This is a genomic window from Dyadobacter sp. 3J3, assembly GCF_009801115.1.
Lineage (GTDB): Bacteria > Bacteroidota > Bacteroidia > Cytophagales > Spirosomataceae > Dyadobacter.
This window is the reverse complement of record NZ_VTOL01000003.1, coordinates 461372-576714: the sequence shown is the minus strand read 5'-3', so window position 1 is coordinate 576714 and position 115343 is coordinate 461372. Positions and strand designations below refer to the sequence as shown.

Below are 115343 nucleotides of genomic sequence, written 5' to 3'. Positions count from 1 at the left end.
ATTCAGCAGGCGATTCCGAATTTAAAGATTTTGCTCGCTACCTATTTCGGTGCTCTAGATGCAAATCTTTCGTTAACCACAAGTCTTCCGGTTGCGGCTTTGCATATTGATGTTACCCGTGGCGCTGCGAGTTTTCCTGAAATTCTGGAAAATCATGAATTTCTTAATTCTGAAAAACTACTTTCGATAGGAGTTGTTGACGGAAGGAATATTTGGAAAAACGATTATCAGAAATCACTTGATTTTATTCAGCAAGCCATTACTGTTATAGGAATTGACCGCGTTTTAGTTGCACCGTCTTCTTCCTTATTGCATAGTCCGCATGATCTGGATCTTGAAAATAACACAGCTGTTTTAACTCCTGAAATAAAAAACTGCATGGCTTTTGCAAAACAGAAATTGCATGAAGTTTCAACATTGGCAAAACTTGCAGGAACGGATTATCAGGGAAGCGAAGCGTTTGAAATAAATCAAAAAGTAATTGAAAGTCGCCGTACTTCAACTTTGATTCATAAAAATAAAGTCAAAGAAAGAGTCGCAGCCATTCAGGGGACTGATTTCGAACGTGTAAGTCCGTTCCCTTTACGTCAGGCTGAACAATTGGAAAAACTAAAACTCCCGCTTTTTCCATCGACAACCATCGGTTCTTTTCCGCAGACGGATGATGTTCGTCAATTACGTGCACGTTTGAAAAAAGGAAGTTTGTCATTTGAAGAATACGAAAGCAGAATCGAAGAAGAGGTGATCAGTTCAATCCGCTGGCAGGAAGCATTGGGAATTGATGTACTTGTGCACGGAGAATTCGAGCGTAACGATATGGTGGAATATTTCGGAGAAAGACTTTCCGGATTTGTTTTCACAGAAAATGGCTGGGTGCAAAGTTATGGCAGTCGCTGCGTGAAGCCGCCGATTATTTTTGGTGATGTGGAACGCCCGGCACCGATGACGATCCGCTGGTCTGCTTTTGCACAAGCAAATTCAAAAAAACTGGTAAAAGGTATGCTGACTGGTCCGGTAACAATTTTGCAGTGGTCATTCGTACGTGACGATCAGCCAAGAAAAGATACCACTTTCCAGATTGGCCTTGCGATCCGGGATGAAGTAATTGATCTTGAAAAAGCAGGAATTAAAGTAATCCAGATAGATGAACCTGCAATCCGCGAAGGTTTGCCATTACGGAAATCCGATTGGAAAGCATATCTGAAATGGGCTGTGGACGCATTTCGTTTGAGTGCGGCCGGCGTAGCAGATCAAACGCAGATCCACACGCATATGTGTTATTCAGAATTTAACGATATCATCGATTCGATTGCGGCGATGGATGCCGATGTGATCACAATTGAGACCTCACGTTCTCAGATGGAATTGCTGGATGCTTTTGCTAATTTTAATTATCCAAACGAAATCGGGCCGGGAGTTTATGATATCCACTCGCCGCGTGTACCGACTGTTGAGGAGATTACGGTGTTGCTGGAAAAGGCTTTGGAGGTAATTCCGGCACGGAATCTTTGGGTAAATCCGGACTGTGGTTTGAAGACCAGAAAGTGGCCGGAAACAGAATCAGCCTTGCGAAATATGATTACTGCGGCTAACTTGCTGCGCGAATCGGTTACAATTACCCAGTAATAAAACTATATCAATATTATATAGAATCTCCCGGTTATCATGGATGCCGGGAGATTTGTTTTTTCTAAGATTATGAATTTAGAAGAGAGAATTAAACTATCGGAAACAAGAGTTTTTAAAACTGTTTTCCCAAATAATACAAACCATTACGACACGCTTTTCGGTGGAACTGCCTTGTCAATGATGGATGAAGTTGCATTTATTGCAGCAACGCGTTTCACACGCCTGCGTTGTGTGACTGTTTCATCGGACAGAATCGATTTTACACACCCGATTGCAGCTGGAACCATTATAGAATTAGTAGGAACCGTTGTGGAAATTGGAAATACCAGTATGAAGGTACGTGTTGATATTTTTGTTGAACAAATGTATGAGCAAAAACGTGAGAAGGCGGTGTCTGGAATGTTTACGTTTGTTGCTTTGGATGAGCAGAATAAACCTGTAAAAGTGCTAAGCAAAGAAATGGAATAAATTCTATAAAAATAAAATAAATAGTAATCTGAAATATAAGATTAGACGTATATATCGTTTTGGCATAGAATTTGTATTATTACAGGATTGATGTTCTTCCTAATTTTATTATTAAATTAATTATTGGACTATAATGCATTATTAAAGCGACCGTTTAATAGAAATAAACATAGGTCAAAAGATTTTATATTGAGCACTTAATTATTTATTGCTCAATTTTTTGCTATTTTGAACACTACTACGATCACACAGAATTGGTTAACTAATTGAGTTTAAATGAAAATTTTAGGAATATCGGCCTTTTACCACGATTCGGCCGCGGCACTTATTGAAAATGGGGAAATTATCTCAGCGGCACAGGAAGAAAGATTTACACGTAAAAAACATGACCCAGCTTTCCCTTCTAATGCAGTAAGTTTTTGTCTTGAGTATGGAGGAATAAGTTTGAATGAACTGGATGCGATCGTTTTTTACGATAAGCCTCTCTTGAAGTTCGAAAGATTACTTGAAACTTACTACGCGTTTGCTCCTAAAGGTATAAGATCCTTTCTTACCGCTATGCCGGTTTGGATCAAAGAAAAAATGTTTTTAAAGCGTCTTATCAATGAAGAGCTTGTAAAACTTGGTTATGATAAGAAAAAGCCGGTTAAAATTCTATTCCCGGAACACCATCTGTCACACGCGGCAAGTGCGTATTATCCATCACCATTTGAAAAATCAGCAATCCTAACTATTGATGGTGTAGGAGAATGGGCTACGGCTTCTATTTGTTTGGGAGAAGGAAAAGATATTACCAATTTAAAAGAACTTAGATTCCCGCATTCCCTGGGCTTGCTTTATTCAGCATTTACATATTTTCTTGGTTTTCGTGTTAATTCGGGAGAGTATAAGTTGATGGGACTTGCACCTTATGGGAATCCATCATCGCCGGATATCGCTCGTTATGAAGAAATTATCCTTAAAGATCTGATTGAATTAAAGGAAGATGGGTCGGTTTGGTTAAATCAGGAATATTTTGATTATGCTACCGGACTGAAAATGGTAAATGAAGATAAATGGGAAGCACTTTTTGGTTTCAAAACGAGAAAACCGGAAGATGCTCTCGAGTCGGTGCATTGTAATTTAGGACTTGCTATTCAAAATATTACAGAAGAATCGGTAATACGGATGGCGAAGGAAGCAAAACGTCTTACCGGAGCGGATTATCTTTGCTTGGCAGGAGGAGTTGCATTGAACTGTGTATCAAACGGTAAATTACAAAAGGCTAATATTTTCAAGGACATATTTATCCAGCCAGCGGCAGGTGATGCTGGTGGAGCACTGGGTGCAGCGCAGGCAGCTTATCATATTTATTTTGGCCAGGAACGTAAAGTGACCTGGAAAGCAGATGCGATGAGAGGTTCTTACCTGGGTCCGACTTTCTCTGATCTTGAAGTGGAGTTGACGGGTAAGAAATACAAAGCGGTTTCTACGCATTACGAAAATTTCAAGGAACTTGCTGATGTTTCCGCTAAATTATTATCCGAAGGAAATGTAGTAGGATGGGTGCAGGGACGCATGGAATTTGGACCCCGTGCGCTCGGCGGCAGAAGTATTCTGGGAGATCCTAGAAATGCAGAAATGCAGAAAAAACTGAACCTGAAAATTAAATACCGCGAATCGTTCCGGCCATTTGCTCCGTCTGTGCTTGCGGAAGACTGTGCGGAATATTTCGATTATGACGGTACATCACCTTATATGCTTTTGGTACATCCGGTAGCGGAAGGCCGCAGGAAACCGGTTCCAGCGAATTATGATTCCATGGATTTGCGTGAAAAACTTTATTTTGAACGTTCAGATCTTCCTTCGATTACTCACATTGATTATTCAGCCAGGATTCAGACGGTACACAAGGAAACCAATCCACGTTATTATGAGCTGATTGATTCCTTCAAAGCACTGACAGGTTACGCAGTAGTAGTAAATACCAGTTTTAATGTTCGTGGAGAACCGATCGTTTGTACTCCAAATGATGCGTATCGCTGTTTTATGCGTACAGAGATGGATTATTTAGTTGTCGGAAACCATATTTTTGATAAGAAGTTGCAGCCTGAGTGGATGGAAAAAGATAACTGGCAAGAAGAATTTGTTCTTGATTAAAATAGAAACAGCTATTTGTACATTCCATTATCTGTAAAAATATATGATGTCAAAACTTGTTACCAGTCTGATCAGGATAGGTTTTTTAGGCGTATTATTCGTTTTCTTATTCTACCCTGAGCATTTTAATATAAAATTTGATTACCCGGGTGCGCCGCAAAGCGACAACTGGTATATCCGCATCACGAAAACATTTTTCTGGCTTTTACTGATCATTGAGATCCTGCGTATATTTTATTACGGAGTTGTTAAAAGTAAATCAAAAAGCATAGTGGCCAATGTTGTTACACTGGTTGTACCGCTTTTTGTTACACTGATATTTCTGGAAATCATTTTCATGTTTGTTCCTCAAAGTCACGAGGGAGTGCTTTCCAAAGCTTCCCAGATTTGGTGGGAAAAATACTGGAATCCTGTCAATACACTGGGATATCATGATAAAGAAGTAACAAAATCATCGGGTAAGAAGCAAGTGCTGGTTATTGGAGATTCCTTTGCCGCCGGACATGGTCTGGAAAATGTTTCAGAACGGTTTTCTGATCAGTTGGAAGAGAAACTTGGAAAGGCTCAATACACAGTTTATAACCTTGGCGTTTCCGGTGCGGACACGCGCGACGAGTACAAACGGCTAAAAGAATTTCCTGTAAAACCGGATGTAATTATCCTCCAGTATTTTCCGAATGACATTGAAAAAGTAGGTAGAGAAAAAGGATTGTCGCTTTCAGGAACGGCTCCTTATGCGGATTTGAAAGGCCCTATGGCAAGTTTGATAAAACGTTTTTATCTACCCAATTTTATTTACTGGCAACTGCCTCACGCTTCTTTCAGCACATTTGAGAAATTTGTCCAGACCGCTTATTCTGACACCACAATCCTGAATTCACATTTGCAGGATTTGTCTAATATGATTGCTTACAGAGATAGTACCGGAGCGAAAATGTATGCTGTTTTTATTCCTTTTTTGTTCCAGTTGGATAAAAGCGCAGCATATACAAAACCTGTTGAAGATTACCTTCGTGCAAAAGGAGTTACCGTAGTTCCTATCAATGACGGAATTGCTAAAATTCCTGAAAAAGAACGTGTTGTTGGGAAAAATGATGGTCACGGAAGCAAAACCTTAAATGCACTTATTGCTGACAGGCTTTTTGACGTTATGAAGAAACCTTAATATCAAATGAGATAATTTTTATCGAAATTTGTAAAAAGAATAATTGAAATCTTGAAAATTAAAACTTTAATTAAATAAGAAATGGATTTTTTAACTGACTTATTCGCATTCATGAAGGAGCGCAAGAAATGGTGGCTTGCTCCTGTTATCATTGTGTTGTTACTCATTGGTGTATTAATTGTTATTGGCGGTGGTTCAGCAGTTGCACCTTTCATTTATACCTTATTCTAGCTTGAAATAAATCCATCAGTATCTTATGCTGATGGATTTAATAATTTTAAAGGCTTCTTATCTGATAAGAAGCAAGATTTTTATATCCCTTTATTTAAAACAAATGAGTGAATCAGAAAAAGCCAAAGCGCAGCTGGTAATCGTTACCGGGCTTGTCGTTCTATATTTTATTTTTAAATCCCGGTATCCTTATTTATTAATAGCTGCGGCAGCCATCGGTGTAATCTGCATAGCAATTCCTGTTGCAGGAGATTTAATCGTAAAAGGCTGGTACAAATTTGCAGAAGTGCTTGGGGCAATCAACGGGAAGATTTTACTGTCAATCGTATTTTTTGTTGTGCTCGTACCGGTAGCAATTTTGTCAAAAATGGGTAAGAAAAATCCATTGGCGCTGAAACGTGAAAGCAAAAAAAGTGTATTTATTGACCGAAATCATAAATACACTTCAAAAGATCTTGAACAGGTCTGGTAATAAAATATCGGTTTAAGCTATTCCAAAAGGGTCTTTTCAGACCCTTTTTTTTCTGCATGCCCTGTCGTAAAGTAATTGTAACATTCCATCTTTCAGACCCACATCCGGCACATGAATTACCGTAGCGCCGGCCCATTTCATAGCAGAAGTATAGATGTCGCCGGCCGGGACAATTACATCTGCACGGTCAGGATTTAGCTGAAGTTTATTGATACGTTCTGCCAGTGTAAACTGCGCTATATAATCCCGCATACGCAGGATTTCATCCAGACTTGTTGAGCTTTCGGTTAACTTGGATGACAAATCAAACAATTTATTGATGTTTCCACCCGTTCCTACGGCTTCAATAGGTTTGGTATGATCCACATATTTCAAAATCCATTCCTGCATTTTTTGAAATGCTGTTTTAGATTCCTTTCCTTCCAGCAAACGCACAGATCCAAGTTTAAACGACTTGGCAATTATTTTCTGACGGTCCTGATAAAGGTTAAGTTCAGTACTTCCACCACCCACGTCAATGTGTAAATATTGTCCGTTGTCAAGCGATTTTACAACGACGTTATTAACGAGTTCGGCTTCACGCTGTCCGTCAATAATTTGTATATGAATTCCTGTTCTTTGCTCAATGTTTGCACGCACTTCGTAGCCGTTTTCAGCTTCCCGCATCGCAGAAGTTGCGCAGGCCATATAATCTTCTACTTCGTGAAGTTCCATCAAAAGCTGATACGAAAGCATCAGTTTGATCATACGATCCTCACTTAAAGGCGATATTCTTCCTTCTGTAAACACGTCATGTCCAAGGCGCAGCGGAAAACGTACGTACTCTACTTTCTTCAAACGAGTGATTCCTTCGTCATGCAAAACCGAGGAGATTTGCATACGGGCACCATTGGATCCAATATCTATTGCAGCGAATTTCAAAAGTAAACTGTAATAAAGGTGTAATAAAAACCAAAAATAGGGCTTTTCACGATCATCTTTTAATAAAAATGTCCGGAACCGTCCTGACAAAGGTATTTACATTTTTTTGCCTATCTGGTATAACAGCTTAATTTTGAAGCCAGGTCCGGTTTTGGTGGCTTGCGGAGAAACCGGATTAAAATAACTGTAAAGATATCCTTCGGCCTGAACCACAATAGGATGGAAACTTTTTTCTATCCCCGCAGAGAGGTTTACTGAATTGATCAGTTTAAGATTTATTTTCTCGGAAGTTTTTTCGCCCTGGCGGAAATAAAGATCAGAACCTGGGCGTGGGCTGGAATTAAAGAAACAGTCATACGTGATGTTTCTTTTTGACTTAACAGTAATATTGGTTCCAGCTCCTGCAAAAAATGCGAGTCCTTCTCCTATATTTTGTCTGAAAGCTATGTTCAATGGAATTTGCATCAAAGACGACTGTACATTCAGGTTGGTAACTTTAAAAGCCATAGGAAGGGAATGATCTTTTTTGAAATTTGAATGATTCTTTTCATTATAACTTTTTTCATAAAAGAATTGTTCTGGCTTGATTTTTACCCAGCTAAACCCGGTTGAAATAGAAATGTTTTTCGAAATCAGCACTTCTCCAAGAACCGTTTTTACCTGGTTTTTCCCTTCCCATTGCTGAGCAATTCCAAAACGATACGGAACTTTCAAGTTGAGTTTTGGTATAGCAGTTTCTGCTTTTTTGGTTGACTCTATTTTTTTGGTCGATTCAACACTTTTTATCTCTTCCTGAGTTTTAGAAGAATTCGCTGCCAGTAATACATTTCTTACTTGTTTTGGAGAGATACGATGTGCCAGGCCATAATTCATTTTTCGGGAAAGTGCTGTGTAATTAGTTTGGCCAACAGGAGATTGTACTTCCAGTTGATCAAATTTTTCATCAAGCGTTTTTACAGAACTTACATTACTATTCGCCTGACCGCCGGAAATGTTACCAGCCACAGAATTTCCATTCCCAAAATTACCGCCAGTATTTGAACCAGAACTTCTACCAGTATTTCCTGCTACCGGATTGTTTAGTCCTTTGGTGATGGAATAATTATTGCCGTTTGTAGTTCCTGCATTGTTATTAACAGCAAGGGCAGAATTTGATTTTTTTGGTACGAAATTTTTCCCCGGTGTGTCATCAGATGATTTTTCAGAAGAATTAATCTCTGACTTGCCGGAAGTTTTACCAGTCTCAGGTTGAGTATTACCTGCCAAAACATCATTTTTATTTTTTAGAGAATGATTTACATTCTCTTCATTAACACTTTTTATGTCAGGTTTTAAAGCTGGATTAGTATTATTTTCTTCCTGAATTTTTTGATTGTCTTCCGTACCAGCAAGCGATTCCTGATTTTCGTTTTGAGGAATAAATCTTTGCTCGTCCTGATTTGAAGTCTGAGTATCGTAGGAAGGCTTTTCAATTATTTGTTGTTGAACAACATAAACCGTATCTGTTTTCTGGATAACAGTTGGTGTGCTTTTTATTGTTTCAATCTGGTTTCGCAAAGTTTTTACATCACTTAGCAAAGTATTATTCTGCGAAAGTTGGTTCACATACAAAAAGAACATGACCGAAGACACTGCCGCCGCCGCTGCATAACCAAACCACGAACTGTATTGCTGCCAAAACGTTGGAGGCGTATTAGTTTGCATAAAGTTCTGCATTTTCGTCCAGTCATTTTCATGAAATTCGGGCGTAATGCTCTCTAGTTTCCGGCGTATAGTTTTTTCAAATTTATCAGTTTTCATTGCTTTTAAAAGACTTTATGCCCCAATCACTGGGAAAGAGATGAGGATAATATTGTTTGATCAAGTGTTGTAACCGTGCTCTTGCCCTTACGTAGTGCGAGCGTACCGTAGCCTCATTAATTTGCAGTAAATCAGCTATTTCGCGATGGTTATATCCTTCCACCACATAAAGTAGAAAGACGTTTTTATATATTGGCTTTATTTCGTGTATCAGTTTTAAAATTTCATCTGCTGTTATTTGCCCAACAATGTCGTCATCAAACCGGGGATAGGGAGCATCTTCAAGAGAAACCATATCTTCATGATGCTTTTTATGCTTTCGGTAATAACTGATTGCCGTATTCACCATAATCGTACGAAGCCAGGCCTTGAAAGGATGCACAGAATCATACTTATCCATATTATTGAAAACTTTGAGGAAGCCTTCGTTGAGTACTTCCTCTGCCTCTTCGGGCGTTGATGTATAGCGGAGGCAGATACTTTTTGAATAGCTAAAAAAGTGCTTGTACAAATACCTCTGCGCCTGGTTATTTCCAGCTACACATGCAGAAACGACCGTTCCGAAGTCGTTTTCATCGAAAGAAGATTTTTTACCAAATAGCAAAGTTAGGGTGTCAAATTTGTCAGGATATGAATTTGTATTATCAGATACGCCTAAGAGAGCCAGTCTGTTGCAAAAGTTTATATTTTAAAAATATCTTTGGCTAAGTTAATCTTTTTACTGCAAAAGCTAATCCGGACTCACTGCATTTTATCGGAGTTATGCTTTTGAGTGTCAGATGATAATAAATCTCATCTATAAATTTTTGTGACTCATTTGTAATTTTCTAAAATTTAAGGTTAAAAATTTCCATTCTGTTGATAATGTGATCGTGAAAAATTTCAAAATAAAAACTTCCATTTTGCAACAACGCGCTTTGACGCGGCGTAATAATCCTTAAACCAGAATGTGTTTAATTATTGTCGCACTATTTAATAAATTGATTTATGAGAAATGTAATTGTATTGCTTGTCGCGTCATTAGGTATGTTTATCGCTTCCTGTAGCAAGGATAATTCGGGTATGAGTCCAACGACTGATACTAGCAATGATATTAGTCTGGAAACTGTGTCTACAACGGCTGCACGTTTTTCATTAGAGTCTGATTCTGTAACGACGCATGTCTGTAAAGGCAAATTGACCGAGGTCGCAGTAGCGGATCTTGCCTCTGCCATTACAACGTATATTTCAACAACATACCCATCTTCGACAATAAAATTTGCAGCGACCGATCAAAGTGGCAGGATTGTTGTAACAATTTTACTTGCAGACGGAACAACACCAAAAGGGTTGATATTCAACGCAGATGGTACTTTTAAAGTAGAATTAAAACATTTTGAACATAAAGCAAAATTGACAGAAGTAGCGGTTGCAAATCTTCCGGCAGCGATTACTTCTTACATTACGACAACATACGCAGGTGCGGTAATCAAGAAAGCAGGTACCAATGCAGACGGAGAATATTTTGTGGGGATAGTCCTTGACAACAAAGTTAAAGTACTATTATTCAACGCAGACGGCACATTCAGCAAAGAGCTGGAGAGACCAACCAAAGGAGGCCCGAAAAAACATTAAAGAATTTTGTTAGGGGTGAGTTGGAATACGGGACCGGATCTTCTGGTTCCGTATTTATTTTTTCCAATCAATGCTTAAATGCAATTGGCTGACAATGTTATTTCGTTTTGGAGTCGAGCATTTCAATTTCAGAGGTATTTTTTATTTCGCCCATCACAAACAAACTGTGTGAACTTCCTATATTTTCCAGCGATCCTAATTTTTGCATCAAAAAATGCTGGTACTGCGACATATCGTTGACCACTATTTTTAGCAAAAAATCATAATCTCCTGAAATATTAAAACATTCCATCACTTCCGGCATTGCCAAAACGGCTTTGACAAATTTTTCGCCCATTGTAAGTGAATGTTCCTTTAAGGCAATATTACAAAATACCATCAGCTTTTTGCCCACTTTCTCACGGTCAACCAGCGCAACATATTTTTTAATGATACCTTCTTTTTCCAATCTCCGTATACGCTCATAGACAGGTGTATACGAAAGATTTAATTTTTCTGACAATTCACGTGTTTTCAACGTAGCATCCTGTTGCAGATAATGGAGTATTTTGCAATCCGTATCGTCCAGATTATACATAGATAGATTATCTTTACTATTCCTTTTTTTACTGCAAATGTAGATAAATAATTTACCTGATGGTTAAAAGGCAGACGAAGCGTCTATTTTTTTTCATTTTTTTGAATAAAACATCTATCGGCGTAAATTTGTATTGTGGATTTCCTGTGACCAGCGTCCCTTGGAGTTTGCAGAATAAAAAAATGGCGGAATTATTTTTTCGGACTACGATAAAGATATAATGATAACAACACAGAAGTTTGACATTCGTGAAATATTGAAAGAACGTATTCTTGTGCTTGACGGTGCAATGGGTACGATGATTCAGCGCTATAAATTAGAGGATTACGATTACAGCGGAGAAAGGTTCAAGGATTGGGCACATGATGTGAAAGGTAATAATGATTTGCTTTCACTGACGCGTCCCGATGTGATCAAGGAAATTCACGCTGCTTATTTTGAAGCAGGAGCGGATATCGCTGAAACAAATACATTTTCAGGGACGACCATTGCCATGGCAGATTATGGCATGGAAGAACTGGTTTACGAATTAAATTTTGAATCGGCCAGGATTGCGCGTGAAGTTGCAGATGATTTCACAGAACGCGAACCCGATAAGCCACGTTTTGTTGCGGGTTCAATGGGCCCTACAAACCGGACTGCATCTTTATCTCCCGATGTAAATAATCCGGGATACCGCGCGATCACTTTTGACCAGCTGGTAACGGCTTACTACGAACAAATAAAAGGTTTAACGGACGGAGGTTGTGATCTTCTTTTGGTTGAAACCGTTTTTGATACATTGAATGCAAAAGCGGCGCTTTTTGCGATTGATAAATTCTTTACCGATGCAAAAAACGGATTGGTAGAAGTTTTGCCAAGCTGGAAAACCGGTGCTGACGGATTTTTACCTATCATGGTTTCCGGAACAATTACAGATGCATCGGGCCGTACACTTTCGGGACAAACTACGGAGGCATTTCTGACATCCATATCACATTTGCCGCTGTTATCGGTTGGTTTGAATTGTGCATTGGGTGCTGATTTAATGCGTCCTTATGTACAAATTCTGGCAAATAATTCTCCATTTTATACCTCAGCTCATCCGAATGCCGGTTTGCCGAATGAAATGGGTGAATATGACGAATCGCCTGAACAAATGGGTGAGGTTATTGACGGGTTTTTGAGGGATAACCTGATCAATATTATCGGAGGATGCTGCGGAACTACGCCGGGACATATTCGCGTAATTGCGGATCTGGCCGGAAAATATAAACCACGGGAAATTCCGAATTCTGAAAAGATTTTGAAGCTTTCTGGTCTGGAACCGATGGATATTACGAAGCTTACCAATTTTGTCAATATTGGTGAACGTTGTAATGTGTCGGGTTCTAAAATGTTTGCAAGACTTATCCGTACCGGAAAGTTTGATGAGGCATTGGCTATCGCCCGTGATCAGGTTGAAAACGGTGCGCAGGTGATTGACATCAACATGGATGAGGGGATGATCGACGGTGCGGAAGCCATGAAAACTTTCGTGAACCTGATCGCCGCTGAACCGGATATTTCTCGCGTACCGCTGATGATCGACTCCTCGAAATGGGAAGTAATTGAGGCTGGTTTGAAATGTACGCAGGGAAAAGCAATCGTTAACTCTATATCTTTAAAAGAAGGAGAAGAGAAATTTAAAGAATCAGCACGCGCTGTTTTACGTTACGGAGCTGCTGCGGTAGTAATGGCTTTTGACGAAACCGGACAGGCTGATAACCTGGAAAGAAGAAAAGAAATTTGTGGTAGAGCATACCGAATTCTTGTAGATGAAGTCGGTTTCCCACCACAGGATATCATTTTTGACCCAAATATCCTGACCGTTGCAACGGGGATGGAAGAACATAATAATTATGCCGTTGATTTTATTGAATCCGTAAAATGGATAAAAGCGAATCTTCCTTATGCAAAAGTGTCGGGTGGAGTTTCCAACGTATCATTCAGTTTCCGCGGAAACGAACTGGTTCGTGAAGCGATTCATACAGCATTTTTGTACCATGCCATCAGAGCAGGCATGGACATGGGAATTGTAAATGCCGGACAGCTTGGTATTTATGACGAAATTCCAAAAGATATTCTGGAACTGGTTGAAGATGTACTTTTAAACCGTAACGACGAAGCAACAGAAAAACTTGTAAGTTTCGCTGAAACGGTAAAAGATAAAGGAAAAGTTGCGACGGGACCGGATCTTAGCTGGAGAGAATTGCCGGTAAGAGAGCGGATCAGTCATGCTTTGGTAAAAGGAAATGCAGATTATATTGAACTGGACGTTGAGGAATGTCTGCCAATGTTTACGCGTCCTTTGGAAATCATCGAAGGTCCGCTGATGGACGGGATGAGTATTGTTGGTGATTTGTTTGGAGAAGGAAAAATGTTTCTTCCCCAGGTTGTAAAATCTGCCCGTGTAATGAAAAAAGCGGTGGCGTTTTTACAACCTTATATAGAAGCAGAAAAACAGGAAGGATCATCTTTCGCAGGAAAGATTTTACTTGCTACCGTGAAAGGTGATGTGCATGATATTGGTAAAAATATCGTGGGTGTAGTACTGGGTTGTAACAATTATGAAATTATAGATCTTGGCGTAATGGTGCCGACGGACAAAATCCTTGCCGCTGCTATTGAGCATAATGTGGATATTATCGGTCTTTCAGGATTGATCACGCCTTCGCTTGACGAAATGGTGGGTGTTGCCAAAGAAATGGAGCGGCGTCATTTTACGATGCCGCTTTTGATCGGTGGAGCTACTACATCAAGGATTCATACGGCTGTGAAGATTGATCCAAATTATTCCGGAGCCGTGATTCACGTTCTGGATGCTTCAAGATCTGTTCCAGTTGCTGGAAAATTAATTCAAAGTGATGTAAGCCAGGCGCAGGTTTTAAGTGATATTAAGGTAGAATATGCCAAACTTCGTGATGATCATGCGAAAAGAAGCGGTGAAAAAGCGCATCATTCTATTCAGAAATCACGTGAAAATAAAGCGAAAATTGACTGGACAAATTTCAAGGCAATAAAACCTCAGTTTTTAGGAACCCGTGTTTATGACGATTATGACCTTGCGGAAATAGCAAAATATATTGACTGGACGCCGTTCTTCCAGACCTGGCAGCTGCATGGAAAATATCCGAAAATATTTGAAGATAAGGTAGTTGGCGAAGAGGCGACACGATTATTTGAAGATGCTGCCGTACTTCTGGGACAAATCATTCTTGATAAAAGTTTGAAGGCTCGTGCTGTAATTGGTTTCTGGCCAGCGAATTCGATTGGTGATGATATCGTTCTGCATCATTTTGAAGAAGAATTGAAGCAAACTTCTTGTGAACGTCATGGTTCGCATGAGCATATTGAATATAAAATCAGCCGGCATACAGTTGAGCAGGTGAACGGCGGCGAACTGGTAAATGATACCATGAACGTGTTGCATCATCTGCGCCAGCAAACCGAAAAAGCAAAAGGCTTGGCAAATTATTGCTTGTCTGATTTTGTAGCACCCCTTGAAAGTGGCCATCTGGATTACATGGGAGGTTTCACCGTTACAGCGGGTATCGGAATTGAAGCTTTGATCGAAAAGTTTGAGGCAGATCATGACGATTACAATAGTATCATGGTAAAAGCTTTGGCCGATCGTTTGGTGGAAGCTTTGACAGAGTTGATGCATGAACGCGTACGTAAAGAAATCTGGGGACATTCTCCGGAAGAAAATTTTACCAACGAGGAGCTGATCAAGGAAGCGTATACCGGTATTCGTCCGGCGCCAGGATATCCGGCTAGTCCTGACCATACTGAAAAACGGATGTTATTTGATTTGCTTGAAGCTGAAAAACTTGGGATAACGTTAACTGAAAGTTATGCCATGTATCCGGCAAGCAGCGTGAGCGGATGGTATTTCTCACATCCTGAAAGTCGTTATTTTCCTGTTGGGAAAATCTTTAAGGATCAGGTTGAAGATTATGCAAGAAGAAAAAATATGCCGCTGGAAGAAATTGAAAAATGGCTTGCACCGGTTTTAGGATATTAATAGTAGTAAGGTTCAATTTGCAAAAGAGAGTCGGGAAACCGGCTCTCTTTTTGTTTTAATCCGTTCTGTGACTTTTCACGTATATATACGTACAGAAATGGAGTATTAATACGCTATTTTTTATAGAAAATATTGAAAACCTTTGTAACGTACTGATACTGTTTAGGATGTATCAAACGTTTGTATTTATAGCCAGGAAAAATTTAAGAAACAACAACATACACATTCGTCATGAAAAGGAATATATTCATTTTTATTTTTCTGATTTTAGCCGCCACTTCTTTTAAGTACAGGTCTAAAACACAGGCAGGGATTTTGAACCCGGATTCCAGGGTATTTATTGAGCAGGCCGCAGATTCGTCGAATGATCCGGGTATTGTCTTAAAAACGGAAAAAGATGAAATAAGAAGTCTGGAAGGTCTGGAGAGAGAAGCATTTATTAAGAAAGATACAACAAAACTTTTCGGATTATGGTCGTCTGCTATTGTTGTAACCAATCCTGATAACAGCCTGGAAACTCTTTCAGACATTAAAATGGATTTTTCAAGAAACCCAAAATCCATTGTTCCCTTTGACCGTATTATCGAAAAAATCACTATTAATGAAAATGTTGCCGTCGTGATGGGTTATGAAACCACGACTGCTCAAATGACTTCTGATAATCATCAAAAAAGTCTTACAAGAAGATTTACAAACATCTGGATGAAAACCGGTGGTGGCTGGAAGCTAACTGCGCGCCAGGCAACTAACATTTCAGACAAACAATAAAATCTCCTTATCTGCTTATTTGCTGATATCTTATTTTCAGTTAATGTCTTGTAGAAAACTATTAGACATTAACTGAAAAATTTATTGTTTATCCGGGATCAAGAAATCATCAATATCTTATTTTGCATAACCTGTAACTTACATAAGAATTGTTTGTTATTTTGCATCTTGGTTTTGTGGGTAACAAATAATTTTCATGGAAAGATTTACTGGTCTGTTTGGTATTGCATTGATTTTAGGTATTGCTTTTGCAATGTCAAACAATCGTAAGGCAATTAATTATCGTACTGTTGGCGTTGGTCTGGCGATTCAGTTTGGGCTAGCAGTATTTATTCTTCGCACAGATACAGGGCAGGCTGTTTTTCAATGGTTAGGAGCAAAAGTTCAGAAATTACTTTCATTTTCAGATAAAGGTGCAGATTTCGTATTTGGTACGCTGGTTCGTCCTGATCTTATGCAAAAGGCATTTGGCCCGGGAAATGATTTTGTATTCTTTTTCAAAGTAATACCAACCATTATTTTCGTTGCGGTTCTGGTAAACATGCTTTATCATTTAGGAATAATGCAGCGTGTAGTTTCCATCATGGCGCGTGGCGTATATTGGTTAATGGGTGTAAGTGGAGCGGAAGCGGTATCTAACGTGGCTAGTACCTTTGTTGGCCAGGTTGAGGCTCAGATTATGATTAAGCCATATTTAAAAAATATGACTAATTCAGAACTTATGTCTTCTATGACAGGTAGCTTTGCATGTATTGCCGGAGGTGTAATGGCAGTTTATATTTCTCTTGGTGTACCGGCACCATATCTGATTGCAGCCAGTCTGATGGCTGCTCCTGGTGCCCTGGTAATATCAAAAATAGTATTCCCGGAAACAGAACAATCAACAACAAAAGGTGCTGTAAAACTTGAAATAAAAAAAACACATGCGAATTTACTGGATGCCATTGCAGCAGGAGCTGGCGAAGGGTTGAAAGTTGGATTTAATGTGATTGCGATGTTAATCGGTTTTATAGCGTTGGTTGCATTGCTTGATTATTTGCTTGGATTGATCGGAGGAATTTTTTCTTTCCCTCAATTAAGTTTCAATTTCGTTTTAGGGAAATTGTTTTCTGTTTTTGCCTGGGCCATGGGCGTTCCTTCGAAAGATATCGAAGCGGCCGGTTCTTTGATGGGTACAAAAATGGTTATCAATGAATTCGTCGCTTATCTGGATATGGTAAAAATGAAAGATACATTAGATCATAAAACGATTGTAATCACCAGTTTTGCATTGTGCGGATTTGCCAATTTTAGCTCAATTGCTATTCAGGTAGGTGGAATTGGAGAATTGGCTCCATCCCGCCGGGCGGATTTGGCGCGTCTTGGTTTTAAGGCGCTGATCTGTGGGACGCTTGCATCTTATATGTCAGCGACTTTGGCGGGATTGCTTTTGTAATATTTTAAACCTCGCACGATTTCATAGCTTTTGAAACAGCATCTTACATGTTTTAGTTTTTGTATATCAATTATTAAAACGCTTTTGTCTACCGTATTTTTTCGGTAGACAAAAGCGTTTTTTTTCTTTAAGCGGTATTGACCTTCGTTGCAATGTTGTGCATAATTTGCATTATATCATAGATTTTCTACTTAAATTCCGAATTGTAATACGAATTTTTTTCCGGTTAATAATATGATATACAATTTGTTAGGTTATTTAGATCGATCCGATATTTTTTATTTACTTGCCAGAGATATCAGTCTGATCAGATTATTAAATCAAGTTTAAGTTGACTTTTTAAGACAGACACAAAATTTATTGCTAATTATTTGTGTGATTTCTTAGTACCGGACTCCTGTAAAATTCCTGGAAACAGCAGGATACATTTTTACGCATCATTCAACGTGCTTTCTTCTCGTTAAAATCGGCCATTTCTTTCTCAGAATTGGCTATGTACTTCTATGCAATATTTTTTGACGTAAGTGTTTCTCGACTCAGAGCGTATTTCGACAAACACATAGGATTGATTAAAACTGGATTGGTTTTCAATTTAAAATCTTTGTTTTTTTTACTAACCGGCATGCCGAAAACGGGATACAAGAGTAGGCAACAAATCTACATACCATGATTGATTTATTGAACCAAACAAACGTTTCTGCGGATGATGAAATGTTTACTGACTTGTTATCCGATTTGCAGGGGAATATCTTAAAGTTTCACGGAAGAACGCATGCGTATCATTTATTTGTCCGATTTATCCCGGAAAGGATAGTTGATGTAAAGTCATGGCTCTCCGGTTTTTATGTGACTTCTTCTTCTAAACAATTGCAGGATGCTAAGATCAGAGAAACGGATCCAATGCATGATGGAGGCACTTTTTTGAATATTTCATTGTCTGCATCCGGATATGAAGCTTTGGGTATTCCCTTGAATGAAACCCCTGATGACCCGGCATTTCGGGCAGGAATCAAATCAAGAACGGGTATAACCGGCGATGATCTTTTTACCTGGGAAAATGATTTTAACAATCATATTGACGCGCTGATTATAGTGGCTGATAGCAATATATCAACAGTCACACGCGAAAGGGACAATATCCTTTTTTCAACACAAGAATTTTTGGAGATTGTAAAGATTCAAAAAGGGAAAATTCTACGCATTCAACATGCGATCGGAATTGAACATTTTGGCTATGCAGATGGCGTAAGTCAACCGAACTTTCTTGCCAATTCCGATTCTCCTGCAACGCAATGGGAAGATAATGGTGCCCTTTTAAGTACGCTTATTGTACCTGAGCCAACAGGTGGCCCCGAGACTTTTGGCAGTTATTTTGTTTTTAGAAAACTGGATCAGAATGTGAAAAAGTTTAAAGCCGCGGAAGAAGAATTGAGCAAAAGTATCAATTTCGTATCCAATCAGGTGCATGGCGTTTTCAATAAACATGGGGTTCAAAATAGCGAGTTGGCTGGTGCCATGATTGTAGGCAGGTTTGAAGATGGAACAATTGTGACATCGCATAGTGACGAGATGGGAGTTGTTTCGGAGGGACAGCTCGAAAATGATTTTGATTATCGTGACGATACATCCGGAATGAAATGTCCTTTTCATGCGCATATAAGAATCACGAATCCCCGCCAGGATGTTACAGCTGATTTTGCAAAAAGTGTCAGATTAACCCGTCGCGGTATTCCCTACAATGATATTGGACGTGATGAATTTAATCTCGATGGTGATCAGCCGGATGGCGGTGTAGGTTTGCTGTTCATGTGTTACCAAAGCAGCATTGAAAGGCAATTTGAATTTATTCAGCAAGCTTGGGTCAATAATGGGGAAATCGGTCCAGGAAATTTTGTTGGCCAGGACGCTTTGATTGGGCAGGGGCCAAATACAACTGCGAAGTTCCTGTCAAGTCAATGGAATACCGCCAATGATATGAAGCCGGTCCCAACGGATTTTAAAGATTTCGTGACAATGAAAGGCGGCGAATATTTTTTTACACCAAGTATCAGTTTCTTGCGATCTCTTGAAACTATGGAATGAGTGTAAAATACTTTGTCGACGCTTTAAAGTAATGAAAGCCATAATCTAAAAACTATCCTTGTTTTGATTGTGGCTTTTTTGCTGTTCCTAGTTCCATTTCATTCAGGAACAAATCAAATCTAAATGCATTTTGCTTTGGCATGATTATATTCGCATCCAAACCACACGCGAATTTTAATCAAACCAGAAGCCTCCTATGAAACAAATCAAATTTTCCTTCACACTATTATCCGAAACTTTTAATGAATTTATGAATGATAATGGGCTCAAACTGAGTGCAGCGTTATCTTACTATACTATTTTTTCATTAGCACCAATGCTTTTGGTGATCATTTCAGTGCTCAGTATATTTTTTGGCAGAGATGCGATCCAGGGAGAATTATTTGACCAGATTCGCGGATTGGTAGGGGATAATGCCGCCGCTCAATTACAGGAGATCCTGAAAAATGCCCAGGTTTCAAACAAATCAGGCGTAGCAGCCGCGATTGGGGTCGGGACTTTATTAATCGGTGCCACCGGGGTTTTTGCTGAAATTCAGGATTCTATTAATTACATCTGGTCTATTAAATCAAAACCTAAAAAAGGTTGGCTGCAATATTTGAAAAATAGGTTACTTTCATTTTCTATCATACTTACCCTGGGATTTTTGCTGTTGGTTTCGCTTGGCGTCAATGCGGTGGTGGATTTGCTGAGTACAAGGTTACAGCAATACTTTTCGGAAGCATCGGTTGTCCTGTTTTATATTGTAAATCAGGTTGTTGTGCTGGCTATTATCACTTCTCTTTTTACGGTTATTTTTAAAGTACTTCCGGATGGCTTTTTACGTTGGAAGGAATGCCTTGTCGGAGCTGTTTTTACAGCGGTTCTTTTTCTGGTTGGTAAATTTGTTATTACATTTTATATTGGGAAAGCGGATTTGGGAGCGACTTATGGTACTTCGGCTTCTATTGTAATCTTGCTTACCTGGGTTTATTATTCTTCGATCATCCTTTATTTTGGAGCTGAATTTACCAAGGTTTATGCCAAGCTAGATGGAATCGGGATTGCGCCAAACCAGCACGCGGTTTTAATTGTGAGGAAGGAAATTGATGAGGAAACGGGGAAGGTTGTTTAATTTTTTTCTGCCACGAATACACGAATTTTTCACGAATGGTTATTAGATATTTTAAACTAAAAATCCCTGATCGAAATTTCGATCAGGGATTTTTTATATCTTTTCAATAATCGAAAACTTATCTGATTATCAATTCATAAGGCAATCTGGTTTGCATTCCGCCCATGTTCATCAGTTTTTTGTACATCTTCACATAGGTTGACAATTCACCCAGATTTCTGTCTAGGACTTTATCTTCCGAGTTGCCCATCATTTTTCCAAGCAATTCTTCAATTGGCTTTTTCTTTTCAGGGAAATAACGAACGCGGTAGTCGCCTTCTTTCAATTTTGCTGCTTTTACTGCAATGACGATTGCGTCGTCAATGCCACCCAAAACATCCACCAAGCCATTTGCTTTTGCTTCTGTTCCGGACCAGACACGTCCCTGTGCCAGGCTTCTCAATTTTTCAACTGGCATTTTTCTGCCAGCCGCTGCTTTTGAAGTGAAATTGGCATAACCTTCGTTGACACTTTTCTGTATCATAGACTTTTCAAATTCAGTCATGTCACGGGTTGCGGTTGGCCAGTCTGCATGTTCGCTTGTTTTAACAGCGTCGAAAGTCACACCCAATTTGTTGTTCATGAAATCTTTTACATTGAATATCAATCCAAAAATCCCGATTGAACCTGTAATCGTGTTTGGCTGCGCAACAATTTTATCACAACCCATCGCCATATAATATCCGCCAGAAGCAGCAACATCCGACATGGAAGCAATGATTGGTTTCTTTTTAGAGGTTATCTGAATTTCTCTCCACATCACATCCGACGCAAGCGCACTTCCACCCGGCGAATTGATACGAAGCACAATCGCTTTGATTTTGTCGTTATCACGTGCTTTTTTCAATTCTTTAATAAAATCATCAGATCCGATTGACTCGTCACTTCCTTCACCGGAATTAATTTCACCTTCCGCAATCAGAACGGCAACGCGGTTATTATAGTCACCATCTTCTGGCGTAACGTCCGATTTTACATATTTTTCAACACCTATATAAGAAATATTTTTCTTGTCTTCGATGCTCAATTCCTTCTTGATACTGTTTTCGAATTCATCCCAATATCCTAAATGCGTTACCAGTTTGTTTGCCAATGCCGCTTTTGGATTATCAATTGTAAGAGAATCCGCAAAACCTTTCAATACTGGAACTGCAATACCACGTGAATTGGAAATATTCGTCAGGAAATTTCCATAAATCGCACCGATCAATTCTGCCGATTGTTTCTTGCTCGAATCACTCATATTCTCACGAATAAAAGGCTCTATCGCACTTTTAAATGAACCAACACGGAAAATTTCCGGCTTGATATTCAGTTTATCAAATGTTCCTTTGTAAAAACTATATTCGGCAGACATCCCGTTCCACTCCATGCCGCCGGCCGGATTCAAATATATTTTGTCTGACAATGAAGCCAGGTAATATCCTTTTTCAGAGAAAGATTCGCCGTAGGCAACAACGAATTTTTTAGATTTTTTGAATTCCAGAAGCTGGTTTCTGATTTCTTCCAAAGTAGCCCAACCCGCTTGTGGATTTTCCGCTTTCAGATAAATTCCTTTGATCTTGTCATCTTTCTGAGCGCTTTTTAAAGCATCTTTAATATCCTTTAAACCAGTAACATTTTCGTTTCCTGAAAAAGGCCCGCCAAGTTCCGACAATGGATTTTCTACACCCACTTCTGCGATGGGCTTATTGAGGTCGAGTTTTAAAACCGATTTATCTTCAACGACAACTTTCTCATCCGACGAAAGCGCGGAGCCTATGCCAACAAGAATAAAAAACGACAGTATAAAGAAGACCAGAATACCGACCAGGGTTGCAAAAACGTATTTAAAGAATTGTAACATAATGGATATATAGCAAAGATTTTGAGTTTTTCGATTATTGGTTTAACAAAATTAACTATTAATTGTGCCAGGTAGGTTAACAAATAATGTCCGAAGGCAATTTTAGTGAAATGAATGGTTATATTTTCATTTCGATAATTCTTTCTTTTTTATTTCCTTGCAAATCCTCGGATTGGCTCGATCAGATTCCTTATTTTTGTACAAATTATAGCAATGAAAAGAACACTCATACTTGTGCGCCACGCCGCTGCCGAAGATCAGAAACTGATGGTTCGGGATTTTGAACGCGAACTGATTGGAAAAGGCAAAACTGATTCTTCTGCCATGGGTAGATGGCTTGCGTCAAAAAATATATTTCCCGACCGTTTTATTTCGAGCCGGGCCGCCCGTGCCTCTCAAACAGCGGTGATTATGGGTGATCAGCTGCATTTTCAGGCCTCAGATATTATTCTGGAAGATATTTTGTATGATGGCGGCGCACGTGGTTATCTGGCTGTGGTGAATGCAATTCCTGCTGAAAGTGAAGTGGTTGCGTTGTTTGGTCATAATCCGGATATCACCTATTTTGCCGAGTATTTGTCAGGTGCAGATCTGGATTCTATGTCGAAATGCAGTCTCGTGATCATTGAATTTGACAATCTGGAATGGGCGGAAGTTTCGGCCAAAACCGGGACCTTTATTTTATACCAATCTCCTAAACAACTGCGGGACTCAAATTAGTAATGGAAACTCCAAATCGTAACAGACGGATATTTATCACCGTATTTATACTTTTCGTGGCACTTTTTATCTACATTTCTTACGATATGTCTAGCCGTACAACGGCTCCATGGAACAAACCAAAGCAATTGCAACGTGCTTTGCCTGGGGAACTTCCGGAAAAGGATACGCTTGGGATTGACTCGTTATTAAAAGAGGTCAAGTAAAAAAAGTCATTTTTGGTCAGGGGTTGTCAGGAAATCGTCAGGTTTTGTTCTGGCAATCAGGAACGTGGGTGGAATTCGGTGATGATTTGTCTTAGATAATCTCTGTCCAGGTGGGTGTAGATTTCTGTTGTTGTGATGGATTCGTGCCCAAGCATTTCCTGGACGGCCCTTAAACTGGCTCCGCCTTCGATCAGATGTGTGGCAAAGGAATGGCGGAAAGTATGTGGACTTACGTTTTTTGCAATTCCTGCTTTTTCTGCGACATCTTTTATGATCAGAAAAACCATCACACGGGAAAGTTGTCCGCCGCGACGGTTCAGGAAAACGATATCTTCACTGTCTTTTTTAACTTCAATTTCTTTTCTGACATGTTCAAGATAGAGTTCAACATACTTTATTGCTTCTTTTCCAATCGGTACTAGTCTTACTTTGTCTCCTTTTCCTAAAATCCGGATGAAGCCGATATCAAAATAACAGAACGTTAACTGCAATCCGATGAGCTCGGAAACGCGTAGACCTGAACTGTACAAAACTTCAATAATTGCGCGATTTCTGGTTCCTTCCGGCGTTGAATGATCAATCGCGTTGAGCATTTGTTCAATTTCATCATAGGACAAAACATCCGGAAGTTTTCTTGGCAAACGCGGTGCTTCTATTAACTCAGTCGGATCTTCTGTGATTTCATTTTCCAGTAAAAGATACTTATAAAACGCCTTGATCCCGGAAAGTATCCGGGCCTGTGAATGCGCCGTCAATCCTAATTCTGACAAATATTTTAGAAATGCTAAAAGATGTTCTTCTTTTGTCTCCGCCGGAGAGACGTTTATTGCCGCGAGTTCGATATATTCAGCAAGTTTTTCAACATCACGAACATAGGCCTGAACCGAATTGTCGGAAAACGACCTTTCCAGGCGCAGGTAGTTTTTAAAATGTTTGATGTAGCTTTGCCACATAATTTCACCGGTTGTTTAATCTTATAAATGTAAGGCCCGAATCTTTTTTTATGAAAAAAATCTTAATTCTCAACGGTCCGAATCTTAATCTTTTAGGAACCCGTGAGCCTACGGTATATGGAAACCAGTCGTTCGAAGATTATTTTAAAGGTTTAAAAAACGAGTTTCCCAAAATCCAGCTTCATTATTATCAGTCCAATCATGAAGGCGATTTAATTGATAAAATCCATGAAGTAGGATTTACTTTTGATGGAATTATTGTGAATGCCGGTGGTTATTCCCATACTTCAATAGCGTTGGCCGACGCACTTTCTGCTGTTATTACGCCGGCCGTTGAAGTTCATATTTCCAATATTTATACCCGTGAACCGTATCGTCACCACAGCTATCTTACCGATCGCTGCAAAGGAATGATAAGTGGTTTAGGTTTAAAGGGTTATGAGCTTGCACTAAGATATTTTTTGTAACATCTGATTATCTGAAAACTGCATTGCTAAAAAGTATTTTGCCATTATAAAGCATTCCGCGAAACAGAGGATCATCCATCAAATACGTGATTTTTCCCTGTCCCATTTCCTGAACGCCCATGAGCAAAGTATTTTTTAGCTTTTCAGTCGCCTTGTTTCCAACGAAACCAGCTTTGTAAGCCGTGTCCGTCAGGTAACCAACATTCCAGCCCTCTGTCAGGTAATCCATATTGTAAGCATTGCGCACAATGGTGAAATAATCCTTGCTGCAACCAAACGAAAGCGGATGTGTAGCGTCAAGCGTTACCTGAAACATACTTCCCGGCGAGGTCGTGCTGGCTTCCTCTCTTTCCTGCTCGCCAAACTTTTTGAACGTGTCCTGATCTTTTTTATGGGTCGTTACTTTTTTGGTAAGATCAAATCCGGGTTTGTTCAAAAACGCATCATTTGCATTTTCCATGACAATAAGTCTTCCGCCTTTTTTGACCCAGTCCTGCAAAGTTGCCAGTAGTTTTTCATTTAAGATATTGGAATAATTTCCACTTGGTAAAATCAAAACATCAACCTGATCAAAAGGAAGTTGTGCAAGTTTGTCCTGAGAAATTAGCGTCAGCGGATATTTTATTTGCTGTTCAAAATAATGCCAGACGGCACCAACAGCCGTAGGAGAAATCCCGTCACCAACAAGGGTTACAATCTTTGGTGGCCTGATCGTTACAACTTCATCTGAGCCAAAATTTGCTCCGGCTGTTACGCCGCCGGAAGTTACCGGAACAAGTTTTACAAAATGTTTTGTGGCAAGCGAGGTAACCAGACTATCAAAATTACTTACATAATTTCCCTTTTTGGTAATAATCAAAGTCCCGGCTTCGAAGGTCATTTTATTCGTTTCAAAAGGAATATTGGAACTCCGGACCAGGATTTTTCTTTTCAATAATTCAGAAAGAAAAACAGCATCATTTACACTGTTCCATTTTGCTATATATGCATAAGGTGTCGCGGCTGGTATTTTGTTTTCAATTTTTTCAGGCTGATAGGCGGCCGGTACATATTTTTCCTTCAAACCGAAAGTTTTAATTCCATACAAATAGGAAATTCCCCAGCTGGTGATATCATACGTGATGGAATCTTCCAAAACCGGTTTTGTTTCAAAAAGGATTTTAAGAAGATTGGATTTCGGCTGGTATGCGGTTATCAAAAGATCGTTGCTTTCCATTTTAACATTCTGGTCCGTCAGCGTTGTCAGTTCGGTTCCTTTTACGGCCAGATTTTTACCGGCAATCCCGTATTCAAAACCTTGTTTGGAAAGCCATTCTGTAAAAGATCTGACGCGCTCCTCATTTCCCTGAGCTTTGATCAGATACGTTTTAAATGTGCCAATCGGCTTTTGAACGGCGTTTCCATAAAAGCTGTTAAATTCGGAAACCATTTTGTCCTTATTGGTAGAAACGGTTTCAAGCGTAGCAACGCTCGTTACATAATGATGTTCGATCCGGCTTTTTAAAGTAAGCGTATCATTTTCATCCGGGCGCTCAATAGCCAAACCAGCACGACCGCCGCCGCCTTGCTCATAAGTCATTCCAATAGCTCCGTTGTAGGTTGGCCATGTATCACCATAACTTGGATAGAACAAATCATATTCTTTTTTAGAAAAATAAGTCCAGTTATTCTGATCGAAATATTTCCGGCAGTTAGCTCCCAGAATCTCGTTGAACTCGCGCTGCCATTTCGTGATATCCTGGTGAAAAGGTTTTGCGGCAGGGGGGAAGTAATAACTTCGGTTTGGACCCATTTCATGGAAATCGGCGTGCAAATGCGGCATCCACTGGTTATAAAAAACGATACGTTCCTGTGTTTCTTTTTGTGTTTGCCATGCCCAGTCACGGTTCAGGTCAAAAAGATAATGATTAAATCGTCCGCCCGGCCATGGTTCGTTGTGTTCCAAAGCAAAAGGCGTCACGTCCGAAACCTCATTTTGAATACGGTTATACCATTGTACGTACCGGTCGCGGCCATCGGGATTGATGCATGGATCAATAATGATAATCGTATTTTTCAAAACTTCCTGCATCGAACGGTTGTTCTTGTTCAGTAATTCGTAAATCACCTTCATGGAAGTTTCGGAAGATACCGCTTCGTTTCCGTGCACATTATAACTTAGCCAGGCAATCGCTGGCGTTTTGTCGTCTGTTTTTACAGATTGATTTTTTGTGCTTTTGATATGATCCAGACGAATTTCTTCCAGTCGCGCAAAGTTTTCAGGCGAGGCGACGATGAATACCATCAGCGGCCTGCCTTCATTGGTGCTGCCATATTGTACGGCCTTAACCTGATTAGGATTTTGCGCGGCAATGATCTTGAAATAATCGACAACCTGGTAATGAAATGAGAATTTACTGCCCAAAGGGTGTCCCAGAAATTGTTCCGGCGTTTTGTTTTGGGCACTTGCATTTAGTAATACAAAAGATAATATAAGACCGTAGATGTATCTTATCATGATGGAGTGAAGATTTTTAAAGTAAGCCTTCCCAAATTTAACAAGTAATGGGAATTTACTGCTACGGTGAAATGATTAAAAAAAATTTTTCATTTTAAGTATCTGTAAATCAAATCGGTAAAAAATATCTTTCATTTATTTTTCTAAACGGTTTGGATATTAAAAATCAACCGTGCATATTTGCACCACGATAACGGAAACGGAGTTGTAAAACGAAAGAAAAGTGCGATTCGCATACGAAGTAGGAGACCAGTCGGCCCATTCGTCTAGCGGTTAGGACACGACCCTTTCACGGTTGAAACAGGGGTTCGATTCCCCTATGGGTCACAAAACCGTGTGAGAGTAATAGTTTTCAATCACAATACAAACGAGTCAAGTTATTTGAGAAGCCCACTGAAAAGTGGGCTTCTTTTTTTGTGGTTAATAGTTTATTTTTTGTGGGGGACTTTGAAATGTTGATATATGTTTTATTGATTTATATTAGTACTGATGCGTTAAGTTTTGCTAATTAAATAAGTCCCATTGTTCATTGACATTTTGATTGATTTGACATTCAGTAAGGAGCTCTTTTAAAGGAGTTTTGTCGAAAGCAGATATGCTTAGAATTTGCATGATCTCATATATGGAGAGATTGCTTTTTAAAGTGTGTTTGAGATAGGCTACTATTAAATAAGTGCTTATGGCAACCCATACATGAATATTGACTGCATTTTCCGAATGCCCCCAAAGCGTTTTGATGGTCAGGTTCTGCCGCGTCGGCGGTCCGATTTACCCATTTGAAAAAAATCTCTATTTGCCACCTTTTTTGGTACAGTTTTGCTATTTCAAGCGCAGAAAGCATATCATTGTTTGACAAGAAAGAAAGAAGAATATCTTTTTCTTCATCATAGTATTCCACAAGCCTTAACGGTTCGGGATAAAGCTTGCTAGACTTATATCCGTTGAGTATGATGATTTTGTCACTTCTGAGCCCTGATGCGGGATCAATGTTAAAATTGCTTTCGATGACTTTATAATTCATTGTGGTTTTTGCTCTTGAGATAAAAAAGGCTCCAGACTCATTCATGTTGTATAATGCGGCGAAATCGATGTATGCTTTATCCATGATATAGATCGCTCCTGGTGATACTAACAGCTCGTCAAGTATATTGCTATCATGGTATTTGCCATCGGTAACATGGATAAAGGATGGGATATTCCCTCTCAGATCCAAAAGGGTATGTATTTTTATTGCTCCACGTGAATACTTTCCTGGCGCCCAGCTGAATAGCTTCAGGCTTAGGGAAATAGTTGTTGAATCCAGTGCAAACACCTCATTGCGAACATTGACATTAGGAACTGGATTTGTTGCATACAAGGGTCTGACCAAGTCTATAAGGTACTGTCCAAAGTCGGCATAAATTTTCCAGTCTCTGCTCTCATTCGCACGTGAAAGCGTGGACTGGTTAACATGTCCTCTGATTCCAAGGTGATAAAGTTTGTTTTTATGCGCTTTCAGGCACACGCAAATATCACGCAAGGAATTACGAGAGATTAGTTGACCGAAGAGTAGTTGAATAAACTGGTTCCAACAATTGAATTCTCGTGTCCGAAAATCGCCATTGTATTTTACTACGCATTTTTGAAACTCATAACGGTCAATAAAATGCAAAAGCTGAGAAAAAACATACTTCCCTGAATTCATAGCCTCGTGTAAAGCCACAAAGCTACAGGTCAAATCAAATCAAAAAATCAAAAAACGTTCTTAATTAATTTATTTACAACGTGTTATAAGTGTTTTTAAAAAGTTAACGCATCACTAGTAGATTTATATAATTAATTATATGCCATATGTAACTGTTTTATCTTCGAATTTTATCTAAGCGAGATCTGCTTCTCAGTGGGTTTTTTAATAAGGCTTAATAGACTTATATTTCTTGACGAAATCTCTTCAATTCTAGACATAAAACTAGATTATTCTAGTCAAAATTTTTGGTAGAAGTAAATAAGTAAAGTATTTTACATTCAACACATATTTAAAATTACTAATACGCAATGAAGTCCGAAGAAGATCTGATAATTGAATTTGGTGAATTAGAGAGTGAAAACAAGTTTAAGGAAAGTTTAGAATTACTTCCCGATGAATTGTTAATGCAACTCGATAGTGCGGTATTATGGAATTGTAAAGGGCGAGCCTTTTATGAACTAAATTTACTCGAAAAGGCTATTCAATGTGGTGAAAATGGATTAAGAATAGACAATAATTTAGCAGCACTTCATGAAGGTCTAGGCGACGCCTACAAACGCTTAGATGATTTTATAAATGCTGAAAAATGTTATCATACGGCATTAAGTCTTAATAATTTTTCATTTATTACATTTGCACATTTGGGAGATTTATACTACGAACAAGATCGATTTATGCAGGCGTTAGAATTCTATTTTAAATATTTAGAAGATTATCCACCAAGCATTTACATTCACACAAGTATTGGAGAAGCCTATTTTGAACTCGGAGAATATTCAAAAGCAAGAGATTATTTTGCAGAATATCTAAGTCGTAATCAAGATGATGAGCAAAATTACCTTACCATTCGCACCAAAGCAAGACTTGAAGAAGCGATTAAACGCTTAAAAGATAATGGTTACAATGAAGTTAGTAACTTGCTAACGGATATAAGGCATATATTATTGTTCGAGGATGAATGTCTTACTCATTACACAAGTCTTGAAGTTACCCAAAAACTAATTTTAGAAGCTAATAATCCAATTCGATTATCCGAAGGTGCTTTTTTAAACGATCCTTCAGAAGGAACAGAACTGTTTAAACTTTTTCCTTCTTTTTTATATGCAAATCATGAGTTGACTGCTGTTGAACGTTCAGAGATGGATACAATATCAAAACCATTTGTTCAAAAACCGTTCATAGGAAGTTACGTTGCAAAGATTAAAGAAAATGATCTTACACTTTGGCGTATGTATGGAAAAGACAACAAGGAAGAAGCAAGAGGTTGTGCCATAACTATGAATCGAAAAGAAATGCTATTAGCTATAACTGAAAATTTATTAAGGCCCAAAGCTTCGACCATACACACAGAAAACAATTTACCGAAAAACTCTAAATCTGAAATATCCATGGTTTCAGAAAATTTAAGTGAGGATTTTAATTTTTATAGAGTTGCATATAAAATTCATAATAAAGTTGAATTTTTGGTTCCTGGCTTAGATTTGGAACGTGTTAGAAATTTGAATAGTCTTATTGGTATGTTAGTAGAAGTTGTGAAAGGATTTTTAGAGAGAGATGGGAATAGTGAGAAGGATGTTTTGGAAATGAAGGAGTTATTAAACGATGTCGCTTATCTTTTCAAAACTGAGGAATATATTTTTGAAAATGAAGTGAGACTTGTTGTTAAAGGTATTGGTTTTGAAAAAAAAGTTGACTTGAAATTCACACCACCTCGGGTTTATGTTGAGCTTGCACCAATCAATCCACTTATAACGCAACTTACTTTAGGCCCGAAAGTAGAAAGAGTTGAGGAATGGTCAGCAGCTTTTCACTATCATTTGGAAAATGAAGGTTACAACCCCAATATCCACATTTCGCGTCTACCATTTAAGTAGCTTGAATAATTTTAAAATGGTTTTATCACGGGTTTTTTAAAAAAAACTAATTTGAAAGGTTGCAATAATTCAAATTATCTAAAAACCGTAAACGCCCCCGTCACCCCAACACAAGCAAACCCCGGCAGCCTCTCAATCCCAAACAATGCTCTCGTATGCTTCCCTTTATCACCCAAAACTTCCAGAAATAGATCCGAAGCGCCATCTGCTATGGTAGGAGAATCATTCCATTCGCCATCGGCGGCGTAATAAATATCCAGATGGTTTAATCCTTCAATTTTTTCAAAACCCAGGTGTTTTTCGATTTGTCCCAGAATATTCATTGCTGCGATTCTTGCTGCCTGGTAACCTTCAATTGTCGTAACTTCTTTTCCCAGTTTCCCGGCGTAATGTAATATTCCTTGATCGATCGGAAATTGAATGGCTACATAGGCAATATTCCCTCTCACATTCACCGCGATGTAGGACCCGCCCGGATTTGGAACACTGCGGTCCGTAATTCCTTTTAAAAGCAGATTGTTTTTAATTTCTTCTAAATTCATTTTTTCAGTTGTTGCAGACCTATTCATTTATCAAAATGATGCCACAACATTAGTGTCTGTCATTACAATAGTATGGTGGATTGAAAAAATGAAAAATTGTCAAAAATAAATTAATGAGTTTGTGTCCCCCAAATAGTAGATGACACAAACTCATTATCAACAATTTGTGATTGAATTATTTCACAACAGTAGCCTCCAACTCAACTTTTAATGTTTCAAAAAGGCTGGTTACTTCCAATAAAGTAGTCGCCTGCTGGATATCATGCTTCGCGATCCAATCCTGAAAAACTGAAAAGTGAGGCCAGAGTTCTGCGGTTGACGTAGTGTAGATATTAAGCCGGACGATGCCTTTGCATTCAAATCCGGCTTCACTGATAACTTTTTCAAGATTTTGCAGAGCCAGAATTAGTTGAGATTTCATATCTTCATTACTGGATATTCCATCCGCATTGATGGCGGTCTGTCCGGAAACATAGAGCGTACTTTCGACATTTTTCACTTCTACGGCCTGCACATAACTGCGTGCATCCTGCCACTTCCAGGGATTTGTGATTCTTTTTTCCATGTTATTGAGGTTTTGCCAATGCTGGCAGCGTTTTAAAATTTGCACTGCAAAGGTCTCAATAAGGCTTGGGGTCAGGCGTTGACAAATCTCACAAGTATGAAGTGAGGTATGTCACATTATGAAGATAACCGGCTTAATGTTTCTCGCGAAACACCCAGATAGGCAGCCAGGAGGCTTTTGGGGACGCGCTGAATAAGTGCAGGATATTGTTTAAGAAGCTGTTCATAACGCTCCTTTGAATTCGAAGTCAGCGAAGATATGATTCGTTTCTGTGCTGCCAGAAAGCCAAAATTTGCTTTTTGGAGGAAAAAACGCTCCATTTTTTGGACGCTGTTACATAAATTTTGATAATCGTCGAGCGAGAGGCATAGTACTTCTGTGTCTTCAATACATTCCAAAGACATCGTTGCTTTGGTCTGTGTGTAATAAGCATAAAAATCACTTTCCCACCAGTCTTCCATAGCAAAAGAAACAATGTGCTGCTTTCCGGTGTCATCAGTATATACAAGCTTTAATAGTCCGGAAACTATGAAGTAATGATACTTTACCGCATCACCCTCCTGAATAAGGAATTGGTGTTTCTTGAATTTTTTGGTTGTAAAATGGCTAAACACAAATACAAACTCATCTTCGGTGAGGGGTACTACCTTTTCGATATGTTGTCTGAGTTTTTCTTGCATGGGTATTGGTATGGACACGCCGATAAATGGGTTACTATTCCAAAAACAACTTGCTCACTTTCGCGGAATTTTGGCCAGGTGCTTCCCTGACTTTTAACATCTGTGAAGGTACTGCAAAGTGATAGTACTGAAAGGTTAATGCCTTATAATTTATTTTCCGAAAAGTTTTCAATGAACGAAATCCTAACAATTACATTACTCTATCTGATTATTAAGAACCATTCATTTGTTGACGGGGATAAGCGAATAGCTGTGGCGTGTTTCCTAATATTCTTAGAAAATAACGATCTTATAAAATCGGGCGGCGTGGTATCACTTATGAGTAATGAAGCACTTGCAAGTTTAACGCTTTTCGCTGCTGCCAGTAAACCGGAAGAGATGGGTACGGTTAAGTAGTTGATTATTAGTTTACTTAATAGGAATCAGTGAAGTTTTAGTTTATTTAAAAGATCCAGGCTAACAGATCTCTAAATCCTCTGAACTTTTTAGGCAAGATACATATAGATACGATCCGTTTTCTAAATTATTTTGTTACAATGGGCACATAAATACAGGATTAAAACATAATACCTGAGATTATCCAAAATGTGCCTTTCTGTGAGCACAATACATGATACAGTACAATAAATCTGGGAATAATCAGGTTTAAATGTAATTTGAAACATCCGGGATCTGATTTTACTAACTCATTTGAGACAGGAATGGGATGGTCAAAAAGTGAAATCTTTTTTTAATTGCAAGGAGTGTTTTGATCAGTCGTCATTTTTTCTTTTCGTTTAACAAATTCGCCAGTTTCTCTTTGGTTTCCGGAATTTCTTTCAGCGTTAGAGCTTTTTTGAAGCTCGCTATCGCTTTGATTTTATCGCCGGTTTTAAGGTACAAATCTCCAAGTGAATCATAACAATTACCGCTGCCAGGATTGTTGACAATATTGAGTTTGAACATATTTTCAGCCTTTTTAAATTGACTGTTACCCATCATCTGGTATCCAAGATTATTTACCAGGCTTTCATCAGGCATATTAACATACCCCATCTTTTCAGAAACATTCTTGTAATGTGTGACCAATAATGAATCTAGCTTAAAATCAGGGTTTTGTAATTCGCTATCATAAATTTTAAGCTTGTAGAAATCAAAAATAAACCGAAGCGCATCGTATTCTCCTGCCAATCTTACGGAAGGATGATTGTCATTTTCATAAAATTTGGATTTGAAATGTATCTGGCTCTTTTTATTTTTAGAAAGTTCTGAAATGAACGCTAAATTACTGCGAATCAGTTCAGTAGATCCAGTGGTGTCTTTTAGGACACTCGATGTATCAACCCCTCTTTCCAACCGATTGGCCATGGCCATAAATAATGCTTTTCCTTTATAATTTTGAGTGGGTAAAATAGCCTTTGCCTCTTTTACAATTTTTTGATTATCCCACCATAGTGACCCGTCAAGCGAAACATAAGAATTGAATAACTTCGGATTATGCAGAAAAGTATTCATAACCGTCAGGCCTCCGATGGAATGACCGATGAATGTCTTATAAGTCGTTGTAGGATAAGTCTTATCGATATAGGGAATAAGTTCTTTCTCAACAAAGGACATGAATTTCTCACCATTGCCAACTACGCCGGGCAATTCTTTATCCGTACCAATGGTTAATTCACTCAGTCTGTTGGCGTGCAGAATTCCAACTACAATCATTGGGGGACAAAGACTTGATTCACTCATGTGCTCTGTAATACTTACAACGGTGTTGAAATTACTATTCCCATCCAGCACATAAATCACGGGATAATGTCCCCGGTCTTTAATTTTATTTCCTCCATTGCTGTTAGGAATATGTATCCAGATTTTACGGTTTTGCCCTAGGATCCCCGAAGAAATAGTCTCCTCGAATCCAGTGGTAAAAGGGCTGTTTTCCTGCGCATGAACACAAAAAGAAATGAAGAAGAAGGCAGTCAAAAAGAAAAAATATTTCACAGAATTGTTTTGATAAATAAAGAAGTTATAAACTTATTGGTTGTACATAAATATTCCTAGATAAATATCGAATCACGCACTGAAAATTTCCTCGGAACCTTGATTGAAATTACAATAGAGTTATGATATTGGTTCTTTGCAATTTGGAAGTAGATTTCATATATACAATTTTTCTGCCAGCTGTTGTCTAAAATGGTAAAGCGTGTATTGACTTCATTGCCAATAAGTTAACTATTGTTATGTGATAATGATTAACTTATTTATTTGATAGAAAAGTATCTAATAAGGCCTAATTACCTGCCCTGTGTTGGCACCAAATATGCTTTTTCGAAAAGCATATTCCAGCTGTTTCATAGTTACAGGGACTTCTCCAGGGAAATACGGAAAATATTGTGGAGAATCTTCTATAACACTAGGACTGACTGCATTTATGCGGATCCCATTTTCCAGCTCAATAGCTGCAGCCCTTACAAATGCTTCAATTGCACCGTTGGCAGCAGAGGCATTTGCGAAATTTAATTGCGGATCATTTGTTAGCGCTCCGGCAATTAGGGTAAATGAGCCTTTTGGTTTAATATAGTGCTGTCCAACAAGTACCAGGTTGACCTGACCCATCAGTTTTCCTTCAATACCTTTTCTAAATTCCCTATCCGCCATTTTTTTCCACGGACCAACGTATGACGGTCCTGCGGTCGATATAAGCGCATCAAAAAATCCAGTTTGTTCAAACAGGTTTTCAATTGATTCTAACGAGGTGATGTCGGTCCGGATATCTCCTCCGCTTGCTGCAACTCTGACTATTTCGTGTTCTTTTTCAAATGCGGTTACTAAGTGCCTTCCCATAGTACCTGTGGCACCAACGATAATAATTTTCATAAATTTGATTTGATAAGTTTAACTTTTATTGCTTTCGTAGTCCAGCGTTTATGTCTTCTGTTTTGAGCATTTACATTACCTTGATTGACAATCAGTCGATATTCAAACATTAGTTTGTTCACAGTCTGCAATAGACGCCGAATCAAGGATACGGTTATTCCAATGATTTCGATGGTCATTGCAGTGATAGAGTTTATCGGGTGTGATGTTAAAGATTGAATTCGTCCAGGATCATTTTCTTACTAACTATAATGCCGGTTGCTGTTCCCATTGCCACTGCGTTTGAGACGGTCCGGGTACGCATTGAATTATCGCCGCAAGCAAAGACTCCTTCAATTGTTGTATGCTGAAAAGAATCGATCTCGAGGTATCCTTCGTCAGTTAATTTACATCCCAAAGATTCAGGAATCTGGCAATGTTGTGTAAAGGGGGCCGGCGAGTAAATGGCTTTTAAGGAATACTTTGTGCCGTCTTTGAAAATGATATGTTGAAGATTCCCATCTATATGAACCAAATTTTGAATCTGCTTTTCGACTATATTTATTTGCCTTTTGTCAAGCTGCTGAAGCTGTCCGACGGTTAACATCGCAGGCCCGTTTGTAAACAAAGTCAAATTATTAGTCCAATTTGATATGAGTCCTGATAAATCAAAAGCCGCTTGTCCGTTACTTAGAATTCCAGTCTTTTCGTTTCTCACCTCGTATCCATGACAATAAGGACAATGAAGGACAGATATTCCCCAACAGGCAGAAAATCCGTCTATATCAGCCATCGTATCTTTAATACCCGTGGCAAAAATTAACTTCTTAGCATTAAAGGTTTCGCCCGATTCCAGGCAGATTTCAAAACCATATTCAGTTTTTATTCCTTTGGTAGCCAGTCCGTTCAGAAGTGTTACGGTATTATACATTTGTAATTCCCGTTTTCCAATAATTATAATTTCTGTTGGCTTCTTCCCATCGTTTGTAAGAAAGTTATGCGAATAGGGTGTTTGTTTATTACAGGGATCTCCGCTGTCAATAATTAAAACATGTTTAAGTGCTCTACCCAATGCTAAGCCCGCTGCAAGCCCTGAGTAACTTCCGCCAATAATTATTACATCAAAACTTTTGATTTTCATATTCTAGAAGGTTATACTTTTTTGTTTTCATCTCTATACGTAGTCAAATCGACTAGACGATTCACCAAAGGCAATCCAACAAATGTGATCCAGGGTACCAATGAAATCGTTAATATTAAGGTTCTTTGATATAGTGGCAAAACGGATAGCGGCTCACCCAGAAAATAGAGAAAAAGGGTGATTGATGGATAGATCACCACCCAGATTTTTAACGACGCGATTAGTTTTATTTTCGTTGTCATGCTTTACTTTGTGATTGATTTGTATGTTACAAAAGTAGTTTCTGAAAGAGATTGAAGGATAGGACAAAAATTGAGTTGTGTAGGATTATCTTAAAATATATTTGAAACACATGTTGCTGTAATTTTCTTAGCTTTAATCCTAAATTGCAAGCTTTGTAGGGATAGAAAGGAGTAGCTATGTCAAAGAAAACAATGAAGGTCATTCCGATCAGGCATATTACCGGCACCCACGGACAGGAAAGCAATGCAGGTTTGTTTAGCATCAGAAAAATAAGTGAAGTCCTAATGGGAAATGATTTGGTGCACGATCTTCACAAACATAACTTTTACTTTATTCTGGCAATTGAAAAGGGTCAGGGTGTTCATGAAATTGATTTTGTGCATTACGAAATTCACGATAATGCAATGTTTATTCTTCGACCCGGTCAAGTTCATCAACTCAAATTGACAGCAGATTCTACGGGTTATCTTATTGAATTTGATATTTCCTTTTACCAGCCAAAAAACACAATAGGAGAACAGCGGTGGAAGAAAGCAATCGCCAATAACTATTGCGAAGTGGAAGAAAACCGTTTTAAAAAACTGCTTATTTATATTTCAAACAGTTTCACCGAATACAATTTAATGCAGGAAGGGTATTCCCAGGCGATAAAAGCAAATATGGATCTTTTCTTTATTGAGTTTGTAAGGCAGAGCCAAAACGCCTTGCAAGTCTCATCGGTGGTATCGACGTACACACAGGAATGTTATGAGGAACTACTGGTTTTATTGGAAGCAAATATTACTGAGACCAAAAAAGTTTCGCAATATGCTAAATTGTTAAACCTGTCCATCTATCAACTGAATGCAATCACCAAGGCGTCGGTTGGCAAGACGACAGGGGATTTAATTAATGAGCAAATTATTTTAGAAGCGAAAAGATATTTGCTGGCCACACCCAACCAAATCAAGGATATTGCCTGGCATTTAGGTTACGATGATATTTCCTATTTCATCCGGTTCTTTAAAAAGCATACAGGGCATTCTCCTGATTTGTTTAGAAAAAATTTCAAATAAATCCTATTGAGCCATTTTTTTGATTGTGGTGAAATATTTGCTTTTGGGTCTGGTCTTGTTTTCCCGCAGGCAACTATTTTTTCCTGTAAGGCATGATTAACTTATCATGCTTAAAGCGAGTAATTTTCCAGCGGTTTCCTGTCCGATTATAACGCCCCCCCCAAGCATTCAGTAACCCCTAAAATTATTTTTGCAAATGAGTTGCTGAATAGTTTCAGTTATATATTTTTCTTTTCCATTTTACTTTTAAAATCTGTTTGTATGGTTATAATAATTGGCCTCACCAAAATTAACCTTGCTTACTAAACGGATTTTTTTTCCATGGTTTGGAGACAAGAACACTGATATTCAAAACCCGGTTATAGCGTTCAATGCCGCGTGATATATTGGTTAGTCCATGACCATACCGTACATCCAGAACGATACTCGCTTTTTTGAAAGGGAAAATATAGCCTGCTCCCGCCTGCACACCGAAGTCCCAACGCCTAAACCCATCAGGAGTGTTTTGGAATGAAATTGACTTTGCCTTTTCCGATGAGTTTGGGGAGCCATCGATTTTTAAACGACCGGATAAATTGTATGCAACATAAGGTCCGGAATTGATGTATATCCTTCCGAAATGAACTCGGGCAAGTGTTGGCAATTCCAGCGTGTTCAATCGAAGTTTGGTTTTATCGAAGGTGACCGGATTGTTTTCTTTTAGCGAGCCGCCTTTTGTTACAAAATAAAGCTCTGTTAAAACGGAGAAATGTGGTGTGATGCCCGCCTGAAAGGACGCTCCTAGCTGCAATCCTTTAAAATTCTTTTTGTACGGGTGCAGCGTACTGTTTGACTTTCCATAATTAAAATTTGCATTTACATTGTTTATCAACAGGGTAAAACGTGTGGTTTGTGAAAAGGTTCTGCCAGATATAGACAACGAGATCAATGTGCTTAAAATCAGATTTTTGACTGTATTTGTTAGAGGTTTCATAAGTTTTGTGTTTTAGATATGGGTGAGATTAGAAGTATAAACGGTACATCAGATTGGGTACCAGGCCTCGTTGTGTTGTATGACCAATCGACCCCGGCTTGCTAGGATCATAGTATTCAGTAATTTTTCCCTGGGCGTTCGAGACATTGTCAAGGTTCAGGAATAGCTCGTGCGTAGCCCTGGCCTTGTCCCATTTGTAATTGACCGAAAGGACCAGTTTGGAGAGCGCCCCCAGAGAGGTTTCGTATGCCTTTGAAGTATCCCAGAATTGATTTCTGGCCGGGTCAACTGCCAGCTTTCCATTTTCATCTCGTAAAAGTGGAATGATGTTTTTGGCACCGCTCAGGAATAATTTTGAATTCAATCCCAGCGTTTGATTTTTGTTCCGGCCCAGTTTTACAAATTCTTTTCCGAATAATATATTCACCAAATAATGCCCATTGTACGGCGTATTACGTTGTTTTCCTTCCAATGTCTTGAAGGTGGAACTATATAGCGACGTATTTATCAGATAATAAAAGTTGTTCTTGGAAAACCTTTCCAAAGTCAGCTCCACCCCGAAGTTCTTGCCGGTCCCTTTGTTTACCAATGCGACATAGTTGAAATCCGGACCTTCATTGATCGTGGCAAAAGTGCTGTTCAATTTGTTCTCGACAGGCAAATTGTAGAGGTTCTGATAGTAGGTTTCCACCCTGGCAGTCAGATTTTGCGAAAACCGCTTTTGATAACCGAGCACAAAATGATGGGCTTTCAGCAATCCCAGATTATGATTTGGCTCGCTTACCGTTCCGTCTGCGGCTGTCACTTTTGCAAAATAATTGTGGGCGCTTTCCATCGTGCTGTGTTTGCCATATCCAGCCTGAAATGAATTGGTGGCGTTGACCTGCCAGTTCAGAGAAATCCTAGGTTCAATGGTACTCTTCTTATTATACAGCACGTTCATGTTTTGCAATCCGGTCACGAGCGTAATCGCTTCATTGAAGCGGTGTTTCCAGCTGACATAATTCCGGATGGTACCCATCATTTTCCGAAAATCCAGTAAGTCTACCCGGCTGGTAAAATCTGCATTTAACTGACTTTGACGATAATTATAATCGACCAGGGCGTATTGGGTGCCAATCTGGATTTTGTTTCGGGCGTCCAGTTTATGGTGGTAAGTGAAAGCACCGCGGTAGGTGGATTTAAACAAATGGCTTTTGTAATTGACCGCCGTACTTAGCACAGAATCTTGGTGAATTTCCCCTGTAGCATCATATTGTTTCAGTATATTGGACTCGAAAACCTGATCTTTTATGCCTTCCCGGGAATGAGAAATAGAGGTATGCAGATAGTTATTTGGGCCAAGCGGAAGCGTATGGTTCATGCCCAGGTTCAAGAGGAACGATCCTTTTTCAAGATCTTCCCGGATTCCTGGTAGCATTGAGCGGTCGCCGGGCGTTTCCGCAACTTCGGGTTTTACCTCTTTTAAAAATGCGTTGCTGGCTCCTCCCAATCCAAAAAGAGAAAAAGAGCCCGCTTTTTTAGTTGGCAGCACAATCTTAAAAGCTGCATCTTGAAAATTGGGGTTGCCTTTTACTTTCGTTAAACCCAGGTCAGTTAATAAGGAAATTGTAGAATACCTATAATTGACCAGGAAAGAGCCTCCATAGCCTTTTTTGAATGGTCCTTCAACAGTAGCTTCGGTACCCAGGATACCTACACCCACAACAGATTCAAGCTTTTCGTTATTTCCGGCCCTCAGTTTAACATCGTAAACACCCGACAAAACATCCCCGTATTCAGCTGAAAATGCACCGGTGTAAAAGTCGGAGGTAGCCAGAATATTGTTATTCAATGTGCTTAACCCTCCGCCGATCGCTCCCTGATCTGCAAAATGGTTTGGATTAGTGATCTGCGTACCTTCCAACCGCCACTGGACATATTTTGGAGAGTTGCCCCTGACGATAATATCATTGTTACCATTTGGATTATTGGCAACACCTGCGAAATTTGATACAATTGCGGATGGATCGTTGAATCCTCCGGCATAGCGGCTGGTTTCTTCCGGTGAAATGGAGCGGGCACTTACCAGCGCCATATCATTTTGCACCTGGCCCTTCACCTGGTTGGCTGTTACCAATACTTCCGTCAGCTTTATTGCCGATTCCTGCAAACTCAGAGTCAAAACGGCTTCCTTGCCCGAATTTACGACCACATCAGGAATGGCTTTCCGTTCGTAACCCAGATAAGACAATTGCAGCGTAATGCGCCCGATTGGAATGTTGCTCAGTCTGAATTTACCATCCACATCGGTAAAAGTAGCAATCGCAGGATTGGACCCCAATACAAATACCGTTGCGCCGATAAGCGGCATCTGGCTGTCTGCGTCGGTTAAAGTTCCTCTTACCGTTTGGGACAGCTGTTGCCCAAAAACCGGGCTGAGATAATAGGAAAGTAGGAATAGTGTTAAGAAAAAGTATTTCATGATTTTGAGGATTTGAATTGAAGAAATTTACCAGTTAAAATGGCCAAGGAATCGCTAGCCAGGTTCCCGAAGATTGACCGAAATGAGTTTAAGATTTAAGTCCCGGATGACGTTGAGAATGCCGTGCAAATGTGCCTGGTCTTTGAGCGTTCCCTGTAAAATGGTGTGATTATCCCGGTAACAGATGGTCATACCCTCAAAGCGGTCTTCCCATTGAAGATCAAGCTGTTGTTGTATTATTATTTCAGCAAAGCCTTTCATATTTGTTCCTTTTTGACAGGATCAAAATTAGGAGAGCCCCAAAACAAAAAAACCACCCGGGCGGGTGGTTTTTAGGGTGAATTTCGGCGGGATTTGTGACTGGTTTTGCTCAGATCAGTCGCATTTCCTTAGCTTTATCGACTGCTTTGTTGCGGCTGTCGACCTCCAATTTTACGTACAGATTTTTCAACCGGGTCTTCACTGTGTTCAAAGAAATGAACAGCTTGTCGGCGATTTCCTGGTTCGAAAGATTCACCGCCATCAACTGGAGTGCTTCCAGGTCACGTGTGGTAAGGTTGAAATGATTGGAAGGAGCCGTTTTCCTTTTTTCAATTGCAGTTTTAAGTTTATTGATAAATGCGTTGGAGATCTTTGTTTCTCCTCGTGCCTGATTTTTGAATACTTCCTGCAATAAGGGATTAATGTGGTCAAGGAAATTCAAATGAGACATTAATATGTCGGCCGGGGCAGCAAAATTTAAAGATTCGGTCAGGCTCGAAATTGCTTTTTCTTTTTCGCCAGTGGCTTGAAAAATCACAGCGAGTAGAATTTTGATTTCAATCATGCGCTCGATCCGGTTTTGCGCAATAGCCATTTCATACAATTGCGTAACCAGCAGAAATGCTTCATCTATTTTCTTTTCCGCGATAAGCAGGATTGCAAACGCAAAATAACGGTACTCTTCGACGTAGGAAACCACTTTGTCAGGCTCTATTCCGTGCGCCTCTAAAAAAGCACGCGCTTTGTCAAGCTCGTTTCGAAAAATCAGGAAAATAGCTTTCCAGCCTATATACATCGATTCCTGAAATGGGTTAACCTTATTTTTTTGCATAATTGCTTCCAATTCCTTCACCTTGATTTCTGCACCAATAATATCTCCCTGCCCATGCAATACTACCGAGGAAACCACCAGAGCTAATACTTTGGAAGTGATATCCGCTTCTTTAATGCACAGATTATAAGCGGTTTTGATGTTTTCAGAAGCCCCTTCCAGATCGGCCCAAAAGTATTGGATAGCGGCCATGTTCGCATATAGAACGGCAAAAGTCCAGTCTGTCTTGACCAGATTACCGTAGCCGCTATCTTTCAAAAACTGCAAAAGATCGGCGCTCCTTTGGTATGAAATTTTATAATGGCCCAACCGGCCTTCATTGAAACCGAGGTTGATCGCAATGCTGGTCATGAGATAAATGTTACCAGACTTTTTTCCAAATACCAATGCCTTCTTAAAAGCTTCCGTGCTTTCAAATAGTTGTGAGTTAGCTAGTTCCGCCTTACCCACCACATACCAGCCCCAGCTAAACCATAGAGGATCGTTCTCGGATAGGCTTTCCATTGCAATCCTGCAATATTCCAAAATGATCTCTGGGTTGCCCAAAAACGATTGCTGGTAGGCAATGGCAACAGCTATTTTGCCTAATAATTTCTTATGGTAATGCAGTATCTCAGGATTTGTTTTATTTTCTTCAATGCGTAGTCTGGTCAGTTTTTCGGCACAGGCCAAAATAGGACCAGCTTTTTGAATTTGACCCGCCGTTACCAGTACCCACGCGTAGAATAAGGAAAATTCAGGATATAGTTTTACAATATCTTCAGGCAAAAGATCCCCATATTTTATGATTGAAGAGTGCTGACCATTCTCCCACATCTGCTCCGTTATTTCTGTCAACAACTGAATAGCTTTGTCAAAATTCTGCGTCTTAAGCACATGTTCAATGGCCAGCGGGAGCATTTTATTCTGCTCAAACCATTCGCCTGCTTTATTATGAATCGATTGAATAAGAGGCTTCCCCTGCAAAAACAAGCGTTGTTTGAGCAGGTCTGAAAAAAGGTGATGGTATCTGTACCATTTTCTGTCCGAATCCAGGGAAACAATAAACATGTTGTTATTTTCAAGCATTTCCAGCACCGATTGACTGTCCGAGCGGTCCAGAATGGCGTTGCAAAGCGGACCCGACAGTTGCTCCAGCAGAGATGTTTGTATTAAAAATTCCCTGATTTCAGGCGTTTGTATTTTCAGAACTTCCTCAATCAGGTAATCCATGATATACCGGTTATCACCTTTGAATTCCTGAATAAATGTAGCCGCATCTTCCCGGTCGCGAAGGGAAATGGCAATGAGTTGCAAACCGGCAATCCAGCCTTCGGTTTTAAAAACAAGTGATTCAACATCCGAAGGACTCAGATTTAATTTAAGTTTTTTGTTGAACAGAAATTGTATTTCGTTACCGGAAAAACTCAGATCGGCCGACCTTAATTCCACCAGCTGGTGCCTGCTCCTCAATTTCGCAAGAGGTAAAATCGGATCAGCACGGGTGAGGATGGCGACGTGAATGTTAATAGGTATATGTTCAATGAAATAGGCAAACAAGTCTAATACTTCGCGGTTATTTATAAGGTGGAAATCATCCAAAGCCAATAAAAAATGCCTGGGAAGCGAAATTATTTCATTGATGATAAGCCGAACAATAGATTCGTGATTCCCCGGCTTCGAAGAATGGAGCAGTTTCATCGTATTTTCACCAAATTCAGGATAAATTCCCTGAATGGCGGTGATGATATAGCCCCAAAATTTAGAAACATCATTGTCGCTGCTATCAATGGAATACCATACCGAGGGGATTTTTTGCTGGATAATCCAATCACTTACCAGCGTTGTTTTACCAAAGCCCGCCGGGGCCGAAATGAGCATTAGTTTAACCTGGAGGCCTTTTGTCAGTTTTTCAAAAAGTTCTGAACGATGAACGGTTTGGGGACCTGGCTGTGAAATATGGAGTTTTGTTAAAAGTATGTTGCTACTTGTTTTCTGTTTCCCCTCCAGCTGCGCTGGATCAGGCACCACAATTCCGGCATTTGTAATCGCAAATACTTCAACGGGAAGGGTTATGTTTTTAAGTTCGAAGTGGCCAAGAGAAGTGGTGGAAATCGATTTGTGATTTTTGAGCTCATCGTTCAAGGGCTTAGATAGAAGAATGGCTCCTGCCACCGACAAGCTTTCGATCCGGGACGCATAATTGACACCGTCGCCATACACCTCTGTTTTATCGAAAACGATGTCACCTATATGTAAACCAATTCTTAAAGGAACGGGATCTTTATCCTGTAAAGCTAACTGAATTTCGATGGCGCATTTGGCTGCGAGAATTGCACTTTTAAAGACACTAAGTGTGCCATCGCCATAGTACTGTAAAATCTTGCCTTGATGCAGTTCGTGTTGTTTCTGAAAAATCTGCCGGTGACGGCTTCTGACATTTACTGCCATTTCTTCGTCTCCTTGCATCAGAGCAGTATACCCGACAATGTCTGTAAACATTATGGCTGACAGTTGCCTTATTTTTTCATCTTTCATTCTATGAATCTTTGTTAAATGTATGCATTTAACCATTCTTAAATACTTAATTATGTGATAATTGTCTGATTTTCAAACATTCGAATCTTCATTTGAAAGTATCGACACTAAGTATTCTGAAACCAGTATCTCTTCGGGTTAATTTTGAAAGCCTAATCACGATCGGAATAATTTATGATGGCCAAAGCAATAGGGAGATAGTGATAGGTGAGTCATCAAATCTTTGTGAAATGGTAGAAGTGGGAATCATTTAAATTAGTGAGACAACCAGACAACCAGACAACCCTAAGGAAAAACATTGTTCGTATTTATAGATTTTCCCAATATCGGGATAACTCAAATAAATACGATTCTTAAACTGTACTGTCTATACTCCAAATTTTTCTTTTTCTTGGTTCAGGTAATGCGTGATTTTACCACTTTGAAATTACGATATTTCAGCACGATAAATTTCTACAACTTTTCTCTTAAAAAGTACAGATCTTATACTTTTTTATTTCTTTTTAAGCTATTAACATTCATGACGTTACAATTTAAATGTACAATTAAATTAGAAGCATATGTGTTGTTGTATAACCTAGATTATTTTATGAGAATAAAGTCAGAAATAGGTGTAAATCTGTTTTTTGACTCACTTTCAAAATTTACAATTATACAAGTTCAATATCCATTCTTCGGAGCAAATTGTCTTGTAGAGTGTAAATATGCTTTACTGTTCCATCGAACATCAGTTTACCTTGCAAATCCTTTACTATTTGGTGAACGGTCACTTCTAATTTTCCGTCCTGTCTTTCTTTAAATCCGGTTGGATCAACGGTGGGATTTATCTCCGTCCATTGTCTTGTCCAATACTTTCGTATTTCATCGTGGCCACTTACGTAACCACCCTCAAAGGCTTTTGGCCATTGCACATTGGTATGCATGTGGGCTAAGACGGCATCAACATGCCGAGCGTTAAAATCTTGGTAAAGCTGAAAAAGAATTGGTTGGTAGTCCATAGTTTAACAAACAGTTTTGATCCATTAGTGGATGAGTCAAAGTTATGCCAGATCTGATGAGGTTGAGCGTCGGCAGCGATTGAGATTTTATCAGATTTACTTGAGAATGCCACAGTCATGCTGTTGTACAACTGCATGTTATGATCAATAGCTACAAATAAGTAACCCTGCCGCACGTTGCCAGTCAGTGCAAACAAAGTTACGAAGTTGAAAATAACGGCTTCAAGCCTTCACTTCGTAAGCCGGCTATTTACCGCGGCAACTGGCCGCTCCTTAAACCGCCGTCTGGGCTTTGAACCCTGGGGGGATAAACCCCCGTCATTTTTCATTCGAGTGGGACATGCGATTGCCCTTTGGCACAAAGCCGGGCTTAGCTACTTCAAATGTCTTTCACTGATGAAGAATTCAAAAAACACTCCAAAGATTTACGTAGGCACTTATCGGATGTACAATTCCGGGTCGCTTTTTGGGAAATGGTTTGATCTTTCAGACTATTCAGATGCACAGGAATTTTACAAAGACTGCTATGAGTACCACCGGAATGAATCTGATCCAGAGTTAATGTTCCAGGACTGGGAGTATATCCCATCTTTTCTGATCTCGGAAAGCACTTTACATCAGGACACATTCAAATACTTTGAAGCAGTTTCTGAAATGGATGATGACAGAGCGGAAGCATTTGAGATTTACTGCTCAGATATTGTATCCTGGCCAGCGAGCGGAAATGATCTGGAAGAGACGCTGGAAGGTTTTGAAGAGGCCTATCAGGGATATTATGGAGGAGCTTTCAAAGATCCGAAAACAGAGTTTACCTACCAGTATGTCGAGGATACCGGAATGCTTTCGGGAGCACCTGAAATTCTGGAAAGATATTTTGACTACGAAGCCTTTGGAAGGGATTTATTTCTTGAAACTTATACTGAAATCAATGGATTTATCTTTCTTGATTGATAAACATTCAAAACTTTGAGGGCACTTGCAATAAATGTGAGTGCTCTTAAAGTGACAGACTCAGCCCATTGCAAGCAATTTCGCACTTAAAAAACTATTGCAACTAAATAAAAAAGGACTTAGTTTTTGAAGCTAAGTCCTTGATTTTCAAGTGGGCCCACCTGGAATCGAACCAGGCACCTACTGATTATGAGTCCTACACTAAACCACTTTTTTACACCTATTTTAGTCTGATTATTAAGTACTTATGTGCTTTTAGTTTTTTTGTGTCATACCTGTTTGCGCGTTCAAATTTCACACTTGTGTATCAAATTGTGTATCAAATTTTAGAGCAAAAATGGGAATTTTAAAACCAACATTTTCAGTAGTTCTTGATGACCGAAGAATAAAAACAGACGGGTCGTATCCTTTAAAGCTACGAGTGACATTCGACCGTAAGCGCAAATATTACAATACGGGATTAACTTTAACACAAGAGGAATTTTCCAAACTTCCAACTTCCAAATTGGAGCACCTCAAAGACATCCGTGGACAAGTAAAAGTTTTGGAGTCGAAAGCAGAGAAAATATATCGTGACATGCACGAATTCACATTTTCTGCTTTTGAGAAATTATTACTTGCCAAACCAGAGGATATAAAACCTACTGATGTATACTCGGTGCTAAAGGGATACATCGCCAAGTTGAACGAAGAAGACAGGGTGTCTACCGCGCAGTCTTATACTTGCGCCTTGAAATCATTAAGTAAGTTCAAGCCACGTCTGGTGTTTGAGGAAATTACTCCCGATTTTTTAAGGAAGTATGAAAGGTTTATGGAAAGTAATAAGAAATCGAGTACTACCGTTGGAATTTACCTCAGGTCATTGAGAACAATCTTTAATCAGGGTATAGAAGCGGGTTTGGTGAAGAAGGAACTTTATCCTTTTAAAAAGTCCAAATTTCAAATTCCTGCTGGTCGAAATATTAAGAAAGCTCTTACCATTGCTGAGATTGAGAAGATATTTAATTATCCAACTGTACCATTAACAAGTGCAGATAAAGCAAAAGACTTCTGGATTTTTTCTTATTTATGTAATGGACTTAATGTAAAGGATATATGCAGATTGCGCTACAAAGATCTGGAAGGAGACAATCTTACAGTTATCAGAGCAAAAACCAAATTGTCCACCAAGTCAAGACAAAAAGCAATAAGAATTTATCTCACGGATCATGCAAAACTTATAATAAAAAAATGGGGACAACCGCAACTTAGCTCTTCAACGTATATTTTTCCTATTTTAGGAGAAAATATCAGTGCATTACGTGAAAGAGAACTTATTCAGTATTTCAATATGCTTATCAATCGACATATGAAAAAGGTTGGTAAAGATTTAGAGTTCCTCAAACCTCTCACGTCCTACACAGCAAGACATTCATTTTCAACAGTCCTGAAGCGTAGTGGCGCTCCCATGGAGTATATCTCTGAAAGTTTGGGACACAGTAGTTTTCAGACAACAGAGAATTACCTTGACAGTTTTGAAAACGAATCCCGGAAGCAATATTCTAATCTTTTAACAAAATTTGATACCGATGACCGTAAATGAATATCGCGATGAACAAGTGGATAACTTAAAAAGGCTTTGGTTAATTGAGCAATACTATATTATTGAAGGAGATATTAGCCCACTAAAAATTATAGAAATTGAAAAGGAGAGATTGAATTCGGGTGATATTATTATAAAAAGTATTGATGCATCTACCGCTGAAAACTTACGTCGGTTTAATATTTATGATGTTAAGAAATACGTTACTAAGAAGGAATTGTATGAGAAACACTTGAAAACAATTGGTGACTGTAATCTCATGTCTCACGACCTACTATTACTTGTGTTACTTAATAAAGCACAGTGGACTCCCGAAGCAGCCACAAGATTCAATAAAGAGAAACATACTTTACCTATAAACGTTTCTTCCCAGTATTTAGAAATCCAACAGCTACAGGAGCTTCTCAATATAATTAGCTTAGAAGATGGTGTCCGGGGCGGGGATGATATATTCGCGAGAACCATTTCGGACATAATTACCCTTGAAAAAGTTACATTCAAATTCAGAAGTCCAGATTCAAAGAAGTCTATGACATTTAGCTCGAGCATTAATAACAGTAACTTGATAGGTAGGTTAATATTTTCATATGTATCCAAAATACGCGCCACTGATGAGTTTAACGAAATGGGTTTTGATTCTTTTGTAAATGACTTACAACTAAGTAGGTCAATTCTTGATTCTGAAATACCAAATGAGAAACTTCATTACAGATTTTTCCACAATTTCATATTATTTTTGAAGGAAATTTCTGTAGATGGAAAGCCTATATCTGAAAATAAGCTTTTCAGAATTTACTTTTCGCTACTTAAAGAGGCTGGATATAAAATTAATTGTGCAGAAACCGATGTTGGTCAAGTTGAAGCATTTTTTAAAAGTTGGTTCAACCAAAGCAAAAAACTATTCCAATAAAAAAACCGGAACATTTGTTTGTATTTTCTGCTAAGCTACTGTTCCGGTTTTTTCCTTTCTATTTGTTCTGAATCGCGTGACATTTGTAAATCACAAATGAAAACGACATGATATGGATTCGAAAATATTAGAAATAGCCCAAACCGCACAAGCAACCAATACTCCAAACGAACAAATAAGATTTCCTTGGAAAATTGCAAATGTTGCTGCGATGCTGTCCCAGACAAAAGTGAATGGAAGAAACAAATTATTTACATTTTTAAGAGCCGAAGGTGTAATACAAGGTGATCTGCCGTTACAAGAATACATCGACTTGGGTTATTTTAAAGTGGATTATGACTTTGAAATACTATATAAAATATGGTCTCCTCCACGAATAAGAGTTTCTGCTCTAGGCGTTGCATTCATTAAAAAATTGGTGTTTCAGAAGCTTGGTGAAGATGCCAATCATAAAAAATGCATAAATAGAAAACCTGGAAAACTTACAAATTTAAATACCCTGTTAAAATGAAAACTACATGCTTTCCATTTTCCATTGAAGACGTTGCCAAAAGTATTGACATCCCCTTCTTAAATACTCGCCCAAAGATGTTCACATTTCTACGGAAATATGGCATTATACAAGACAAGTTGCCCTTGGCTGAACTGGTCTGCAAAGGTCTGTTCACCGTAGAGTTCAGAAGTATTAACCGTGGTCCTTTTAACAAGACAGTATCAGTTATAAGGGTATCAAAAAAGGGAGTGACCTTTATTCAAAAACTTGCAAAGCTAATATATGAATAGAAAAGCATAAGCATTATACACCACATGAAGGCGCGTATTGCGTTACAGAACATTGAACACCAATGAATGTCCTACTGTAAAAATAAAAGATGGGTTGTCTTAGACTGCCCAGAAGTCTGCAAAATCCAGATACACACACTGTGAGCAGACCGATGACAATTTTGACCAATAACCACCAGGAATCAATTGATCCATTAGCATATCTTTTAGCTCAGTTGATTCTTATTATATATCATTTCTGTAATGGAAGTAAATAAAAATTTAAGTACAATATCCCAATCCTCACAGTTAGCATTACGTCTTGTAAAACTGAAAGAAATCGAACAACGTGTAGCAAATATTGCTGCTGGTTCCATTATTTTCTCTCCGGCACTCATAACAAAAGATGGAGTACCAATTATAAGACGTGGAACTATTAATATAATTCAAGGTCGCCAGGGGTCACACAAAAGTAGACTTGCAGAATTATTATGTAGCGTTCTTCTTTGTCCAGAGGGAAAGACCATTGAATCTCTGGGATTTGAAAAAGTTGAAAATCAAAAAGTAACGGTAGCCTATGTTGATACGGAAAGGAATCAGGCAGAAGAGTTTCCTTCTGCTATCCAATCAGTCATTAGTAAGGTCGGTTTTTCTGATCCAAAGCAAATACCCGATTTCAGATTTACTTCTCTAAAAAATAGTGAGCGGGTTAATAGACTGGATGATTTGAAGGTTTTTATTAACGATATAAGAGGAGAGTCCTCGTATCCGCTTTTTGTATTGCTTGATGTTGTGACAGATTGCATGTTAAACTTCAACGACCTGACAGAAACAATGAAATTGCTTGATTACATTGGTAAATTGTGTGAGACATTTGACGCTACCTTTCTTTTAGTGATCCATGAAAATCCCGGATCAGATAAGGCACGGGGTCACCTGGGGTCAGAGTCCGTGAATAAATCAGCTACTGTTATGCATATCGGTTTTGAGAAAGGTTCAAATGGAGAATATACAGAACTTCTCCAATTAAAATTCATAAAGCAACGACATGCAAAACGATTTGCGCCAATACCTCTCATTTTCTCTCAGGATACAATGTCTTTGGAAATTGCTGATCCAGCACTTGTAAAATCAATTGCAGACCAACGACGAAGTAAAGCAAGTGTTAACGATATTGCAGCTACGCTTGGAAAGTATTTGAAACCAAAATTGGAACAGAAGGAATTACTCGCTGTTTTAAACAGTGATTTCAACTGCTCTGCTAATACGATGAAGACACGTTTGGAGGAGGTAGAGAGGAATTTCATGCAAATTAACAATGAACATGGTGTAGCCTGTAATTTGAAGATTATTTCTACTAATGGAAAAACGACTGTTTATGAACTCTCAGAAATAGGGATGGTAGATTTGTTGCAATAAAAATAGACCCAACCAGAATAATTACACATATGCATTTATTGTTCTGGTTGGGCTTATTATAACGTTGATCCTCTTTTTGGATCAATGTATAATCGCACTGATTGCATTTCAGAATTGTCTTCGGTAGAATAGCAATAACACTCTGATAATCCTGTTACCCGACCTTCTTCAGCATGAATATTCAATTCCAGGTAGTTGCCAGTAAAATTACCTGTAAACGTATAACTATTTACGTTAAATGTAGGGAACATACATCTTCCATCAGAAACATATAATTTTGTATCTCCTTTTTTCTGTAAATTAATGAAACATTGTGTTAAAAGAACCATAAATACACTCTTCTGGCGATTCAGGTAGTACTCGTTGTTATTTAAGATTTTTTTTGTAGATCCAAGATCAATATTTATAAAAGACTGAATTAAGTCATATTCTTCATTCTTCTTCATAGTTTGTATAAAGTTGGTATCGATTAGATGGACGTACAAAACAACCTGTTGCTTTGAATATTTCTTAAATTAATCCATTTCATATGGTGATAAATCGTCTCTAAGGTCACTAAATCCATTTTGTATTTCGTAACCCGACAAATATAAATAATGATCGTGCTCAAAATTATCCGAGTCCTGTGCAAGCCACATTTTAAGTGATTTTTCGGATTGACGTAAGAATAGTAAACTTGTATCAAAATCATCTTCAAGAAATTGAAGTCTGGCCATTAAATATTGAAGTTCAAACTCATCATGAAAAAGAGTTTCATCGTCACTTCTATGAGCGAGAGCTTGTTGACCTTGACTTGCACAAAGTAAACCTTTGGAGATCTGATTTGTCCTGTATAGTAATTTCGTAAAACTTATTGTCGTTTTAGTGTAAAATCGAAAATCCTTAACAGCTTTCGAAGAAATCATTGATTCCAGGAAATCATTTTCGGCATTTTTATTATTTAATATGGACAAATTACACTGAGCTCTCTGATAGTACAATTTACCATTAACGGATGCCGTATTAATTTCAAGACCTTTATTAACTTCTTTGATAGCACCCTCGTAATCTTCTTTAAATATTAAATTTGATGCGCTATCAGCATAAAATTCTGCTGAACGCTTTATCGTGTCATTTTGTGTAAGAACCTTTTTAAGAGCAGACGCTTTCAGTTCATTCCATGATTGTCCTGTCTCAAACTTACTTTGCGCGGTGCTATTTCCAAGCATTTCATCTTTAACTGCTAAGAAGAATTTTTCAATTTCCTGATACATTTGTTGTTGAGTTTTCTGATTTGGAAAATGCCAGCTGCGCTCATAAATTCCCTGTAAACCATAGTAAGCTTTGCAATCCACTTTAAGACCATCTTGGTTTTCTTTAAGGTTAAATGTAACCCATGTAGTAGGTCCACTACTTTCAATTACTAATTCATGTGAGCTTTTAGTTTTAATTATTGGATTACGAAGCACTGTTAACTTTTCTATTAGGAAGGAGTATTTAGTTATCATTCTGTTATCACTTCCACCAAGGGCCTTTTTCAAAAAATCGAACATGATATATAATTTGGGAGGTTATAGGATATGATATTTGTCGTATCCTGTATGATTTATAAAGAAAGGGAGCAATATACAAGTCTTAAATAATTTACCCAATATATTGGGTGGTATATTCTTAGAAATGGGTTCAGTTTTGACCCGTGACTAAAATTCGTAATCGTAAATATCTACAAGCGTTTGGAGCGCATATTCGCAGACTCAGGGAAGCTAAAAATCTGAGTCAGGAAGAACTTTATGATCTTGCAGGTATCTCAAAGAACCAAATTGGAAATATAGAGCGTGGCGAAGTAAACACCACTATCAGCAGCGTTTATGCAATTTCGAAAGCATTAGATATTCCTGCTCCTAACCTGTTTATGTTTGAGTTCACAGCTGAAGATTAGGTTCTATCAACATTGATCCCCCCGTCCCTTTTATAGGTATAAGCACCCCCCCAATTCTTGCTGATACGAAATTATGTGTATATGTGGATGTAACAATCTTGTCGGTCTTCCTAGCCCCGCATCATTCTGTGTTTACCCTATCCCCCCAGAAACTTCTGTCTTTTATATTACATAAGAAGGAGGGAAATAGAGAAACGAAACAAAATCATATATCTTAAAAAAACTATCATCATGCTTACAATCACATCTTATTCAACACGTACATCATCTCAGGATGGAAGTCAGTATTTTTCTTTGGAGCTAACCAGCGATGATCCAGAGATTGTTTTATCTCAAACCGGTAGATATTACGTTACAACCAAAAAATGTTCAATGAGCTCTACATTTCCAGAATCTGTATGTAAAGCAATGGTAGGAAAACAAATTCCAGGATCCATAGGTAAAGTTGCGTGTGAACCATTTGAGTTTACAATCCCGGAATCAGGAGAAGTTATTACACGTCATCACCGGTATGAATACATGCCAATGGAAGTGAGCACACCTGAGCAAGCAGTGTTTGCTTAGGAATTTGTCTCTTTTATATTTTTTAGGAGCAGGGTCATATCGACTCTGCTTTTTTTTTGTTCATTTTTTTCAATTTCATTATGCAGTTACAAAAAGCACAGCGCAAAAATGTAAAAGTTAAAATAGGAATTCAGGGTCCAAGTGGTAGCGGAAAAACTAAATCCGCGCTCTTAATCGCTTTTGGGTTGACAGCTGACTGGTCGAAAATCGCTGTTATTGATACAGAAAACCGCAGTTCTGAGTTATACTCAAATCTTGGTGCTTTTAGTATTCTTCCTTTGTTCAGTCCATTCACACCTGAACGCTTTAATGAAGCAATTCATACTTGTATAAGAGCTGGAATGCAGGTTGTCATCATTGATTCTATATCAGCAGAATGGCAGAATATCTTACAAGATCACTCAAAACTTACCGGTAACAGTTATATAAACTGGTCTAAGTTTACACCGCGTCACGATACTTTTGTAGATACGTTAATTCAGTCGGATATACATATCATTTGTACACTCCGGTCAAAACAAGCTTATGTGCTTACTGAAAAAAATGGGAAACAAGTTCCGGAAAAAGTTGGAATGAAACCTGTTCAACGGGAGGATCTTGATTACGAGTTAACATTGGTTTTTCAACTTTCTATGAAACATAATGCTACCGCTGTAAAAGACAGAACAGAGATTTTTGCGGACAGACCAGAATTTACGATTACCTCTGAAACCGGTTTTCTTATAAGAAAATGGTGTGAGCAAGATGTTTTACTTGAAAATGAAATTATTTCCCAAATAGAAAGCTGTGCTGATATCCCTTCTTTGAGAACCATTTTTGAAAAACACCCGCTTTACCAAAAATCATTGCTTCAAAAATTTAATTCACGCCAACAACAACTCCAATCTTCCAATGGACACGCTAACAATTAACAATCCCGTATTCCAAGCAACAGCTTCCAGTTCATTCATAGAAGCGAATACAACGCCTATTCTTTTATCAGAAATGGATAAAAATCATTTAATTCCGGTTTTTACAAAAGATAATGAACCCCTGATTTCTCATACAGATTTTATACACGTTGCAGAAGAGGTTGTTTCACAGGTTTACAGAGACGAAATCCTTTTTCCTGCGAATATCCGCGTATCACATCCGATCAAAGGACGAATACCAGACGCAAAAGACAAACCTGCAAATCAGCTGCAAGAATGGGAGAAGACGATATATTACGAGAGGATGATGTTTTTGATTGAAATACCATCTATTCGTGAAACTGTTGATGGAAACATCTTAAATCTTACTATTGGCGGTGTGAAAAGTTATGCTCAGGATAATCTTTATAATCGTAAAGGGTCTGATGAGCACTTCAAAATTTTCGTCGGTTTTAAGAATCAGGTATGTACAAACCTTTGTGTATGGACGGATGGATTACAAGCAAACGTACGGGTCAAAAATAATCAACAGCTAATGCAGGAGATAAAAAAGTTGCTATTGGATTTTCAATTTGAAAAGCAGCTTAATCTTTTAAAACAGTTTCCCAATTATTCCTTGACGGAACATCAATTTGCCACCCTAGTTGGAAAATGTAAACTGTATCAGTATTTATCCGGAGCTATGAAAAGGGAAATTCCGGTGCTTTCATTTGGAGATTCTCAAATAAGCACAATTGCAAAAGATTATTACATGGATCATTCATTCTGTAAAGAGGATGACGGTTCTATCAATTTGTGGAAAGTGTACAATCTTTTTACAGGAGCCAATAAATCAAGTTACATTGATGGTTTTCTTCCACGTTCTGCAAGTGCTTCTAGTTTTGTTCATAATCTGGTTGATGCATTTGATAAGGGTGAACAAAGCTGGTTTCTCAATTGAATATTGTGTACAAATCCATGATTATAACCAATTTCGGTTATCACAGTAATTGTTATTTAGTATCTAATCAGATCAAGTTATGAAAGATACTGACCTTCATTACATCGATCCATTTTCATTGCTGTTTGTTGATGATTCCGGTACCCTTAAAAGGATCTTTTGCCCTTTTGTTGTAGATTCTATCTTTCAACCCAAAGTGTTGTTAAATAAGCTTTTAACGGTGGATATGGTGCGAAAAAATCCTGATAATGAAATTTTTTTCATAATCGAGGGGAAAGCATTACCTCATTATTTTTTCACAATAGATAGCTCATAATTCAATTATACGCAGAAAGATTAAAAGCAAATAAGCTCAAAAATAAACCCAACCAGTCTAATACCCTATATAGCGGTATTGTTTTGGTTGGGTTACTTCGTAAGGAGAACTTATCTGTTAACGTCTGTCTATTAAAAATTCTTCCCTTTTTTTGCTGGCTTCTTCGTAGGTCGTGAACACAAAACACTCCCTGTCTTTGACTACTTCTTTTTTGAAGTGGTGCGTAGAAGAATATCCGTTTTGCGCCTGATCCAAAATTCTGTATTTGACATCACTACTTACATCCGAGTATTCCTCAACGGGAGTGCAAAACATTCTGTGTTACAGTAATGTATCCCCCAGCATTTACGTCGTATTCTTGTAGCTCAACCAATAATTTTACAAAGACGTAGTTAGTTAAGGAAGTGTTAGATTCAGGATATGTGGGTTGTGACGTGACCTCTGGTTGGTTATTTAGTCTTGCTTTTAGTTGTTTATTCTCTTGTTCCAGATTATCCAATCGACTTTCTAGCTCACTTTGTTGCTGATTATTATTACATGAAACGAGCAACGCAAACCATACCACTGCAAATATTCTACACATAATTTTGAATTTGTAAAATTATGCAAGTTATTAAAATGACCCATTATATTGGGTTTATTGTCGTTCTAAAAAATCATTTTATTAAATATGAAACTCTATTTTACGATACTATTTCTCGCTGCTTGCTACACAACCGCCTTATGTCAGCAGAAAACGCTGGGTAAATTTATTATCACCAGCGCAAAAATTAACAACGTTGACGTAACAGAAAGTTATCTGGAAAATGAAGGTTTTATTGCGTTTTATACCAACGATAACAATAGCTTAAGTATGACAAATATTATGTCAAAAAAAGCTAATAGTCAAAGTTACGGACGTTTATACGCAATGACACAAAAGGTTACCAAAGAGACAGAGGAGCAATACGAGACCAATTTGTTCTTGTTTAAATGGAGGTATAAAAATACATATGATGCAAAATCCGGTACAGCGAGTGTTAGATTTCAGAAAGTATATAAACCTGAGGGGGTAACTTTCATTTGTACTATAATTCCGGAAAATCTTCAAGCAATAGTTTTAAAGGGTTATATGGAAGGGTCGATTGATCTTTCTGATTATCAGAATTAGAATAAAAGCGGTGAACCTATTTTATCAAAAAAACCTACTTAGTCGCATATATATTTATGTACTAAGTAGGAATACAGGTTTTCATAAAAATAGCTAAACGATTACATTTCAGTTTTATTAATGGGTGTTAACCTCAAAGGGTTTTCTCCTTCTATATAATAGCAAGGTTGCTGAGAAGCATTTTTTGCTCTTCTTTTGGTTACATTGAAGTGTAAATTGGTATATCGAACTGCCGCAATTGGAGAGTCAAAGGAATTATAAATATTCGATTCCAGAAATATCTGATTCCATCTATTACTTAAATCCTCCGCTGTGTACTCAGTTCCTATTGCTATATGAAATCGGACATTCCGTTTTAACAAGTTATCATTGGGGAGACTGAAAAATTTACAAGAAATCTCCAGATTAACGAGCTTCCTTTTGTCCCGACCTTCTAATGCAATGGTCAGTTTATCCAAGAGCTGAGCGTTATTTATGTACTGATAAAATTTTTCAAAGAAAATGATTATCTCCTTTTGGGAATGATTTAGAGTTGTAAAATCGATTTGCGATCGAATTGATTTCTTGTGCGTTACACTTTTTAAAAGTTGAATTACGTCAGACAGGCTACCCATTTTATCTTTATTATCGGATTCTCCCAGAATTTGGATCGTAGAATGAATCTGTTCAAATTTTATAAAATGACCATCTTCTTTTAAAGATTTTTCTAGTGTCATTGCGTCAGAATAAAGTTTAAGTCTTACTCTTGTTCTTTCCTGATAAGCGTCCACGTTCAAATAAGAAATTTTTGATACTCCATCTTTGTCTGAACGAACAAATTGGACCCCATCAAATTTTGTCCTGGATATAATGAGACTTCTGATTTCATCCAGGGTGGTTTTTAGTATTGGATTTTTTTTGTAATTTAAATCTATACATTTCAACGCCTGAATCTCAATATTTGCTGCATGTACTAAATCTTCTACGCCATAATCAACTTGTTCAACAGGCTCACTTCGAGAGTTATAGATTATCGTTTCGGAGAACAGACCTTTTCGTCCTCTCCCAGCAATTTGTTTGAAATTGTTATCAGATAGTGTATAATAAGGAACATGAATACTGCTGACGGATATTAAATTATATTTTTCTACCAAATCAAACCCTGTGAAATATGCAGAGGTAACAAAGGTTAATTTAGCTGGAAGCAAATTACTGTTTAATTCAATATAGTAGTTTTGCACCTTTTCTTTACTTCCTGCACTACACAAAATCTTTATGTCGCTAGGTGACATGATCTTTTCAGAAACCAACCTGTCAATAATGGCTTTACACATTTTAACAGAATTGTATGCCACCATCCATTTTTCAGAGGACTCAGGAAGTTCTTTTTTTAAAAATTCGAATAAAACTCCGTTAATATTCGACGTAAGTATAAGCTTTATTTCGCGTTTTGTAGGTGCTTCATATTTTATGGTAGTCAAAAATTCATTTTTTAACTCCGGATCAGAAAATTTAATAATCGTTGAGGATACCATCGCCCTTTTATCCTTGTCAAAAAGCTTATAATAGTCTAAGCACCGTTCCATACTGCCCCTGAATGAGGAATCCATTTGAAAAGAATCAATTTCATCAATCATTAGAAAATAAGATTTAAAAACCTCTTTATCAATGAAATCAAAAATTCTTCGTAGACTATCCGCAACCACCACAATCTTTTTATAAAGAATGTTTTTGTCGTTAATGTAATTCAGAATGTCAAGATCAGATACTTTTTTGGAATGAAATTTTGTTTCACTTCCTATGTAGAATGCATTGTGTTTATGAGCTTTACTTGAAGCCGTTATTTTTATTGGTTCAACGATAATTGAATTTCTCCTGGTATCTAATTCCAGAGAAGTTGCACCCATTCCTGTTTCAGTTTTATTTATTATACCACTGGGTAATGCTGCAAACACATTTTTTAAATAAGAACCGTTTTTGATAGTGTAGGTCTGCGTGTTACCATCGTGTTCTAATCTAGTAATAAGGCTTTCGTCAATCGTTTGCATTTTCATTTAATCGTGATGTACTCATAACCCAGAAACAGCATATTTTTCAAACGCTGAATATAAGTGTAACTGAAAATCAATTATTTTGCCATCCAAAATTTTACTTTATAAGGAAGCACATCATAATATTCAGTCATGAACTCTTTTAATTCTTCTGACTCTAAACAAATAATGTTATTAACTTCTTGACCCAAATATATCTGGTTTGTGGCGAACAGGAATACTTTTGCTTCAATATCGGTATAATCGTCCCGATTGATAGAAAAATTATCACCACTTTTTACCTGAGCAACTGCTTTTTCTGCGGTTGATTTATGAATGAATTCATACTCATATCCGACGGTATCTCTTTTACAACTGCTTGGAATCATTAGATAGCCATGTTTGATTTGCAGAAATAATCCAACAACATCTTCACAATCATCAGGAGATAGAAGCGAAAAAATATCTTTTTCTGAGGATAAATCTGGTTGGTAAAAAGTGGTGTTTGACAGATCATTGTAGAGCTGCTGTGAATAAGTCATGGTATCATTACCGCCAACTCTTTGTAAAGTACTGGATAACATAAAAGCTCTAATCACCCTTCCAGGAACTTTGTCAACAAGACCTATTTCAATCCACTCGCACTCCCTAATGTTGGCGATATCGTGGTTGATTGCATCAGATGAAAAATCATATCTCCATTCGCTAACAACCCGACCTAAGAAGTAAATTCCTTTGGTAGTTCGGGTCCAGACCAGATCATTTATCTGCATTGTGTAGTGAATAGCGTTCCATGCTTTCGACCAACCTCTTGCAGCATTTAGTTGATATTTGAGTTTTCCTGCAATTTCATAAGTTTCCGAAGTTACGGATTCAGTTATGTCATCCAGTGGCCAACCAATTCCTACGATCTTATTTTCCAAACAGTATTCTCTTGAATCATAACCAGTTCTGTTTGCTGGTTTCAAATTTATGCGCCAAAGATTCATTTTTGAAAATTTAAAGGATTGGGTTATTCCGCGTCTTGTTCAGCATAATAGGCAATAAGTGCTTCTTTCCAATTTATGTCTTTGTATTTAAAAACCATTCTACGTTTTCCTTTTCCGTTGATTTGCATTTTGTCAAGATCCCAAATTCCTGCAACAACGAATATTGCAGCTAACTGACTTGTTGACTGTGCAAAAACTTGGTTAGCTCTAATGTTGTTAAACACAAATGATCCTAAGCCAAGTATTTCTGAACCATTTTGCATGTTAGAAACGCTGTTTGCCAATGGTACCCAATTCTGATTTTTCATAAAAAGTTGGATTGCTTCCAGTTCTTCAAATGAATATTTTGAGATGTTGTCAGGCTTAGTACCTTTAAACCTCCTTTGAATGATCAAATTTATATTCTCGTCTATTTTTGAAGAAAATGGTTTCTTCTTACCTCCCAGAGTATACTCTTGCTCCATGTTGTCGAATTTTATAAATTCAAGAAAATTAGTTTTAGCAACTGGTTCGAACTTTATCTTCTCCTTATTTTTAGCAATATTAATTCCTTGTTTCAGCCATTTTCCATATGACCATAATGCACGATCTAAAATCCAATGATCAATGGCATGTCTAGTCAGCATCTGATCGAAAAATGCTTTGTATGCTATAAAATCTTTCCAGTGATATGAAGCTTTGAGGGGTAATGGTTTTCCATCCGGTTCAATATTCTTGAACGCTCTATAAACATGCTGATCATAAAGTGGATATTCAACAGGATAACAGCAATGTAATGTGAACAAGCCCCAGATGAAACCAAAACCATTGCTGCCTTTTAATGTACTAAGTATGGCAGGTTCATTAGTTGGACACTTGGATGGTATCTGGGGTAGGATTTCTGTGGTATTATCATTGATGTAAACCCATGTGTTCTTTCCAACTGGTGTATGATCGCTCCATCTCAGCGTATAGGAATATGATTTGCCAAAATCGTCGGAATACTCTTTACCATCTTTATTTTGTCTTAAACAACCTGTTTTCCATGCTCCCATAATTTCAAACCTGGTGGGATGGATTTTACTGTCAAGTACTAATTCCTGGTAGACGTTGGTTGAGTATTTATCAGTATCAAAATTCTCTGCCCAAACTAAAATATCTTCAAGTGATTTCATTATTAAGAGGAGGAGGATTATTCTTATAGAATGAAAGTGCTTATTCAACCTTTCTGCTAGGATTCACAAATGCCATATTTTTAGGAAAGCTTCTTAGGTAATTAAATTAATTTTTCCTTTTTCAGTCGCTCGGTAACAAGCTCAGTAATTTCTTGATTGTATTTATTTGCTTTAATTAAGTGATAATTCTCAACTACTAAGAACGTTTTAAACCAGCTAATGTCATTATCGGGGGACAGTTTATTTATTTTTTTTGCTAAATCATATAACATATTTACAGAAACCCAGGATTTATTATAAAGGTGATTTATACAAAGGGACTCCCGGGTGTCTTGTTGAGTATCTCCTATGCCTGGTACGGGAATTTCATATTTTCTTTCGACACCATCAGGAAGACGGTAGACGATTATTAAACTTTGTAATTCTTTTTTTCCTATTACTTCAAAATTATAATTAATAGTTGCCTCAGTTCTTAACATGGTAAATTTTTTATGATTTATGGAATATTCAACTAAAATATGATGCTCCAGCTCTATACTTCTGTAGCTTTTTTTGGGAGAAAATTAGACAATAGACTTGATACAGTTTTTTGTGGTGATGAATTTTCACTGATACAAACCTGTAATGTGAAGGTAATGCGCTTATTTAATGCATGCAGAATAATTTAATCATATTTGAAGAATTATATTTTTTACATGCCAAGAACATCTTTTTTGTGTTTTTCTACTATTTGTTTCATTTCTACTATCATTGACTTAGCTATTTTTTGCTGGTCAAAAATACTTAGGTTTCGAGATTCGGAAAAGTTTCTTTCGTGCACTATTTCTTTTTGGTAGTATTTATATTTCCAGGTAATAGTTAAACTTCCGGTACTGTACTGAAATTTAATTATTTGATTTGAGCCATCATATAAGTTAAATTCTCTTTTATCAATGTGAGTCACTTGTCCTGACCCATTAAATGCTGCATCATTCAGTATGTTAACAATAACGGCAAATTTTTCACTTACGGATTGATGCTGTAAATCGTTTTCATCCTTATTTAAAGAATTGAAAAAATTGAACCCTATGTATGCAACAACTACGATGACAGTTAATATCCAAAACATAAAAAGGAATAATTATAGGATTAAAATAAGAATTATTTAAAATATTGAAATAGGTAAATCTACGCACCTTTCCAATTGTCGTGTGATTTTTGTCCCATGCTTAACCACTCTTTTATTTTACTTTACGAATGTCTAATCTACCCGTATCAGCAATGTATATCTCCCAAACTCCATGAATATTAATATCATAAAACATGATTTCTGAATTGTCCATGGAGAATAATAGGTCATAGTTTGATCCTGAGTCTGTTAATCTTGGTTTAAGGTTTTCCCAATAACTTACTCTCTCAGGCACATTGACAGCCAAAATTCTAAGTTTGGCGTATATTGTACCTTTCTTTACGGGATCAACACTTCCATCAGATTTTTTTTCTCCAACGTAGTCCCACTGTTTATGAATGTAATCATGAACTTGATCATGGCTAGTATTTCCACCGTAGAAGTCTACTGCCTCTTTTACCATTTTCCACATTGGGGGTCTTTTTACTTTCACTGACATATTTTAGAAAATGAGTATTTAAGTACCTAATTTACTTCAGTTTCTGTTAAGTTTTTTTTTGCCTTTTGGTAGAACTAAATTAATTATAGTAATCCCACCCAACCAAAACATTCCCCCATATACATCTACTGTCTTGGTTGGGTAAACTTAGTTAACGGTACTCACCTTATTTCACTTTCAAAATTTTCAAGCAGAGAAAAGTAATTTGCTGTATATTGTTCCTTTTTGAATTTAACAATACCCGCTGCTCAAATTTCCAAATGTCCAAACTTGACTTACAAACCCTTGAATCCTGGTTATGGGATTCTGCTAATATATTGCGTGGGAGCATTGATAGCTCCGATTTTAAGAATTACATTTTTGGTTTACTTTTCCTGAAACGTGTTAATGACGTGCACACAGAGGAGGTAGATGCTATTATTGAACGTGATGGTATTTCACGTGAAGATGCAGAGGATGAAACCTTTTTCAAAGTGCCGGTGGAAGCACGTTGGGATGAATTAAAGAAATTCACAGAGAATATTGGTATTGCGTTGGATATTGCATTTGCAGCGATTGAACGTGAAAACAACAATGGACTTAACAATCTTGAAGGTGTACTCACTTCAACCAAATTTGGTGATAAGGAAAAGCTTAGTGAAGAGGTGCTTCAAAGATTACTCAGTCATTTTAATAAATACAGTCTTAAAAACCAGGATTTATATACGCCTGATTTACTCGGTGATGCTTATGAATACCTGATCAAACAGTTTGCGGACGACGCAGGTAAGAAGGGAGGTGAATTTTATTCTCCCCGAGGAGTGGTACAAACCATTGTGCAGCTGATCAAACCTCAACCAAAACAAAAGGTATACGACCCTACATGTGGAAGTGGTGGTATGCTCATTGAATCTGCTAAGTATGTAGCAGAACTACCAGATGGAAAAGTTGGAGCGAATATCAATATTTCCCTTTACGGACAGGAGAAAAACCTTGGTACGTGGGCGATTGGTAAGATGAATATGCTCCTTCATAATTACAACGATGCAGATTTACGTAAAGGAGATACATTAAATGATCCTAAACACCGGGACGAGCATAACGAATTAATGCTTTTTGACAGAGTTATAGCAAATCCTCCATTTTCACAAGATGGTTGGTGGACACCGCTGGAAAACAGTCAGGAAGTGAAACTTGATAAGGATGGTAACGAGAAAAAGATTTCACCAAATTACCAAAAAGTCGTAGATCCTTTTGGGAGATTCCAATATGGAATACCTCCGCGTGGTTATGCTGATCTTGCATTTCTGCAACACATGATTGCTGTATTGAAACAGGATGGAAAAGCAGGTGTGGTACTTCCGCATGGTACACTGTTCAGAAGTGGTACAGAGGGAAGTATACGGGAGAAATTATTAAGAGCTGACCTTATTGAAGGAATAGTTGGTTTACCATCCGCATTGTTTTACAACACGGGTATTCCCGCAAGTATCTGGATCATCAATAAAACCAAACCTGCACACCTGGAAAATAAGTTGATCATCATTGATGCCAGTGGTGAATTTAAGGAAGGTAAAAACCAGAATGAATTGCAGGAAGCACACATTCAGAAAATCGTTTCCACCTATGATTACTTTGCTTACGGTATAGAAGCAGAAGCTCCCAATGACAAGTTTGCCAGATTGGTTGAAAGTAAGGAAATCACGGATAATGATTTTAACCTCAACATCAGCAGGTATATTGATACCAGCGAACCGGAATCCGAAGTGGATCTTCATCAGGTGAAGAACACTATACTCGAACTTGAAGCTAAGGAAAAGGAAATTGATGAGAAATTATCCGCTTTTTTAATGGAATTGGGATTATGAAGGAGGGGTATAAAATGACAGAGTTGGGAGAAATTCCCTTGGATTGGCAAGTAGTAAAATTGCAGGATATTGTAGCAGAATTTATTGTTCCCATGCGTGATAAACCCAAAGTTTTCGACGGAGATATTCCTTGGTGTAGAATTGAAGATTTTAATGGAATATACCTTTCTGGATCAAAGAGTGGTCGTAAAGTAAGTCAAGAAATCATTTCCAACATGAATCTCAAAGTATATCCTGTTGGGACTGTGCTTGTTTCATGCAGTGCTGATTTAGGTAGGTGCGCAATAACAAGAAAGCCATTAATCACAAATCAAACTTTTATAGGCTTATATCCCAAAGAATTTACAAATACACTTTTTCTTTATTATAAAATGATAGAGTCCAAAGTGTTACTTAATACTCTTTCTTCTGGAACAACAATAGCTTATTTATCTCGGAATCAATTTGAAAATTTTAAAATCATTGTCCCTAAGCAGCAATCAGAACAACAAAAAATCGCAACCATCCTCAGCACCGTTGATGAAAAGATAGAAGTCATTGATGCACAAATCACCCAGACGAAAGAACTCAAAAAAGGGTTAATGCAAAAACTGCTGACGCGTGGTATTGGTCATACGAAGTTTCAGGATTCTGTGTTGGGTGAGATTCCTGAAAATTGGAAAGTTAGTTCTGTTGGAGAAGCTTTTAATATTTGTAATAATCTTAGATTTCCAATTAATAGAGATTTAAGGAAGACAATTCCGGGGAATTATCCATATTACGGACCGACTAAAATTCAAGACTATATTAATGAATATCGGGTGAACGGAAAATACGCTCTTATTGGAGAAGACGGTGATCATTTTTTAAAATGGAACGAGTGGCCAATGACTTTGCTTATTGAAGGAAAATTCAATGTCAATAATCACGCACATTTAATTCAAGGTGGTAGTAACAGCATTACTGAATGGTTTTTCTATTACTTCAATCAGCGTGAACTTACTACATTTTTGACTCGTCAAGGCGCCGGAAGGTATAAGCTGACAAAGAATGCTTTATCCAAAATTCCAATACCGTTACCTTCCCTATCTGAACAAAAAGAAATTTCAAATGTTTTAAGTACAATTAATGACAAATTGAGCATTCTAAAAGAAAAAAAAGGTGTTCACGAAGAGTTAAAAAAAGGACTAATGCAGCAACTACTCACAGGAAAAGTAAGAGTTGTTCAACCTGAATTAACAGCTGTATAGAATCCAAACTCAACCCTCCGTTATGAGTGAAGAATATTTGAAAAGTGAGCTTCCTGCTATTCAGTTATTTCAACAGCTGGGATACCAATACATCAATGGTGCTGAAATAGATGAACGTAAGGATTTCTCTGAGGTGATTTTGAAAGACAGGGTTATAACTGCTATTCAAAAACTTAATCCCTGGATTAGCAATGAGAATTTGTACAAAGCGTATGATAAACTGACAACTGTTCAGGGTTCCTCTCTGATGGAGATCAATCAACAGATTTGGGAGCTTATCAAAGGTGCAAATCTCACGCTGAAACAGGACTTTAACGGAGAGGAAGAGTTTCATTCTGTTTCATTTATAGATTATCAAAATCCGGAAAACAATGATTTTCTTGTCGTAAACCAGTTTCGGTACCTCAGCAGGATTGGTAATCATTCCATTCCTGATCTGGTCGTTTATGTCAATGGTATTCCTGTTGGTGTATTGGAATGTAAAGCACCATCTGCAACCACCGCATGGGATTCTGCTTTTAGTGATCTTAATACCTATCAGGATTTGAATGAACGTCTTTTTCATTACAATCAAATATGTGCTGGTATTTGGAAAGTTGGTGGTCGGTATGGTGCAATCAATTCTCCACAAGCTTTTTATTCTGTGTTCCGCACACCCAAAGATGAAATTGTAGACAACATTGAAACGGAACAGGATAAATTAATTTGCCATCTTTTCCAGAAAGACAAACTCCTGGACATTATCCGTCACTTCGTCATTTTCGAAAAAGAAGAAGGACGCGTTATCAAAAAACTTCCGAGGTATCAGCAGATTCGTGCTACCAATAATACCATTGAGAAACTTCAACAGGGACATGGTGGTGTCGTGTGGCACACACAAGGTTCCGGTAAGTCTATCACAATGGCGTATGTAACAAGGAAATTACAGGCACCGGAATACGGTTTTGGAAATCCGACGGTGATCATTATGACAGACCGCGTAGATTTGGATAGTCAGATTAGTAATACCTTTCAAAATGTCGGTCTGCTAAACGTAAAACGTGCGAGTTCCGTAAAACACCTGGAGAAATTGTTACGGAATGACTATGGTGGAATTATTACCACCACGATTCAGAAATTTCAGGAAACGGATAAAGAAGCAACTGTTGAGGAAGATCAGACTCAGGAAGAGGAGAAGGAGAAAGTTAGGATTGAAAAACATATACAGGGTAACACACTAATAAAGGTTACTAAAATACTGGAAGAAGGAAAGTGGATCGAGCGTGACCGTGAAGAAGTGATATTGGAAGAACTTTCCAAAAAGGAGAATCTTTTTGTTCTGGTAGATGAAGCACACCGTACACATTACGGATTTCTTGCATCCTTCATGCGTACAGCTTTACCACATGCAAAATTCATTGCATTTACGGGTACACCCATTTCCAAGGAAGACAAATCAACCCTGGGAGAATTTTACGGTGGTGAATATATCGATGTTTATACCATAAAAGATTCTGTTGCTGATGGCGCGACCGTGGAGCTATTATATGATGAGGGAATAGCAAAACTTGATATTCGCAAAGAAGAACTGGATGCTGAGTTTGAAGCAAAATTTGGTCAGGAGAAAGAAGAGAAGAAAGGGAAACTGAAACAGGAAGCGTTACGGAAATACCAGTTTTCAACAGAAAGAATTAGCCAGATTGCTGTTCATGCGATCGATCATTATCAGAAAAAGATATTTCCTGACGGTCACAAAGCACTGTTTGTATGTGATGGAAGGTTTGCAGCGGTTCGATATAAACAAGCATTTGAAAAACTAAAAGCACAAGGAGTACACAATTTTGATACAAAAGTGATTGTGAGTTTTGGTATTCCAAAGGAAGATGATATTGCTAAGGAATATTACGGAACGCTGGAATGGAACAGAAATAATCCTGACGACATAAAACCGCTATGGGTTGTCGCTCCGGAAGACATAAAAGATGCGACGGATTATTACAAACTACCCTTTGGGAATGAAGGAGAAACAGAGAAATCCGGAAAGAAAAAATTCGATAACACTGCAATTCTGATCGTTTCAGATATGTTGCTCACCGGATATGATGCGCCAATTGCGTCTTGTCTGTATCTGGATAAACCACTAAAAGAGCATACACTTTTACAAGCAATTGCGCGTGTAAACCGCAGTGGGAAACGTAAAAACGCTGGATACATCATTGATTATAATGGTATCACAAGTCACCTTCTGGAAGCTTTAAAAATCTTTTCAGGAGATATTCGACCTGACGACATACTAAAAAATATCAGTGAAGAATTTCCAAAACTTGAAATGAATCATACCAAACTGGTAGATTTTTTCAGACCTATGAAAGTAGACAGAGCATATAACAGAGTAAAATATATCGACGGCGCTGTTCTGTATATTGAACCTTTGGATAAACGTGATTCCTTTAAAGATTTGTTGAAGCAGTTTAACAAGTCGATTGGTATTGTGTTACCGGATGTAAAAGCAATGCGATTTTTTGATGATTTCAAATTGTTCAACCAGATCAAGAAAACGGCGCGTAATGCTTATCCTGATGATGATAATTTCAATATCAGTAAGGATGAAAGCTTGCTGCTCCAAGGAATTATTGATGAACATTTGAAATCGTCAGGTGTCAAAAACCTTCTTATGGAACCTATTTCGATCATTGACCGCGAAAAGTTTAAAGAAGAAATTCAGAACGCATCACCTGCAACAAAGGAATTGAAGATGAGGAATCATCTCAAACATATTATAAAAGTCAGCATTGACAAAAATCCGGATTTTTACCGACCACTCGCTGAGAGACTGGAAGCACTTATAAAAGAACATGAAGAAGGACGAATTTCGCAATTGTCATTATTAGCAGAATTTGAAAAGATCCAGGATGAAATTATTCAATCTCAAAAAGAGGGAGAACAAAAAGGTTTTGTAACAGAACAGCAGCGTGCTGTTTATTCGTCAATGAAAACGATTTACAACGGTGACGCAGAAGCCGCTACCCGGACACTCTTTGACTTGATTTCTGGTGAACTGAATATTGTAGGTTGGGAAGGAAAAGGAATGGTGATCAATGACATTGAAAACAAATTAATTCGTTATCTTAAAACCAAGATGGAGAGAGTGGAGGCGAAGTCCAAAGCTAAGGAACTGATTGAAGTTTTAAGAAAAAATAAAAATGCGTAAGGTAAAGTACGGGTCAACCTTTATTGAGTATAGCTTTCATGAAAATGAAAGTTTGAAATCACATTATATAACGGTTGAAAAAAATGAAGGGGTTGTTCTCAAAGGAAAACCCGTTGCACCGGAAAAGTCAGACCAGCTGATTCTTAAAAAAGCAAAATGGATTCTGGACAAACTTGAATTGGTTTCTTCAAAGGAAGACGAAAAAATAGTAACAGGTTCTCGAATTCAGTACCTGGGACGTTCTTACTATACGGAAGTTATCATACGGAAAGAATTAAAAGCACCAAAGATTGATTTTAATCACTCAAAGTTCAGCGTGCTTTTACCTTTTCCAGAGGTAAGTCAAACCGAGATAAAAGCTGCTATTGAAATATTTTATCAGGAACGTGCGGTCGAAAGGATTACACCAAGATTTAAGAAGTTGTCTAGGCAAACTGGTTTGGAATACGCAGGTCTACGGTTTCGTAAACTTGAAAAAAGCTGGGGGAATTGTTCCGGAAAAAACATCATCACGATAAATCCCGCAGCGGTCAAACTCCCGTATTCTTTGATCGATTATTTGATCATACACGAACTCTGCCACACGAAGGTAAAAGATCACTCAAAACAATTTTGGGCAGAACTGTCAACGCATGTTCCAAATTGGAAGGAGTTGAATGAGCGGGTGGAGCGGGTGAAGGAGTAAGAAAACATGATTCGGTTAATCAATCTAATAGACAAAGTAAAATATCTTTTAGAGATTTTCTTAAAATTAAAAAATATCTAAAATTTGCCGATTAAAATTTGCTTATCCTTTTGATATTCAGTAAAATAGATTTCAATTTTTTAAAAAAAACAATCATGAATCTATTTAATAGAAGAGTAAGAGACAGTAGAACGGGAAGAGAAGGAGTAGTTACCGGAGGTACTACTGATTATCGTGGAAATGTTGTTATATATTCGGTTACAGAAAGTAGGAATGAAGATGGTATTATATGGTTTCATTCCTACCCTGATTTTTTAGAAGTCGTTGATTATAGTCATGGCATTTTATAGCGTCTGACAGATTTAATATTATCAGGAAAAATTTAAAGGTGTTTGACCTATCGTAATTTCAATGGGGAATTATGATAAAAGATAGAGAGACCTAATTTATCTATCAATAAAATGAGGTTAGATAATTTAGGTCTCTGAATTTAATTTTGACTAATATTAATGAAGTTTAAACAACTTCAAAATGCTTATCAATCCTGATTGATTATTTCATTCACAAGGGAACTTCAATTTATCCAATTTAAAATTTGGTGCTTTTGACTCAGACGGGTCTTCGAACGTCGCAGATTTACCACCAGTACGAATGTTTAAAATGTAGGAAACATCTCTACCATAGGTGAGGCAATCCATTGAACATTTGACTCTTGTGCGTCCACTACTTTTTTCAAGTATTTCGTAAGTTCCTTTGCATACATATTCCTCAGGTCCTTCTGACATTACCATATGACGTTGTAATAAGACTATATTATCTGACCTAAAACAAAATGTAAACACTGATTCTGGTGCAATCCCTATTGTAGTACTGGTAACTCTTTCATTGACATAAGCGCCATATGACGGTTGAATTCCACTATATGCACCTAAATATTCTGGCGACAACCCCTCTAATGTTTCGGTAGAATTATTATCACTAACGATTCCTGAATCATCGGAATTGACAAACTCACTATATAAAGCACCTCCACCAAGTAATCCACAAGCTATCAAAAAGGCATAAAGTATCATTTTTCCTGCCCACAAGTCTGCTCTTCTTGATTCAGACTCAGGAAATTCATCATTCATAATAAAGGAGGTTTAATTTAAGTAGGTTACAAATTTGTAAATGATATATAATTCACTATTTTATTTGTCAGTAAGCCACAAACTTCTTCAATCTATTAATCAAGACAGCAGTGCGCAGCTGATATTTCTCGCCATTAATCCAGAAGTAGATGTATTCGGTGTTGTTTCCCATGTTTGTTCTTCTGAAACTTATGAAACAATCCTTCGAAACCGTAAAGTCGTAATAAACTTCTTCATTAACTTGTGGTTTTTCATTTTTTATCTTTTCCACCAATACTGAATAGTTCGATAGAATACTTTTCGTCTGATCAATGTTGAGGTGTATAAAGTCAACGTTGGTATATTCTGAAACAGCAACGGCACCTTTATATTTTACTCTTGTAATATAATTCCTATCAGCACCAACAATCAAACCCTTTTCTCCATTCAGCTTGTAGCCGGTTAACTCAATATAACGAGACATACCAATGGTGTTTCCTTTAAAAATGCTGTAGGTTCGAATGTTACTTTGTTTTCCGACTTCGTGCTTTTCGATATCTGTTTTTATGTGTCTTTCTGTAATGTAACGTGCTTGACGACAGCCACTAATTGAGAGAATTGCATATACGGAAATACAAATCAAGAAATAATTCTTCATGAATGGGATTTTAAAAAGTAAAAGTTGAGGGTGTGAGAGGATTTAATCAGCGTTTCGGTACGTACACCTTATTGCCATTGTTGTTGATATAATATTGTCCCCCTCTTTCTCCTGTTTGAATAGTCTTACCTGAACCATAGTTAGAAGCATCGATGGAGTAATCTTTTGCTTTAGTCCCATTTTCCAAGGTGTAAGGATTGACATTACCTTGTGTTGAATAATTGTCAAGATTTGTCTGATTCTGCTGCGTCTTGTAATGTGGTTGAACAACTGTTCCATTTGACTTTTGGTAACCACTATTATAATTTGTGTTTGGATTTACATATCCACTGCTTGTGCCGCTTGTATTGGTACGATGAATTGGCTGTTTATAAAAGCTTTGAGAGAAAGAAGAGGTAGAAGCTAAGACAAAGAAAATAAACAGATAAATGAATGATTTCATGAAAAATAAAGAAGGTTATAAATTGTAACCGTAATATTACCACCTTAATATTGTATTGTAGTCCTTGAACTTATTTAACGGTAACAAAGGAAATCGTAAATTCCCGTATTCTGCATACCCAACCAATACAACCTTGTGTATATGGTCAATGTTTTGGTTGGCTAAAATTTGAACAAAAAATATTTGTACCTCTCTATCTGCGTAAACAGAAACTGAGATAAAAGCTTTGAAACACTCAAATTTCAATATTAAGTTACACCTTGATGAAAAAAAATGTATTAAATGGTTTCGTCTTATTGCTAGTGTTAAATTCTTTTCATCTTTTGACAAGTTGTAATCGAGAAAGTGAAAAACTAACAGAGCAATTGGAACAATGCAATGAAGAAAAGAAGCAGCTTGAAGATGAAAAAGAAGAGTTGGAAACAAATTACAAAGAAGCACGCGAAACAAACCAAGTGTTGCAAGATGAAAATGAAGAACTAGAACTTACTTACCAAGAGGCTCTGCAAAAAAATCAAAAATTGGAAATTGACCTCGAAGAGTCTGAAGAAGAACTTGACGAATGCAATAGGAGATTGACGAATATGTAATTTAATTTAGAGTAACGTTATAAGATGTATTGAAATAGACGACAACTGGGTATACCAAAAGCTAATAGACTGGTGAGGTTTCAAGTTTTTCTTGAAGGTGAGAAACGGTAGAAGAATAGAAGGAATAAAAGAGTTGTGTCTCAAATTGTGTATCAAATAAAAAAGGACTCACAAGAATGATCTCGTAAGTCCTTGATTTTCAAGTGGGCCCACCTGGAATCGAACCAGGCACCTACTGATTATGAGTCAGTTGCTCTAACCGAATGAGCTATAGGCCCGTGCTTTTATAATTAAGTAAACTTTCTTAACTATTTCAGCTTTTCCTGATCTTGGAAAGACTTCGGAGTGCAAAATTAGTGAAAGAGATTAATTCTCCAAATGATTATCATAAGATTTCATTCTTTTCTGCGTTCACAGTTTACTATTTTTGCAAAAAAAGAAGTTTTGAACAAAAGAAAAATAATCAACGATCCGGTTTACGGCTTTATCACCATTTCCTCAGATTTGCTCTTTGATTTGGTTGAACATCCTTATTTTCAGCGTTTAAGAAGAATAAAACAGCTGGGTTTGGCTGATCTGGTTTATCCTGGCGCGCTGCATACACGTTTTCACCATGCGCTGGGCGCCATGCATTTGATGAGCCAGGCTTTACGTGCTTTGCAGGAAAGAGGCCATTTAATTTGGGAACCGGAACTTGAAGCGGCCCAGGCTGCTATTCTTTTGCATGATCTTGGTCACGGGCCTTTTTCCCATGTGCTTGAAAGTGTTCTATTACCCGGCGTGGAGCATGAATCTATCACGCTGGCTATGATGAAGGAACTTAACAGGCAAATGGACGGGCGCCTGGATATTGCCATTCAAATGTTTGAAGGGGTGTATCCAAGAAAGTTTTTTCACCAGATGATTTCCAGTCAGCTGGATATGGACCGGATGGATTATCTTAACCGTGACAGTTTTTATACGGGCGTTATTGAGGGTTCTATCGGTGCCGACCGTCTGATAAAAATGCTGGATATTAGTCAGGATCAACTTGTGGTTGAAGAAAAAGGGATACTGAGTATAGAAAATTTTCTTCATGCGCGCCGGCTTATGTACTGGCAGGTTTATCTGCACAAAACTTTACTCAGCGCGCAGGCCATGCTTACTGAAATTTTAAGACGTGCACGTGAATTATCTGCCCAAGGTGAAAATTTATTTGCGACCACGGATTTTTCCCGTTTCCTGCATAATAATTTTACACTTGCTGATTTTGAAGAGAACGTCGATTTGTTAGAATCTTTCAACAATCTGGATGATAACGACGTATGGGCGTCTGTGAAGGGCTGGGCGAAAAATCCGGATGAAGTATTGTCCACACTTTGTAAAAGCTTACTGGATAGGCATTTGTTTAAGATCAGCTTTTTTAAAGAAATGCCAGGGGAGGAAATTTTGAAACCTTTACGTGAAAAACTTTTAGCGCAGGGGTTAAAGGAAAGTGAGTTGTCATACTTTCTGATCACAGGAGAAACTACGAATTCGGCCTATGAGAAGGAACAGGATCCCATAAAGGTCAAAATGAAAAATGGCACTTTGCTGGATATTGCCGATGCTTCCGACATTCCAACCATCGAAGCACTCACTAAGATTGTCCGCAAGTATTATGTATGTTGGGGTAAAAATGTATCTTTGCGTGGTTAGTGAGGATGTCAATTCTTACACAATAAAAAAGAGCCTTTTTTATAAATAGCTTTATTACTTACAAAGACGTTACCAGAAATTAGCCGAGAATATGAAATTTACTGTCAGCGAGATTGCAAAGATGCTTGATGGAACTACCGTTGGTGATGACACAGTTACAATTGATTCGGCTGCAAAAATTGAGGAGGGCCAGCCCGGTTGTATCTCTTTTCTTGCCAATAGTAAATACGAATCCTATATCTATACCACACAATCGTCGGCCGTAATTGTTAATAAGGATTTTGTTCCTAAACAGGATATTGGCGCTACATTGATATATGTAGAAAACGCCTATACTGCTTTTACAGTACTTCTTGAAGAATATCAGAAACGTCTCGCCACCGGGAAAAAAGGTATTGAACAACCCAGTTTTATTGGAGAAAACAGTGAAATGGGGCCATTCGGCTACCGTGGCGCGTTCTCCTATATCGGACGTGATTGCAAGATTGGAAACAATGTTAAAATATATCCAAATGCCTATCTGGGAGATGGTATTGAAGTTGGTGACAACACAATAATCCACCCTGGTGTAAGAATTTATGATAATACAATAATTGGTAAAAATTGCTGTATTTTCGCGAATACGGTTATTGGCAGTGATGGTTTTGGTTTTGCTCCGCAGGCGGATGGTTCTTACAAAAGAATCCCGCAGTTGGGTAATGTCATTATCGAAGATGATGTGAGCATTGGCTCCAATTCGACGATCGATTGTGCAACTATGGGTTCAACAATCATCAGAAAAGGAGTTAAAATCGATAATCTGGTTCAGATTGCGCATAATGTTGAGATTGGAGAAAATACAGTCATTGCAGCGCAGGCCGGAATTGCAGGTTCGTCACGCGTTGGAGAGCAATGTATTATCGGTGGACAGGTAGGTATTACCGGACATGTAATCCTAGCCAACAATACCAAAATAGGTGCACAGTCTGGTCTGGGGAAATCGATCAAAAAAGAAGGATTATCACTTTCAGGATCACCTGCGAGAGATTTGACAGAGCATTTGAGATCCATGGCATTGACAAGAAGATTGCCTCAATTGGAAGAAAGATTGAAAGAACTTGAAAGTAAAAGAGAAGTTTCTCAACATTAAAATATAAAGAAATTAAATAATTAAATTTGGGCTATAATGCTCAAATTTGGCAACCGCAAGCCCCGCAGCCTTTTAGTAGATAAGGAGAATATAATGAACGAAAAACAACAAACCATTAAGAAGTCCGTATCCGTTACGGGAGTGGGTTTACACACAGGTGTAGTGGCAACAATGACATTTGTTCCTGCCGCTGCCAATCACGGTTATAAATTTCAACGTGTTGATTTACCGAATCAGCCAATTGTTGACGCCGATGTGGACAATGTGGTGGATTTGTCCCGAGGGACGACCATTGAACAAAACGGAGCCAGAATCAATACTGTTGAGCATACACTTGCCGCTTTGGTGGGTTTGCAGATTGACAATGTCCTGATTCAGCTGGATGGTCCTGAACCTCCGATCATGGACGGAAGTTCTATCAAATTTATTGATGCATTACTGGATGCAGGTATTGAGGAACAAAATGCCTATCGTAATTATTTTGAAGTTCCTGAATACGTTCATTATAAAAATAAGGAAAATGATATCGAGATGGCCGCTTTGCCACTCTCCGATTATAGATTGACGGTAATGGTTGACTACAATTCAAAAGTAATCAGCAGCCAGCATGCTTCTTTGAACGATATTACCTTATTTAAAGATGATATCGCAAGATGCCGGACGTTTGTGTTTTTACATGAACTCGAAGCACTGTACAAACAAAATCTGATCAAAGGAGGAGACCTTACCAACGCAATAGTTATTGTTGACAGGGACGTACAAGAAGGCGAGCTTGATCATTTATCACAGTTGCTTAATAAGCCAAAAGTGAGTGTTGACGAGTCAAAAGGAATTTTGAATAATGTAGAACTGCATTATCCGAATGAAATGGCCCGTCACAAGCTACTGGATCTTATCGGTGATTTGGCTCTGATTGGAAGGCCTATAAAAGCGCAAATCCTGGCAGCACGTCCGGGACATGCAGCGAATGTAGCGCTGGCAAAAAAGATAAAAAAACTCATCAAGTCTGGAAAAGGAGACATTCCTACATACGATCCGAATAAAGCACCCGTTCTTGATATAAAGCAGATCGGGGAATTACTTGCGCATCGTTATCCTTTCCAAATGATCGACAAGATTATTGCACTGGATGAAAACAGCGTGGTAGGTGTCAAAAATGTAACGATTAATGAGGAATATTTTCTTGGGCATTTTCCAGGGAATCCTGTGATGCCAGGGGTGTTGCAGCTTGAAGCTATGGCTCAGACCGGCGGTATTCTTGTATTGAGCAGCGTACCGGATCCTGATAATTACTGGCCCTATCTAATCGGGATAGACGCTTGCCGTTTCCGTAAAAATGTTTTCCCGGGTGATACCGTGATATTCAAATGTGTTTTTACATCACCGATGAAACGCGGTATTGTAAAAATGAGCGGCCGGGGATATGTGTCCGGACAGCTGGTGTGTGAAGCAGATATGATCGCAAGTCTAGTAAAGAAAAAATGACACAACAGTTAGCATATATTCATTCAGACGCGAAGATCGCAGCGAATGTAGAAATCGAACCCTTCGCTATGATACATGCAGATGTAGAAATAGGAGAAGGTACCTGGATAGGCTCACATGCAGTTATTAATGCAGGTGCGCGTATCGGGAAAAATTGCCGTATATTTTCCGGAGCTGTGATTTCTTCAACGCCTCAGGATTTAAAATATAACAATGAATACACGCTGACAATTATTGGTGACAATACCATTGTTCGTGAGTATGCCACTATAAGCCGCGGAACCGAGGAACACTGGAAAACGGTGGTTGGATCTGGTTGTTTGATTATGGCTTACGCACACGTCGCGCACGATTGCCGTGTAGGAAACAATTGTATTATTGGAAACAATGTGCAGATGGCAGGCCACGTACATGTGGACGACTGGGCGATTGTGAGTGCGATGAGTGCTGTACATCAATTTGTGAAAATCGGTGCGCATTCATTTGTATCAGGTGCTTCGCTTGTGCGTAAGGACGTTCCGCCTTTTACAAAAGCTGCCCGTGAGCCAATTTCTTATGCAGGTATCAACTCGGTAGGATTGCGCCGCAGAGGTTACAGCAATGAGAAAATCATCGAGATCCAGAATATTTACCGGTACATTTATATGCGAGGCCTTAACAATGCTGAGGCTTTACAGAAAATTGAACTTGAATTACCTCCATCCAACGAGCGCGACGAAGTTGTAAACTTCGTACGTACTTCGGAAAGAGGAATCATGAAAAGCCCATTCCAAACGTACGGATCCGGAGAATCAGAATCTCAGTCCTAAAAGTTGAATTTTCAATAAACAAAAGCCCGATTTTCGTTCGAAAATCGGGCTTTTGTTTATTGAAAATTCTCTCATTCTCTCATTCTCTCATTCTCTCATTCTCTCATTACAAAATCAAAAATGGTATCAGCAAAACCATCGTTACAAGCATTCCTTTGTATTTATTTTTTTGCATAAAACTGGTATTTTGTACCATAGCAGACTGTAAAACAGCCATTATCATCAATATAACGGATAAACGTTGTGTGTAGCGGAATTCTGTATGCATACAAATAAATATTCCTTCCGAGATTATAAAAAATGTTATAGCATGTAAAATCCTTTTAGACAAAGGTGCTTTCAGTAACCCCGTAAAGTTTGAAATATTTGGATATTCAACCGATTGTAAATAAGATGAAAGCAGAGAGTTTTGTAATATGATCAGAAAAAATAAAGCCGCGGAATATTTCATTTCTTTACCAATTTCCTGATTTGAAAATAACGTAAAAGATAAAATTCCAACGGTAAAAATTACAGCAGATACCGGCGCACGAAGTGAATGTAAAGGACTTCTTTCGGGTAAGATGGATATTAACCATAAGCTGAGTCCTGAGAAAATAACCATCCCTACCGCAATTTTCCAAACATTTGCAGGCATGTAAAAAGCTATAAAAATGCCAGCTACCAATCCGCCTGCAACAACTTCTAAAAAAGTAATCCGGTTTTTCTGATTTGGTAAAAAACGCTTCATTTCCGTTTTAGCTGGTTTTCTGTTATCCAGAAGTCGGTTCATGGAGGAAATAACAAAAACAGCCAGTCCCAGAACAATGTTTGCCGGTATACTAATGGTAGTTTTTCCAACTGGCAAACGGTTAAATGCAACCTGACAAATCATAGCCGCGGAAGCCAGATCGAGGTTTGCCCAATGTAAATGAACAGGACGGAATTTGCGGATTAAAACGAAGATGGAGTTGAGTAAATCTATTTTCACAAAAAAATTTTTATTCTACTAATGAAATCGGGTCGCCCTGTTTGATCAGGCCGTTTTGTTTTGTTACAACATTCTGGCCAAAAAGTATTTTGTTGCCAACTCTTCTGTAAGTCGCCAGTGTTTTAAGCGGCTCTTTTCCTTTTTCGGCTGTTTCGGGATCAATCGTGGTGAGTATGCACCGGGCACAGGGTTTTACAATATCAAAAAATAATCCGCCGATCTGAATGGATTTCCAGTCGTCTTCTGCATGTGGATTTGTTCCTGTCACGACAAAATTTGGACGGAAACGCTGCATTACAATCGGCAATTCCAGGCGCTCATTTAAATTGTCCAGTGAAGCCTGGGAAATCATCAAAAATGGAAATCCGTCGGCAAAACTTACATTTTCGTTATTTTTGGCATATTTCGGATCTGCTTTTCTTTGTGTGGATTCCGGCATGATAACCAGTTTTACTTCCCGCTCCAATTGTTCCGAAAGCCATTTATCAACCTCGTCACTTACGGTAAGAGCTTCCACTTCATCATCCCAAACTGTTACAGAAACTGAATTTGAAGAAACGGGTTTGAAAGGCACAAGAATATTATTTCCGGATTCCAACCGACTTGAAATGGATAAGCCATTTTCCAGTACGGCCACTTCCAGCATAGCCATTTTTGAGAATTCCCGTTGCGTAAGAAATCGCCCGTTTTCGTCAACGATCATCCATCGCCGATCGTATTGAAGTCCTTTTTCTTCAACCTGAGCTTCCGTTAAACGTATTCCGGCCAATGATTTTACGGGATAAATCCAGATTTCTGAGAGGATCATGATCTAAGGTTTTGAAGTATTAAAATTCCATTCTGGCCATCGGACTTACTGTCTGGTCGCAGAAGTCCGCATTCAAATATTTGTAATGAGCCGCCATGGCGATCATGGCAGCATTGTCCGTGCAATATTCAAAATCGGGAATGTATACTTTCCAGTTTAATTGCTGTCCAAGTTCGAGTAAGGATGTTCTTAATCCTGAGTTCGCCGATACGCCGCCCGCAATAGCAATTTCTTTGATCCCGGTTTCCTTCGCTGCTTTTTTTAATTTTTTCAAAAGAATATTAACCAGTGTATGCTGAACGCTGGCGCAAATATCTTCTATATTTTCTTTTATAAAATTCGGATTTTCACGAACCTGTTTTTGCAGAAAATACATAAACGAAGTTTTGATCCCGCTAAAAGAAAAATCAAGTTCGGGCATTTCGGGCAACGGAAATGTATAAGCCAGCGGATTTCCGGTTTTGGCATATTTATCAATCAATGGGCCGCCAGGATAAGGCAGATCAAGCAATTTTGCCGTTTTATCAAAAGCTTCTCCAACAGCATCATCCCGGGTTTGTCCGATAACTTCCATTTCCAAGGGACTGGTTACTTTTACAATCTGGGTATGGCCGCCGCTTACGGTCAAGCACAGAAAAGGAAATTCCGGTTTTGGGTCCTGAATAAAATGCGCTAAAACGTGCGCCTGCATGTGATTTATTTCAATGAGCGGCAGACCAAGGCCAAGCGCCATGGATTTGGCAAAAGAAGTCCCAACCAGTAAAGCGCCTAATAAACCGGGTCCTTTCGTAAAAGCGATGGCATCAAGGTCTTTTTTTGTTACTTTTGCATCAGTCAAGGCTTTATCTACCACAGGCAGAATGTGTTGCTGGTGTGCGCGCGATGCCAATTCGGGAACTACGCCGCCATATTGTGTATGAATGAGCTGTGTGGCAACAACATTGGAGCAAATTTTGCCGTTAGATAAAACTGAGGCCGAGGTTTCGTCACAAGACGATTCTATCGCGAGGATGTTCATGAAATTTGAATAATATTCGCAAAAATAAGCAATTAACGATAAGATACGCAGGAATATGCTGCGAACCTATATATGGTAAAAACCCTGAAGGCGATCACCAATGTACTGGTTGTGCTTATGATCTTCGCGCTTTTAGCGCTTGGGATCATTACAATCGCCGTACAGTTTCCTTCGGTTCAAACATTTCTGGTACAAACCGCTACCGCCAGGATTTCAGAAAAAATGGGTTATCCTATTGAGATAACACGGGTTAATATTAAATGGTTTGATGTAGTTTCTCTGGAAGGTGTTTCTGTAAAAGATACCAGCCAGAAACAGATGATCGATGTCGGCCGGATTGATGTAAATCTGAACATGCAGAATATCATCCAGAACTCTGCCAATGAAGTCCATCTGGATGAAGTAACTTTATACCAGCCCAATGTCCATCTGATTGTCGCACCAAAATCCGGTGATTTGAATATTGATGGATTTATTAACCGCATTGTTGAATTAACTTCTTCCGATACGCCAAGACCGGCTAATGCTCCGGAAAATAACACACCTTTTACCATTGGAAAATCAAAAATCGTCGACGGCACTTTTCGCTATGATGATCCTAGAAAACCGCGTGATAAAGGCTCCCGGACTTTTGATTATTCACATTTTGAGCTGAATAAACTCAATGCGGATCTTAAAGATTTCCTTGCTCAGGGCGATACGATTTCATTTTTGGCAAAAAATATGAAAACGGTCGATAAACAGACCGGAATGACGATGCACGATCTGGATACGCGGTTCTTGTTTTGTCAGAAAAAAATGGAGCTGAAAGAACTAAGCGCCCACATAGGGAATTCTTTTATCGGGAATGATATCAGTTTTCATTACAACCGTTCCGGTGATCTTGGGGATTTTAATCATAAAGTTTTTTTAAGAGCGCATTTTGTAGATAGTAAAATCAGTTCGACTGATCTGGGTTTGTTCTCAACTTATGTGGATGGATTAAGGGAAACCTGGCGCGTTTCGGGAAATTTTGACGGTAAGGTTGACGATTTTGAATTATCACATGCTGATGTTCATTTTGGCCAGGGAAGCCGTTTATTGGGCAATCTTGGGTTTAAAGGCCTGCCGGATAATGGTCCGGATATGAATCTTCAACTTTCTCTTTCCAAAATTTTGCCCGTCGATCTTGTGCAGTACTATCCTGAATGGAAATCGCATGAAACGTTGCAAAAGTTTGGAGTGACACTTTTGGAAGGAAAATTTAAAGGGACAATTCAGGACTTTGATGTGAAGGCTTCCGTTTCCTCGGAACTTGGAAAAGCATCGGGCGATCTTGTTTTTCATATAACAGATGAAAAAACGACTACCTATTCAGGAGAAGTGGCGACATCGGATTTTGAAATTGGGAAACTTATTGATGAACCTGAAACCTGGCAGCGTCTGGATTTTTCCGGAACTATTCATGGAAAAGGACTTGATTTGGCTAATGCCTCCACAAACATGGATGCCGTGGTTTCCAGAATAGGTTTCAAAAATTATGACTACCGGAATATCGGTTTGAAAGGAAATCTTCAAAATCAATATTTCAATGGGCTGGTAAGCACCAAAGATTCGAATCTGGTTGTGAATCTGGAAGGTGAATTTGACCTTTCCAAACCTAAAAATTCGTTTGATCTGCAAGGTGTTATTGAAAAAGCAAATCTTATGCAATTGGGGTTTACCAAAGATGCCATTACGCTTCAGACCCGGCTGGATATCAAAGTGGCCGGAAATACGGTGGACGAACTGGTAGGGGATGCCAAGCTTTTAAACACGTTTTTAATAACTCCCAAAAAAGAAAGAAATCTGGTTATTGATACTTTGTTGTTTTCTTCCAGACAAAGGCTTGACAAACGGATTCTCAATCTCGAAAGTGAATTTTTAACGGCGAAAGTAGAAGGAGATTTTGTGCCAACCCGCGCCTGGAAGGATGTAAGCCAGGTTTTGGAAGAATATCAACTCTATTTTCTGGAGAACGAATCGGATCGGAATGCGTATTATTTGAAAAAAGAAAAGAAAATTATTCAGCAGCGGTATGAGATTGATTACGAAGTTGAAACAAAAAATATAGCACAGTTCCTGGCATTTGTGAGTCCGGAGGTTTACGTTTCCCATGGTTCCAAAGCGGAAGGGAAATTCAAGATGGACAATACTGCCTTTTTGTCTTTCAATGCAACTGCAGACACGGCTCGCTACGGGAAAAATGAATTTATAAAATCGGAAGTTGACGTTACCACTTCTAAATTTGTGAACAGCGCAGAAGTTCTTGCCTCAGTGCTTGTTACTTCAACCAAACAACAGATTAGCGTATTGGTACCGACCGAAAAACTGGAACTGGAAGGAACCTGGGATGTGGATCACATTGATTTTGATGGCGGTATCCGGCAAGTGAAAAGTACCAATCTGGCAAATCTTGCCGGAGAAATCAGATTTTTGGCGGCCGGTCTTGATATCAGTTTTAAGAATTCCCGGCTCAATTTACTGGATGAAGAATGGAATATGCCTGCAAACAGCCTTATTTCCATTGTTGGCCGGGATATAACTTTTAGTAATCTTGGGTTAATCAATGGAAAGCAGCGGTTGGCAGTAAACGGAACTGTATCTGCTGATCCGGACCGGACTTTACTTTTTGATATAAAAAACTTTAAACTGGGAACGCTAAACCCGGTTTTGAATACGCAGCTTGCAGGTATCATGGACGGTTCTGCCAAAATGCGTGATGCTTACAACAGCGTTGTTTTGGATGCCAATTTTAATGTTGAAAGTCTGGGTTATGCCAATTATGAGTTTGGGAATTTTGCAGGAACCGGAGAATGGGACCAGTTTGATAACCAGTTGCAAATTGATGCTGAACTCACCAAAGACGCTCGAAGAATATTCAGCGTCGTTGGCTCTTATCGTCCAAAGTTAAGTGCAAATACTCTAAATCTGAAAGCCATTTTTAACGATATGGATTTCAAAGCTTTGGAGCCATTTGCAGAAGAACTGGTTTCGGATGTAAGTGGAAAAGCGCATGGAACTGTATTGATCAAAGGGACTTTGAATGCGCCGGTTCTGGACGGATCGATAATGGTTGAAAAAGGCCGGATGAAATTCGATTATTTGCAATCGATTTTTACTTTTAGTGACAAAATTAATTTTACCGAAAGTGAAATTACCGTTAACAATATTACGCTGACAGATCCTGATGGAAATACAGCTTCTTTACGCGGGGGCGTTTTTCATGACGGTTTTAAATATTTCAGTTTAGGTTTTAATGCCGATCTGCACAATTTCAAAATCCTGAACACAGGAGTCAAAGACAATGACATGTTTTACGGAACAGCTTATGTTACAGGGCCTGTAAACATTTTTGGCCCGATAGATAATATGAATATCGAGGCCAACGTGACCAGTAATAAAGGAACCCGGATTCATATTCCGCTGGACGGCGCGACAGAAGTTGCAACGCAGGATTATATTCAGTTTGTCAGCCAAATACCGAAAGTCGATAGTACCACGCTTGATAAAGACAACCAGCCGAGTAAAGTGGCAGGCGGAATCAAGATGAATTTTAACTTCAATCTGACGCCCGATGCTACCTGCGAAATCATATTTGACAGACAAACCGGTGATATTATCCGCGCGAATGGAAACGGCCGTCTCAATTTAAATATTGATACAAAAGGTGATTTTACGATGGTCGGAACTTATGAAATTGATAAAGGAGATTATAATTTCACTTTACAAAACGTTATCAACAAGAAGTTTACAATAAAAAAAGGAAGCCGGATTGTTTGGTCGGGAGATCCTTACGGTGCTCAGCTGGATGTAAAAGCAGGTTATACGCAGCTTGTTTCGCTGGCCGGAGTATTACCCAATACCTCATCAAGCAATGTATCCGGTAACGAAGCAATTGCGACAGCATTATCACGAAGGTACCCGGTGGAAGTTTCTATTTCTTTATCGGACAGACTGATGTCGCCGCTTATAAAATATGATCTGCAAATACTTGATAATCCTTCTTTAAGTGTTTTGCGTGGACAATTGGAAGCTTTTCAAACGAAACTGAAATCGGATGAGCAGGAGCTCAGTCGGCAGGTGAGTAGTTTGCTGGTTGTCAATCAGCTTTTGCCGGAAGTGAATGCGGCGAGCAGCCAGAATTTCGTTGGAAACAGTATCAGTGAACTGGTTTCAAACCAAATCAGCCGTTGGGCTTCAACGCTGAATGAAAAACTGGAAGTGGGGGTAAGCGGACTTTCCCTGGATCAGAATGCGCTGAATAATCTTCAGCTTCGTTTCTCTTATCGTTTTTTAAATGACCGTTTCCGTATCACACGAGACGGGAGGATAAGTTCAGGCGTTACCGGAGCGGGACAATATGATGCAACGAGTATTTTAGGGGAATGGACGCTTGAATATTGGCTAACACCCAATGGTTCAATCAGGGCAAAAGCTTATAACCGAAATATTCAGAATCCTTTATTTTTGAATAATACTTTGACAACAGGTGGAGTAAGCATGCAGTTTACACATAGTTTCAACCGCTTCAAAACAATGCCTAGACCGACATTGCAGGTTCCTTATGTACTGCCAATCCCAATTCCCACTGATTCGGTTGATAAGGATACAACCAATATTAAAATGATTTCCAGAAAAGAACTTATGCGTTAGTTCCTTGAGAAAGCGCATATTTTATTTCATGGATCCGGTCGTTAAATTGGAGATTCGGGAAATCAATATTGGGGACGCAGGTAGCCGCCAGATATGCCATCACTTCTTCATTGTGCGGTACTCTTTTTCCGGTTAAAATACTGATATGTTTGGAGGTTGTCCACAGCATCGTTTTCAATTCCGTACGCTGATCGTTGGTCATGAAATATTCAGTAACCATCGTATCCTCATTATAATGGATAACGCGGGAAGTTATGCGCGTCCATTCACTGATCAGCGCCGGACGAACATAGGCGATCTGATGCTGATATACCACCCAGCTCGTTTTCAATTCTCGGAACATGGCCTCAAAGCTAAATCCATAAAGTTTGGAAACCTGATCCTCACGGGCGTTGAAAAAATATTCAAAATATTTTGAATTGTTCAGGTGCATTAACGGATCACAATCCTGAAAACGAACAATGACTCTTGACTCTGCCTCAACGGGCATTTTTGATAAATCTCCTGTGAAAAGCATCTCTCTTGATTAAGCTTTTTAATTATTCGCCACGGTATCTCACAGCCAAACCTTTCATAATATAGCCTTCTTTTTTTACAGAAGTGTAATATTTATATTGCACATTGATCAGCGCACTGGCTCCGATTTTCTGTGCTTTCATGACAAGTCTCGCAGCCAAAAGTTCCTTGGTTTCTGCATCATTCCCACGATACATCATTTTCCTGTCCTTGGTTTGTCTGGCTGTCAGAGAATCTTCACTGCTGATTTCAACCCACCCAATTTCTGAATACGGACGGTCAAGCGACTGATTGTCGTAAAGAACTTCAATCGGATATTTTTTACTGGTTGAAATACCCATTCCGGATGCGCATCCCATCAGCACGATTACGGCAAGAGCCAATACAATATGACTTACTTTAATTTTATCGGACATTCGATTATTTAGGATTATGGTAACAAAACTGAGAATCTTATCGCTGAATTCCCACAGATTTAATAAAAATATGGAACGACGTAATACTTTCTTTAAAGATATACACCAGTTACCCCAACGATTGTTGCGTTCCAGCCTGAAATTAAAACCAGATAGGGTTAATAATGCTATTTTTGTCTTTCTAATAAAGGTAAAGAATAAACATCCGGGCTTTTGTCGACTAAGTAATTATTTGTTAAACTAAAATTGGCCTGAACAAATAGTTAAGTAGTATATATTTGAAGCCGGATTATATATTATTGTTAGAAAAAAAATTAGAATCCATTTCGGACTTTATAAGAGCACAATTATACAACTGATTTCCTATGAAACATATACCCAGGTTATTTCTGCATGCTTTGGTCATGGGTTGCATGCTAAGTTCTTTGGTTTATGCACAAATTCCTTCAAAAAATATTTCTAAACCCACAACACTTTCCCGGCCGAAACTAGTCGTAGGCATTGTAGTGGATCAGATGCGCTACGATTATTTGTATCGTTTTTATAATAAATATTCGGAAGGGGGATTGAAAAGACTAATTAACGATGGTTTCAACTGTCGCAACAATCATTATCATTATGCTTTAACGGTAACAGCGGCAGGTCATTCAGCGGTTTACAGCGGTTCTTTACCGGCAATCAACGGGATTATTGGCAATGATTGGTTTGATACTAAAACGGGTCAGAAAGTTTATTGTACTGATGATCATGACGTTTCCACAGTTGGAAGCAATAATGTGACTGTGGGAAAAATGTCGCCAAAAAATCTTTTGACCAGTACAGTAACGGATCAACTACGGATTGCTACTAATTTTCGTTCCAAATCAATTGGTATTGCAATCAAGGACAGGGCATCAATTCTCCCGGCAGGACACTCGGCAAACGGTGCTTACTGGTTTGATTCAAAAACCGGAAATTTTGTTACCAGTACTTATTATATGAACCAGCTTCCCAAATGGGTTCAGGATTATAATGACAAAAAAATGCCGTCCCTGTATTTGAAAAAGGGTTGGAGTTTACTTTTGCCTGTTGATCAATATACCGAAAGTACACCGGACGATGAGCCCTGGGAAGGGAAATTACCGGGAGTAGCAAAACCTGTTTTTCCCTATGAACTGGCCGGTTTGGCTGGTGATGCATTTGGAGTGGTCACAACAACTCCATGGGGAAATACCATTACAAAAGAGATGGCGATTGCCGCTATCAAAGGTGAAAATCTTGGAAAAGGAAAAGACACGGATTTTCTGGCCGTAAGTTTTTCTTCACCCGACAGAATCGGTCACGCTTTCGGGCCAACATCGATTGAGCAGGAAGACGATTATCTAAAACTTGATCTTGAATTTGCCGACATGCTTACTTTCTTGGATGGTTGGGTTGGTAAAGGAAATTATACGGTTTTCCTGACCGCAGATCATGGTGGGGCAGATGTTCCTGCGTTTTGGAAAGAACATAAATTGCCTGCTGGTTTGCTGGATGCTGCAAAAGTCGAGGAAGCTGTCAAAAAATCGCTGTCCGATGCTTTTGGTAGAGGAGATTTTGTTTTGGCAAGTGAAAACTACCAGTTATATCTTGATCATAAACTGCTAAAAGAAAAGAAAATTTCAATGGCAGAAGCTCATGAGGTTATCAAAACGGCATTGCTTCCAATTGAAGGAATTGCTGATGTTTTAAATTTGACTGATATAAATAAATCTCCGTTGAATACTTATCAGCTGGAATTGTTCAAAAATAATGTGAACGCGAAAAGGAGCGGAGATCTTCAGATAATTGTTCAGCCAGGCTGGTTTGCTGGTGGCGCAACCGGAACAGATCATGGCACACCTTATAATTATGATACGCATGTTCCTTTCCTGCTTTATGGCTGGGGCGTAAATAAAGGTGAAACTTTGCGCCGGACAACGATTGCGGATATTGCGCCAACAATTTCTGCTTTGCTGCATATTTTACCACCGAGCGGAAATGTTGGAAATCCCGTAGAAGAAGCTTTGAAGAAAAACTGATAATCAGACAACTATTGTCGTCCGGGTAGTTTCTTACTTTTGAAGAAAATCCAGATTGTTTCCAGTTTTGATTTTGACCTTTGTCTATTGTGTAATAAGTATTGACACTAATAAATTAATATCCTGAATCGTGAGAAAATTATCCTTCTGGGTTATGGGGATGTTGGCAACTTTTTCTGTTGCTGCCCAAACACCAAAAAAATCAATGGTTTCCAGTTCAAAAACACTTGCACGACCTAAATTGGTTGTCGGTATTGTTGTTGATCAAATGCGTTACGATTACCTGTACCGGTATTACGACAAATATGTAGAAGGTGGATTGAAGCGTTTTATGAACGAAGGTTTCAATTGCCGGAACAATCATTATAGCTACGCATTGACCGTTACAGCGGCGGGCCACGCGTCTATTTACACCGGTTCCATTCCGGCGATTAATGGAATTATCGGAAATGAATGGTATGACCAGAATGCTGCAAAAGGCGTTTATTGTGTTGAAGACAGCACGGTAAAAACAGTAGGAAGCACTAACGTGAGCGTTGGAAAAATGTCTCCTAAAAATTTACTGACAAGTACCGTAACGGATCAACTAAGAATTGCTACCAACTTCCGTTCCAAAACAATTGGTGTTGCCATTAAAGACCGTGGATCTATTTTACCAGCCGGACATACTGCCAACGCGTCATACTGGTTTGATTCGAATACCGGAAACTGGGTTACAAGTACTTTTTACATGAACGATCTTCCGCAGTGGGCGAAGGATTATAATGCCAAAAAAATGCCTTCAGAATATTTGAAAAAGGGATGGCAGTTGTTAAATCCGATTGATCAATATACACAAAGTACGCCTGATGATGTTGTCTGGGAGGGAAAACTTCCGGGAGCTAAAAAACCGGTTTTCCCTTTTGAACTGGCTGGTTTTGCGGGTGATGTTTTTGGTACCGTTACAAGTACTCCGTGGGGAAATACAATTACCAAAGAAATGGCGATTGAAGCTATCAAAGGTGAGAAACTTGGAAAAGGTACTGACACTGATTTTCTTGTGGTAAGTTTTTCTTCTCCTGATAAAATCGGGCATATGGCCGGGCCAAATTCAGTTGAACAGGAAGATGATTATCTTAAACTGGATCGCGAATTTGCCGAGCTGTTTTCATTTTTGGATAGCTGGACGGGAAAAGGAAATTACACTGTTTTTCTGACAGCTGATCATGGAGTTGTGGACGTTCCAGGTTTTGCCAAAGAGCATAAACTTCCGGCCGGACTTGCCAACAGAACAGTGTTGGGAGATATTGTAAAGAAAGCTTTGGAAGAAAATTTTGGTAAAGGAGATTTTATCAAAGGCAACAATAATAATCAACTGTATCTGGATCATGCATTATTGAAACAGAAAAAAATCAATATTTCCAATGTTTACGAGGTAGTGCGTGAGGCTTTACTTCCGGTAGACGGCATTGCGGAAGTTATTAATTTGAGTGACATGGGACGAGCGCCGTTGAATACCTACCAGCTTGAACTTTACAAAAATAATGTAAACGCAAAAAGAAGCGGAGATATTCAGATTGTAACGCAGCCAGGGTGGTTTTACGGTTCGTCAACAGGTACTTCTCACGGAACACCTTACAATTATGACACGCAGGTGCCTTTCGTATTATATGGTTGGGGGATTAATAAAGGTGAAACGCTGAGACGCACCTCTGTTTCCGATATAGCGTCAACGATTTCTTCATTACTGCACATTTTACCTCCAAGCGGAAATATTGGAAATCCGGTTGAAGAGGCTTTGAAGAAATAAAATACATTGATAATTGAAAAGACCTCAAAGGGATTTGGTTTCCTTTGAGGCCTTTTTTTGAAATATAGCTATTTTGTTGCCAATGAGAATTTGATATTCTCTAAGATTCCTCCACCACCAAAGTAATTCCTTCTGTCCGCTGAATAATTACTTTACTACCAGCTTCAATCGGTGCATGATTTTCAGAAATTGCGCTCCATTCAGCACCACGGTAATATATTTTCCCTTCTCCACTTGCCGGTATATCCCTTATTACCATAGCCGTTTCTCCTGCAAATTCCTTATACTCCTGATGTTTGTCGTGCCTGGCCTCCATTAATCTTTTCGCATTTTTTCTAAAAATGATTAATGTCAAAATTGAAATTACAGAGAATGCCACGATCTGGTATTCGAGACTTGGCAATAAACCTATTGCTGCGAGTAAGGCAGTTATTAATCCTCCAACAGCAAAAAATACAAAAACCAATGCAGTACTTACCAGCTCTGCCACCAACATCAGCAGTCCGATAATCACCCATATTTGTGGCAACGACAAATCCATATCTATTTCTTTGGTTCGGAAGATTTTACTATACTCATGGCTGCGGCAATCATTCCACCCATATCGGCGAAGTTAGCCGGTAGTATCATGGTATTGCCCGCTTTCGCAAGTTTTCCAAATTGTTCAACATAATTATCTGCGACTTTCAGCTGTACAGCCTCCATTCCTCCTTCGGTTTGAATTGCCGCTGCTACCAGCCTTATACTTTCCGCTGTGGCTTCCGCAACGGATTTTAAAGCGGCAGCTTCACCTTCCGCCTCATTAATCTGACGTAAGCGCAAACCTTCAGATTCCAGTACTGCTTTTTGCTTTTGTCCTTCCGCAACATTAATGGCAGCTTGTTTTTCACCATCTGATTGCAAAATCACGGCCCGGCGTTCCCGTTCAGCCTGCATTTGTTTTTCCATCGCAATCAGTACACTTTGCGGAGGCGTGATATTTTTTATTTCATAACGAAGCACTTTTACGCCCCAGCCAATCGCAGCATCGTCGATGGATTGTACAACGGCGCGGTTAATGGTCATTCGTTCTTCAAAGGTTTTATCAAGATCAAGTTTCCCGATCTCACTCCGCATTGTGGTTTGTGCAAGTTGTATCACTGCAAAAGTATAATCTGCAATTCCGTAAGCCGCTTTTTTAGGATCAATTACCTGAATAAAAATAACGCCGTCCATACGTACCTGTACATTGTCACGGGTAATACAGATTTGTTCAGGAATATCAATAGCCGTTTCTTTAAGCGTGTATTTATAGGCAATCCGGTCAAAAAACGGAATGATAAAATTAATTCCCGGTTGTAGTACACCGTAGAATTTCCCAAGCCTTTCCATGATATAAGCAGTTTGCTGCGGAATTACTTTTACCGTCATCAAAATGGTAAGTACGACAAGGACAAGAAGTACCAATAGTGGAGTCATCATTGTTTTTTGTTAAGGTTTGTAACGAAAATAACCTTGTCGCAAACTTTTTCCTAACAATGTGTTACCAACGACCTGCAAGCGCGGTCGTCGGTAATAGTACAGGATGGATGGTCTTTGTTAAATATGTTAATCTTTCAAGATTTCTTTTGAAATAACCATTTTTTGAATTTCGCTGGTGCCTTCTCCAATGGTGCAAAGTTTGCTATCGCGATAAAATTTTTCTACCGGATAATCTTTTGTAAAACCATACCCGCCAAAAATCTGAACAGCCTCGTTTGCAACGCGCACGGCGGTTTCGGAGGAATGATATTTGGCAACCGAACTTGGTAATGTTACCGTTTGGCCTTTGTCTTTTAAAGCCGCTGCGTGATATGTAAGCAGCAAAGATGCCTGAATATCAGTATACATATCGGCCAGTTTAAAAGCGATGGCCTGGAAATTCGAAATGGATTTGCCAAATTGTTTTCTTTCTTTGGAATAACTTAAAGCAGCCTCATAAGCACCTAAGGCAGTACCTACTCCCAAAGCAGCAATAGAAATTCTTCCACCATCCAAAACTTTCAGCGACTGAATAAACCCGTCGCCAGTTTCGCCCATTCGCTGATCGTCAGAAATAAAACAATCCTGAAATATAAGCTCCACGGTTTCTGATGCACGCATACCGAGTTTGTTTTCTTTCCGACCAGCGCTGAATCCCGGTGTTCCCTGTTCAATAATAAAAGCCGTTGCTCCATGTTTATCGCCAGGCTCACCGGTTCTGGCAATTAGTACGGTAACATCACCGCTTTTCCCGTTTGTAATAAAATTTTTCGATCCGTTAATAATCCAGCCGTCTCCTTTTCTAACTGCTACCGTTTGCATATTTCCTGCGTCGGATCCGGTATTTGGCTCGGTCAGTCCCCAGGCTCCGATCCATTGTCCGGTAGCCAGTTTTGGGAGATATTTATTTTTTTGCTCCTCGCTTCCAAACATCAGAATATGATTTGTACAAAGAGAATTGTGTGCAGCCATGGACAATCCGATGGAAGGATCAACCTTTGAAAGTTCAATAATTGCGGTTACGTATTCGGCATAGCCAAAACCTGCGCCACCGTAAATTTCGGGTACAAGCATACCCATCAGTCCAAGCTCTCCAAGCTGGTGAAATATCTTTTTTGGGAAAAATTGTTCTTCGTCCCATTGGCTGATATTTGGTTTTATTTCCTTCGCTGCGAAATCACGAACGGTTTTTTCAATCATCGACCGGATTTCGGCTTGTTGGTCTTCGGTTAGATCTGAGGTGTGCATGTCGTTTATGTTGATGAGTAAATATGTATAGTTCAATTATAAGAAGAAATGAACATATTTCATTGCCGAATAAAAACAAAAGCGGATGAGAAGAAGTTTGATTCGTATAAAAAAATTACTTTTGCTTCCAATGACGTTTTGAGAGCTTAATAAAATACAATTTAACAGGTTATTAAATCTAATTCATCGCAGCTATATTATTATAGGATTTTATGAAAATAGCAGTAGTAGGAACCGGCTATGTTGGGCTGGTAACAGGAACTTGTTTCGCTGAAACAGGAAATCAGGTCATTTGTGTAGACATTGATGTGAAAAAAATTGACCGTATGTTAAATGGAGAAATTCCAATTTACGAACCGGGACTCGATGTTCTCTTTCATCGTAATGTGGAAGAAGGTCGTTTGAAATTTACAACAAACCTTGCAGAAGGAATTAAAGATGCAGAAGTAATCTTCCTGGCGCTGCCAACACCTCCGGGTGAAGATGGTTCTGCGGATTTGAAATACATTCTTAAAGTAGCGGATGATCTTGGGTATATTTTGGATAAATATGCTGTGATCATTGATAAAAGCACAGTGCCGGTAGGAACAGCTGAAAAAGTACGTGCAACGATTGCAAAAAATGCAAAAGTTGAATTTGATGTAGTTTCTAATCCTGAATTCCTGCGTGAAGGTGTTGCCGTTGAAGATTTCATGAAGCCTGACCGTGTTGTGGTTGGTACTACTTCTGAAAAAGCTAAAAAGGTAATGGAGAAACTTTACGCACCTTTGGTACGTCAGGGAAATCCGGTTATTTTCATGGACGAACGTTCTGCGGAAATGACAAAATATGCTGCGAATTCTTTCCTTGCCATGAAAATTACTTTCATGAACGAGATCGCAAACCTTTGCGAAAAAGTAGGAGCAAATGTGGATGATATCCGTCGTGGTATTGGTACAGACAGCCGTATCGGAAAACGTTTCCTTTTTGCCGGTATTGGTTATGGAGGCAGCTGTTTCCCGAAAGATGTTCAGGCTTTGGCAAAAACATCAGCAGATTTCGATTATGATTTCAGAATTTTGAAATCAGTGATGGAAGTAAATGATGATCAAAAGAAGAAACTTTTGCCGATGGTTCATAATTTCTTCGATAACGATCTGAAAGGAAAAACAATCGCAGTATGGGGATTGGCTTTCAAACCTTACACAGATGATATCCGTGAAGCACCGGCTTTGGAAAATATTGAAGCTTTGCTTGCAGCAGGAGCTAATATTACGGTTTACGATCCGGAAGCGATGGATAATGTAAAAGCAATTTTAGGAGATAAAGTTACTTTCTGTCACACGCCTTATGCTGCTTTGGATGATGCAGATGCGCTGATGATTTTCACAGAATGGCCGCAATTCCGTACACCTGAATTTGAAAAAATGGGTAAATTGCTGAAAAATAAAGTAATTTTTGACGGACGTAACCTTTACGAATTAAGCACAATGCGTGAAATGGGTTATACTTATTTCAGCATCGGCCGGGAAAAAGTATCATAATTTTGTCTCAATCTCAATAAAATATATAATTCATGAAGCGTGTACTAATAACGGGAGCGGCAGGTTTTTTAGGGTCGCATCTTTGTGAGCGATTTTTAAAAGAGGGAATGTACGTGATCGCAATGGATAACCTGATCACAGGTGATTTGCGGAATATCGAACATTTGATGGCTGATCCAAATTTTGAGTTCAATCACCATGATGTGACAAAATATGTGCACATCCCGGGAGAACTGGATTACATCCTGCACTTCGCATCTCCGGCCAGCCCGATCGATTATTTGAAAATCCCTATCCAGACCTTAAAAGTTGGTGCCATGGGAACGCATAATTTATTAGGACTTGCTCTTGCCAAAAAAGCACGTTTTATCATTGCTTCTACTTCGGAAGTTTATGGAGATCCTTTGGTTCATCCGCAGACGGAAGAATATTGGGGCCATGTGAATCCGATTGGCCCAAGGGGCTGTTATGACGAAGCAAAACGTTATCAGGAAGCAATCACGATGGCATATCACCGCTATCATGCTGTTGAAACGCGTATCGTTCGTATTTTCAATACCTACGGACCAAGAATGCGACTGAATGACGGACGTGTGTTGCCGGCATTTATCGGACAAGCATTACGTGGAGAAGATATCACGATTTTCGGAGACGGATCTCAGACACGCGCTTTCTGTTATGTTGATGACCTTGTTGAAGGAATTTACCGCTTGCTTTTAAGCGATTATGAATTGCCTGTAAACATTGGAAATCCTTCGGAAATCACAATTAAGGAATTTGCTGAGGAAATCATCGCATTGACGGGTACAGACCAGAAAGTTGTTTACAAAGATCTTCCACAAGATGATCCGAAACAACGTCAACCGGATATTACAAAAGCAAGAGAAATCCTTGGATGGGAACCGAAAGTTGCCCGTGCAGAAGGTTTGCAGATCACCTATGATTATTTCCGTAATCTTCCAAACGAAAGATTATACGAAGAATCAAACCACAGAGGTTTCGCAGATTTTAAGAAGGAAGACTAGTTTTTAGCTGTAAGCGTTTGGCTATTAGCTAAATGTGAGAGAGAAAAAAATACAAGAAACAAAAAAATCCCGCAGCAATGCGGGATTTTTTTGTTGAAGCTAAATGCTAATCGCTAAAAGCCAACAGCTAATCTAGACCTCCATTATTTCCTTTTCCTTCGCAACAAGTATTTGCTCTACTTTTGAAACAAAAGTATTGGTAAGCTGCTGAACGCGGTCTTCACTTATCTTCACAAGATCTTCTGCAACACCTTCTTTTGTCAATTTTCGAAGTGAGTTGTTTGCATCCTGACGAATATTGCGAATATTGATCTTCGCAGTTTCAACTTCGTTTTTAGCACGTTTTGCCAGTTCACGACGACGTTCCTCATTAAGCGGCGGAACGGAAATACGGATCATTTCACCATCATTTGAAGGTGAAAATCCAAGATTCCCGTTACGGATTGCTTTTTCAATATCATTAATTGTTTTTTTCTCAAACGGACGAATTGCAATCGTTCTTGCATCTGGCGTATTGATGGTCGCTACATTTGACAAAGGTGTCATAGTGCCGTAATAATCAATCTGAAGCCCATCCAGCATTTGAGGAGATGCCTTTCCGGCGCGTATTTTACCAAGTTCAATAATTAAGTGCTTAATAGCACCTTCCATCGTGTCTTTGGCGTCGTCCAGATATAATTCTATTTCTTCCATTGGTAACTTTTATATTATTTCAATTAGTTTTTGACTTTCGATTCTTATCAACTTCCTGGTAGCGATATTGGAATTAGATTTATACTTTTCTTTTAAAAATTTAAAAAGAGAAGCTTTTTCTTCTTGATAATTTCCACCAACCTTGGTTTGGGTTATTCGACAACAAAAGTTGAAGTCCCTTAATTTAGCATAAAGAATATTTACAGTCGACTCAATCTGTAACACTGCATCTTCTAGCTTTTTTCCTTTAAGTTCCACAAAATAAGCTGTGTTCTCTGTACAATCCAGGATCAGATAGTCACATTTTTTCTTATCCGATCCCTTGATTAAACAATCATCTACTCGTATTTTGATTAAATGATGATTATTATTTTTAATGAAAAATTGAGAAGTTCCTTTTTTATCCTTCACTGATAATTCATTCGCAGTATTACCCGAATATTCTAAACAGTCAGCAAATATTTGTTCCAAAAAAGGATTACAATTTTTCATTCGCTGTATTCAATTTCCAAAAGCTTATCAAAGTCTTCCATAATATCATCGGAAATATTATCTAACACTTTATGACTTATTAGATTCAACTCCGAATTGTATATATTTTTGATACTGAAATTGTTTTCTTTAATGTTTTCATGCATGTGACCCGCAAAAAGATTTTCCGGATTTATCCAGAATTCTCTGCTAAGTATATTGGCAACTTCTTCGGACTTGTTTTCTATTTGAGCTGCAGTGTAAGCTTTAATAGAATTGTTTAAGGTCGCTAAAATATATGGACTGTGCGTAGTGACGATAAGTCTGGCGTTTCCATTCTTTTGATTGCTCAAAAGTGTAATTAGATTGGTGATATCTCTTTGAGCGTCAGGAAAGAGATGCGCTTCTGGTTCTTCTATAACTATATCATTATTATTATCAATTAAGTCGAACAGCAGATATTGAATGGTGTTAATGAGCCATGCGGATTCTTGCTGGCCTGAGGAAGTATGTTTAAGTGGGACGACATAGCCGGAATTATTGTGATATTGCATTATTCCATCTCCATTATCCCCAATATGGAAATCTCCTTTTAATATTTTATAAGATAAAAAGTTGCTAAGTGAAAAAATGTCCTTCTCTGAATTTTTTAATATTAATCGTGCACTTGCTCCAAAGAAGTTATCGTAATCAGGTGAAGTGATGAATTTTCTTATTTTATTAGTGAATTTTATAAAGTCGCTGTTAAAATAGTCTAAACTATTACTTTCTACAAATGAAAAAGAATTGGATAGCAATGCTAAAATCCCTCTGCCCGCAGGAACATATACTTTCTGTGATTTAGTCCTGTTAGGTAAATTTTCAGTTAACTCATTTGAAATTATTTCTATAAAGTCATTAAGATTTATTTTTTGCTGCCGAAGTAATTTTGCCAGAGCAGGAGAATCTTTTACACGTTGATCAACTTCATTGATTTCATTTAAAAAACCATTACTTAACTTAATATCTTCTTCAAGTCCTAAGGAGTACGCGGTAAGATCTACAATTATACTATATCCGTTTTCATAGAAATAGGAAATGTTTCCATTTCTAATCGTTGGAAAAAAGTCGGAAATTAATTTTCTAATATCACCTTTAAATGTCTCGGCATAATTGACATCTTCACGATGAGTTTTAGTCAATAAATTACCCATGTAGGTTGGTAATATCTCTTGTCTAAACTTATCCTCAACCTTCCAAAAGAAATAAATTAACTTAGCCAGCGTGCTTTTTCCCGAAGCTTGCGGCCCAATAAAAACCATGTAATCCTTGATTTCAAGGTTTATGTCTTTTAATGGGCCGAAATTTTTGACTTCGATGCGCTGCATGTATTTTGGAATTATATTAATTCGATATCAAAGTCCCCACTTCTTCACCCATCACAAGGTCAAAAAGATTGCCGGGTTTGTTCATATCAAAAACGATAATAGGGACATTATTTTCTTTGCACAGTGTGAAAGCCGTCAAGTCCATAATTTTCAGGTTTCTGGACAAAGCTTCATCAAAAGTCAATGACGTGTATTTTGTAGCCGTAGGATCTTTTTCAGGATCTGCTGTGTAAACACCGTCAACACGCGTTCCTTTCAAAACGACTTCTGATTCTGATTCAATCGCACGCAACCCTGCTGTTGTATCGGTTGTAAAATAAGGATTACCTGTTCCGGCTCCGTAAATCACAATACGTCCTTTTTCAAGGTGGCGTACAGCGCGGCGACGAATTAATGGCTCACAAACCTGTTCCATTTTAATGGCAGACATCAGGCGTGTCCGCATTCCGTGTTTTTCCAGAGAACTTTGAATTGCCATTCCGTTTATTACAGTGGCCAGCATGCCCATATGGTCGCCCTGTACCCGGTCAATTCCTGATTTTTCTACCGATGCGCCACGGAAAATATTTCCTCCGCCGATCACAATAGCAATTTGTACCCCTACTTCCGCAATTCTTTTAATTTCACGGGAATAGATTTCCAGAATGTTAAAATCGATTACTTGTGTTTTATCTCCGCCGTTGAGTGCTTCTCCGCTTAGTTTGAGAAGGATACGCTTGTATTTAGGTTCGGGCATGATTTGTTTGTTGGTGTTTTTTCTGTAAAAATAAGTGTAGGCAGCTCAGATTACCAAGCATTTTATTGAAACTCTACCAATACCTGGTTTTTTTCTACGATTTGGCCCGGCGTAATCTTCAATGTTTTCACGATTCCGGTGCCGGGGGATTTGATAATATTCTCCATTTTCATGGCCACCAGTACCAGCAAAGTTTCCCCTTTGTGCACTTCCTGGCCAGGTTCAACGGCAATGGATTGGATCAGTCCCGGCATTGGTGCTTTCAGATTATTAATTTTTGTGCTGGCTGTTGCCTGCATTCCCAATCCTTCGAGCAGCAGATCAAACTGATCTTTGACGGATGTTTCAAATAATTGTCCGTTGATAAGAAGCTTAAAAGTTTTATCGGCGGCGCCTGTTTCCAGAACTTCAACATTATAAGACCGGTTTTTCCATAAAACATGATATTGATTCTGACTTATCTTAACAATATCACCATCGAAAATATTTTCTCCGATCAGCCACTGATCTTTTTCCTGATTTATTTCAAAAGTTGAAACTTCACCCGATAAAACACCCTCTACGGTTTTGCCGCCAACATTCACTTTTAGCATAATACTTCACTGAATTCCTGTACAACTTCATTAAGTATCTGATCCAGTTCTTCAAAAGACATGCCTTCAACCAAACGCATACGGAACGGTTTGAAATTTTCCAATCCTTTGAAATAATTGGTATAATGACGGCGCATTTCAAAAACCCCGGCTATCGGGCCTTTCCAGCGAATGGAGAATTCCAGGTGTCGTCTACAAACGGCCACACGTTCTGCAAGGGTAGGAGGTGCCAGTCTCCGGCCTGTTTTGACAAAATGTTTTATTTCATTAAAAATCCACGGATTGCCAATCGTGGCGCGCCCGATCATAATGCCGTCAACACCGAAACGATTTTTATATTCCAGCGCTTTTTCCGGACTGTCCACATCTCCGTTTCCGAAAATTGGAATTGTGATACGCGGATTGTCTTTTATTTTTGATATTAAAGTCCAGTCAGCCTCACCTTTATACATCTGTACGCGGGTTCTTCCATGTACGGAAAGTGCCTGAATTCCGATATCCTGCAATCTTTCTGCTACTTCCTGAACGTTTTTTGTGCTTTCATCCCAGCCCAGTCGGGTTTTTACGGTCACGGGCAGATGTGTAGATTTCACAACAGCTTCCGTCATGCGCACCATTTTAGGAATATCCTGCAACAACGCAGCACCGGCACCGCGGCAGGCAACCTGTTTTACCGGACAACCATAATTTATATCGATCAGATCCGGATTAACGCGGGATGCAATCTCTGAGCAAGCACCCATCGTTTCCACATCGCTTCCAAAGAGCTGAATGCCCACCGGTCTTTCGTATTCAAAAATATCCAGTTTCTGCACGCTTTTTGCTGCATCACGAATTAAACCTTCCGAGGAAACAAATTCGGTATACATCAAATCCGCTCCGTTTTCCTTGCACACCGCACGAAAAGGCGGGTCGCTCACATCTTCCATGGGAGCAAGCAGCAGCGGGAAATCTCCCAGTTCTATTTTGCCGATTTTTATCATTAGTACAGGTTTGAGATTCTTGTGGGAACAGATTTTATAAGTCTTTTATTCACTTAATCTTATAGCTCAACAAGCACTCAATATTTTTAAATTCATAATTAGCTGTAAATTTACACCAATTATGCAAAAAAGTTATTCAAATTTGGTACATACACGGGTGCCCGGTACGTTGGGAGGTTTGTTGGTCTTGGTTGGTTTCGTGCTTATTGGAATGGCTGTTGGTAATATTTTAGCAATTGTAATCCTTGCTTTACTTACATCTTCGGATGCAAATAGTATTACCGGCTTGTTAACTACATTGTTTGCAGAACCTGAAAAAGTGGCCAATGGATGGCTTTTAATGATGGTTTTGCAGGGAACTGTACATTTTTTCTCCTATCTTCTTCCTTCGCTTTTGTACTGGTTTTATATGGAGAAGAAAGGTTTTCAGGATTTTAATTTTAAAGATAAACCCGCAGTATCCATCTGGTTTTTTGCCTGCATTTTAGTTCTTGTTTTTATTCCGGCCAATAGCTTTTTTATTGATTTGAATTCCAAAATGGTATTTCCGGATTTTTTATCGGGCTTAGAAAACTGGATGCGTGATAAAGAGGATCAGAATGCGATGCTTACAAAATTTATGACAGGCTACACACAGGTCGGTCAGCTCATTATTGCACTTATTGTGGTGGTACTTCTGCCGGCAGTTGGTGAAGAAGTCTTGTTTCGTGGGATTATACAACGTAAACTTGCACAACATTGGGCCAATCCGCACGTGGCGATCTGGGTTTCCGCTGCCATTTTCAGTGCAATCCATTTTCAATTTTTTGGATTTTTGCCGCGCATGATACTCGGCGCTTTGTTTGGGTATCTTTATTTTTGGTCGGGGAGAATCTCCGTGGCTATTTTGGCGCATTTTGTGAATAATGGATTTATTCTGGTCATGATGTACTTTCACAACATCAAAGTGCTGGATATTAATATTGAAGAAACAGATGTCATGCCGGTCGCTGCGATCCTTGCTTCGGCCGTACTTTCGATTGGGATTTTATATGAAATAAGAAAAACCGGAAATAAGCAACCGGTATTTAACAACGAATAAACAAGAGTTTAGATAATTAAAACAGTACTTGCAGGAAGAATTTTTATGGATGATAATTGGGGAAAGGTATACGATACCAAACAAATGATCAGGGCGGAAATTGCCAGGGAAATATTGGAACAAAATGAGATAGCAGCTGTGATTGTTAATAAACAGGATAGTGTTTATCCAATTTTAGGACAGTTTGAAGTACATGTTCCTATGACTGAATTTGTTCGGGCGCAAACCATTCTATCTAATGAAGACTCCCTTACAGAATCTGAGTAATTTACAGCAGCGGACTGTTACCGGCTTGATAGGATTTGTGATAATTCTTAGCTGTATCCTGTACAGCGAATGGAGTTTTTTACTGCTTTTTTGTACGATCAGCTCGCTCACACAACTTGAATTTTACAAGCTGCTGGGCCTCGACGGAAATCAGCCATTAACATATTATGGTACCTTTTGTGGCACAGTTATGATGTTATTGGCGTACCTTATAGAGCAGGACCTTGTCTCATTCGAGAATTACTTCCTGATAAGCCCTCTGCTGTCAATGATTTTCTTTATCAAACTTTACAAAAAGAATGATTTAAAACCATTTACAAATATTGGCTTTACTTTTTTGGGGATAATTTACGTAGCATTGCCTTTTTCATTGATCATCGTGATGGCGATGCGCGGAGGGACCTATAATTACGAGATCGTTTTGGGAAGTCTGCTTTTACTTTGGGCTTCTGATATCGGTGGCTATTTTGCGGGAACAAACTTTGGGAAACGGAAGCTTTTTGAACGTATTTCTCCAAAAAAATCCTGGGAAGGAGCAATAGGCAGTGCCGTTTTTGCTACACTGATCGCTTTTGTGCTCGGACATTATTTCCGTACCTTCGAACCTTGGAAATGGTATTGTATCGGCGGAATTATCGTGGTGGTTGGTACCTATGGAGATTTGGTCGAGTCATTATTTAAGCGTAGTATAGCAATTAAAGATTCTGGGAATAGTATTCCGGGGCATGGTGGATTTTTGGATCGTTTTGATGGATTGCTGCTTTCAGCGCCCTTTATTGTAACTTTTCTTAAATTGTTTTCCTGAAAATCCCACGAATGTCTTGGAGAGGCAATGCATCCGGATACCATTCGTTTTTAAGTAGCGGAACAATTCTTTAGAAATACAGAAAGATTATATTGAGATAATTTTATAATATATTAAGGTCATTTAATCAACCTATAACCCTTAAAGGCGCAGGAGAGAAATATTCCGGCACCGGAAAACGAATTTTAAGAATGAAAAAACGATTTTTAATATATTTTGCGATACTTGCGAGTGTGTTGTGTGGACGGGAGATTTTTGCACAAGGCGAGCAAAAGGCTATTATTTTTACGGGGGTAGTGGTTGGAGGAAAAAGTACAGACCGTTTGCCGGGAGCGTACATTTTTATTCCAAAAGCCGGAAAAGGAACACTAGCAGACAGCAGAGGTAATTTTACTATCCCGGTTTTTCCTGGTGATAGTATTATTTACAGCTACGTAGGTTACAAAAAGCAATACCACGTTATTCCAAGGAATTACAACGCTGATACTTATTCGGCCATTGTGGCCATGCAGGAAGATGTGACCATGCTTTCAGAGGTTAAGATTTATCCATATGCCACAGAAGAAGATTTCAAAAAGGCATTTCTTGCTTTGAAATTACCAGATCAGGCAGATCGCGACGCGTTAGCGCGCAGTACGGATCCTGATTATATCAACCGGATGGCGGCTCAGGTTCCCAACAATGCACAGACGAATTATCGCTACACCATGGATCAGCAATTGTTTGGTCGTGAATCTGCGGCTGGAAAAGGTTTTGCAACAACGTTCCCATTCCTGAATCCATTTGCCTGGGCCAACTTTATCAAATCAGTTAAGAGAGGTGATTTGAAACAAAAGGAATGGAGAAAAGATCTTAATAATGCGCCTCGTGAAAGTATTACCAGACAGGACGTTATTAAAAAGAATGAAGAATTTGAAAATCCTAAAAAGGATGATAATAACAAATAATTTGAAATGTTAAAATATCTTAAAATTCAGCTCACAAGGCTGAATTTTTTTTGTGCCTTGTCGTTACTCTTTAACAGAATTTGTAAGTTTGTCAACCTCGTCTGGTCATTTATTCCAGCGCTGAAATAAATATCGGATAACAGATGAAAAATAAGGTTTTGCTATTTTGGATATGCTTTGCAGGGCTTTTTAATGCGCAAACCCTTTTTGCTCAGGGAGAACAAAAAGCTATTATCTTTTCTGGTGTTGTTGTAGGCGGAAAAAAAACGGATCTTTTACCAGGAGCATATATATACATTCCAAAAGCAGGAACTGGCACGCTGGCACATCGCGACGGCTCTTTCACAATCGCTGTTTTTCCAGGCGATAGTATTGTTTATAGTTACGTTGGATATAAAAAGCAATATCATATTATTCCCAAAAACTATAATGCTGATACCTATTCGGCGATTGTTTCCTTGCAGGAAGATGTGATGATGTTATCGGAAGTCAAGATTTATCCGTACAGCAGTGAGGAAGAATTCAAAAAGGCATTTTTGGCATTGAAGTTACCGGATCAGGCGGATCGTGATGCATTAGCAAAAAGTTCTGATCCGCAGTATATCAGAAGATTATCAGAACAGGTAGCCAATAACGCGCAGACGAATTATCGGTATACCATGGATCAGCTGATGTTCGGGCGTGAATCCTCGGCCGGAAAAGGTTTTGCAACAACTTTCCCATTTCTTGACCCTTTCCGCATAGCAAAGTTTATTAAATCGGTGAAAAACGGTGATTTAAAACAGCAGGAATGGCGGAAAGTACTGAACGGTACGCCACCGGAAAGTATCAATAAATATGATGTGCTAAATAACAAAGGTCAGTTTGATCAGCTCAAAAAGGAAGTCAAAAAATGAGTTGGGTAGAAAGTAACCAGGTATTTAAATAAATTCTTTCAATACCACTTTTTCGCCGTCATACGTTGCATATGCCTGTTTCGTTTGTTTGGTAACCCATTCTCCCAGATTTATATAGCGACTGTTGTCATTCACTGCAAGGTCAAGAACAAGGTGCCGGTGTCCGAAAATGTAATAATCGTGATGCTGTTCTTTTTCAACTTCTTTGCAATAGTGAAGCAGCCATTCATATTCCGCTCCAACAAATACTTCTTCTCCTTTTTTGATATTGGCAATCCTGCTTCTTTTTGACCATTGCGAAGCGATCCACATCCCAACATCCGGATGAACGATCCTGAAAATCCATTGAAAAAATGAATTTTCGAAAATCCGTTTCAGGATTTTATACACCTTATCTCCGGGGCCAAGTCCATCACCATGTCCAACTAAAATTGACTTTTTTAAACCTGCTGAATTTGTGATTTCAAAGTTTATAGGATTGCGGTAAATAGTGGCTCCAATTTCTTCCTTCAGGTAGCCGAACATCCACATATCATGATTTCCTGTAAAAAGAATCAGCTCGATTCCCCGGTCAGAAAGTTCAGCCAGCTTCCCTAATAAACGTACAAATCCTTTTGGTACAACATGTCCGTATTCAAACCAGAAGTCAAAAATATCTCCTACCAAAAAAATGATCTGTGCATCATGTTCAATGGATTCCAGCCATTTTACCAATACTCTTTCACGATCCCTGCTTTTTTCGGCAGACGGGACGCCAAGGTGAAAATCGGAGGAAAAATAAATTTTACGGCCTTCCTGTAATGCAACAGATCTTGTTTCGAAATTGAAAATCATGCGATATAAACTAATGCGCCGCAATTTACGATGTTCTGGGAATTCAGCATAACGGAATATTCAGTAATATTTGGTAACCGTTAACTCAATATTTTTGACATAAAATAGGATTATTCTTAAATTTAAAAATAACAAGGTTTATTTGAAAAATTAAATTGTTCAGGTTATGTGCAAAAAACTCACTTTTCTATTTTTACTGATTTGTTTTACGTTGATCGCAAAAGCTCAAATTCGCATTACGGACCCAGGCAAGGTTGCCGAAAGGCAGGCAGAAAACCGGGCTAACCAGAAGGTCAACCAGTCAATTGACAAAGGTTTCGACAAAGTTGAAGAAGGGATTGGAAGCCTTTTTAAGAAAAAGGATAAGAAGGTTAAGCAGGAAACTTCTTCCGGGAAGACTGAAAAACAGGATAGCGCTCCAAACACAAACGAAAATAATACCACGGAATCACAAACCGTTGCGAGCGCTCCGGCCAGCACGGCAAAACCAACGCTTAAATCATACAGTAAATTTGACTTTATTCCCGGCGAGAAAGTGGTAGCTGTTGAAGATTTTTCGCAAGATGCTGTCGGTGATTTTCCTGCCAAATGGAATACGAATTCAGCTGGTGAAGTAGTTACGATTGATGGCACAGAGGGCAAATGGCTGATGCTTGGGCCGGAAGGGGTTTTCTATCCGGAATTTGTAACGAAACTACCGGAAAATTTTACATTGGAATTTAATCTGGCTACAACTTCTGATTTTAGTTTTTATTCTGGAGTAATCCGCACAATTTTTGCTGAGGTAGCAGATCCAGGCAAGAATTTTTCGATCTGGAATGGATACGACGGCTATAAAGAAAAAGGCTTGGAAGTTGGCTTGCATCCAAAAGATGCCGGAGGAAGCCAGGGTATAGCAACTTTCAATGTCTTTGGAGGGCCTGCTGAATCAATCATGAAAAATCAGAAAAGTATTCCTGCCTTTCACGTTCCGGATCATAATGTTGTAAAAGTTTCAATTTGGCGGCAAAAGTCGCGGCTTCGGCTGTATGTGGATGATTTTAAGGTTTGGGATTTACCAAAGGCCTTTAATCTGGCTACCAATTATAATTTTATTGCTTTTAGTAATCAGGGATATTCTATTGAAACTGACCGGTACTTTATATCCAATTTCAGACTGGCCGTTGGAGCTCCTGATACGCGAAACAAGCTGATTACAGAAGGGAAATTCTCGACAACCGGAATTCTTTTCGATGTCAACTCAGCTACGATCAAACCGGAATCTTATGGTGTTCTGAAAGATATTGCCAACGTTTTAACCGAAAATGCGACCGTAAAAGTGAAAGTGATCGGTCATACGGATTCGGATGGTGATGATGCCGGAAATCTTACCTTATCCAAAAAACGGTCTGAATCAGTTAAGGAAGCACTTGCAAAAGATTTTGGAATTGATAAATCCCGGTTGGAAACAGATGGTAAAGGCGAAAGTGTACCGGTTTCTCCCAATACTTCTGCCGAAGGAAAAGCGAATAACCGGCGGGTTGAATTTATTAAATTGTAAAAAGAACTATGGTTTTTCGATAGCCTCTTTTTAGCTTGCATGCATTAATAATTTATGTTATGCTTAGAAAAATATCCGTTTATTTAATTTTTTCCCTGCTGCTTTCGGCAGGTTTAGTAAAAGCACAGGCGCCAAAAACGAATGCTGCTGCACAAAGAGCAACGCAATGGAAACCTGAAAAAGGCCAGTATTATTTCAGTCATGCATTGACTTATTCGTTTGAAAATAAAGACAAGAAAACGAAGGGAGAAATTGTAATTTACGTAGATCCGGTTACCGGAACGATGTGTTTTAAACGTGAAAATAGTTTTGGAGATACAGGAAAAGCTTTCGATTTTATCCTCGCTTTTCAGGATGGAAAATATTTTTATTACGGAGCGGACGAATCCGGGAAGAAATTTAAAATGACCGAAAAGGTTGAAGAATTGAAACCTGATGCTGAAACCATTGCACAGCAAAAGGAAGATTTTAGTACCTATTGCATTCCAACCGGAAATGTCCGCAAGGATTTTGGAATGGAAAGTGCAGAATACGAACTGTCCTATCCAACTTCCGATGCAAAAGATAAATTGTGGCTGACCAAAACACCTTTCGGCATTAATCCTTTGTATGGTTTTGACCTGATCGACGGTGTCGCCAGTTTGCCGGTGTCTTTTGATTACACTTATATTTTCAATAACAAACAGCTTCTGACAGAATTGGATTCCAAAGGTCTGGTCCTGAAATTGAAAAGTTATGAGCCTAATCCTTTTTTGGCAATTACCCGTGGTTATGCGGAAGTAAAAGCCGAGAATTAGGCTCATTTTTATTTATTGTGCTGCTTCTCTTTCCGCCATTACTTCGGAAAGAGGGCGCATATTTGCCGGAATTTCCTCCACTTCTTCTTCCGCAGTGTAAGGGAAAACATCCAGGATCGGCGTCAAATTCATGTCCGTAGTTTCGTAAGGAATAAGCATGGTACGCAGGCTTTCTGTGATACGCTGCAAGGCCTGATCGATTCCGTCTGCATTGACAAGCATATAGTTCACTACTTTTTTCTCTTTCCCGCTTTTTTCATCAACCGAAAAGTAGATAACTTTTGCCTTAAACCATTTTTCACCTTCTTCGTAAGAAAACAAGTCGGCCAGGCGCATGCGTGTAATGCTGGTCACACTAAAATCACTCGCACCCGTTACGATTTGCTGATAAAGTCTGGCTTCGGATTCCGTGTATGAAACCGCGTCTACAAGATAAACTTCATTAATTGTCTTAAGACTTCCTGCCTCATCTTCTTTTTGGTAACGTATTTTTCCTAAATACCAGCTTGCCATTGTAGTCTGTTTTTGATTAAAGTGGATACAAAAGTTTGCAAAGGTATGGTTTGCAAATAAGGCTTGCAACTGGATTTTTCCCGGTAAAATCGTTTGATAAGTTTTTAATCTAAAAAAGTGATAACAAAAGAATAATCCATTCCAAGTATGGGCGTTGTAGTAGCTACTGTTTATCTTGCGGAAAAATTATTAAAACACACAATGAAAAAACAAATTTGGTTTGTCGCGGTTTTAGCGACTGTTGGGTTATACATGACGGGTTGTGGCGTGAGCCGTCAGGTTCAGGAGGCAAAGGCTTTTGGTGATTGTAAGTATAAAATTGGATCTGCGGATAGTATTTATCTGGCAGGGATTGATATTAATGAGTTCAGGAATATCAAAAGTATGAGTGATCTGAACCTTGCCAGATTTCCAAAACTGGGGCTTGCATTTCTACGCAAAGATGTTCCTTTGGATCTTCGTGTTAATTTTGATATCAAGAATCCTACTCGTAAAAAAGCTGCTGTGAATCAGTTGGAATACAAAGTTTTACTTACCAATACCGAAATTTTTAACGGATTTTTAAATCAGAAAATTGAAGTATATCCGGGAAGCGGGAGCACCAGGGTACCGGTTAAACTGAGCGCGAATGTTTACAGTTTGCTGATGAATGACCAGACAAGAGATGATTTCATTAATATGGTTATGACGTTAACGGGAAAGTCTGATTCCAAGCCGGCAAAATTTACTGTGAAGGTAAAACCTACTTTGGATTTGGGTGGTAAATCCATTAATTATCCTGGCTATATTACTTTTGATCAGGAAATTACAAGTGATATGATCCTTAAAACGAGATAATTAAATTATAATATTATTTTGATACAACACACAGCAATGACTGGTGGGATGATTTATTGTCATCTTACCAGTCATTGAAAAATCATTTTAACACGAACAAAATTGGATAATTCTTTTCTACAAAACCCTCGGTTATTTGAATATTTTGTACTTGTACTAGTATTAACCCTACTTTTTGGACTTACATTTCTTTCTAAAAGTCTTCAAAAATTCCGGAACGTTCTGGGATTGGGTTTAATAATTTTACCAGTCGTTTACTTCTATATTATAATAAGTGCTCACGTCATAAATATTCCCTATGAAGATGATTACAATCTTCTGGAAACAATTTATAGTCTGAAAAAGAGTTCGGGTTTTATTGATACAGCAAAAATACTTTTTGAGCAGGTTAACCAGCACAGGTTTGCTTTTGAGAGGATTGTGATGCTCATTATGTTATTTTTCACGGGAACTGTTGATATAAAATTGCAGATCATGCTGGGCAATCTTTTTATGCTTGGCATTCTTTATCTTTTCTTCCTGGCGTTTAAAAAGGAGAAAGTTTCATGGCATTATTTTATCCCGGTACCCTACATTCTTTTCAATTTGGTTTATTTTGAAAACGCAATTTGGGGCATTGCAGCTATACAAAATACTCCGTTGCTGTTTTTTGCCTTACTGACAGTTTATTTTATTGGTAAACCAGATAAAAGGAGCTGGATTTTTGCTGTATTAGCAGCAATTGTTACCATGTTCATTAGTGGGAGCGGGATGCTTACCTGGATAATCGGAAGTGTTATTTTACTTTTTCAAAAAAGATACAAATTGCTGGCTCAGTGGATAGGAATTGCCGTAGTGCTAATTTTATTCTACTTTCTTTTCGATTACCAATTTGTATCTACCGGGCAAGGTAAAGTTTGGGAGCATCCTATTTTCAATCTGATCTTTATATTCGGTTTCTGGGGGAATGCATTATATATGGATATTCCTCATCCGCTTACACCGGTATTCTACAAGGATATGGTGTTATGTGTTTTTTTAGGAATGGGTATTTTAGCGGTCTTTTTGGGCTGGCTGGTCCGGATATTTGTGAATAAAAATATACCATGGACCAACTGGTTTTTATTTGGTGCATTTATGTTCCTGATGGGAACCGGAGCCATGTTTATTGTGAGCAGACCGGCGGCTAACTTTTTAATGTACGGGGGCAATATTTTTTCCAGACGCTACATGATTTTTGGCGTTGTGCTTTTGGCCATTGCTTATGTTGGTTTAATACTGATTATCAAAAATTATAAAAATATCAGTTTATCTGTATTTGGTTTGAGCCTGACTGCTTGTCTGGCGTTGAATTTTGTAAGTTATTTTTATTCAATAAGAAGTATTAGAGAACAGCGTGAGAAATTATCGCTGGACGCTTATTATTGGAAAAATTACAATACGCTTTTGTCCGTCGGATTCAATTATGGAGATAAACCTTTCTGGAATCACCCGACCAAGATGAAAATTCTTATTGAAAATCTGGAAAAAGAAGGATTGCTTCATCTTTACGAATCTGATAAATTACCACCCGCCACCCGTCTCATTTCAGAAACTAAAAAAGGAGATGAACATGCTCCTAAGCTAGATATCAAGATTGGTTTACGCAACAATGATGATAACGTTCCGATCAGATATATCAAATTTGAAACCAAAAGGGGGACGCATCCACAACCGGCTTATTTTGTTTTAGTTTCTGATCAGCACACCAATCTGCTTCCTGCAATTCCAGTTCCGAACTCATTATCAGACTTTTTGAAGAAAAGAACTTATTATGACGATAAGTATTCCTATTCGTTTTATAAGAGAAAAGTACCAAAGGGAAAGTTTGATATCTGGTTATTATCAGGTGGCGACCGGGTTACGGGTAAATGGGAATCGCGTTATACAAGAGAGAAAATATTTATATTTTAGTAAATCATTGGCAGCTATCAAAGTTTGACATCGTACTAAGTTTACTTTCTATGCAAATTCTTACTTACAATCTCAACGGAATCCGGGCAGCTTTGAAGAACGGCTTGCTGGAATGGTTAAAGGATAAACCTTTTGATGTACTTTGTTTTCAGGAGGTAAAGGCGACGCCCGATGTAGTGGATCTGTCAGGATTTACAGCATTGGGATATGAACTGATTGGCTGGCATGCGGCTGAGAAAAAGGGATATAGCGGTGTGGCGATATTTTCAAAAATAAAACCTGACTTTATTTCTCACGGATTCAATTTGCCTGTTTATGATAGTGAAGGAAGACTTCTGCGCGCAGATTTTGGAAATATCACATTGTTAAATTGCTATTTTCCCTCGGGCACTAGCGGAGAAATCCGGCAAAGTGTCAAGATGAATTTCCTCGAAGACTTTAATAACTGGGTGGATATGTTGCGCGTGGCAAGGCCTAATTTAATTATCTGCGGAGATTACAACATTGCGCATACCGAAATGGATATTCACAATCCGAAGGGAAATAAAAAGTCGTCCGGATTTTTGCCGGAAGAGCGGGATTGGATGACGAAATGGTTTGGGAGTGGCTATACGGATGCTTTCAGACATATGAATCCGGATTTGCAGGAATATTCCTGGTGGACCTATCGTTCCGGAGCAAGAGCTAATAACAAAGGTTGGCGTATTGATTATATATCCGTAGCTGATACGATTAAGGATCGAATTGTTGGAAGCAGACAATATAATGATGCCGTGCATTCGGATCATTGCCCGGTTTGGCTGGAAATTGAATAGATAATTATGGTTATTGGTAGGTATTCCAGTATCAATAATATTTTGTATTTTTGATAAAGCCAGAATGTAAAACCTAAGTTATGAACATCCCCACGCCTGTAACTTTGAAAATGGGAGAATTGATGAGTGAAGAAGATTTCTATCAATTTTGCCAAATGAATGACACACTAGAGTTCGAAAGGGACTCATATGGAAATATTATACTTATGTCGCCAACTGGTTCTTTTACCGGAAGTCTTAATTTCCGCGTTTTAGGTAATTTATTTGTTTGGAATGAAAAATGGGGTTTAGGAGAGGCATTTGATTCGGCAACTGGATTTACTTTACCAAATGGCGCGATCCGTTCTCCTGATGCTTCCTGGATTAAGAATGAAAAATGGAATCTCTTAACGGATGAGCAAAAGGAAAAGTTTGCTCCAATCTGTCCGGATTTTATTGTTGAAATTCGTTCTAAATCGGACGAACTCAAATACCTTCTTGAAAAAATGGAGGAATATATTGAAAATGGAACTCAGCTAGCTTGGCTAATTGACCGTTTTGACAGTAAAGTCTACATTTATAAGAGTGATAAATCTATTACAAAGATTGATTCCTTAAACGTGAAGCTTTCCGGTGACTTGGTACTTCCGGAATTTGTTCTTGATTTGGAATCACTTATCAAATAAGCTATAAAACGCTTTCATAATTCTTTTAATCTTGTTCAGTTACTTTCTCATTTACAAGCCTTTCGGAATGCTTTCGCAATTTACGCGCGAGGGCGACCATGCTACATTGGCTGATCTTGATTTTAATTTTGCAAAGGATATTTATCCTGTTGGCAGGCTGGATGCGGATAGCGAAGGATTGCTTTTACTGACCAACGACAATTATATAAAAACAAAATTACTGGAACCGAGAAACAGGCATAATCGAACGTATTATGTTCAGGTTGAAGGCGAAATAACCAGCGAAGCCTGCCAGCAAATGGCGGATGGCGTAGCGATTTCCATCAACGGAAAATCTTATCTGACCTTGCCTGCGTCAGCTTCTCCACTGGAAGAACCTTTGCTCCCGGAAAGAAATCCGCCAATCCGTTTCCGAAAAAATATCCCGACTTCCTGGGTTTCTATTACACTCCATGAAGGTAAAAATCGTCAGGTTCGACGGATGACGGCTGCTGTTGGTTTTCCAACTTTACGATTGGTGCGGTGGGCTATTGGGAAAATTACTCTTGCCGATTTTGGTACGGACGGAGCTAAACCGGGGGACGTATGGGAAGTTACCGGTGAGGAAGTTCGGAAGCTCTCGCTTTGACCCTCAAACTTACTTGATAAAACAACTATTTGGACTTGCCAAACCGGATAGAAGGGTTAATTTTGTAGTTATCCTGTTTTCAAAATTGATATTAGTTGGCAAAGGAACAAAAAGAAACTCCGCTTAATAAACAGTATAATCAGATTAAAGCCAAGTACCCTGGTGCATTGCTTCTTTTCCGGGTTGGCGATTTTTATGAAACTTTTGGAGAAGATGCGATACGTGCTTCCAAGATACTTGGGATCGTACTTACGCGTCGTAATAATGGCGGTGCGCATGAAGAACTTGCAGGATTTCCTCACCATTCCTTAGATAATTACCTTCCAAAACTGGTTCGTGCCGGTGAGCGCGTTGCTATTTGTGATCAGCTTGAAGATCCGTCAACGGCGAAGGGAATTGTAAAACGCGGTGTTACGGAATTAGTTACGCCTGGTGTATCTATGAACGATAATGTGCTGGATACACGAAGGAATAATTATCTGGCGGCGGTACATATTGGTGGTGAAGATCTGTACGGAATTTCATTCCTGGATATTTCCACAGGAGAATTTATGACCTCGCAAGGCAATGCGGCCTATGTTGATAAAATGCTTCAGGGATTTACACCTTCGGAAGTGCTTTTTTGTAAAAAACATAAACAGGAATTCAATCAGCTTTTTGGCGGCAAGTTCCATACATTTCAGCTGGAAGACTGGTGTTTCGGATATGATTATGGTTATGAGCAGCTTACCACGCATTTCAGTACCACAACGCTAAAAGGTTTTGGTATTGAAAATCTGCCAATGGGCATTATCGCTGCCGGAGTAATTCTACATTATTTACGAGAAACGGAGCACCGGGAAGTAAGTCATATCAGCAGAGTAACACGGCTGGAAGAAGAGAAATATGTATGGCTTGACCGGTTTACGGTCAGAAATTTGGAACTTGTTTTTCCACAGCAGGAAGGCGGTGTACCGCTAATTCAGATTCTGGATCAAACGGTAACTCCGATGGGCGCGCGGTTGCTAAGAAGATGGGTCGTTTTGCCTTTAAAGGAAAAATCGCCGATTGAAGAACGTCTGAATACGGTTGAATTTTTTCTTGCGAATGATGAATTACACGAATCCATTACGCAATATTTAAAACATATCGGTGATCTTGAACGCCTGATTTCAAAAGTTGCTGTTCGCCGGATAAGTCCGCGGGAGATGGTTCAGCTGAAAAAATCGTTGAAACAAATTGGCCCGATCAAAGAAATTTTAGGCAAAATAGCCTCAACCCATACCAGTTATGCGGTTTTGAATAAATATGCAGATCAGCTTAATCTTTGTACTTTTTTGATTGATAAAATTGAAACAGAACTAAGAGAAGATGCACCGTTGCTGATCAATCAGGGCGGGATGATCAAAAGCGGAATTGATGCAGAACTGGACGAATTGCATGCAATTTCCCGTGAAGGAAAAGGATTTCTCCTAAAACTTCAAAATGAAGAAATGGAGCGGACAGGAATTCCGTCACTGAAAATTGCCTATAACCGGGTTTTCGGATACTATCTTGAAGTTACCAATTCACATAAAAATAAAGTCCCGGCAGAGTGGATTCGTAAACAAACGCTTGTGAACTGCGAACGTTACATAACACCGGAACTTAAAGAATACGAAGAAAAAATACTGAATGCCGAGGATAAAATCTCGGCGATTGAATTCCGTATTTTCTCAGCTTTGATATTGACGGCGGCTGAATATGTGGGTACTATTCAGCAAAATGCGACGATCATTTCGACACTGGATGCGCTGGGTTCTTTCGCAACCATAGCCAGGAAAAATAATTATGTTAAACCTGTTATTGATGAAGACAGGATTCTGGATATCAAAGATGGTCGGCATGCTGTAATTGAGCAGCAACTGCCGTTAGGAGAAAGTTACGTTCCTAATGATCTTTATCTGGATAATGAAACGCAGCAGATTATCATTATCACCGGCCCAAACATGGCGGGTAAATCCGCTTTGTTACGCCAAACTGCACTGATCGTTTTAATGGCCCAAATGGGAAGTTATGTTCCCGCAAAAGCGGCTACGATCGGGATTGTTGACAAGATATTTACCAGGGTGGGAGCCAGCGATAATTTGAGCCGGGGCGAAAGTACGTTTATGGTCGAAATGACGGAAACAGCAAGTATTCTTAATAATCTAAGTGATCGCAGTCTGATTTTAATGGATGAAATCGGCCGTGGAACGAGTACCTATGACGGGGTTTCCATAGCCTGGGCTATCGCGGAATATTTGCACAATCAGCCTTTGGTAAAACCAAAAACGTTGTTTGCTACGCATTATCATGAATTAAATCAGCTGTCTGATGATTTTCCACGCATCAAAAACTTCAATGTAGCCGTAAAGGAAGTAGACAACAAAGTAATATTTTTAAGAAAGCTGAAACCAGGCGGAAGTGCGCATAGTTTTGGTATCCATGTGGCGCAAATTGCTGGTATGCCGCAACCAATTGTTTTGCGCGCCAGTGA

The 115343-nt window shown here is 38.7% G+C and carries 104 protein-coding genes and 2 tRNA genes (2 of these 106 running past the window's edge); 57 read left to right on the top strand and 49 right to left on the bottom strand.

Translation table 11 applies throughout. From position 1 onward, the window contains the following. The 6 genes from metE to FZF08_RS09375 all read left to right on the top strand — a co-directional run. A protein-coding gene (metE, locus tag FZF08_RS09395; protein WP_159468366.1) for a 5-methyltetrahydropteroyltriglutamate--homocysteine S-methyltransferase crosses the window boundary here: on the top strand, window positions 1-1626 show its 3' portion. It extends 696 nt beyond the left edge of the window; the window shows 1626 of its 2322 coding nt (coding positions 697-2322); its start codon lies off the left edge, out of view; the stop codon is at window positions 1624-1626. 72 nt (window positions 1627-1698) lie between these two features. Beyond that, window positions 1699-2097 carry an acyl-CoA thioesterase gene (locus FZF08_RS09390; RefSeq protein WP_159468365.1) on the top strand — a complete coding sequence of 133 codons (399 nt, stop codon included), beginning with the start codon at window positions 1699-1701 and terminating at the stop codon, window positions 2095-2097. A gap of 276 nt (window positions 2098-2373) precedes the next feature. Next, on the top strand, window positions 2374-4236 hold the full coding sequence (locus FZF08_RS09385; protein WP_159468364.1) for a carbamoyltransferase: 1863 nt from the start codon (window positions 2374-2376) through the stop codon (window positions 4234-4236). A 43-nt stretch (window positions 4237-4279) separates the two neighbouring features. Continuing rightward, window positions 4280-5401, top strand: coding sequence for an SGNH/GDSL hydrolase family protein (locus tag FZF08_RS09380; protein WP_159468363.1), 1122 nt, complete (start codon window positions 4280-4282; stop codon window positions 5399-5401). 81 nt (window positions 5402-5482) lie between these two features. Further along, complete coding sequence (locus FZF08_RS31735; protein WP_015812275.1) at window positions 5483-5632, top strand: DUF5989 family protein; 150 nt, start codon at window positions 5483-5485, stop codon at window positions 5630-5632. Between the two features lie 103 nt (window positions 5633-5735). Further along, window positions 5736-6104 carry an SxtJ family membrane protein gene (locus FZF08_RS09375; RefSeq protein WP_159468362.1) on the top strand — a complete coding sequence of 123 codons (369 nt, stop codon included), beginning with the start codon at window positions 5736-5738 and terminating at the stop codon, window positions 6102-6104. A 36-nt stretch (window positions 6105-6140) separates the two neighbouring features. On the opposite strand, the gene FZF08_RS09370 is transcribed toward FZF08_RS09375, so the two are convergent. From FZF08_RS09370 to FZF08_RS09360, 3 genes are all read right to left on the bottom strand, one after another. Further along, complete coding sequence (locus tag FZF08_RS09370) at window positions 6141-7025, bottom strand: Ppx/GppA phosphatase family protein (RefSeq protein ID WP_159468361.1); 885 nt, start codon at window positions 7023-7025, stop codon at window positions 6141-6143. Between the two features lie 96 nt (window positions 7026-7121). Beyond that, complete coding sequence (locus FZF08_RS09365) at window positions 7122-8825, bottom strand: hypothetical protein (protein WP_159468360.1); 1704 nt, start codon at window positions 8823-8825, stop codon at window positions 7122-7124. Continuing rightward, on the bottom strand, window positions 8815-9429 hold the full coding sequence (locus FZF08_RS09360; RefSeq protein ID WP_159468359.1) for an RNA polymerase sigma factor: 615 nt from the start codon (window positions 9427-9429) through the stop codon (window positions 8815-8817). The genes FZF08_RS09365 and FZF08_RS09360 overlap by 11 nt, the downstream gene beginning before the upstream one ends. 383 nt (window positions 9430-9812) lie before the next feature. On the opposite strand from FZF08_RS09360, the gene FZF08_RS09355 reads away from it, so the two are divergent. Continuing rightward, entirely contained in the window at window positions 9813-10439 is a 627-nt protein-coding gene (locus FZF08_RS09355; RefSeq protein WP_159468358.1) for a hypothetical protein, read from the top strand. Window positions 10440-10536: 97 nt separating this feature from the next. On the opposite strand, the gene FZF08_RS09350 is transcribed toward FZF08_RS09355, so the two are convergent. Next, window positions 10537-11016: an Lrp/AsnC family transcriptional regulator gene (locus FZF08_RS09350; RefSeq protein WP_137340294.1), complete on the bottom strand. Its 480-nt coding sequence runs from the start codon at window positions 11014-11016 to the stop codon at window positions 10537-10539. 220 nt (window positions 11017-11236) lie between these two features. On the opposite strand from FZF08_RS09350, the gene metH reads away from it, so the two are divergent. The 5 genes from metH to FZF08_RS09325 all read left to right on the top strand — a co-directional run bounded on the left by metH (window position 11237) and on the right by FZF08_RS09325 (window position 20460). Further along, complete coding sequence (gene metH, locus FZF08_RS09345; RefSeq protein WP_159468357.1) at window positions 11237-15061, top strand: methionine synthase; 3825 nt, start codon at window positions 11237-11239, stop codon at window positions 15059-15061. A gap of 231 nt (window positions 15062-15292) precedes the next feature. Further along, window positions 15293-15829 carry a nuclear transport factor 2 family protein gene (locus tag FZF08_RS09340; RefSeq protein ID WP_159468356.1) on the top strand — a complete coding sequence of 179 codons (537 nt, stop codon included), beginning with the start codon at window positions 15293-15295 and terminating at the stop codon, window positions 15827-15829. Window positions 15830-16025: 196 nt separating this feature from the next. Further along, the gene (locus FZF08_RS09335; protein WP_159468355.1) at window positions 16026-17264 is read left to right on the top strand and encodes a NupC/NupG family nucleoside CNT transporter; all 1239 of its coding nucleotides are present in this window, start codon (window positions 16026-16028) and stop codon (window positions 17262-17264) included. Between the two features lie 666 nt (window positions 17265-17930). Continuing rightward, on the top strand, window positions 17931-19346 hold the full coding sequence (locus FZF08_RS09330) for a Dyp-type peroxidase (protein ID WP_159468354.1): 1416 nt from the start codon (window positions 17931-17933) through the stop codon (window positions 19344-19346). A gap of 196 nt (window positions 19347-19542) precedes the next feature. After that, on the top strand, window positions 19543-20460 hold the full coding sequence (locus FZF08_RS09325) for a YihY/virulence factor BrkB family protein (RefSeq protein ID WP_159468353.1): 918 nt from the start codon (window positions 19543-19545) through the stop codon (window positions 20458-20460). 118 nt (window positions 20461-20578) lie between these two features. On the opposite strand, the gene sppA is transcribed toward FZF08_RS09325, so the two are convergent. Further along, window positions 20579-22345 carry a signal peptide peptidase SppA gene (sppA, locus tag FZF08_RS09320; RefSeq protein ID WP_159468352.1) on the bottom strand — a complete coding sequence of 589 codons (1767 nt, stop codon included), beginning with the start codon at window positions 22343-22345 and terminating at the stop codon, window positions 20579-20581. A 213-nt stretch (window positions 22346-22558) separates the two neighbouring features. Between sppA and FZF08_RS09315 the strand changes: the two genes are divergently transcribed. Beyond that, complete coding sequence (locus tag FZF08_RS09315; RefSeq protein ID WP_159468351.1) at window positions 22559-23065, top strand: histidine phosphatase family protein; 507 nt, start codon at window positions 22559-22561, stop codon at window positions 23063-23065. Between the two features lie 2 nt (window positions 23066-23067). After that, window positions 23068-23271 carry a hypothetical protein gene (locus FZF08_RS09310; protein WP_137340276.1) on the top strand — a complete coding sequence of 68 codons (204 nt, stop codon included), beginning with the start codon at window positions 23068-23070 and terminating at the stop codon, window positions 23269-23271. A 56-nt stretch (window positions 23272-23327) separates the two neighbouring features. On the opposite strand, the gene xerD is transcribed toward FZF08_RS09310, so the two are convergent. Continuing rightward, window positions 23328-24224 (bottom strand): site-specific tyrosine recombinase XerD, encoded by an 897-nt coding sequence (gene xerD / locus FZF08_RS09305; protein ID WP_159468350.1) that lies wholly within the window; start codon window positions 24222-24224, stop codon window positions 23328-23330. A 50-nt stretch (window positions 24225-24274) separates the two neighbouring features. Here xerD and aroQ point away from each other — a divergent pair, with 50 nt between their 5' ends. Then, window positions 24275-24691, top strand: coding sequence for a type II 3-dehydroquinate dehydratase (gene aroQ, locus FZF08_RS09300; protein WP_159468349.1), 417 nt, complete (start codon window positions 24275-24277; stop codon window positions 24689-24691). A 7-nt stretch (window positions 24692-24698) separates the two neighbouring features. On the opposite strand, the gene FZF08_RS09295 is transcribed toward aroQ, so the two are convergent. Continuing rightward, complete coding sequence (locus tag FZF08_RS09295; protein ID WP_159468348.1) at window positions 24699-27188, bottom strand: M14 metallopeptidase family protein; 2490 nt, start codon at window positions 27186-27188, stop codon at window positions 24699-24701. A gap of 255 nt (window positions 27189-27443) precedes the next feature. On the opposite strand from FZF08_RS09295, the gene FZF08_RS09290 reads away from it, so the two are divergent. Then, window positions 27444-27515, top strand: a tRNA-Glu gene (locus FZF08_RS09290). 289 nt (window positions 27516-27804) lie between these two features. Here FZF08_RS09290 and FZF08_RS09285 read toward each other — a convergent pair. Next, entirely contained in the window at window positions 27805-28872 is a 1068-nt protein-coding gene (locus FZF08_RS09285; RefSeq protein WP_200837056.1) for an IS4 family transposase, read from the bottom strand. 350 nt (window positions 28873-29222) lie between these two features. Here FZF08_RS09285 and FZF08_RS09280 point away from each other — a divergent pair, with 350 nt between their 5' ends. After that, the gene (locus FZF08_RS09280; protein ID WP_159468347.1) at window positions 29223-30788 is read left to right on the top strand and encodes a tetratricopeptide repeat protein; all 1566 of its coding nucleotides are present in this window, start codon (window positions 29223-29225) and stop codon (window positions 30786-30788) included. A 74-nt stretch (window positions 30789-30862) separates the two neighbouring features. Here the strand turns inward: FZF08_RS09280 and FZF08_RS09275 are convergent, their stop codons facing one another. The 3 genes from FZF08_RS09275 to FZF08_RS09265 all read right to left on the bottom strand — a co-directional run bounded on the left by FZF08_RS09275 (window position 30863) and on the right by FZF08_RS09265 (window position 32575). Next, on the bottom strand, window positions 30863-31330 hold the full coding sequence (locus FZF08_RS09275) for a RidA family protein (protein ID WP_159468346.1): 468 nt from the start codon (window positions 31328-31330) through the stop codon (window positions 30863-30865). 175 nt (window positions 31331-31505) lie between these two features. Next, a complete protein-coding gene (locus FZF08_RS09270) occupies window positions 31506-31895 on the bottom strand; it encodes a RidA family protein (protein ID WP_159468345.1) in 390 nt (129 codons plus the stop codon). A 116-nt stretch (window positions 31896-32011) separates the two neighbouring features. Next, entirely contained in the window at window positions 32012-32575 is a 564-nt protein-coding gene (locus tag FZF08_RS09265; protein WP_159468344.1) for a Crp/Fnr family transcriptional regulator, read from the bottom strand. A 171-nt stretch (window positions 32576-32746) separates the two neighbouring features. On the opposite strand from FZF08_RS09265, the gene FZF08_RS09260 reads away from it, so the two are divergent. Next, a complete protein-coding gene (locus FZF08_RS09260) occupies window positions 32747-32971 on the top strand; it encodes a Fic family protein (RefSeq protein WP_159468343.1) in 225 nt (74 codons plus the stop codon). Between the two features lie 363 nt (window positions 32972-33334). On the opposite strand, the gene FZF08_RS09255 is transcribed toward FZF08_RS09260, so the two are convergent. The 4 genes from FZF08_RS09255 to FZF08_RS09240 all read right to left on the bottom strand — a co-directional run bounded on the left by FZF08_RS09255 (window position 33335) and on the right by FZF08_RS09240 (window position 36787). Continuing rightward, entirely contained in the window at window positions 33335-34549 is a 1215-nt protein-coding gene (locus tag FZF08_RS09255) for an alpha/beta hydrolase-fold protein (protein ID WP_159468342.1), read from the bottom strand. A 279-nt stretch (window positions 34550-34828) separates the two neighbouring features. Then, window positions 34829-35425: a short chain dehydrogenase gene (locus FZF08_RS09250; RefSeq protein ID WP_159468341.1), complete on the bottom strand. Its 597-nt coding sequence runs from the start codon at window positions 35423-35425 to the stop codon at window positions 34829-34831. Window positions 35426-35633: 208 nt separating this feature from the next. Continuing rightward, complete coding sequence (locus FZF08_RS09245; RefSeq protein WP_159468340.1) at window positions 35634-36545, bottom strand: NAD(P)/FAD-dependent oxidoreductase; 912 nt, start codon at window positions 36543-36545, stop codon at window positions 35634-35636. An 11-nt stretch (window positions 36546-36556) separates the two neighbouring features. Continuing rightward, a complete protein-coding gene (locus FZF08_RS09240; RefSeq protein WP_159468339.1) occupies window positions 36557-36787 on the bottom strand; it encodes a hypothetical protein in 231 nt (76 codons plus the stop codon). A gap of 177 nt (window positions 36788-36964) precedes the next feature. On the opposite strand from FZF08_RS09240, the gene FZF08_RS09235 reads away from it, so the two are divergent. After that, window positions 36965-37843 carry a helix-turn-helix transcriptional regulator gene (locus tag FZF08_RS09235; protein WP_200837055.1) on the top strand — a complete coding sequence of 293 codons (879 nt, stop codon included), beginning with the start codon at window positions 36965-36967 and terminating at the stop codon, window positions 37841-37843. 289 nt (window positions 37844-38132) lie between these two features. Here FZF08_RS09235 and FZF08_RS09230 read toward each other — a convergent pair whose 3' ends face one another. From FZF08_RS09230 to FZF08_RS09210, 5 genes are all read right to left on the bottom strand, one after another. Beyond that, window positions 38133-38816 carry a porin family protein gene (locus FZF08_RS09230; protein WP_229216471.1) on the bottom strand — a complete coding sequence of 228 codons (684 nt, stop codon included), beginning with the start codon at window positions 38814-38816 and terminating at the stop codon, window positions 38133-38135. 28 nt (window positions 38817-38844) lie between these two features. Continuing rightward, window positions 38845-41280, bottom strand: a complete 2436-nt coding sequence (locus tag FZF08_RS09225) for a TonB-dependent receptor (protein ID WP_159468338.1) — start codon at window positions 41278-41280, stop codon at window positions 38845-38847. A gap of 54 nt (window positions 41281-41334) precedes the next feature. Continuing rightward, on the bottom strand, window positions 41335-41541 hold the full coding sequence (locus FZF08_RS09220) for a hypothetical protein (protein ID WP_159468337.1): 207 nt from the start codon (window positions 41539-41541) through the stop codon (window positions 41335-41337). Between the two features lie 109 nt (window positions 41542-41650). Continuing rightward, on the bottom strand, window positions 41651-44890 hold the full coding sequence (locus FZF08_RS09215) for a LuxR C-terminal-related transcriptional regulator (protein WP_159468336.1): 3240 nt from the start codon (window positions 44888-44890) through the stop codon (window positions 41651-41653). Between the two features lie 650 nt (window positions 44891-45540). Further along, on the bottom strand, window positions 45541-45888 hold the full coding sequence (locus FZF08_RS09210) for a nuclear transport factor 2 family protein (RefSeq protein ID WP_159468335.1): 348 nt from the start codon (window positions 45886-45888) through the stop codon (window positions 45541-45543). A gap of 396 nt (window positions 45889-46284) precedes the next feature. Here FZF08_RS09210 and FZF08_RS09205 point away from each other — a divergent pair, with 396 nt between their 5' ends. From FZF08_RS09205 to FZF08_RS09180, 5 genes are all read left to right on the top strand, one after another. Then, a complete protein-coding gene (locus FZF08_RS09205; protein WP_159468334.1) occupies window positions 46285-46839 on the top strand; it encodes an antirestriction protein ArdA in 555 nt (184 codons plus the stop codon). Window positions 46840-47176: 337 nt separating this feature from the next. Next, window positions 47177-48421 carry a site-specific integrase gene (locus FZF08_RS09200; RefSeq protein ID WP_159468333.1) on the top strand — a complete coding sequence of 415 codons (1245 nt, stop codon included), beginning with the start codon at window positions 47177-47179 and terminating at the stop codon, window positions 48419-48421. Beyond that, window positions 48408-49331, top strand: coding sequence for a hypothetical protein (locus FZF08_RS09195; RefSeq protein ID WP_159468332.1), 924 nt, complete (start codon window positions 48408-48410; stop codon window positions 49329-49331). Before FZF08_RS09200 ends, FZF08_RS09195 begins: the two co-directional genes overlap by 14 nt. Before the next feature lie 112 nt (window positions 49332-49443). After that, window positions 49444-49842: a hypothetical protein gene (locus FZF08_RS09190; RefSeq protein ID WP_159468331.1), complete on the top strand. Its 399-nt coding sequence runs from the start codon at window positions 49444-49446 to the stop codon at window positions 49840-49842. Window positions 49843-50357: 515 nt separating this feature from the next. Further along, complete coding sequence (locus FZF08_RS09180; RefSeq protein WP_159468329.1) at window positions 50358-51512, top strand: hypothetical protein; 1155 nt, start codon at window positions 50358-50360, stop codon at window positions 51510-51512. A 56-nt stretch (window positions 51513-51568) separates the two neighbouring features. Here FZF08_RS09180 and FZF08_RS09175 read toward each other — a convergent pair whose 3' ends face one another. Further along, window positions 51569-51958, bottom strand: coding sequence for a hypothetical protein (locus tag FZF08_RS09175; RefSeq protein WP_159468328.1), 390 nt, complete (start codon window positions 51956-51958; stop codon window positions 51569-51571). Between the two features lie 69 nt (window positions 51959-52027). After that, a complete protein-coding gene (locus FZF08_RS09170; RefSeq protein ID WP_159468327.1) occupies window positions 52028-53044 on the bottom strand; it encodes a hypothetical protein in 1017 nt (338 codons plus the stop codon). Between the two features lie 143 nt (window positions 53045-53187). Here FZF08_RS09170 and FZF08_RS09165 point away from each other — a divergent pair, with 143 nt between their 5' ends. The 5 genes from FZF08_RS09165 to FZF08_RS09145 all read left to right on the top strand — a co-directional run bounded on the left by FZF08_RS09165 (window position 53188) and on the right by FZF08_RS09145 (window position 56161). After that, window positions 53188-53430 carry a helix-turn-helix domain-containing protein gene (locus FZF08_RS09165; RefSeq protein ID WP_200837054.1) on the top strand — a complete coding sequence of 81 codons (243 nt, stop codon included), beginning with the start codon at window positions 53188-53190 and terminating at the stop codon, window positions 53428-53430. A 231-nt stretch (window positions 53431-53661) separates the two neighbouring features. Next, entirely contained in the window at window positions 53662-53994 is a 333-nt protein-coding gene (locus FZF08_RS09160) for a hypothetical protein (RefSeq protein WP_159468326.1), read from the top strand. Window positions 53995-54074: 80 nt separating this feature from the next. Then, a complete protein-coding gene (locus FZF08_RS09155) occupies window positions 54075-54905 on the top strand; it encodes an AAA family ATPase (protein WP_159468325.1) in 831 nt (276 codons plus the stop codon). Continuing rightward, the gene (locus FZF08_RS09150) at window positions 54886-55845 is read left to right on the top strand and encodes a DUF3871 family protein (protein WP_159468324.1); all 960 of its coding nucleotides are present in this window, start codon (window positions 54886-54888) and stop codon (window positions 55843-55845) included. The genes FZF08_RS09155 and FZF08_RS09150 overlap by 20 nt, the downstream gene beginning before the upstream one ends. 79 nt (window positions 55846-55924) lie before the next feature. After that, on the top strand, window positions 55925-56161 hold the full coding sequence (locus FZF08_RS09145) for a hypothetical protein (RefSeq protein ID WP_159468323.1): 237 nt from the start codon (window positions 55925-55927) through the stop codon (window positions 56159-56161). A 117-nt stretch (window positions 56162-56278) separates the two neighbouring features. Here FZF08_RS09145 and FZF08_RS09140 read toward each other — a convergent pair whose 3' ends face one another. Then, window positions 56279-56476 carry a hypothetical protein gene (locus FZF08_RS09140; protein ID WP_159468322.1) on the bottom strand — a complete coding sequence of 66 codons (198 nt, stop codon included), beginning with the start codon at window positions 56474-56476 and terminating at the stop codon, window positions 56279-56281. Between the two features lie 355 nt (window positions 56477-56831). Between FZF08_RS09140 and FZF08_RS09135 the strand changes: the two genes are divergently transcribed. Continuing rightward, on the top strand, window positions 56832-57311 hold the full coding sequence (locus FZF08_RS09135; protein WP_159468321.1) for a hypothetical protein: 480 nt from the start codon (window positions 56832-56834) through the stop codon (window positions 57309-57311). 101 nt (window positions 57312-57412) lie between these two features. Here the strand turns inward: FZF08_RS09135 and FZF08_RS09130 are convergent, their stop codons facing one another. From FZF08_RS09130 to FZF08_RS09105, 6 genes are all read right to left on the bottom strand, one after another. Beyond that, a complete protein-coding gene (locus tag FZF08_RS09130) occupies window positions 57413-59338 on the bottom strand; it encodes a hypothetical protein (protein WP_159468320.1) in 1926 nt (641 codons plus the stop codon). Between the two features lie 80 nt (window positions 59339-59418). Continuing rightward, window positions 59419-60288 carry a hypothetical protein gene (locus FZF08_RS09125; protein WP_159468319.1) on the bottom strand — a complete coding sequence of 290 codons (870 nt, stop codon included), beginning with the start codon at window positions 60286-60288 and terminating at the stop codon, window positions 59419-59421. Between the two features lie 44 nt (window positions 60289-60332). After that, the gene (locus tag FZF08_RS09120) at window positions 60333-61463 is read right to left on the bottom strand and encodes a hypothetical protein (RefSeq protein ID WP_159468318.1); all 1131 of its coding nucleotides are present in this window, start codon (window positions 61461-61463) and stop codon (window positions 60333-60335) included. Between the two features lie 101 nt (window positions 61464-61564). Then, window positions 61565-61942: a hypothetical protein gene (locus tag FZF08_RS09115; RefSeq protein WP_159468317.1), complete on the bottom strand. Its 378-nt coding sequence runs from the start codon at window positions 61940-61942 to the stop codon at window positions 61565-61567. A gap of 212 nt (window positions 61943-62154) precedes the next feature. Beyond that, window positions 62155-62571: a hypothetical protein gene (locus FZF08_RS09110; RefSeq protein WP_159468316.1), complete on the bottom strand. Its 417-nt coding sequence runs from the start codon at window positions 62569-62571 to the stop codon at window positions 62155-62157. Between the two features lie 112 nt (window positions 62572-62683). Continuing rightward, window positions 62684-63070 carry a hypothetical protein gene (locus FZF08_RS09105; protein WP_159468315.1) on the bottom strand — a complete coding sequence of 129 codons (387 nt, stop codon included), beginning with the start codon at window positions 63068-63070 and terminating at the stop codon, window positions 62684-62686. 260 nt (window positions 63071-63330) lie between these two features. Here FZF08_RS09105 and FZF08_RS09100 point away from each other — a divergent pair, with 260 nt between their 5' ends. From FZF08_RS09100 to FZF08_RS09085, 4 genes are read left to right on the top strand one after another with little or no spacing between them, the layout of a single operon-like run. Continuing rightward, on the top strand, window positions 63331-64917 hold the full coding sequence (locus FZF08_RS09100; RefSeq protein ID WP_159468314.1) for a class I SAM-dependent DNA methyltransferase: 1587 nt from the start codon (window positions 63331-63333) through the stop codon (window positions 64915-64917). Next, the gene (locus FZF08_RS09095; protein ID WP_159468313.1) at window positions 64914-66146 is read left to right on the top strand and encodes a restriction endonuclease subunit S; all 1233 of its coding nucleotides are present in this window, start codon (window positions 64914-64916) and stop codon (window positions 66144-66146) included. Before FZF08_RS09100 ends, FZF08_RS09095 begins: the two co-directional genes overlap by 4 nt. 22 nt (window positions 66147-66168) lie before the next feature. Then, entirely contained in the window at window positions 66169-69336 is a 3168-nt protein-coding gene (locus tag FZF08_RS09090; protein WP_159468312.1) for a type I restriction endonuclease subunit R, read from the top strand. Further along, entirely contained in the window at window positions 69329-70021 is a 693-nt protein-coding gene (locus tag FZF08_RS09085; protein ID WP_159468311.1) for a M48 family metallopeptidase, read from the top strand. The genes FZF08_RS09090 and FZF08_RS09085 overlap by 8 nt, the downstream gene beginning before the upstream one ends. Before the next feature lie 557 nt (window positions 70022-70578). On the opposite strand, the gene FZF08_RS09080 is transcribed toward FZF08_RS09085, so the two are convergent. From FZF08_RS09080 to FZF08_RS09070, 3 genes are all read right to left on the bottom strand, one after another. Beyond that, window positions 70579-71151: a hypothetical protein gene (locus FZF08_RS09080; protein WP_159468310.1), complete on the bottom strand. Its 573-nt coding sequence runs from the start codon at window positions 71149-71151 to the stop codon at window positions 70579-70581. Between the two features lie 67 nt (window positions 71152-71218). Continuing rightward, window positions 71219-71788, bottom strand: a complete 570-nt coding sequence (locus FZF08_RS09075) for a hypothetical protein (protein ID WP_159468309.1) — start codon at window positions 71786-71788, stop codon at window positions 71219-71221. Between the two features lie 46 nt (window positions 71789-71834). Further along, entirely contained in the window at window positions 71835-72230 is a 396-nt protein-coding gene (locus FZF08_RS09070; RefSeq protein ID WP_159468308.1) for a hypothetical protein, read from the bottom strand. A gap of 263 nt (window positions 72231-72493) precedes the next feature. Here FZF08_RS09070 and FZF08_RS09065 point away from each other — a divergent pair, with 263 nt between their 5' ends. After that, window positions 72494-72820 (top strand): hypothetical protein, encoded by a 327-nt coding sequence (locus FZF08_RS09065; RefSeq protein WP_159468307.1) that lies wholly within the window; start codon window positions 72494-72496, stop codon window positions 72818-72820. A gap of 204 nt (window positions 72821-73024) precedes the next feature. Here the strand turns inward: FZF08_RS09065 and FZF08_RS09060 are convergent. After that, window positions 73025-73098: transfer RNA gene (locus FZF08_RS09060), tRNA-Ile, on the bottom strand. Window positions 73099-73198: 100 nt separating this feature from the next. On the opposite strand from FZF08_RS09060, the gene FZF08_RS09055 reads away from it, so the two are divergent. The 4 genes from FZF08_RS09055 to lpxA all read left to right on the top strand — a co-directional run bounded on the left by FZF08_RS09055 (window position 73199) and on the right by lpxA (window position 77920). Further along, complete coding sequence (locus FZF08_RS09055; RefSeq protein ID WP_159468306.1) at window positions 73199-74497, top strand: HD domain-containing protein; 1299 nt, start codon at window positions 73199-73201, stop codon at window positions 74495-74497. A gap of 91 nt (window positions 74498-74588) precedes the next feature. After that, window positions 74589-75626, top strand: coding sequence for a UDP-3-O-(3-hydroxymyristoyl)glucosamine N-acyltransferase (lpxD, locus tag FZF08_RS09050; RefSeq protein WP_159468305.1), 1038 nt, complete (start codon window positions 74589-74591; stop codon window positions 75624-75626). A gap of 93 nt (window positions 75627-75719) precedes the next feature. Then, a complete protein-coding gene (locus FZF08_RS09045; protein ID WP_159468410.1) occupies window positions 75720-77111 on the top strand; it encodes a bifunctional UDP-3-O-[3-hydroxymyristoyl] N-acetylglucosamine deacetylase/3-hydroxyacyl-ACP dehydratase in 1392 nt (463 codons plus the stop codon). Further along, window positions 77108-77920, top strand: a complete 813-nt coding sequence (gene lpxA, locus FZF08_RS09040) for an acyl-ACP--UDP-N-acetylglucosamine O-acyltransferase (protein WP_159468304.1) — start codon at window positions 77108-77110, stop codon at window positions 77918-77920. The genes FZF08_RS09045 and lpxA overlap by 4 nt, the downstream gene beginning before the upstream one ends. A gap of 106 nt (window positions 77921-78026) precedes the next feature. Here lpxA and FZF08_RS09035 read toward each other — a convergent pair whose 3' ends face one another. Genes FZF08_RS09035 through tsaD form a run of 3 tightly spaced genes read right to left on the bottom strand, consistent with a single transcriptional unit; the run spans window position 78027 to window position 80716 of the window. Further along, window positions 78027-78890, bottom strand: a complete 864-nt coding sequence (locus FZF08_RS09035; protein WP_159468303.1) for a hypothetical protein — start codon at window positions 78888-78890, stop codon at window positions 78027-78029. Window positions 78891-78900: 10 nt separating this feature from the next. Then, on the bottom strand, window positions 78901-79698 hold the full coding sequence (locus tag FZF08_RS09030) for an MOSC domain-containing protein (protein WP_159468302.1): 798 nt from the start codon (window positions 79696-79698) through the stop codon (window positions 78901-78903). A gap of 19 nt (window positions 79699-79717) precedes the next feature. Beyond that, on the bottom strand, window positions 79718-80716 hold the full coding sequence (gene tsaD / locus FZF08_RS09025) for a tRNA (adenosine(37)-N6)-threonylcarbamoyltransferase complex transferase subunit TsaD (protein ID WP_159468301.1): 999 nt from the start codon (window positions 80714-80716) through the stop codon (window positions 79718-79720). A 72-nt stretch (window positions 80717-80788) separates the two neighbouring features. Between tsaD and FZF08_RS09020 the strand changes: the two genes are divergently transcribed. Beyond that, complete coding sequence (locus tag FZF08_RS09020) at window positions 80789-85390, top strand: translocation/assembly module TamB domain-containing protein (RefSeq protein WP_159468300.1); 4602 nt, start codon at window positions 80789-80791, stop codon at window positions 85388-85390. Here FZF08_RS09020 and FZF08_RS09015 read toward each other — a convergent pair. Both FZF08_RS09015 and FZF08_RS09010 read right to left on the bottom strand, forming a co-directional pair. Beyond that, window positions 85380-85907 (bottom strand): thioesterase family protein, encoded by a 528-nt coding sequence (locus tag FZF08_RS09015; protein ID WP_159468299.1) that lies wholly within the window; start codon window positions 85905-85907, stop codon window positions 85380-85382. The genes FZF08_RS09020 and FZF08_RS09015 overlap by 11 nt on opposite strands. 22 nt (window positions 85908-85929) lie before the next feature. Then, the gene (locus FZF08_RS09010; protein ID WP_159468298.1) at window positions 85930-86322 is read right to left on the bottom strand and encodes a hypothetical protein; all 393 of its coding nucleotides are present in this window, start codon (window positions 86320-86322) and stop codon (window positions 85930-85932) included. A 365-nt stretch (window positions 86323-86687) separates the two neighbouring features. Here FZF08_RS09010 and pafA (FZF08_RS09005) point away from each other — a divergent pair, with 365 nt between their 5' ends. Both pafA (FZF08_RS09005) and pafA (FZF08_RS09000) read left to right on the top strand, forming a co-directional pair. Further along, window positions 86688-88361, top strand: a complete 1674-nt coding sequence (gene pafA, locus FZF08_RS09005) for an alkaline phosphatase PafA (RefSeq protein ID WP_229216470.1) — start codon at window positions 86688-86690, stop codon at window positions 88359-88361. Between the two features lie 205 nt (window positions 88362-88566). Beyond that, a complete protein-coding gene (gene pafA / locus FZF08_RS09000) occupies window positions 88567-90150 on the top strand; it encodes an alkaline phosphatase PafA (protein WP_409012656.1) in 1584 nt (527 codons plus the stop codon). A gap of 100 nt (window positions 90151-90250) precedes the next feature. Here pafA (FZF08_RS09000) and FZF08_RS08995 read toward each other — a convergent pair whose 3' ends face one another. The 3 genes from FZF08_RS08995 to FZF08_RS08985 form a co-directional block, all read right to left on the bottom strand. Then, window positions 90251-90691, bottom strand: a complete 441-nt coding sequence (locus tag FZF08_RS08995) for an NfeD family protein (protein WP_159468297.1) — start codon at window positions 90689-90691, stop codon at window positions 90251-90253. Between the two features lie 2 nt (window positions 90692-90693). Beyond that, on the bottom strand, window positions 90694-91611 hold the full coding sequence (locus FZF08_RS08990) for an SPFH domain-containing protein (RefSeq protein WP_229216469.1): 918 nt from the start codon (window positions 91609-91611) through the stop codon (window positions 90694-90696). 126 nt (window positions 91612-91737) lie between these two features. Next, window positions 91738-92850 carry an acyl-CoA dehydrogenase family protein gene (locus FZF08_RS08985; RefSeq protein ID WP_409012655.1) on the bottom strand — a complete coding sequence of 371 codons (1113 nt, stop codon included), beginning with the start codon at window positions 92848-92850 and terminating at the stop codon, window positions 91738-91740. Between the two features lie 260 nt (window positions 92851-93110). On the opposite strand from FZF08_RS08985, the gene FZF08_RS08980 reads away from it, so the two are divergent. Together FZF08_RS08980 and FZF08_RS08975 are read left to right on the top strand one after the other, a co-directional pair. Beyond that, a complete protein-coding gene (locus FZF08_RS08980; RefSeq protein WP_159468295.1) occupies window positions 93111-94421 on the top strand; it encodes a UDP-glucose/GDP-mannose dehydrogenase family protein in 1311 nt (436 codons plus the stop codon). A gap of 32 nt (window positions 94422-94453) precedes the next feature. After that, complete coding sequence (locus tag FZF08_RS08975; protein ID WP_159468294.1) at window positions 94454-95446, top strand: UDP-glucuronic acid decarboxylase family protein; 993 nt, start codon at window positions 94454-94456, stop codon at window positions 95444-95446. 132 nt (window positions 95447-95578) lie between these two features. Here the strand turns inward: FZF08_RS08975 and frr are convergent, their stop codons facing one another. The 6 genes from frr to dusB all read right to left on the bottom strand — a co-directional run bounded on the left by frr (window position 95579) and on the right by dusB (window position 100289). Continuing rightward, on the bottom strand, window positions 95579-96139 hold the full coding sequence (frr, locus tag FZF08_RS08970; protein ID WP_159468293.1) for a ribosome recycling factor: 561 nt from the start codon (window positions 96137-96139) through the stop codon (window positions 95579-95581). 9 nt (window positions 96140-96148) lie between these two features. After that, the gene (locus tag FZF08_RS08965) at window positions 96149-96631 is read right to left on the bottom strand and encodes a hypothetical protein (protein WP_159468292.1); all 483 of its coding nucleotides are present in this window, start codon (window positions 96629-96631) and stop codon (window positions 96149-96151) included. Next, window positions 96628-97977 (bottom strand): AAA family ATPase, encoded by a 1350-nt coding sequence (locus FZF08_RS08960; protein WP_159468291.1) that lies wholly within the window; start codon window positions 97975-97977, stop codon window positions 96628-96630. The genes FZF08_RS08965 and FZF08_RS08960 overlap by 4 nt, the downstream gene beginning before the upstream one ends. Before the next feature lie 16 nt (window positions 97978-97993). After that, on the bottom strand, window positions 97994-98713 hold the full coding sequence (gene pyrH / locus FZF08_RS08955) for a UMP kinase (RefSeq protein WP_159468290.1): 720 nt from the start codon (window positions 98711-98713) through the stop codon (window positions 97994-97996). Between the two features lie 62 nt (window positions 98714-98775). Beyond that, window positions 98776-99306 (bottom strand): acetyl-CoA carboxylase biotin carboxyl carrier protein subunit, encoded by a 531-nt coding sequence (locus tag FZF08_RS08950; protein WP_159468289.1) that lies wholly within the window; start codon window positions 99304-99306, stop codon window positions 98776-98778. Next, the gene (gene dusB, locus FZF08_RS08945) at window positions 99300-100289 is read right to left on the bottom strand and encodes a tRNA dihydrouridine synthase DusB (protein ID WP_159468288.1); all 990 of its coding nucleotides are present in this window, start codon (window positions 100287-100289) and stop codon (window positions 99300-99302) included. Before dusB ends, FZF08_RS08950 begins: the two co-directional genes overlap by 7 nt. A 121-nt stretch (window positions 100290-100410) precedes the next feature. Here dusB and FZF08_RS08940 point away from each other — a divergent pair, with 121 nt between their 5' ends. From FZF08_RS08940 to FZF08_RS08920, 5 genes are all read left to right on the top strand, one after another. Next, on the top strand, window positions 100411-101370 hold the full coding sequence (locus FZF08_RS08940) for a CPBP family intramembrane glutamic endopeptidase (RefSeq protein WP_159468287.1): 960 nt from the start codon (window positions 100411-100413) through the stop codon (window positions 101368-101370). Between the two features lie 45 nt (window positions 101371-101415). After that, window positions 101416-101637 (top strand): putative signal transducing protein, encoded by a 222-nt coding sequence (locus FZF08_RS08935; protein WP_159468286.1) that lies wholly within the window; start codon window positions 101416-101418, stop codon window positions 101635-101637. Beyond that, window positions 101609-102442: a phosphatidate cytidylyltransferase gene (locus FZF08_RS08930; RefSeq protein WP_159468285.1), complete on the top strand. Its 834-nt coding sequence runs from the start codon at window positions 101609-101611 to the stop codon at window positions 102440-102442. Before FZF08_RS08935 ends, FZF08_RS08930 begins: the two co-directional genes overlap by 29 nt. Before the next feature lie 191 nt (window positions 102443-102633). After that, entirely contained in the window at window positions 102634-103389 is a 756-nt protein-coding gene (locus FZF08_RS08925) for a carboxypeptidase-like regulatory domain-containing protein (RefSeq protein WP_159468284.1), read from the top strand. 143 nt (window positions 103390-103532) lie between these two features. Next, complete coding sequence (locus FZF08_RS08920) at window positions 103533-104285, top strand: carboxypeptidase-like regulatory domain-containing protein (RefSeq protein ID WP_159468283.1); 753 nt, start codon at window positions 103533-103535, stop codon at window positions 104283-104285. Between the two features lie 24 nt (window positions 104286-104309). On the opposite strand, the gene FZF08_RS08915 is transcribed toward FZF08_RS08920, so the two are convergent. After that, window positions 104310-105119, bottom strand: coding sequence for a UDP-2,3-diacylglucosamine diphosphatase (locus FZF08_RS08915; protein WP_159468282.1), 810 nt, complete (start codon window positions 105117-105119; stop codon window positions 104310-104312). A gap of 166 nt (window positions 105120-105285) precedes the next feature. On the opposite strand from FZF08_RS08915, the gene FZF08_RS08910 reads away from it, so the two are divergent. After that, window positions 105286-106659, top strand: coding sequence for an OmpA family protein (locus FZF08_RS08910; protein WP_159468281.1), 1374 nt, complete (start codon window positions 105286-105288; stop codon window positions 106657-106659). Window positions 106660-106718: 59 nt separating this feature from the next. After that, entirely contained in the window at window positions 106719-107456 is a 738-nt protein-coding gene (locus FZF08_RS08905; protein WP_159468280.1) for a hypothetical protein, read from the top strand. A 12-nt stretch (window positions 107457-107468) separates the two neighbouring features. Here the strand turns inward: FZF08_RS08905 and FZF08_RS08900 are convergent, their stop codons facing one another. After that, window positions 107469-107969, bottom strand: coding sequence for a DUF4494 domain-containing protein (locus FZF08_RS08900; RefSeq protein ID WP_159468279.1), 501 nt, complete (start codon window positions 107967-107969; stop codon window positions 107469-107471). 201 nt (window positions 107970-108170) lie between these two features. Here FZF08_RS08900 and FZF08_RS08895 point away from each other — a divergent pair, with 201 nt between their 5' ends. The 6 genes from FZF08_RS08895 to mutS form a co-directional block, all read left to right on the top strand. Then, the gene (locus FZF08_RS08895; RefSeq protein ID WP_159468278.1) at window positions 108171-108806 is read left to right on the top strand and encodes a hypothetical protein; all 636 of its coding nucleotides are present in this window, start codon (window positions 108171-108173) and stop codon (window positions 108804-108806) included. Window positions 108807-109034: 228 nt separating this feature from the next. Further along, a complete protein-coding gene (locus tag FZF08_RS08890; protein ID WP_229216468.1) occupies window positions 109035-110738 on the top strand; it encodes a hypothetical protein in 1704 nt (567 codons plus the stop codon). A gap of 50 nt (window positions 110739-110788) precedes the next feature. Next, entirely contained in the window at window positions 110789-111553 is a 765-nt protein-coding gene (locus FZF08_RS08885) for an exodeoxyribonuclease III (RefSeq protein ID WP_159468276.1), read from the top strand. A gap of 80 nt (window positions 111554-111633) precedes the next feature. After that, the gene (locus FZF08_RS08880) at window positions 111634-112218 is read left to right on the top strand and encodes a Uma2 family endonuclease (RefSeq protein WP_159468275.1); all 585 of its coding nucleotides are present in this window, start codon (window positions 111634-111636) and stop codon (window positions 112216-112218) included. A 31-nt stretch (window positions 112219-112249) separates the two neighbouring features. Continuing rightward, window positions 112250-112846, top strand: coding sequence for a pseudouridine synthase (locus tag FZF08_RS08875; RefSeq protein WP_159468274.1), 597 nt, complete (start codon window positions 112250-112252; stop codon window positions 112844-112846). Window positions 112847-112941: 95 nt separating this feature from the next. Further along, on the top strand, window positions 112942-115343 hold the 5' portion of the coding sequence (gene mutS, locus FZF08_RS08870) for a DNA mismatch repair protein MutS (protein WP_159468273.1). It continues 220 nt past the right edge of the window; only the first 2402 of its 2622 coding nucleotides appear in the window; it begins with the start codon at window positions 112942-112944; its stop codon lies off the right edge, out of view.

What these genes read in the sequence shown, in the direction of transcription:
- FZF08_RS09235 (WP_200837055.1), top strand. Translation starts at nt 36,965, where the DNA reads ATGTCAAAGAAAACAATGAAGGTCATTCCGATCAGGCATATTACCGGC.
- FZF08_RS09175 (WP_159468328.1), bottom strand. Translation starts at nt 51,958, where the DNA reads ATGAAGAAGAATGAAGAATATGACTTAATTCAGTCTTTTATAAATATT.
- FZF08_RS08975 (WP_159468294.1), top strand. Translation starts at nt 94,454, where the DNA reads ATGAAGCGTGTACTAATAACGGGAGCGGCAGGTTTTTTAGGGTCGCAT.
- pafA (WP_229216470.1), top strand. Translation starts at nt 86,688, where the DNA reads ATGAAACATATACCCAGGTTATTTCTGCATGCTTTGGTCATGGGTTGC.
- FZF08_RS09210 (WP_159468335.1), bottom strand. Translation starts at nt 45,888, where the DNA reads ATGGACTACCAACCAATTCTTTTTCAGCTTTACCAAGATTTTAACGCT.
- FZF08_RS09365 (WP_159468360.1), bottom strand. Translation starts at nt 8,825, where the DNA reads ATGAAAACTGATAAATTTGAAAAAACTATACGCCGGAAACTAGAGAGC.
- FZF08_RS09105 (WP_159468315.1), bottom strand. Translation starts at nt 63,070, where the DNA reads ATGTCAGTGAAAGTAAAAAGACCCCCAATGTGGAAAATGGTAAAAGAG.
- FZF08_RS09225 (WP_159468338.1), bottom strand. Translation starts at nt 41,280, where the DNA reads ATGAAATACTTTTTCTTAACACTATTCCTACTTTCCTATTATCTCAGC.
- FZF08_RS09275 (WP_159468346.1), bottom strand. Translation starts at nt 31,330, where the DNA reads ATGAATTTAGAAGAAATTAAAAACAATCTGCTTTTAAAAGGAATTACG.
- FZF08_RS09355 (WP_159468358.1), top strand. Translation starts at nt 9,813, where the DNA reads ATGAGAAATGTAATTGTATTGCTTGTCGCGTCATTAGGTATGTTTATC.
- FZF08_RS09065 (WP_159468307.1), top strand. Translation starts at nt 72,494, where the DNA reads ATGAAAAAAAATGTATTAAATGGTTTCGTCTTATTGCTAGTGTTAAAT.
- FZF08_RS09155 (WP_159468325.1), top strand. Translation starts at nt 54,075, where the DNA reads ATGCAGTTACAAAAAGCACAGCGCAAAAATGTAAAAGTTAAAATAGGA.
- FZF08_RS09130 (WP_159468320.1), bottom strand. Translation starts at nt 59,338, where the DNA reads ATGCAAACGATTGACGAAAGCCTTATTACTAGATTAGAACACGATGGT.
- FZF08_RS09030 (WP_159468302.1), bottom strand. Translation starts at nt 79,698, where the DNA reads ATGATCCTCTCAGAAATCTGGATTTATCCCGTAAAATCATTGGCCGGA.
- FZF08_RS09270 (WP_159468345.1), bottom strand. Translation starts at nt 31,895, where the DNA reads ATGGAAAAAAGAATCACAAATCCCTGGAAGTGGCAGGATGCACGCAGT.
- aroQ (WP_159468349.1), top strand. Translation starts at nt 24,275, where the DNA reads ATGAAAAAAATCTTAATTCTCAACGGTCCGAATCTTAATCTTTTAGGA.
- FZF08_RS09160 (WP_159468326.1), top strand. Translation starts at nt 53,662, where the DNA reads ATGCTTACAATCACATCTTATTCAACACGTACATCATCTCAGGATGGA.
- FZF08_RS08905 (WP_159468280.1), top strand. Translation starts at nt 106,719, where the DNA reads ATGCTTAGAAAAATATCCGTTTATTTAATTTTTTCCCTGCTGCTTTCG.
- FZF08_RS09110 (WP_159468316.1), bottom strand. Translation starts at nt 62,571, where the DNA reads ATGTTTTGGATATTAACTGTCATCGTAGTTGTTGCATACATAGGGTTC.
- FZF08_RS09080 (WP_159468310.1), bottom strand. Translation starts at nt 71,151, where the DNA reads ATGAATGATGAATTTCCTGAGTCTGAATCAAGAAGAGCAGACTTGTGG.
- FZF08_RS08935 (WP_159468286.1), top strand. Translation starts at nt 101,416, where the DNA reads ATGGATGATAATTGGGGAAAGGTATACGATACCAAACAAATGATCAGG.
- FZF08_RS09180 (WP_159468329.1), top strand. Translation starts at nt 50,358, where the DNA reads ATGGAAGTAAATAAAAATTTAAGTACAATATCCCAATCCTCACAGTTA.
- FZF08_RS09340 (WP_159468356.1), top strand. Translation starts at nt 15,293, where the DNA reads ATGAAAAGGAATATATTCATTTTTATTTTTCTGATTTTAGCCGCCACT.
- FZF08_RS08980 (WP_159468295.1), top strand. Translation starts at nt 93,111, where the DNA reads ATGAAAATAGCAGTAGTAGGAACCGGCTATGTTGGGCTGGTAACAGGA.
- FZF08_RS08895 (WP_159468278.1), top strand. Translation starts at nt 108,171, where the DNA reads ATGAAAAAACAAATTTGGTTTGTCGCGGTTTTAGCGACTGTTGGGTTA.
- FZF08_RS31735 (WP_015812275.1), top strand. Translation starts at nt 5,483, where the DNA reads ATGGATTTTTTAACTGACTTATTCGCATTCATGAAGGAGCGCAAGAAA.
- FZF08_RS08990 (WP_229216469.1), bottom strand. Translation starts at nt 91,611, where the DNA reads ATGATGACTCCACTATTGGTACTTCTTGTCCTTGTCGTACTTACCATT.
- FZF08_RS08885 (WP_159468276.1), top strand. Translation starts at nt 110,789, where the DNA reads ATGCAAATTCTTACTTACAATCTCAACGGAATCCGGGCAGCTTTGAAG.
- FZF08_RS09350 (WP_137340294.1), bottom strand. Translation starts at nt 11,016, where the DNA reads ATGTATAATCTGGACGATACGGATTGCAAAATACTCCATTATCTGCAA.
- FZF08_RS09285 (WP_200837056.1), bottom strand. Translation starts at nt 28,872, where the DNA reads ATGAATTCAGGGAAGTATGTTTTTTCTCAGCTTTTGCATTTTATTGAC.
- FZF08_RS09375 (WP_159468362.1), top strand. Translation starts at nt 5,736, where the DNA reads ATGAGTGAATCAGAAAAAGCCAAAGCGCAGCTGGTAATCGTTACCGGG.
- FZF08_RS09010 (WP_159468298.1), bottom strand. Translation starts at nt 86,322, where the DNA reads ATGTCCGATAAAATTAAAGTAAGTCATATTGTATTGGCTCTTGCCGTA.
- FZF08_RS09170 (WP_159468327.1), bottom strand. Translation starts at nt 53,044, where the DNA reads ATGTTCGATTTTTTGAAAAAGGCCCTTGGTGGAAGTGATAACAGAATG.
- FZF08_RS09045 (WP_159468410.1), top strand. Translation starts at nt 75,720, where the DNA reads ATGAACGAAAAACAACAAACCATTAAGAAGTCCGTATCCGTTACGGGA.
- FZF08_RS08930 (WP_159468285.1), top strand. Translation starts at nt 101,609, where the DNA reads ATGAAGACTCCCTTACAGAATCTGAGTAATTTACAGCAGCGGACTGTT.
- FZF08_RS08960 (WP_159468291.1), bottom strand. Translation starts at nt 97,977, where the DNA reads ATGCAGCGCATCGAAGTCAAAAATTTCGGCCCATTAAAAGACATAAAC.
- FZF08_RS09240 (WP_159468339.1), bottom strand. Translation starts at nt 36,787, where the DNA reads ATGACAACGAAAATAAAACTAATCGCGTCGTTAAAAATCTGGGTGGTG.
- FZF08_RS08900 (WP_159468279.1), bottom strand. Translation starts at nt 107,969, where the DNA reads ATGGCAAGCTGGTATTTAGGAAAAATACGTTACCAAAAAGAAGATGAG.
- pafA (WP_409012656.1), top strand. Translation starts at nt 88,567, where the DNA reads ATGGTTTCCAGTTCAAAAACACTTGCACGACCTAAATTGGTTGTCGGT.
- FZF08_RS09205 (WP_159468334.1), top strand. Translation starts at nt 46,285, where the DNA reads ATGAAGAATTCAAAAAACACTCCAAAGATTTACGTAGGCACTTATCGG.
- FZF08_RS09315 (WP_159468351.1), top strand. Translation starts at nt 22,559, where the DNA reads ATGAAAAGAACACTCATACTTGTGCGCCACGCCGCTGCCGAAGATCAG.
- FZF08_RS09120 (WP_159468318.1), bottom strand. Translation starts at nt 61,463, where the DNA reads ATGAAATCACTTGAAGATATTTTAGTTTGGGCAGAGAATTTTGATACT.
- FZF08_RS08985 (WP_409012655.1), bottom strand. Translation starts at nt 92,850, where the DNA reads ATGATTGAAAAAACCGTTCGTGATTTCGCAGCGAAGGAAATAAAACCA.
- FZF08_RS09070 (WP_159468308.1), bottom strand. Translation starts at nt 72,230, where the DNA reads ATGAAATCATTCATTTATCTGTTTATTTTCTTTGTCTTAGCTTCTACC.
- FZF08_RS09150 (WP_159468324.1), top strand. Translation starts at nt 54,886, where the DNA reads ATGGACACGCTAACAATTAACAATCCCGTATTCCAAGCAACAGCTTCC.
- FZF08_RS09200 (WP_159468333.1), top strand. Translation starts at nt 47,177, where the DNA reads ATGGGAATTTTAAAACCAACATTTTCAGTAGTTCTTGATGACCGAAGA.
- FZF08_RS09335 (WP_159468355.1), top strand. Translation starts at nt 16,026, where the DNA reads ATGGAAAGATTTACTGGTCTGTTTGGTATTGCATTGATTTTAGGTATT.
- FZF08_RS08915 (WP_159468282.1), bottom strand. Translation starts at nt 105,119, where the DNA reads ATGATTTTCAATTTCGAAACAAGATCTGTTGCATTACAGGAAGGCCGT.
- FZF08_RS09330 (WP_159468354.1), top strand. Translation starts at nt 17,931, where the DNA reads ATGATTGATTTATTGAACCAAACAAACGTTTCTGCGGATGATGAAATG.
- FZF08_RS09295 (WP_159468348.1), bottom strand. Translation starts at nt 27,188, where the DNA reads ATGATAAGATACATCTACGGTCTTATATTATCTTTTGTATTACTAAAT.
- FZF08_RS09140 (WP_159468322.1), bottom strand. Translation starts at nt 56,476, where the DNA reads ATGTTTTGCACTCCCGTTGAGGAATACTCGGATGTAAGTAGTGATGTC.
- FZF08_RS09085 (WP_159468311.1), top strand. Translation starts at nt 69,329, where the DNA reads ATGCGTAAGGTAAAGTACGGGTCAACCTTTATTGAGTATAGCTTTCAT.
- xerD (WP_159468350.1), bottom strand. Translation starts at nt 24,224, where the DNA reads ATGTGGCAAAGCTACATCAAACATTTTAAAAACTACCTGCGCCTGGAA.
- FZF08_RS09260 (WP_159468343.1), top strand. Translation starts at nt 32,747, where the DNA reads ATGAACGAAATCCTAACAATTACATTACTCTATCTGATTATTAAGAAC.
- FZF08_RS08925 (WP_159468284.1), top strand. Translation starts at nt 102,634, where the DNA reads ATGAAAAAACGATTTTTAATATATTTTGCGATACTTGCGAGTGTGTTG.
- FZF08_RS09135 (WP_159468321.1), top strand. Translation starts at nt 56,832, where the DNA reads ATGAAACTCTATTTTACGATACTATTTCTCGCTGCTTGCTACACAACC.
- FZF08_RS09230 (WP_229216471.1), bottom strand. Translation starts at nt 38,816, where the DNA reads ATGAAACCTCTAACAAATACAGTCAAAAATCTGATTTTAAGCACATTG.
- FZF08_RS08910 (WP_159468281.1), top strand. Translation starts at nt 105,286, where the DNA reads ATGTGCAAAAAACTCACTTTTCTATTTTTACTGATTTGTTTTACGTTG.
- FZF08_RS09015 (WP_159468299.1), bottom strand. Translation starts at nt 85,907, where the DNA reads ATGCTTTTCACAGGAGATTTATCAAAAATGCCCGTTGAGGCAGAGTCA.
- FZF08_RS09215 (WP_159468336.1), bottom strand. Translation starts at nt 44,890, where the DNA reads ATGAAAGATGAAAAAATAAGGCAACTGTCAGCCATAATGTTTACAGAC.
- FZF08_RS09190 (WP_159468331.1), top strand. Translation starts at nt 49,444, where the DNA reads ATGGATTCGAAAATATTAGAAATAGCCCAAACCGCACAAGCAACCAAT.
- FZF08_RS08995 (WP_159468297.1), bottom strand. Translation starts at nt 90,691, where the DNA reads ATGGATTTGTCGTTGCCACAAATATGGGTGATTATCGGACTGCTGATG.
- FZF08_RS09325 (WP_159468353.1), top strand. Translation starts at nt 19,543, where the DNA reads ATGAAACAAATCAAATTTTCCTTCACACTATTATCCGAAACTTTTAAT.
- lpxD (WP_159468305.1), top strand. Translation starts at nt 74,589, where the DNA reads ATGAAATTTACTGTCAGCGAGATTGCAAAGATGCTTGATGGAACTACC.
- FZF08_RS09115 (WP_159468317.1), bottom strand. Translation starts at nt 61,942, where the DNA reads ATGTTAAGAACTGAGGCAACTATTAATTATAATTTTGAAGTAATAGGA.
- FZF08_RS09245 (WP_159468340.1), bottom strand. Translation starts at nt 36,545, where the DNA reads ATGAAAATCAAAAGTTTTGATGTAATAATTATTGGCGGAAGTTACTCA.
- FZF08_RS09385 (WP_159468364.1), top strand. Translation starts at nt 2,374, where the DNA reads ATGAAAATTTTAGGAATATCGGCCTTTTACCACGATTCGGCCGCGGCA.
- FZF08_RS09380 (WP_159468363.1), top strand. Translation starts at nt 4,280, where the DNA reads ATGATGTCAAAACTTGTTACCAGTCTGATCAGGATAGGTTTTTTAGGC.
- tsaD (WP_159468301.1), bottom strand. Translation starts at nt 80,716, where the DNA reads ATGAACATCCTCGCGATAGAATCGTCTTGTGACGAAACCTCGGCCTCA.
- FZF08_RS09280 (WP_159468347.1), top strand. Translation starts at nt 29,223, where the DNA reads ATGAAGTCCGAAGAAGATCTGATAATTGAATTTGGTGAATTAGAGAGT.
- FZF08_RS09020 (WP_159468300.1), top strand. Translation starts at nt 80,789, where the DNA reads ATGGTAAAAACCCTGAAGGCGATCACCAATGTACTGGTTGTGCTTATG.
- FZF08_RS08965 (WP_159468292.1), bottom strand. Translation starts at nt 96,631, where the DNA reads ATGAAAAATTGTAATCCTTTTTTGGAACAAATATTTGCTGACTGTTTA.
- lpxA (WP_159468304.1), top strand. Translation starts at nt 77,108, where the DNA reads ATGACACAACAGTTAGCATATATTCATTCAGACGCGAAGATCGCAGCG.
- metH (WP_159468357.1), top strand. Translation starts at nt 11,237, where the DNA reads ATGATAACAACACAGAAGTTTGACATTCGTGAAATATTGAAAGAACGT.
- FZF08_RS09095 (WP_159468313.1), top strand. Translation starts at nt 64,914, where the DNA reads ATGAAGGAGGGGTATAAAATGACAGAGTTGGGAGAAATTCCCTTGGAT.
- pyrH (WP_159468290.1), bottom strand. Translation starts at nt 98,713, where the DNA reads ATGCCCGAACCTAAATACAAGCGTATCCTTCTCAAACTAAGCGGAGAA.
- FZF08_RS09310 (WP_137340276.1), top strand. Translation starts at nt 23,068, where the DNA reads ATGGAAACTCCAAATCGTAACAGACGGATATTTATCACCGTATTTATA.
- FZF08_RS08920 (WP_159468283.1), top strand. Translation starts at nt 103,533, where the DNA reads ATGAAAAATAAGGTTTTGCTATTTTGGATATGCTTTGCAGGGCTTTTT.
- FZF08_RS09220 (WP_159468337.1), bottom strand. Translation starts at nt 41,541, where the DNA reads ATGAAAGGCTTTGCTGAAATAATAATACAACAACAGCTTGATCTTCAA.
- sppA (WP_159468352.1), bottom strand. Translation starts at nt 22,345, where the DNA reads ATGTTACAATTCTTTAAATACGTTTTTGCAACCCTGGTCGGTATTCTG.
- FZF08_RS09100 (WP_159468314.1), top strand. Translation starts at nt 63,331, where the DNA reads ATGTCCAAACTTGACTTACAAACCCTTGAATCCTGGTTATGGGATTCT.
- FZF08_RS09075 (WP_159468309.1), bottom strand. Translation starts at nt 71,788, where the DNA reads ATGAAGAATTATTTCTTGATTTGTATTTCCGTATATGCAATTCTCTCA.
- FZF08_RS09250 (WP_159468341.1), bottom strand. Translation starts at nt 35,425, where the DNA reads ATGAAAATTATTATCGTTGGTGCCACAGGTACTATGGGAAGGCACTTA.
- FZF08_RS09055 (WP_159468306.1), top strand. Translation starts at nt 73,199, where the DNA reads ATGATTATCATAAGATTTCATTCTTTTCTGCGTTCACAGTTTACTATT.
- dusB (WP_159468288.1), bottom strand. Translation starts at nt 100,289, where the DNA reads ATGATAAAAATCGGCAAAATAGAACTGGGAGATTTCCCGCTGCTGCTT.
- FZF08_RS09195 (WP_159468332.1), top strand. Translation starts at nt 48,408, where the DNA reads ATGACCGTAAATGAATATCGCGATGAACAAGTGGATAACTTAAAAAGG.
- FZF08_RS09390 (WP_159468365.1), top strand. Translation starts at nt 1,699, where the DNA reads ATGAATTTAGAAGAGAGAATTAAACTATCGGAAACAAGAGTTTTTAAA.
- FZF08_RS08950 (WP_159468289.1), bottom strand. Translation starts at nt 99,306, where the DNA reads ATGCTAAAAGTGAATGTTGGCGGCAAAACCGTAGAGGGTGTTTTATCG.
- FZF08_RS09265 (WP_159468344.1), bottom strand. Translation starts at nt 32,575, where the DNA reads ATGCAAGAAAAACTCAGACAACATATCGAAAAGGTAGTACCCCTCACC.
- FZF08_RS09090 (WP_159468312.1), top strand. Translation starts at nt 66,169, where the DNA reads ATGAGTGAAGAATATTTGAAAAGTGAGCTTCCTGCTATTCAGTTATTT.
- FZF08_RS08940 (WP_159468287.1), top strand. Translation starts at nt 100,411, where the DNA reads ATGCAAAAAAGTTATTCAAATTTGGTACATACACGGGTGCCCGGTACG.
- FZF08_RS08880 (WP_159468275.1), top strand. Translation starts at nt 111,634, where the DNA reads ATGAACATCCCCACGCCTGTAACTTTGAAAATGGGAGAATTGATGAGT.
- frr (WP_159468293.1), bottom strand. Translation starts at nt 96,139, where the DNA reads ATGGAAGAAATAGAATTATATCTGGACGACGCCAAAGACACGATGGAA.
- FZF08_RS09145 (WP_159468323.1), top strand. Translation starts at nt 55,925, where the DNA reads ATGAAAGATACTGACCTTCATTACATCGATCCATTTTCATTGCTGTTT.